This window comes from Kineococcus sp. NBC_00420 (assembly GCF_036021035.1).
GTDB lineage: Bacteria > Actinomycetota > Actinomycetes > Actinomycetales > Kineococcaceae > Kineococcus.
In genome coordinates this window covers 3,898,189-4,013,531 of sequence record NZ_CP107930.1, presented here as the reverse complement: position 1 = coordinate 4,013,531, position 115,343 = coordinate 3,898,189, and the positions used below count along the sequence as shown (strand labels likewise).

At 73.2% G+C, this 115,343-nt stretch carries 110 protein-coding genes (2 of these 110 only partly in view); 56 read left to right on the top strand and 54 right to left on the bottom strand.

Features of this window, described 5'->3' with window-relative positions; all coding sequences use genetic code 11:
* The 6 genes from OG218_RS19805 to OG218_RS19780 form a co-directional block, all read left to right on the top strand.
* Positions 1–927 carry the 3' portion of a glycosyltransferase family 2 protein gene (locus tag OG218_RS19805; protein ID WP_328294944.1) on the top strand. It extends 474 nt beyond the left edge of the window, so 927 of the gene's 1,401 nt are visible here — the last part of the coding sequence; the start codon falls outside the window, past its left edge; it ends in the stop codon at positions 925–927.
* An 11-nt stretch (positions 928–938) separates the two neighbouring features.
* Positions 939–1,799, top strand: coding sequence for a hypothetical protein (locus OG218_RS19800; protein WP_328294943.1), 861 nt, complete (start codon positions 939–941; stop codon positions 1,797–1,799).
* The gene (gene wecB / locus OG218_RS19795) at positions 1,792–2,895 is read left to right on the top strand and encodes a non-hydrolyzing UDP-N-acetylglucosamine 2-epimerase (protein WP_328294942.1); all 1,104 of its coding nucleotides are present in this window, start codon (positions 1,792–1,794) and stop codon (positions 2,893–2,895) included. Before OG218_RS19800 ends, wecB begins: the two co-directional genes overlap by 8 nt.
* A gap of 74 nt (positions 2,896–2,969) precedes the next feature.
* A complete protein-coding gene (locus OG218_RS19790) occupies positions 2,970–5,840 on the top strand; it encodes an EAL domain-containing protein (protein WP_328294941.1) in 2,871 nt (956 codons plus the stop codon).
* A 162-nt stretch (positions 5,841–6,002) separates the two neighbouring features.
* A complete protein-coding gene (locus OG218_RS19785) occupies positions 6,003–6,401 on the top strand; it encodes a hypothetical protein (protein WP_328294940.1) in 399 nt (132 codons plus the stop codon).
* 136 nt (positions 6,402–6,537) lie between these two features.
* On the top strand, positions 6,538–7,356 hold the full coding sequence (locus OG218_RS19780) for an alpha/beta fold hydrolase (RefSeq protein WP_328294939.1): 819 nt from the start codon (positions 6,538–6,540) through the stop codon (positions 7,354–7,356).
* Between the two features lie 87 nt (positions 7,357–7,443).
* On the opposite strand, the gene OG218_RS19775 is transcribed toward OG218_RS19780, so the two are convergent.
* The 5 genes from OG218_RS19775 to OG218_RS19755 form a co-directional block, all read right to left on the bottom strand.
* The gene (locus tag OG218_RS19775) at positions 7,444–8,601 is read right to left on the bottom strand and encodes an SIS domain-containing protein (protein ID WP_328294938.1); all 1,158 of its coding nucleotides are present in this window, start codon (positions 8,599–8,601) and stop codon (positions 7,444–7,446) included.
* Positions 8,598–8,780, bottom strand: coding sequence for a Trm112 family protein (locus OG218_RS19770; protein ID WP_328294937.1), 183 nt, complete (start codon positions 8,778–8,780; stop codon positions 8,598–8,600). Before OG218_RS19770 ends, OG218_RS19775 begins: the two co-directional genes overlap by 4 nt.
* Entirely contained in the window at positions 8,780–10,249 is a 1,470-nt protein-coding gene (locus tag OG218_RS19765) for a phosphomannomutase/phosphoglucomutase (protein ID WP_328294936.1), read from the bottom strand. Before OG218_RS19765 ends, OG218_RS19770 begins: the two co-directional genes overlap by 1 nt.
* 54 nt (positions 10,250–10,303) lie before the next feature.
* Entirely contained in the window at positions 10,304–10,573 is a 270-nt protein-coding gene (locus OG218_RS19760) for a hypothetical protein (protein WP_328294935.1), read from the bottom strand.
* A 63-nt stretch (positions 10,574–10,636) separates the two neighbouring features.
* Positions 10,637–11,035 (bottom strand): DUF3499 domain-containing protein, encoded by a 399-nt coding sequence (locus OG218_RS19755; protein ID WP_328294934.1) that lies wholly within the window; start codon positions 11,033–11,035, stop codon positions 10,637–10,639.
* A gap of 97 nt (positions 11,036–11,132) precedes the next feature.
* Here OG218_RS19755 and OG218_RS19750 point away from each other — a divergent pair, with 97 nt between their 5' ends.
* Positions 11,133–11,567 carry a metallopeptidase family protein gene (locus OG218_RS19750; RefSeq protein WP_328294933.1) on the top strand — a complete coding sequence of 145 codons (435 nt, stop codon included), beginning with the start codon at positions 11,133–11,135 and terminating at the stop codon, positions 11,565–11,567.
* Between the two features lie 94 nt (positions 11,568–11,661).
* Here the strand turns inward: OG218_RS19750 and OG218_RS19745 are convergent, their stop codons facing one another.
* The 6 genes from OG218_RS19745 to OG218_RS19720 form a co-directional block, all read right to left on the bottom strand.
* A complete protein-coding gene (locus OG218_RS19745; protein ID WP_328294932.1) occupies positions 11,662–12,261 on the bottom strand; it encodes a GTP-binding protein in 600 nt (199 codons plus the stop codon).
* The gene (locus tag OG218_RS19740; RefSeq protein WP_328294931.1) at positions 12,245–12,748 is read right to left on the bottom strand and encodes a DUF742 domain-containing protein; all 504 of its coding nucleotides are present in this window, start codon (positions 12,746–12,748) and stop codon (positions 12,245–12,247) included. The genes OG218_RS19745 and OG218_RS19740 overlap by 17 nt, the downstream gene beginning before the upstream one ends.
* Positions 12,745–13,182, bottom strand: coding sequence for a roadblock/LC7 domain-containing protein (locus OG218_RS19735; protein ID WP_328294930.1), 438 nt, complete (start codon positions 13,180–13,182; stop codon positions 12,745–12,747). Before OG218_RS19735 ends, OG218_RS19740 begins: the two co-directional genes overlap by 4 nt.
* Before the next feature lie 5 nt (positions 13,183–13,187).
* On the bottom strand, positions 13,188–15,296 hold the full coding sequence (locus OG218_RS19730) for a sensor histidine kinase (protein WP_328294929.1): 2,109 nt from the start codon (positions 15,294–15,296) through the stop codon (positions 13,188–13,190).
* Positions 15,297–15,482: 186 nt separating this feature from the next.
* Positions 15,483–15,833 carry a hypothetical protein gene (locus OG218_RS19725; protein ID WP_328294928.1) on the bottom strand — a complete coding sequence of 117 codons (351 nt, stop codon included), beginning with the start codon at positions 15,831–15,833 and terminating at the stop codon, positions 15,483–15,485.
* A gap of 74 nt (positions 15,834–15,907) precedes the next feature.
* On the bottom strand, positions 15,908–16,177 hold the full coding sequence (locus tag OG218_RS19720) for a WhiB family transcriptional regulator (protein ID WP_380162206.1): 270 nt from the start codon (positions 16,175–16,177) through the stop codon (positions 15,908–15,910).
* 500 nt (positions 16,178–16,677) lie between these two features.
* Here OG218_RS19720 and cofD point away from each other — a divergent pair, with 500 nt between their 5' ends.
* The 3 genes from cofD to OG218_RS19705 are packed head-to-tail and all read left to right on the top strand — an operon-like array spanning position 16,678 to position 19,315.
* Positions 16,678–17,661: a 2-phospho-L-lactate transferase gene (gene cofD, locus OG218_RS19715; RefSeq protein WP_442906533.1), complete on the top strand. Its 984-nt coding sequence runs from the start codon at positions 16,678–16,680 to the stop codon at positions 17,659–17,661.
* Positions 17,658–18,707: a coenzyme F420-0:L-glutamate ligase gene (gene cofE, locus OG218_RS19710; protein WP_328294926.1), complete on the top strand. Its 1,050-nt coding sequence runs from the start codon at positions 17,658–17,660 to the stop codon at positions 18,705–18,707. Before cofD ends, cofE begins: the two co-directional genes overlap by 4 nt.
* Positions 18,708–18,712: 5 nt before the next feature.
* On the top strand, positions 18,713–19,315 hold the full coding sequence (locus OG218_RS19705; RefSeq protein WP_328294925.1) for a cyclase family protein: 603 nt from the start codon (positions 18,713–18,715) through the stop codon (positions 19,313–19,315).
* On the opposite strand, the gene OG218_RS19700 is transcribed toward OG218_RS19705, so the two are convergent.
* Both OG218_RS19700 and OG218_RS19695 read right to left on the bottom strand, forming a co-directional pair.
* On the bottom strand, positions 19,289–20,254 hold the full coding sequence (locus tag OG218_RS19700) for a DNA-3-methyladenine glycosylase family protein (RefSeq protein WP_328294924.1): 966 nt from the start codon (positions 20,252–20,254) through the stop codon (positions 19,289–19,291). The genes OG218_RS19705 and OG218_RS19700 overlap by 27 nt on opposite strands.
* Complete coding sequence (locus OG218_RS19695; protein ID WP_328294923.1) at positions 20,251–21,165, bottom strand: DMT family transporter; 915 nt, start codon at positions 21,163–21,165, stop codon at positions 20,251–20,253. The genes OG218_RS19700 and OG218_RS19695 overlap by 4 nt, the downstream gene beginning before the upstream one ends.
* Positions 21,166–21,214: 49 nt before the next feature.
* On the opposite strand from OG218_RS19695, the gene OG218_RS19690 reads away from it, so the two are divergent.
* Positions 21,215–22,156, top strand: coding sequence for a LysR substrate-binding domain-containing protein (locus OG218_RS19690; RefSeq protein ID WP_328294922.1), 942 nt, complete (start codon positions 21,215–21,217; stop codon positions 22,154–22,156).
* A gap of 15 nt (positions 22,157–22,171) precedes the next feature.
* Here OG218_RS19690 and OG218_RS19685 read toward each other — a convergent pair whose 3' ends face one another.
* Positions 22,172–22,801, bottom strand: coding sequence for a helix-turn-helix transcriptional regulator (locus tag OG218_RS19685; protein ID WP_328294921.1), 630 nt, complete (start codon positions 22,799–22,801; stop codon positions 22,172–22,174).
* A gap of 166 nt (positions 22,802–22,967) precedes the next feature.
* On the opposite strand from OG218_RS19685, the gene OG218_RS19680 reads away from it, so the two are divergent.
* The 4 genes from OG218_RS19680 to OG218_RS19665 all read left to right on the top strand — a co-directional run bounded on the left by OG218_RS19680 (position 22,968) and on the right by OG218_RS19665 (position 25,690).
* Entirely contained in the window at positions 22,968–23,246 is a 279-nt protein-coding gene (locus OG218_RS19680) for a GlsB/YeaQ/YmgE family stress response membrane protein (protein ID WP_328294920.1), read from the top strand.
* A 148-nt stretch (positions 23,247–23,394) separates the two neighbouring features.
* Complete coding sequence (locus OG218_RS19675; protein WP_328294919.1) at positions 23,395–24,801, top strand: TonB-dependent receptor; 1,407 nt, start codon at positions 23,395–23,397, stop codon at positions 24,799–24,801.
* A 50-nt stretch (positions 24,802–24,851) separates the two neighbouring features.
* A complete protein-coding gene (locus OG218_RS19670; RefSeq protein ID WP_328294918.1) occupies positions 24,852–25,358 on the top strand; it encodes a hypothetical protein in 507 nt (168 codons plus the stop codon).
* Entirely contained in the window at positions 25,355–25,690 is a 336-nt protein-coding gene (locus tag OG218_RS19665) for a putative quinol monooxygenase (protein ID WP_328294917.1), read from the top strand. Before OG218_RS19670 ends, OG218_RS19665 begins: the two co-directional genes overlap by 4 nt.
* On the opposite strand, the gene OG218_RS19660 is transcribed toward OG218_RS19665, so the two are convergent.
* Genes OG218_RS19660 through OG218_RS19650 form a run of 3 tightly spaced genes read right to left on the bottom strand, consistent with a single transcriptional unit; the run spans position 25,666 to position 29,595 of the window.
* Positions 25,666–26,673, bottom strand: a complete 1,008-nt coding sequence (locus OG218_RS19660) for a lysylphosphatidylglycerol synthase domain-containing protein (protein WP_328294916.1) — start codon at positions 26,671–26,673, stop codon at positions 25,666–25,668. The genes OG218_RS19665 and OG218_RS19660 overlap by 25 nt on opposite strands.
* A 1-nt stretch (position 26,674) precedes the next feature.
* Complete coding sequence (locus OG218_RS19655) at positions 26,675–28,669, bottom strand: glycosyltransferase (RefSeq protein ID WP_328294915.1); 1,995 nt, start codon at positions 28,667–28,669, stop codon at positions 26,675–26,677.
* Positions 28,666–29,595 carry a glycosyltransferase family 2 protein gene (locus tag OG218_RS19650; RefSeq protein ID WP_328294914.1) on the bottom strand — a complete coding sequence of 310 codons (930 nt, stop codon included), beginning with the start codon at positions 29,593–29,595 and terminating at the stop codon, positions 28,666–28,668. The genes OG218_RS19655 and OG218_RS19650 overlap by 4 nt, the downstream gene beginning before the upstream one ends.
* A gap of 69 nt (positions 29,596–29,664) precedes the next feature.
* On the opposite strand from OG218_RS19650, the gene OG218_RS19645 reads away from it, so the two are divergent.
* Positions 29,665–30,414: a class I SAM-dependent methyltransferase gene (locus tag OG218_RS19645; protein ID WP_328294913.1), complete on the top strand. Its 750-nt coding sequence runs from the start codon at positions 29,665–29,667 to the stop codon at positions 30,412–30,414.
* A 30-nt stretch (positions 30,415–30,444) separates the two neighbouring features.
* On the opposite strand, the gene OG218_RS19640 is transcribed toward OG218_RS19645, so the two are convergent.
* Positions 30,445–32,526 carry a hypothetical protein gene (locus OG218_RS19640; protein ID WP_328294912.1) on the bottom strand — a complete coding sequence of 694 codons (2,082 nt, stop codon included), beginning with the start codon at positions 32,524–32,526 and terminating at the stop codon, positions 30,445–30,447.
* 56 nt (positions 32,527–32,582) lie between these two features.
* On the opposite strand from OG218_RS19640, the gene OG218_RS19635 reads away from it, so the two are divergent.
* Genes OG218_RS19635 through OG218_RS19625 form a run of 3 tightly spaced genes read left to right on the top strand, consistent with a single transcriptional unit; the run spans position 32,583 to position 35,413 of the window.
* Positions 32,583–33,338, top strand: coding sequence for a TIGR03089 family protein (locus tag OG218_RS19635; RefSeq protein ID WP_328294911.1), 756 nt, complete (start codon positions 32,583–32,585; stop codon positions 33,336–33,338).
* Positions 33,339–33,381: 43 nt separating this feature from the next.
* Complete coding sequence (locus OG218_RS19630) at positions 33,382–33,870, top strand: hypothetical protein (RefSeq protein WP_328294910.1); 489 nt, start codon at positions 33,382–33,384, stop codon at positions 33,868–33,870.
* Positions 33,871–33,904: 34 nt separating this feature from the next.
* On the top strand, positions 33,905–35,413 hold the full coding sequence (locus OG218_RS19625) for a flotillin family protein (protein ID WP_328294909.1): 1,509 nt from the start codon (positions 33,905–33,907) through the stop codon (positions 35,411–35,413).
* A 15-nt stretch (positions 35,414–35,428) separates the two neighbouring features.
* Here OG218_RS19625 and manA read toward each other — a convergent pair whose 3' ends face one another.
* Complete coding sequence (gene manA, locus OG218_RS19620; protein WP_328294908.1) at positions 35,429–36,613, bottom strand: mannose-6-phosphate isomerase, class I; 1,185 nt, start codon at positions 36,611–36,613, stop codon at positions 35,429–35,431.
* A 64-nt stretch (positions 36,614–36,677) separates the two neighbouring features.
* On the opposite strand from manA, the gene galE reads away from it, so the two are divergent.
* The gene (gene galE / locus OG218_RS19615; protein ID WP_328294907.1) at positions 36,678–37,646 is read left to right on the top strand and encodes a UDP-glucose 4-epimerase GalE; all 969 of its coding nucleotides are present in this window, start codon (positions 36,678–36,680) and stop codon (positions 37,644–37,646) included.
* Positions 37,647–37,658: 12 nt separating this feature from the next.
* Here galE and OG218_RS19610 read toward each other — a convergent pair whose 3' ends face one another.
* Positions 37,659–38,585, bottom strand: a complete 927-nt coding sequence (locus tag OG218_RS19610) for an AEC family transporter (RefSeq protein ID WP_328294906.1) — start codon at positions 38,583–38,585, stop codon at positions 37,659–37,661.
* 142 nt (positions 38,586–38,727) lie between these two features.
* Between OG218_RS19610 and OG218_RS19605 the strand changes: the two genes are divergently transcribed.
* From OG218_RS19605 to OG218_RS19590, 4 genes are all read left to right on the top strand, one after another.
* The gene (locus OG218_RS19605; protein WP_328294905.1) at positions 38,728–39,489 is read left to right on the top strand and encodes a decaprenylphospho-beta-D-erythro-pentofuranosid-2-ulose 2-reductase; all 762 of its coding nucleotides are present in this window, start codon (positions 38,728–38,730) and stop codon (positions 39,487–39,489) included.
* Between the two features lie 74 nt (positions 39,490–39,563).
* The gene (locus tag OG218_RS19600) at positions 39,564–41,057 is read left to right on the top strand and encodes a glycosyltransferase family 39 protein (protein WP_328294904.1); all 1,494 of its coding nucleotides are present in this window, start codon (positions 39,564–39,566) and stop codon (positions 41,055–41,057) included.
* Positions 41,058–41,190: 133 nt separating this feature from the next.
* Entirely contained in the window at positions 41,191–42,807 is a 1,617-nt protein-coding gene (locus OG218_RS19595) for an N-acetylmuramoyl-L-alanine amidase (RefSeq protein ID WP_328294903.1), read from the top strand.
* A 130-nt stretch (positions 42,808–42,937) separates the two neighbouring features.
* Positions 42,938–44,062, top strand: a complete 1,125-nt coding sequence (locus tag OG218_RS19590) for a diguanylate cyclase domain-containing protein (RefSeq protein ID WP_328294902.1) — start codon at positions 42,938–42,940, stop codon at positions 44,060–44,062.
* Between the two features lie 25 nt (positions 44,063–44,087).
* Here OG218_RS19590 and OG218_RS19585 read toward each other — a convergent pair whose 3' ends face one another.
* Complete coding sequence (locus OG218_RS19585; RefSeq protein ID WP_328294901.1) at positions 44,088–44,492, bottom strand: MerR family transcriptional regulator; 405 nt, start codon at positions 44,490–44,492, stop codon at positions 44,088–44,090.
* 10 nt (positions 44,493–44,502) lie between these two features.
* Positions 44,503–45,543 carry an NAD(P)-dependent alcohol dehydrogenase gene (locus OG218_RS19580; RefSeq protein ID WP_328294900.1) on the bottom strand — a complete coding sequence of 347 codons (1,041 nt, stop codon included), beginning with the start codon at positions 45,541–45,543 and terminating at the stop codon, positions 44,503–44,505.
* Positions 45,544–45,647: 104 nt separating this feature from the next.
* Here OG218_RS19580 and OG218_RS19575 point away from each other — a divergent pair, with 104 nt between their 5' ends.
* From OG218_RS19575 to OG218_RS19550, 6 genes are all read left to right on the top strand, one after another.
* Positions 45,648–47,120, top strand: a complete 1,473-nt coding sequence (locus OG218_RS19575) for a DUF1800 domain-containing protein (RefSeq protein ID WP_328294899.1) — start codon at positions 45,648–45,650, stop codon at positions 47,118–47,120.
* A 14-nt stretch (positions 47,121–47,134) separates the two neighbouring features.
* Positions 47,135–48,412 carry a DUF1501 domain-containing protein gene (locus OG218_RS19570; protein ID WP_328294898.1) on the top strand — a complete coding sequence of 426 codons (1,278 nt, stop codon included), beginning with the start codon at positions 47,135–47,137 and terminating at the stop codon, positions 48,410–48,412.
* Between the two features lie 385 nt (positions 48,413–48,797).
* The gene (locus OG218_RS19565) at positions 48,798–50,744 is read left to right on the top strand and encodes an N-acetylmuramoyl-L-alanine amidase (RefSeq protein ID WP_328294897.1); all 1,947 of its coding nucleotides are present in this window, start codon (positions 48,798–48,800) and stop codon (positions 50,742–50,744) included.
* Position 50,745: 1 nt separating this feature from the next.
* The gene (locus OG218_RS19560; RefSeq protein WP_328294896.1) at positions 50,746–51,960 is read left to right on the top strand and encodes an LGFP repeat-containing protein; all 1,215 of its coding nucleotides are present in this window, start codon (positions 50,746–50,748) and stop codon (positions 51,958–51,960) included.
* Positions 51,961–51,985: 25 nt separating this feature from the next.
* On the top strand, positions 51,986–53,989 hold the full coding sequence (locus tag OG218_RS19555; RefSeq protein WP_328294895.1) for a SpoIID/LytB domain-containing protein: 2,004 nt from the start codon (positions 51,986–51,988) through the stop codon (positions 53,987–53,989).
* A gap of 215 nt (positions 53,990–54,204) precedes the next feature.
* The gene (locus OG218_RS19550) at positions 54,205–55,032 is read left to right on the top strand and encodes a DUF559 domain-containing protein (RefSeq protein ID WP_328294894.1); all 828 of its coding nucleotides are present in this window, start codon (positions 54,205–54,207) and stop codon (positions 55,030–55,032) included.
* Here the strand turns inward: OG218_RS19550 and OG218_RS19545 are convergent.
* Positions 55,005–55,790 (bottom strand): phosphotransferase, encoded by a 786-nt coding sequence (locus OG218_RS19545; RefSeq protein WP_328294893.1) that lies wholly within the window; start codon positions 55,788–55,790, stop codon positions 55,005–55,007. The two genes, OG218_RS19550 and OG218_RS19545, sit on opposite strands and share 28 nt — an antisense overlap.
* A gap of 65 nt (positions 55,791–55,855) precedes the next feature.
* Here OG218_RS19545 and OG218_RS19540 point away from each other — a divergent pair, with 65 nt between their 5' ends.
* Positions 55,856–56,998 (top strand): low temperature requirement protein A, encoded by a 1,143-nt coding sequence (locus OG218_RS19540; protein ID WP_442906532.1) that lies wholly within the window; start codon positions 55,856–55,858, stop codon positions 56,996–56,998.
* Here the strand turns inward: OG218_RS19540 and OG218_RS19535 are convergent.
* From OG218_RS19535 to OG218_RS19470, 14 genes are all read right to left on the bottom strand, one after another.
* Positions 56,970–58,067: a glycosyltransferase family 87 protein gene (locus OG218_RS19535; RefSeq protein ID WP_328294891.1), complete on the bottom strand. Its 1,098-nt coding sequence runs from the start codon at positions 58,065–58,067 to the stop codon at positions 56,970–56,972. The two genes, OG218_RS19540 and OG218_RS19535, sit on opposite strands and share 29 nt — an antisense overlap.
* Entirely contained in the window at positions 58,060–58,491 is a 432-nt protein-coding gene (locus OG218_RS19530) for a GtrA family protein (protein ID WP_328296266.1), read from the bottom strand. The genes OG218_RS19535 and OG218_RS19530 overlap by 8 nt, the downstream gene beginning before the upstream one ends.
* A complete protein-coding gene (locus tag OG218_RS19525; RefSeq protein ID WP_328294890.1) occupies positions 58,491–59,393 on the bottom strand; it encodes a decaprenyl-phosphate phosphoribosyltransferase in 903 nt (300 codons plus the stop codon). The genes OG218_RS19530 and OG218_RS19525 overlap by 1 nt, the downstream gene beginning before the upstream one ends.
* Complete coding sequence (locus OG218_RS19520) at positions 59,390–59,899, bottom strand: phosphatase PAP2 family protein (protein ID WP_328294889.1); 510 nt, start codon at positions 59,897–59,899, stop codon at positions 59,390–59,392. Before OG218_RS19520 ends, OG218_RS19525 begins: the two co-directional genes overlap by 4 nt.
* Positions 59,896–61,461, bottom strand: coding sequence for a hypothetical protein (locus OG218_RS19515; protein WP_328294888.1), 1,566 nt, complete (start codon positions 61,459–61,461; stop codon positions 59,896–59,898). The genes OG218_RS19520 and OG218_RS19515 overlap by 4 nt, the downstream gene beginning before the upstream one ends.
* On the bottom strand, positions 61,458–62,237 hold the full coding sequence (locus tag OG218_RS19510; protein WP_328294887.1) for an ABC transporter ATP-binding protein: 780 nt from the start codon (positions 62,235–62,237) through the stop codon (positions 61,458–61,460). The genes OG218_RS19515 and OG218_RS19510 overlap by 4 nt, the downstream gene beginning before the upstream one ends.
* Positions 62,237–63,133, bottom strand: coding sequence for an ABC transporter permease (locus tag OG218_RS19505; protein WP_328294886.1), 897 nt, complete (start codon positions 63,131–63,133; stop codon positions 62,237–62,239). Before OG218_RS19505 ends, OG218_RS19510 begins: the two co-directional genes overlap by 1 nt.
* Positions 63,134–63,135: 2 nt before the next feature.
* Positions 63,136–65,148: a glycosyltransferase gene (locus tag OG218_RS19500; protein WP_328294885.1), complete on the bottom strand. Its 2,013-nt coding sequence runs from the start codon at positions 65,146–65,148 to the stop codon at positions 63,136–63,138.
* A complete protein-coding gene (glf, locus tag OG218_RS19495) occupies positions 65,145–66,332 on the bottom strand; it encodes a UDP-galactopyranose mutase (protein ID WP_328294884.1) in 1,188 nt (395 codons plus the stop codon). Before glf ends, OG218_RS19500 begins: the two co-directional genes overlap by 4 nt.
* Positions 66,333–66,447: 115 nt before the next feature.
* Positions 66,448–67,635, bottom strand: coding sequence for an acyltransferase family protein (locus tag OG218_RS19490; RefSeq protein WP_328294883.1), 1,188 nt, complete (start codon positions 67,633–67,635; stop codon positions 66,448–66,450).
* Positions 67,632–69,458, bottom strand: a complete 1,827-nt coding sequence (locus OG218_RS19485; RefSeq protein ID WP_328294882.1) for a glycosyltransferase — start codon at positions 69,456–69,458, stop codon at positions 67,632–67,634. Before OG218_RS19485 ends, OG218_RS19490 begins: the two co-directional genes overlap by 4 nt.
* 29 nt (positions 69,459–69,487) lie before the next feature.
* Positions 69,488–71,530: a DUF6541 family protein gene (locus tag OG218_RS19480; RefSeq protein ID WP_328294881.1), complete on the bottom strand. Its 2,043-nt coding sequence runs from the start codon at positions 71,528–71,530 to the stop codon at positions 69,488–69,490.
* Positions 71,527–72,663, bottom strand: a complete 1,137-nt coding sequence (locus OG218_RS19475; protein ID WP_328294880.1) for a glycosyltransferase family 4 protein — start codon at positions 72,661–72,663, stop codon at positions 71,527–71,529. The genes OG218_RS19480 and OG218_RS19475 overlap by 4 nt, the downstream gene beginning before the upstream one ends.
* Before the next feature lie 11 nt (positions 72,664–72,674).
* Complete coding sequence (locus OG218_RS19470; RefSeq protein WP_328294879.1) at positions 72,675–74,495, bottom strand: ABC transporter ATP-binding protein; 1,821 nt, start codon at positions 74,493–74,495, stop codon at positions 72,675–72,677.
* A gap of 59 nt (positions 74,496–74,554) precedes the next feature.
* Here OG218_RS19470 and OG218_RS19465 point away from each other — a divergent pair, with 59 nt between their 5' ends.
* On the top strand, positions 74,555–75,280 hold the full coding sequence (locus OG218_RS19465; RefSeq protein ID WP_328294878.1) for a glycosyltransferase family 2 protein: 726 nt from the start codon (positions 74,555–74,557) through the stop codon (positions 75,278–75,280).
* 5 nt (positions 75,281–75,285) lie between these two features.
* On the top strand, positions 75,286–75,684 hold the full coding sequence (locus OG218_RS19460; RefSeq protein WP_328294877.1) for a DUF2304 domain-containing protein: 399 nt from the start codon (positions 75,286–75,288) through the stop codon (positions 75,682–75,684).
* Between the two features lie 11 nt (positions 75,685–75,695).
* Here OG218_RS19460 and OG218_RS19455 read toward each other — a convergent pair whose 3' ends face one another.
* Positions 75,696–76,757: a cell wall-binding repeat-containing protein gene (locus OG218_RS19455; protein ID WP_328294876.1), complete on the bottom strand. Its 1,062-nt coding sequence runs from the start codon at positions 76,755–76,757 to the stop codon at positions 75,696–75,698.
* Between the two features lie 206 nt (positions 76,758–76,963).
* Here OG218_RS19455 and OG218_RS19450 point away from each other — a divergent pair, with 206 nt between their 5' ends.
* Positions 76,964–78,292 carry a UDP-glucose dehydrogenase family protein gene (locus OG218_RS19450; RefSeq protein WP_328294875.1) on the top strand — a complete coding sequence of 443 codons (1,329 nt, stop codon included), beginning with the start codon at positions 76,964–76,966 and terminating at the stop codon, positions 78,290–78,292.
* A gap of 173 nt (positions 78,293–78,465) precedes the next feature.
* The gene (locus tag OG218_RS19445; RefSeq protein ID WP_328294874.1) at positions 78,466–79,668 is read left to right on the top strand and encodes an LCP family protein; all 1,203 of its coding nucleotides are present in this window, start codon (positions 78,466–78,468) and stop codon (positions 79,666–79,668) included.
* Positions 79,669–79,734: 66 nt separating this feature from the next.
* On the opposite strand, the gene OG218_RS19440 is transcribed toward OG218_RS19445, so the two are convergent.
* Complete coding sequence (locus OG218_RS19440) at positions 79,735–81,492, bottom strand: S8 family peptidase (protein WP_328294873.1); 1,758 nt, start codon at positions 81,490–81,492, stop codon at positions 79,735–79,737.
* A gap of 170 nt (positions 81,493–81,662) precedes the next feature.
* Between OG218_RS19440 and OG218_RS19435 the strand changes: the two genes are divergently transcribed.
* Positions 81,663–83,150 (top strand): GGDEF domain-containing protein, encoded by a 1,488-nt coding sequence (locus tag OG218_RS19435; protein ID WP_328294872.1) that lies wholly within the window; start codon positions 81,663–81,665, stop codon positions 83,148–83,150.
* Here the strand turns inward: OG218_RS19435 and OG218_RS19430 are convergent.
* Positions 83,147–84,406 carry an alpha/beta fold hydrolase gene (locus OG218_RS19430; protein ID WP_442906531.1) on the bottom strand — a complete coding sequence of 420 codons (1,260 nt, stop codon included), beginning with the start codon at positions 84,404–84,406 and terminating at the stop codon, positions 83,147–83,149. The two genes, OG218_RS19435 and OG218_RS19430, sit on opposite strands and share 4 nt — an antisense overlap.
* A gap of 76 nt (positions 84,407–84,482) precedes the next feature.
* Between OG218_RS19430 and OG218_RS19425 the strand changes: the two genes are divergently transcribed.
* A complete protein-coding gene (locus OG218_RS19425; protein ID WP_328294870.1) occupies positions 84,483–84,941 on the top strand; it encodes a DIP1984 family protein in 459 nt (152 codons plus the stop codon).
* Positions 84,942–85,229: 288 nt separating this feature from the next.
* Here the strand turns inward: OG218_RS19425 and purE are convergent, their stop codons facing one another.
* Together purE and OG218_RS19415 are read right to left on the bottom strand one after the other, a co-directional pair.
* The gene (purE, locus tag OG218_RS19420; protein ID WP_328294869.1) at positions 85,230–85,751 is read right to left on the bottom strand and encodes a 5-(carboxyamino)imidazole ribonucleotide mutase; all 522 of its coding nucleotides are present in this window, start codon (positions 85,749–85,751) and stop codon (positions 85,230–85,232) included.
* Complete coding sequence (locus OG218_RS19415; protein ID WP_328294868.1) at positions 85,748–86,977, bottom strand: 5-(carboxyamino)imidazole ribonucleotide synthase; 1,230 nt, start codon at positions 86,975–86,977, stop codon at positions 85,748–85,750. Before OG218_RS19415 ends, purE begins: the two co-directional genes overlap by 4 nt.
* 122 nt (positions 86,978–87,099) lie before the next feature.
* Between OG218_RS19415 and OG218_RS19410 the strand changes: the two genes are divergently transcribed.
* A complete protein-coding gene (locus OG218_RS19410) occupies positions 87,100–87,246 on the top strand; it encodes a hypothetical protein (protein ID WP_328294867.1) in 147 nt (48 codons plus the stop codon).
* Between the two features lie 108 nt (positions 87,247–87,354).
* Positions 87,355–87,927, top strand: a complete 573-nt coding sequence (locus OG218_RS19405; RefSeq protein ID WP_328294866.1) for a GtrA family protein — start codon at positions 87,355–87,357, stop codon at positions 87,925–87,927.
* Here the strand turns inward: OG218_RS19405 and OG218_RS19400 are convergent.
* Positions 87,868–88,668, bottom strand: coding sequence for a biotin--[acetyl-CoA-carboxylase] ligase (locus OG218_RS19400; protein ID WP_328294865.1), 801 nt, complete (start codon positions 88,666–88,668; stop codon positions 87,868–87,870). The two genes, OG218_RS19405 and OG218_RS19400, sit on opposite strands and share 60 nt — an antisense overlap.
* Before the next feature lie 90 nt (positions 88,669–88,758).
* Between OG218_RS19400 and OG218_RS19395 the strand changes: the two genes are divergently transcribed.
* The 4 genes from OG218_RS19395 to OG218_RS19380 are packed head-to-tail and all read left to right on the top strand — an operon-like array spanning position 88,759 to position 94,092.
* Complete coding sequence (locus OG218_RS19395; RefSeq protein ID WP_328294864.1) at positions 88,759–89,775, top strand: iron-siderophore ABC transporter substrate-binding protein; 1,017 nt, start codon at positions 88,759–88,761, stop codon at positions 89,773–89,775.
* 21 nt (positions 89,776–89,796) lie between these two features.
* Complete coding sequence (locus tag OG218_RS19390; protein ID WP_328294863.1) at positions 89,797–91,446, top strand: DUF885 domain-containing protein; 1,650 nt, start codon at positions 89,797–89,799, stop codon at positions 91,444–91,446.
* A 42-nt stretch (positions 91,447–91,488) separates the two neighbouring features.
* On the top strand, positions 91,489–92,124 hold the full coding sequence (locus OG218_RS19385) for a Maf family protein (RefSeq protein ID WP_328294862.1): 636 nt from the start codon (positions 91,489–91,491) through the stop codon (positions 92,122–92,124).
* 60 nt (positions 92,125–92,184) lie between these two features.
* Positions 92,185–94,092: an acetyl/propionyl/methylcrotonyl-CoA carboxylase subunit alpha gene (locus OG218_RS19380; protein WP_328294861.1), complete on the top strand. Its 1,908-nt coding sequence runs from the start codon at positions 92,185–92,187 to the stop codon at positions 94,090–94,092.
* Positions 94,093–94,153: 61 nt separating this feature from the next.
* Here the strand turns inward: OG218_RS19380 and OG218_RS19375 are convergent, their stop codons facing one another.
* On the bottom strand, positions 94,154–95,602 hold the full coding sequence (locus tag OG218_RS19375) for an NAD(P)H-quinone dehydrogenase (RefSeq protein WP_328294860.1): 1,449 nt from the start codon (positions 95,600–95,602) through the stop codon (positions 94,154–94,156).
* 21 nt (positions 95,603–95,623) lie between these two features.
* On the opposite strand from OG218_RS19375, the gene OG218_RS19370 reads away from it, so the two are divergent.
* The 3 genes from OG218_RS19370 (at position 95,624) to OG218_RS19360 (ending at position 98,038) form a co-directional block, all read left to right on the top strand.
* Complete coding sequence (locus OG218_RS19370) at positions 95,624–96,076, top strand: gamma-glutamylcyclotransferase (protein WP_328294859.1); 453 nt, start codon at positions 95,624–95,626, stop codon at positions 96,074–96,076.
* 16 nt (positions 96,077–96,092) lie between these two features.
* Positions 96,093–96,929, top strand: a complete 837-nt coding sequence (locus OG218_RS19365; RefSeq protein WP_328294858.1) for a purine-nucleoside phosphorylase — start codon at positions 96,093–96,095, stop codon at positions 96,927–96,929.
* A gap of 98 nt (positions 96,930–97,027) precedes the next feature.
* Complete coding sequence (locus OG218_RS19360) at positions 97,028–98,038, top strand: alpha/beta hydrolase (RefSeq protein WP_328294857.1); 1,011 nt, start codon at positions 97,028–97,030, stop codon at positions 98,036–98,038.
* 3 nt (positions 98,039–98,041) lie between these two features.
* On the opposite strand, the gene OG218_RS19355 is transcribed toward OG218_RS19360, so the two are convergent.
* From OG218_RS19355 to OG218_RS19335, 5 genes are read right to left on the bottom strand one after another with little or no spacing between them, the layout of a single operon-like run.
* Complete coding sequence (locus tag OG218_RS19355; protein WP_328294856.1) at positions 98,042–98,842, bottom strand: ABC transporter permease; 801 nt, start codon at positions 98,840–98,842, stop codon at positions 98,042–98,044.
* A complete protein-coding gene (locus OG218_RS19350) occupies positions 98,839–99,840 on the bottom strand; it encodes an ATP-binding cassette domain-containing protein (RefSeq protein ID WP_328294855.1) in 1,002 nt (333 codons plus the stop codon). Before OG218_RS19350 ends, OG218_RS19355 begins: the two co-directional genes overlap by 4 nt.
* 47 nt (positions 99,841–99,887) lie before the next feature.
* On the bottom strand, positions 99,888–100,400 hold the full coding sequence (locus tag OG218_RS19345) for an NUDIX hydrolase (protein ID WP_328294854.1): 513 nt from the start codon (positions 100,398–100,400) through the stop codon (positions 99,888–99,890).
* A gap of 42 nt (positions 100,401–100,442) precedes the next feature.
* Positions 100,443–100,976, bottom strand: coding sequence for a GrpB family protein (locus OG218_RS19340; protein ID WP_328294853.1), 534 nt, complete (start codon positions 100,974–100,976; stop codon positions 100,443–100,445).
* Positions 100,977–100,979: 3 nt separating this feature from the next.
* Complete coding sequence (locus tag OG218_RS19335) at positions 100,980–101,990, bottom strand: CobW family GTP-binding protein (RefSeq protein ID WP_328294852.1); 1,011 nt, start codon at positions 101,988–101,990, stop codon at positions 100,980–100,982.
* Between the two features lie 38 nt (positions 101,991–102,028).
* Here OG218_RS19335 and OG218_RS19330 point away from each other — a divergent pair, with 38 nt between their 5' ends.
* The 3 genes from OG218_RS19330 to OG218_RS19320 are packed head-to-tail and all read left to right on the top strand — an operon-like array spanning position 102,029 to position 104,648.
* Positions 102,029–103,717: a phospho-sugar mutase gene (locus OG218_RS19330; RefSeq protein WP_328294851.1), complete on the top strand. Its 1,689-nt coding sequence runs from the start codon at positions 102,029–102,031 to the stop codon at positions 103,715–103,717.
* A gap of 32 nt (positions 103,718–103,749) precedes the next feature.
* Positions 103,750–104,424 (top strand): hypothetical protein, encoded by a 675-nt coding sequence (locus OG218_RS19325; RefSeq protein WP_328294850.1) that lies wholly within the window; start codon positions 103,750–103,752, stop codon positions 104,422–104,424.
* On the top strand, positions 104,421–104,648 hold the full coding sequence (locus tag OG218_RS19320; protein ID WP_328294849.1) for a helix-turn-helix domain-containing protein: 228 nt from the start codon (positions 104,421–104,423) through the stop codon (positions 104,646–104,648). Before OG218_RS19325 ends, OG218_RS19320 begins: the two co-directional genes overlap by 4 nt.
* Positions 104,649–104,652: 4 nt before the next feature.
* Here the strand turns inward: OG218_RS19320 and OG218_RS19315 are convergent, their stop codons facing one another.
* Positions 104,653–105,501 carry a LysR family transcriptional regulator gene (locus tag OG218_RS19315; protein WP_328294848.1) on the bottom strand — a complete coding sequence of 283 codons (849 nt, stop codon included), beginning with the start codon at positions 105,499–105,501 and terminating at the stop codon, positions 104,653–104,655.
* Between the two features lie 93 nt (positions 105,502–105,594).
* Between OG218_RS19315 and OG218_RS19310 the strand changes: the two genes are divergently transcribed.
* A complete protein-coding gene (locus OG218_RS19310) occupies positions 105,595–106,311 on the top strand; it encodes an SDR family oxidoreductase (protein ID WP_328294847.1) in 717 nt (238 codons plus the stop codon).
* 1 nt (position 106,312) lies between these two features.
* Here the strand turns inward: OG218_RS19310 and OG218_RS19305 are convergent, their stop codons facing one another.
* Positions 106,313–107,866: a PHP domain-containing protein gene (locus OG218_RS19305; protein ID WP_328294846.1), complete on the bottom strand. Its 1,554-nt coding sequence runs from the start codon at positions 107,864–107,866 to the stop codon at positions 106,313–106,315.
* An 80-nt stretch (positions 107,867–107,946) separates the two neighbouring features.
* On the opposite strand from OG218_RS19305, the gene OG218_RS19300 reads away from it, so the two are divergent.
* The 3 genes from OG218_RS19300 to OG218_RS19290 all read left to right on the top strand — a co-directional run bounded on the left by OG218_RS19300 (position 107,947) and on the right by OG218_RS19290 (position 110,536).
* Complete coding sequence (locus tag OG218_RS19300) at positions 107,947–109,314, top strand: aldehyde dehydrogenase family protein (RefSeq protein WP_328294845.1); 1,368 nt, start codon at positions 107,947–107,949, stop codon at positions 109,312–109,314.
* Entirely contained in the window at positions 109,307–109,936 is a 630-nt protein-coding gene (locus tag OG218_RS19295) for a hypothetical protein (protein WP_328294844.1), read from the top strand. The genes OG218_RS19300 and OG218_RS19295 overlap by 8 nt, the downstream gene beginning before the upstream one ends.
* 69 nt (positions 109,937–110,005) lie before the next feature.
* Positions 110,006–110,536: a CvpA family protein gene (locus tag OG218_RS19290; protein WP_328294843.1), complete on the top strand. Its 531-nt coding sequence runs from the start codon at positions 110,006–110,008 to the stop codon at positions 110,534–110,536.
* A 9-nt stretch (positions 110,537–110,545) separates the two neighbouring features.
* On the opposite strand, the gene OG218_RS19285 is transcribed toward OG218_RS19290, so the two are convergent.
* Positions 110,546–111,034: a MarR family winged helix-turn-helix transcriptional regulator gene (locus OG218_RS19285; RefSeq protein WP_328294842.1), complete on the bottom strand. Its 489-nt coding sequence runs from the start codon at positions 111,032–111,034 to the stop codon at positions 110,546–110,548.
* A gap of 88 nt (positions 111,035–111,122) precedes the next feature.
* On the opposite strand from OG218_RS19285, the gene OG218_RS19280 reads away from it, so the two are divergent.
* Entirely contained in the window at positions 111,123–112,028 is a 906-nt protein-coding gene (locus OG218_RS19280; protein WP_328294841.1) for an NADP-dependent oxidoreductase, read from the top strand.
* Between the two features lie 56 nt (positions 112,029–112,084).
* The gene (gene rsgA / locus OG218_RS19275) at positions 112,085–113,170 is read left to right on the top strand and encodes a ribosome small subunit-dependent GTPase A (protein WP_328294840.1); all 1,086 of its coding nucleotides are present in this window, start codon (positions 112,085–112,087) and stop codon (positions 113,168–113,170) included.
* 2 nt (positions 113,171–113,172) lie between these two features.
* Here rsgA and OG218_RS19270 read toward each other — a convergent pair whose 3' ends face one another.
* On the bottom strand, positions 113,173–113,736 hold the full coding sequence (locus OG218_RS19270) for a TIGR03086 family metal-binding protein (RefSeq protein ID WP_328294839.1): 564 nt from the start codon (positions 113,734–113,736) through the stop codon (positions 113,173–113,175).
* Between the two features lie 61 nt (positions 113,737–113,797).
* On the opposite strand from OG218_RS19270, the gene OG218_RS19265 reads away from it, so the two are divergent.
* The gene (locus OG218_RS19265) at positions 113,798–114,769 is read left to right on the top strand and encodes a helix-turn-helix transcriptional regulator (protein ID WP_328294838.1); all 972 of its coding nucleotides are present in this window, start codon (positions 113,798–113,800) and stop codon (positions 114,767–114,769) included.
* On the opposite strand, the gene OG218_RS19260 is transcribed toward OG218_RS19265, so the two are convergent.
* Positions 114,757–115,343: the 3' portion of an adenosine deaminase gene (locus OG218_RS19260; protein WP_328294837.1), read on the bottom strand. It continues 523 nt past the right edge of the window; 587 of the gene's 1,110 nt are visible here — the last part of the coding sequence; the start codon falls outside the window, past its right edge; it ends in the stop codon at positions 114,757–114,759. The two genes, OG218_RS19265 and OG218_RS19260, sit on opposite strands and share 13 nt — an antisense overlap.

Here is a 115,343-nt window from a genome sequence, read left to right as displayed (position 1 = left end):
GTCGTCGCCGGCCCGACGCTGTTCGGGGACCCGACGGTGGGGGCGGTGCAGGTCCAGGTCCGCATCACCGAGGACGTCGACGCCCTCGTCGGGACCGACCTGGACCGCCTCGTCGGTTCCCGGGCCCGCACCCGGGGTGACCACGTCCTCGTGCGCCTGCAGGACCTGGAGTTCGCCGGCCCCATCGCGGCGATGCAGTTCCTGCGCCGGCGCACCGGCAGCGTCGCGATGGGCGGCAACGGGCAGTTCACCCGCCTCACCGCCCTCGACGACGTCGCCCGCGACAACGGCACGCCGTGGCACGGAGCCCTGCTGGAGGACTTCGAACTCGGTCTGCACGTCCTGCTGGCCGGGCACCGCACCGAGTACTGCCACGACACGTTCGTCGCCCAGGACGGCCTGAGCGAGGTGGGACCCCTGCTGCGCCAGCGCACCCGCTGGTCGCAGGGCAACATCCAGTGCCTGCGCTACCTGTGGCGCGTCCTGAACTCCGAGCGCATCTCCATCTCCGGCGCCCTGGAGATCGCGCACTACATGTGGGTCCCGTTCTCCCAGGTCTTCGGCAGCGTCGTGTTCCCGCTGACCTCGATCGTCACCCTCTACTACGCCTTCAGCGACCCCCAGGGCGCCGACCGGTGGTTGCTGGCCGGGGCCTGGGGCCTCATCCCGCTGGGCCTGCTCTTCGGGGTGCTGCCCCACGCCCTGTGGGGGTTCTTCTACCGCAGCCACTGCGGGACGTTCGTCACCCGGCGCGGGGCGCTGTGGATGGCCGTGGCCAACATCGGCTACGGCTACCTGCTGCAGATCTGCGCCTGGCGCGCGCTGTTCCGCGTCCTCAAGGGCCACACCGAGTGGCACAAGACCGCCCGGACCCACGACCGGCCCGTCGCGAACACCCCGATCCCCTCACCCCTCCCGAGCAGCTGAGGAGCAGGACCATGGACGAGAACACGAAACCCCGTCACTGGGGACGCCTGCTCACCGCGGGCGTCGCCGGAGCCGCCGCACTGGGGTTGGTGAGCGCGGGGTCCGCCGCGGCCGACACCTCGGTGGCCACCGCCAACGCGGTGACCGTCGGCGTCCTCGGCGTCTCGGCCGTCACCTCGAACACGGTGTCCGCCTCGAACCCCGGGTCCGGCGCGACGCAGACGACCGCGCAGACCCCGGCGCTGTCCCTGCTGGGCGGTCAGGGCGGCATCACCGCCGGCACCCTGGTGCAGACGGCCGTGGCCCGCGCCGACGGCTCCTCCGCCGCCTGCGCCGGACTCGTCGGTGCGGGTGGCGTCATCACCGTGGGTGCCGACGGGACCTGCGCCGTCACCGGCGGGGGCTCCAGCGGGGTGCAGATCACCCTGGTCGCCGGGACGGTCATCAAGGCCGACGCGATCCTCGCGTCCTGCACCGCCGCGTCCGCCGGCACCACGACGAACACCGTCAAGCTGACCAACGCCAAGGTGTTCGTCGCCGGGATCCCGACGATCGTCCTGAACAGCTCCCCCGCCGAGAACTCCGGTGTCGTCGTGCCGGGCGCCGCCCAGCTGGGACTGCGGGCCACGAGCACCCCCGCCGGCCCCGGCAGCGTCCAGGCCACCGCCCTCACCATCAACCTCCTGAGCGGGACCGTCGCCGCCGTCAACGTCGGCACCGTCACCTGCGGCGCCAACGCGAAGACCGTCCCCACCAACGCCCTCCCCGGACCCGCCGCACCGTTGAGCGCCGCGGCGCTCGCCGTGCTCGGCTGGCGCTTCCGCCGTCCCGTCCTGCACGCCCTGAGCGCGAGGAGCGGGAGCCGTGGCTGAGAACCTCACCGGGAAGGTCGCCGTCGTCTTCGGCACCCGTCCCGAGATCATCAAGCTGGCCCCCGTCCTGCTCGCGCTCGGGGCGGACGGGCACCCGGTCTTCACCGGACAGCACTACGACGCCGAGCTCACCGACGCGGTGTTCCGCTCCTGCGGCCTGCCCGTCACGGCCCCGACGCTCGCCGGCGTCGGCGGCGGCACCCGCGCCCAGCAGGTCGCCACGATGGTGGATCAGCTCTCGCAGCTCTTCACCCGCAGCCGTCCGCGAGCCGTCGTCGTCCAGGGCGACACGAACACGACCAACGCCGGTGCGCAGGCCGGGCACTACCTCGGGATCCCGGTCGTGCACGTCGAGGCGGGGTTGCGCAGCCACGACCGGGCGATGCCGGAGGAGACGAACCGCCTGCTGGTGTCGGCGCTCGCCGACGTGCACTGCGCCGCCACCCCGGAGAACGCACGCAACCTCCTCGACGGCGCCGTGCCCGCCGAGGCCGTCTTCGTGACCGGCAACCCCATCGTGGAGGCGGTCGCGAACCTGCTCCCGGACGAGGCGGAAGGTGCCCGCCTGCTCGCCGCGCACGGGCTCCCGGAACGGTTCGTGCTGGCCACGGTGCACCGTCCGGAGAACACCGACGACCCGGCGCGGCTGGGCGCACTGCTCGACGGGCTGGGTCGTCTCGGCTCCCCCGTGGCCCTGCCGCTGCACCCCAGGACCCGCAAGGCGCTGGCCACCTGGGGCACGGCGGTCCCGGCCGCGGTGCAGGTGCTGCCCCCGGTGGACTACCGGACCTTCCTGGCCTTCACCCGCAGCGCGTCGCTGCTGGTGTCCGACTCCGGCGGGCTGCAGGAGGAGGTCACGGTCCTGAAGAAGCCGCTCGTGGTCGTCCGGACCAGCACCGAACGTCCCGAGTCGGTGGCCGCGGGGTTCTCCGTGCTGAGCGAGCCCGAGCACCTCGTCGAGCACGCCGAGCGGATGTCCTCCCCGCAGGTGCTGGCCCGCCTGGCGGCGACCCCCAGCCCCTACGGCGACGGCCTGGCCTCCCAGCGGATCGCCACCCTGGCCCGGGGCGGGGCGCTCACGCCCCAGACGGCCTGACCCGGCCGTCCACCGTTCGCAGTTCACCCGGACGGAGCATGGAGGACGGCGCTCCACCACCCGACTTCTAGATAGTGACTAGTCAGCAGCGCGAGCCGATCGTCGACCTCGGCGACGGAGGACCCGGGCGCCGCCTCGTGGCGGTCGAGTACCTGGTCGCCAGCCTCATCACCGCCTCCGTCGCGCTGCTGCCCGGCTGGACCGGCGTGCACGACGGGGCGATCCTCACGATCGCCGTCTCGGGTCTCCTCAGTGGTGCGGGACTGCTGCTCGTCCCCGCGTGGCCGCTGCTCAGCCACCGGGCCGCCCTCGTCGGCGCGGCGGTGACCACCTCGGTCTGCGTCTACGCCGCCGACGGCTCGCCCGCGGTCGGTGTGTTCGTCGCGCTCTACTGCGCGACCGCGGCGCACATCCCGTTCCTGCGCTCGGTGCGCGGCATGCTCGCCGCCACCGCGCTGCCGTTCCTGCTGCTGCCCACCGCCCTCCTCGCCTCCGGGCACCCCGGCCAGGTCGCGGGGTGGCTGGCCGTCCTGCCCGCCACCACCGTGCTGCCGGTCCTCGGCGTCCGCTCGCTGCTGTCCCTGGCCGCACGCCGCGCCCGTCGCGACGGCGGGTCGGAACTGCTGAACCGCAGAGGGCTGTTCGAGAGCTGCGCCGAACAGTTGCAGGCGAGCGAGGGTCTGGCCGGGCAGGCGACGGTGAGCGTCGCCCACTTCGACGACCTGCGCGACCTGCGCCTGGCCCTGGGTCCCGCCGCCGCCGAGGAGGTCATCGCCGAGTGCGCCCGCCGCGCCGCCGACCTGCCGGGCGCCGTCGTCGCCCGCATCGACCAGGACTCCCTGGCCGTCGTGCGTCCCGCCGAGCTCGACGGCTCGGGCGAGGCCACCAGCACGTGCCGCGCCGAGGGACGGGTGCTGCTCGACGTGCTGCGCGAGCACGTCGTCCTGAGCGGCGACGGTCCCGGCCAGGGTCTGACGGTGCGCCCCGACGTCTCGATCGGTGTGGCGTGCGCTCCGCAGCACGGCCGGGAGGTCGAGGAGCTGCTCGCGCTGGCCGACGTCGCGGCGGTGCGCGCCGCCGGCGACCAGGAGCACGTCGCCGTGGCCGAGGGCGAGGCGGCCTTCGACGCCGACGCGCTGCGCCTGCACGCCGAGCTGCCCGCCGCCGTCGAGGCGGGCCAGCTGCGGGTGCACTACCAGCGCCTCGTCGCCGCCGGCACCGGCCGCACCGTCGGCGTGGAGGCCCTCGTGCGCTGGCAGCACCCCGAACGCGGGCTGCTCGGCCCGGGCGCGTTCATCCCCCTCGCCGAGCGCAGCCAGGCCATCGTCGGTCTCACCTACTGGGTGCTGCGCACCGCCGCCGCCCAGTGCGCCGCCTGGCGCGCGGAGGGTCACGACGTGGGGGTGTCGGTCAACGTCTCCCCGGTCGTGCTCGCCGACCCCGCGCTGCTCAACGCGGTGCGCCGGGCCGTCGCCGAGAACCACCTGGGCGACGGCGTCCTCACCCTGGAGGTCACCGAGAGCGCCCTGCTGGGCGACCCCGAGGGCGCCGGCGCCGTCCTGGCCGACCTGCGCGCCGCCGGGGCGCGCATCTCCCTGGACGACTTCGGCACCGGCTACACCTCGCTGACGATGCTGCGCCAGCTCGAGGTCGACGAACTGAAGATCGACCGCTGCTTCGTGGCCGCCGCCGCGCAGGTCCCCGCCGACACCGCCATCGTGCGGGCCCTGGTCGACCTCGCCCACCGGTTGTCGATGGAGGTCGTGGCCGAAGGGGTGGAGGACGCCTCCACCGCCGACCTCATCCACGCCCTGGGCGCCGACGTCCTGCAGGGGTTCCACTTCGCCCGGCCGGTCCCGGCCGCCGACGTCTTCCCGAGCGCCCCCGTGGGTTCCGGAGCCCCTTCCGCGGCGGAACCCGCGCCGGCCCCTCGCGGCGCCGACGAGGAGGAGCGGGTGCAGTTGGCCCACACCGTCCTGCGCTCCGCCCGCAGCTCTGCGGACGTGCTGAGCAGCATCACGGCCCTGGCCGCCGCCGTCAGCGGGACGCAGTTCGCCAGCTTCAACGCCGTCACCGAGGAGCACGTGCACCTGCTGGCTCCTCACGGCCACGAGACCGCCCTCGCTCCCCGTGACGGCACCCCCTGCGCCTGGACGGTGCAGCAGCACGACGTCCTGCACCTCGACCCCTCGACCGACGGGCGCGGCGCGGGGGGTTCGGCCTCGCAGGCGGGGATCCAGCACTACGTCGGCGCCCCGGTGATCGACGCGGCGGGGCGGGTCCTGGGCGTCCTGTGCGCCTACGACCGCGGGCTGCTGCCCTCGAGCGACCTCCAGCGCAGCCAGCTGCAGCTGCTCGCCGACGTGGTGGCCGACCACCTCGCCGGGATCGACGTCGCCGACCGGCTCGACGGTGCGCGGAACATGCTGCGAGCGGTGGCCGAGCTCGACGACGGACACCACCGGGTCCCCGGCCCGGACCGGGTGGTCGCGACGTTCGCCACCGCGGTCCACGAGCTGCTCCGGCCCGACCACAGCCTCGTGGTGCACCCCGCGCCGTCGGGCGCCGGGCCGTGGCAACTGCTCGAGCACCGGGGCGACGTCGACCCCCACCTGCTGACCCGGGTCGGTTTCGACCTCACCGGACGCAGCGCCGTCGCCCGCTCGATCGCCACCGGGCGCCCGGTGTGGGTGCCGGACGCCGCGACCAGCAGCCTGGAGGAGAGTGACCTCACCCGCCACCTCGGGGCCGCGGCGATCCTCACCGTCCCCGTCACCACCGGCCACGGTGGCGTCAGCCACGTGCTGGTCGCCGTCTGGCGCGATCCGCAGCACGAACTCGACCCCGTGCTGCGCACCACCGCCGTCGCGATCGCGGGTCGGGCGGCCCGTGAGCTGGCGGCTCCGGTGGCGGACTGCGCGACACCGGTCCACGCCGCGGGCTGACGGTGTGCGCGGGGGCGCGGCGCTGACGTCTCGGCGTCCCGTCGAGTCCACGACCTCTCGCGCGCCGGTCCCGGAGGGGGTCGGCAGCACCTCAAGAATGCGCAACCACTTCCCGAAACATCTAGCAGAAGGTCTGGAACTGCTAGACATCGGAGAACCGCGTTGTCCCTGCTGGAACGTTGGAAGCCGTCGCGAGGCGACGCACGGGTCGTCGGCGGAACCGGCCGGGCCGGATCCTCCGACCCGGTCCCCGAGGCGCCGCCCCTGCTCTCGGGCGACGTCGAGCGGGCCCGGGTGCTCCACCTCGCTCTGCGCCGCTGGCAGGCGGAGGGCGCGGTGGTGGAGTCGGCGGGCGCGCACCAGGCGGTCCTCCGCTGGGGACGCACCACTTCCCACCGCCGCCACCTCATCGGCTCGATCTGCAGCCTCGGCTGCTGGCTGCCGGTCTGGCTGGTCGTCGCCCGTGTCCGCGCCGCCCGGCGCCGCACCACGCAGGTGATCGTGGACGAGTTCGGCCGGGTCACCTCCCGCACCCTCGACCCGACCCGGCCCGCCCGCTGACCCGACGGTCGGCCGAACGCTGCGGCGACGTCTCGGCACCGGCTCGGTGAACACTCCTGGACCGGCACGCGGACGGCGCCCGGCCCTCGGCGGTGGGTCTGGACGGGCCGGTCGGTTCCCCGACATGCTGCGCCGCATGCCCACCTTCATCACTCCCGACGGTGTCGAGATCTACTACACCGAGGCCGGTACCGGCCGGCCCATCGTGCTGAGCCACGGCTGGCCCCTGAGCTCGGACGCCTGGCAGGTCGAGCTCAAGGTCTACTCCGACGCCGGCTACCGCGTCATCGCCCACGACCGGCGGGGCCACGGCCGGTCCGAGAAGACCGCGAACGGCCACGACATGGACACCTACGCCCGCGACCTCGCGGCGCTGATCGAGTCCCTGGACCTGCACGACGTCGTCGTGATGGGCCACTCCACCGGTGGTGGCGAGGTCGTGAAGTACGCGGCGAGGTACGCGGACGGACGGGTGTCGAAGGTCGTCACCTTCGGCGCGGTCCCCCCGCTGATGGCGAAGACCGACACCAACCCGGAGGGGCTGCCGATCGAGGTGTTCGACGGGATCCGCGCCGGGGTCCTCGCCGACCGCTCGCAGTTCTACCAGGACCTGTCGGAGAGCTTCTTCGGCGCCAACCACGGCCGAGCGGTGTCCCAGGGCGACAAGGACGACTTCTGGCGCCAGGGGATGCTGGTGAACCTGGTCGCGGCCTACGACTGCGTGAAGGCGTTCTCCGAGACCGACTTCACCGAGGACCTCCAGGCCCTGGGGGTCCCGATCCTGCTCTGCCACGGCGACGACGACCAGATCGTGCCCATCGACGGCGCGGCGAAGAAGTCCATCACCCTGGTGAAGGACGGGACCCTCAAGGTCTACGAGGGTGCCCCGCACGGCATCCAGGGCGACTACCAGCTCGCCCTGCACCGCGACGTCCTGGCCTGGCTCGCCGGCTGACGTCTGCGGAGTGGAGCGTTTCGCGGCTCACGAGGCGTACAGGGCCGCGGAACGCTCCACTCCACGTCCCGCGCCGTGCGGAGCTCCTCAGCCCAGGCGGTCCTTGAGGTCGGCGACCTGCGGGGAGCGTTCGGGGTCGATCCCGGAGGCCAGCGCCAGGTACACCGCGGCGTAGTCGGTGCGGGCGATCAGCTGCGCGAGCCGCTGCGCGGGGGTTCCCTCGTCGGCGACGAGTTCGGAGACCCGCACCCCGGCGTCGCTCGCGGTCGTGACCACGGCGTTCGCGAGTCGGCGGTCCTCGTCGGAGACCGCGAGCGGGGAGTCGCGGACCATCAGCAACTGCAGGCGGGGCCCGGCGGGGCCGTCGACGAAGGGGTCGGCGAACACGTCGTCGACGCCGGCCGCGAACGGCCCGCCGAACGTGGCGACGACCTCGCTCGCGTCGTCCGGCAGGGCGCCGCTGACCGCGGGGACCCGCGCCGTGCGGGCCAGCATCCCGGCCGCGCGACGGGCCGCCGCGGCCATCAGGTCACCGTCACCGAGCACGACCGGGACCGCGCCGGAGACCTCGAGGGCGAGGACCTTCGCCGGGTTCACGAACGTCTCCGACCACGGGCGGCACGCCTCGGCCTCGGCGTCGAGGCGGTCCGCGACCCCGGCGAGTTCGCTCGCCGACGCGGACAGCAGACCCATCGCGTCGCAGGCCAGCAGCACGGGCGTCACCAGCGACCACAGCGCGACCCGGGACGAGCGCGGGTCGCCGCCGTCGGCGCGGACCCCGCGGGCGGGCCGGACGTGCACGTTGCCGTTGCGGGAACCGATCTCGGACAGCGGGGAACCGTCCCCGGCGACCGCGACGACCCGCGCCCCGCGCCGGGACGCCTCGACGGCCAACGCGACCGGGCCCGGCGCGCGACCGGACAACGAGACGGCGATGACGAGGTCGAGCGGGCCGACCCAGCTCGGCAGCGGCCCCCCGTGGCGGACGACGACGGGAACCGGGCAACCGCGCCCGGCCAGCGACTGCACGATGTCGGCGACGACGGAACTCCCCGCCAGCGCGGCGATGACCACGGCGCGCGGACGGTCGTCCTCGGCGAGGCGCACGACCCGCGCCTCGGCGGAGAGGTCGAGGGCCTCGCGGACCTGCGCGCCGGCGCTGGCGAGCGCCCGCAGGACACCGGTGGAGTCGGCGCCGGTGAGCTGGTCGCCGTCGGCGAGCAGGGCCTCGTCGAGGGCGCTCACGCGCTCGCGCCCGGCTGGATCGCCTGGTCGGCGAGCAGGACGGGAACCCCGTCGAGCACCGGGTAGCGCAGGCCCGAGGGCGTCACGAGGAACTCCGCGCCGTCGACCGTGGTCGGGGAGAGGGGTTCACCGGAGACCGGGCAGCGCAGCAGGTCGAGGACCCAGCTCTCGAGCGCCATCAGTTGCTCCCCCGGACGAGTTCGAGCACGCGGTCGCGGATCACGGTCATGGTGGCCTCGTCGGCGCCCTCGGCGTTCAGCCGCAGCAGGGGTTCGGTGTTGGAGGCCCGCAGGTTGAACCACCACATCGGTTGCTCCGGCGAGGCCGGGTGGAACACGGTGACGCCGTCGAGGTGGTCGATCTCGAGTTCCTCCCCCTCCGCCGCAGCCTGTTCGGTGATCGCGTCGACGACCTTCACGGTCGTGGCCGCGGCGTCGTCGACGGTGGAGTTGATCTCGCCGCTGGCGACGTACTTCTCGTACTCGGCGGCGAGTTCGGAGAGGGGGCGGTCCTGTTCGGCGAGCGCGGCGAGGACGTGCATCGCGGCGAGCATGCCGGTGTCGGCGGACCAGAACTCGCGGAAGTAGTAGTGGGCGGAGTGCTCGCCGCCGAACACGGCGCCGACCTCGGCCATCTGCTCCTTGATGAAGGAGTGCCCGACGCGGGTCCGGACGGGTTTCCCCCCGTCGGCGGTGATGATCTCGGGCACGGCCCGGGAGGTGATGAGGTTGTGGATGACGACGGGTTCGCGGCCGGCGAGGATCTCCTTGGCGATCTCGCGGCGGGCGACCATCGCGGTGACGGCGCTGGGGCTCACCGGGTCGCCGTTCTCGTCGATGACGAAGCAGCGGTCGGCGTCGCCGTCGAAGGCGAGGCCGATGTCGGCGCCGTGCTCGGGGACGGCCTTCTGCAGGTCGAGGAGGTTCTTCGGGTCGAGGGGGTTCGCCTCGTGGTTGGGGAACGTCCCGTCGAGCTCGAAGTATATCGGGACGACGTCCAGCGGCAGCGGCGCCAGACCGGCGTCGATGCCGAGGACCGCGGGGGCGGTGAAGCCGCCCATGCCGTTCCCGGCGTCGATGACGACCTTGAGGCGGCGCGCCCCGGTGAGGTCGACGAGGGTGCGCAGGTGCTGGGCGTAGGCCTTCAGCAGGTCCTGCTCGTCCACCTCGCCGATCGACCCGGACCCCTCGGGGACGCTGGCGGTGTCCAGCCAGCCCTGGGCGAGGTCGCGGATCGCGGAGAGCCCCGAGTCCTGGCCGACCGGCTTCGCGCCGGCCCGGCACATCTTGATGCCGTTGTACTGGGCGGGGTTGTGGCTCGCGGTGAACATGGCGCCGGGGATGTCGAGGAACCCGCTGGCGAAGTAGAGGCCGTCGGTGGAGCAGAGCCCGATGAGGGTGACGTCGACCCCGCGGGAGGCCAGTCCCTCGGCGAAGGCCCGGGACAGTTCCGGGGAGGAGGGACGCATGTCGTGGCCGATGACGGCGCGCGGTGTCGCGCCGGTCGCGGCCTCCGGCAGGACGACGACCTCGGCGAACGCCGCCCCGATGGCCCGGACCACGCCCGCGTCGAGCTGGTCGGGGACCGTCCCCCGCACGTCGTAGGCCTTGATGAAGGACGACAGGTCAACGGAGGAAGAGGCGGTCACGCTCCGGAGCCTACAAGCGCGCCCCCGCGGACGCGGTGCCGACGAGGGGTGCGACTACTGCTTGCGGGTGCGGTCCAGGACGGCGTCGACGGAGATCGGCCCGCTCGCGGACATCCAGCTGCGTTCCTCGCAGACGTGGCAGGACACGAAGCGGACGGGGGTGCCGTCGGTCAGCGACATCGACAGCTGCGTGACGCGCTCGCTCCCGCAGTGCGTGCAGGCCGCGGTCTCGCGGTGGGCGGCCTGGGTCAGCGACCCCAGCGGCGGGGCGCTGCGGGTGGCGCGGGGGCGACGGGTCGCTCGGGGCGGGTTGGCGGCGGGCACGACCGTTCATCGGCAGGTCGCCCCGGCGGTTGAGGAGTCCGTCCGGGTGATGCCGGGGGCCGGTCAGCTCTCCCGCAGGACCCGCAGGTGGCCCCGCCGCACCGCCGGCGCGTCCGGGTCGATGCCCCGGGGGGGCGCCGGCTTGTCGCGCAGCGAGTCCGCGAGGGCGTCGATGTCGTCGTGGTGGCGGGCGGCCTCGACGAGGTCGGGGGCCAACCGCACGACCTCCCACCCGCGGGGCGCGGTGAGCCGCTCGGCGTGCTCGCCGCAGAGGTCGTAGCAGTGCGGCTCGGCGAACGTCGCGAGCGGGCCGAGGACGGCCGTGGAGTCGGAGTAGACGTAGGTGAGCGTCGCGACCGCGGGCTTGCCGCAGGCCGTGCGCGAACAGCGCCGGGCGGTGGGCGCGGCGGAGCGGCCGGCTCCCGGGCGGGAGGCGTTCGTTCCAGGGGTGCGGGTGCTCACGCGCGCACGCTACCTCCACGTCCCCCGTGAGGTCGGACACCCGCGGAGTGTCTGCGCAGCGTGTCTCCGGAGGGCCCCGCGTGGGTAGTCTCGCCCGGTGGTCCTCCGACGCCGGGCGCAGACCCGTCCACGCCGCCGCCGCGACCGGCACGGTCGTGGCCTGCGCGGTCCCCTGTTGCCCGCTGCGCTGCCCGCGGCGCGCACCCGGGCCGAACGTTTCGACGACCTGGTGCTCGACGCGGTGGAGCTGCTGGAGCGGCGCTGGGCCGAGCAGCTGGCCGGGGTGGAGTTCGCCGTCGAGGACGTCCCGCCCTCCGACCCGGCGCCCTGGGAGGACGACGTCGTCCCGCTGGGCCGCCTCTTCCCGGCTCACGGCAACCGTCCCGCACGGGTCGTGCTGTACCGCCGGCCGCTGGAGACGCGCGCCGACGGCGACGAGCTCGACGACCTCGTCGCCGACGTCGTGGTGGAGCAGGTCGCGCACCTGCTCGAGATGCCGCCCGAGGACGTCGACCCGCGCTACTCCGACTGAGCGCCCCGCTGGGGGTCGCCGCGTCCGGGTCGTGGACGCCTCACGCCGAACCTAGCGGCGCGAGGCGTCCACGACCCGAACCCGCACGCCGGGATCAGGCGGCGTTGCGGGCGCGGGACAGGATCAGCTGCAGCAGCGTCAGCACGACCCGCTTGACGCCCTCGCGTTCCCGGGCGTCGACGGACACCACGGGGACGGCGGGATCGACGTTGGCGGCGGCGCGGACCTGGTCCAGGGTGAGCTGGCTGCGGTTCGCGAAGGAGTTGACGGCCAGCACGAACGGCAGGCCGATCTTCTCGAAGTAGTCCAGGGCCACGAAGCAGTCGTCGATCCGGCTGGGGTCCACCAGGATGATCCCGCCGAGCGCACCGTCGGCGAGGTCGTTCCACATGAACCCGAAGCGGTCCTGCCCCGGGGTCCCGAACATGTACAGGATGATGCTCTCGTCGATCGTGACGCGACCGAAGTCCATGGCCACGGTCGTCGTGGTCTTCTCGCTGGCCTCGCCGGCGTAGTCGACCCCGATGGACGCCGAGGTCATGGCGGCCTCGGTGCTCAGCGGTTCGATCTCGGACAGGGCCCCGACGGTCGTCGTCTTCCCGACGCCGAAACCGCCGGAGACGAGGATCTTGACCGGGATCGGGGGACGTTTCACGGCCGCCTGCGGGGGCGCGACCTCAGAGTGCAGCGACACCGTTGATCAACCTCTCGATGAACGAGACGTCGAACGCGAGGGACTTCGCGGTGGACGTCGTGATGAGCAGTTCGCGGGCGACGAGGTCGCCGACGAGGACCTGGGCGACGCCCAGGGGGATGCCGACGAGGGCGGCGACCTCGGCGACGGAGCGGACCTCGGCGCACACGTCGAGGACCTGTCCGAGTTCGAAGGCGAGCGAGCGCTTCGCCGCCGCCTCCACCCCCTGCGGGGTGAGCACGGCCGTGGTCTCCATCGCGATCCCGGCGGCCCCTCCCCCGGTCCGTCCGCCGGTCAGCAGGTAGGCCCGGACCTCGGAGCCGGCCTCCTCGGCGAACTCGTCGGGGAGGTCCTGCGCGAGGTGGGCCGGTACCGGGGCGGCGGTGGCCGCCGCCCCGGACGTCGTTGCGGCACTTCCGAGGAAGGGACGGTCGAACTCGTCGAACTCGTCCTCCTCCTCGGAGCCGTACTGCTCGAGGGGAGTCACAGCTCCAGCGACGTCTTCAGCTCGGTGATGAGTTCCGGGGTCAGCAGCGCCCCGACGCGCTCCACGAGCATCGTCGTCTCGTAGCCGACGAGACCGAGGTCGCAGTCGGCGGCGGTGACGACACCGAGGCAGGCCCGGCCGGCGATCGAGGAGACCAGCAGGTACCCCTGGCCGAACTCGGTGATGACCTGGCTCAGCGGACCCTTGTGCAGCAACCGCGAGGCCGAGACGGCCAGCGTCGTGAGGCCGGAGACGGTCGCGGCGAGCTTGTCCGCGTCCGCGCGGTCGAGGTCGGCGCGCATGGTCATGAGCAACCCGTCGGAGGAGACCCCGATGGCCTGCTCCACACCGGGAGTCTGGGAGACGAAGCGTTCGAGCAGGAAGTTGACGTCCTGCGCGGTCTGGCTGACGAGGTTCTGGGAGTCGACGCTCATCGGGGTCACTCGCTCTCGGTGGTGGTGTCGGCGGAGGTGTCGGCGGAGCTTTCCTTGCGGGCGCGGGCGACCCCGCTCTGCAGGCCGGAGAGGCCACGACGGACCTCGTCGGCGGAACGGGACGTGGTCGCGGTCGCCGCCGCGGCGTCACCGGTGTCGGGCAGCTGCGCACCGCGGACACGGGTGCGGACGACGGTCTCCGGCAGGTCGGCGGGCAGCGCCGCGACCTGCGGCCCGACCCCCTCCTCGGCCGTGCGACCGAGGTCGCGGCCGAGGTCGGCGAGCTGGGCGCCGCGGACGCGGGTGGAGGGAACGCCGGAGGTGGCGCGGGACTGCGGGACCGACGCCTTCAGCGGGGCGACCGCCTGGACCGGGACGACCTCGGCGACCGGAGCCGCGACGGGAACCTCGACCGGGGCCGCGACCGGAGCGGCCTCGACGACGGGTTCCACGACGGCTGCCGCCGTGACCTCGGCGACGGGCGCGCCGACGAGGGCGAGCTCGGGCTCCGGCACGGACTCCACGACGGGGGCCGCGACGGGGGCCGCGGGAACGGCCGCACGGGAACCGAGCACGATGAGCGTGTTCGGCAGCACGACGGTCGCGACGACCCCGGAGCCGGGGGCGCGGGAGAGGCGGATGGACATGGTCCAGCGGGCCGCGAGCAGACCGACGACGTGGTGACCGAGCAGACGCGAGTCCGGACGGGTGTTCGCCGCGTTCTGGATGCGGTTGTTGGCGACGGCGATCTCGTCGTCGCTCATGCCGACACCGGAGTCGGTGACCGAGAGGGCGTAGCCACCGTCGACGGTCGGGGAACCGCTGACGACGACGCGGGTCGTGCTGGGCGAGAACGCGGTCGCGTTCTCCAGCAGTTCCGCCAGCAGGTGGGTGACGTCGGCCGCGGCGCTGCCGTGCAGGGTCGCGTCGTCGAGCTCGGTGATGTCGACGCGGGGGTAGTCCTCGATCTCGGCGAGGGCCGCGCGGACGACGCCGGCGACGGGCACCGGGCGGGACTTGGTGCGGGTCTGCTCCGCGCCGGCGAGGACGAGCATCGACTCAGCGTTGCGGCGGACACGGGTGGAGAGGTGGTCCAGGCGGAACAGCTTGTCGAGGACCTGCGGGTCGCGCTCGGAACGTTCGAGCTCGGCGAGGAACGCGAGGGTACGGGTGAGCAGGTTCTGGTTGCGGCGGCCGAGGTTGACGAGCATCTCGGCGGCGGCGACCTCGTTGCGGTGCTGCTCGAGCGCGAGGTCGAGGGCGCTGTCCTGGACGTGGTTGAACGCGACGGCGAGGGCGGCGAGTTCGTCCTTCGTGGCGACCTCGAAGGCCGGCAGCGTCGGCGGCACGCCGTCGGCGGCCAGGACGCGGATCTCGCCGATGGCCTCGGGCAGGCGCTCGGAGGCGACCTCCTCGGCGCGGGCGGTGAGGGCGCGCAGCGGGACGACGACGGTGCGGATGAGGGCGATCAGCATGAGCGCGACCAGCACGACGGCGAGGGCGGCGACGGCGATGATGAACAGCTGCGCGATGTGCGCCACGCGGGTCGCGTGGGCCTCGGCCGCGGCGCTGCGCTTCGCGACGGAGGCCTCGAGGCGGTCCATCGCGGTGAGGATCTGCTGGTAGACCGGGTACCCGCCGTTGAGGATGTGCGCCTCGGCGTCCGCCGTGCGCCCGTCGCGGTAGGCGATGACGGCGCGGTTGTCGTAGTCGATGAACTGGTCCCAGAGACCGATGAGCTCGACGTTGATGGCCTGCTCGTCCTTGGTCATCAGACCCGTGGGGGCGGTCTTGAGGGCCGTGACGAGGGTGGTGCGGTCGTCGAGGTAGGCGGCACGGTTGCGGTTGTCGTCCGCGAGCGCGGCGTCCACGCCGATGCGGTAGGTGTCCCACGCGTAGGCGTTCTGCCAGGCGCTGATGTCGGCGTCGTAGTAGCGCTGCTGGTTGACGTACTGGACGAGCTTGGTGGCGTCCTGGGCGTCGGCCAGGGTCTTGGACTGCTCACGGCTCCCGACGAACGAGACGGCGCCGGTGATCAGGGTGAGCACCAGGATCACCCCGAAGGCGATGGCGAAGCGTGCGCCCACTCGGACGCGACGCAGCAGGAAGGTCATGCGCTCTCCTCTTCCAACGTGGGTGCCGGGCGGGCCGGTGGGTCCACGAGCAGTCATCGGTGACGTGCGACCGGAACGGTCCGGTCCTGGAAGAGGTGTCGTCCTGCGGGGAAGCGGCCGTGAGCGACCGAAAGTGTGGTCCTCGGTACCGAATAACGGGACCGAGACCCTGAACTTCTAGAAGATTCAGCGCTTCCAGAGCAGCGACGCGAGCTCCGAGGCGACCGCCGGCGGCGCGGGGTCCCCCACGGTCAGGGCGACGGCGCTCAGCAGGACGTGTCCCTGCTCGTCGCTCTCGACGCGGATCCCGTACCCGACGGCACCGAGCACCAGGTTGAACCCGGGCCGGCCCGAGGCGACCTGGGCGACGGCGGCCACGGAGGCCCGCAGGCAGCCCCTCGGGTCCACGTCCTCAAGGCGCAGCGACGCGGCCGCGAAGGTGGTCACCACCTCGGCGAGCACGTCCTGGTCGTGCTGGGCGTGCTCCCCGAGCCGCGAGGCGACGGCCTGGCGACGTTCCCAGATGGACTGGCTCATCGGTACCTCCCCGAGTTCGGCGGGAGGCAGACGACCCCCTCACCTGTGGGTCTCGGCAGGTCGGGGCCGAACCTTCAGCTGATGCGGCGCTTGAGGCGGCGACGTTCGCGTTCGGAGAGACCGCCCCAGATGCCGAACCGCTCGTCGTTGCCCAGCGCGTACTCCAGGCACTCCTGGCGGACCTCGCAGGACTGGCAGACGCGCTTGGCCTCGCGGGTCGAGCCGCCCTTCTCGGGGAAGAACGCCTCGGGGTCGGTCTGGGCGCAGAGCGCGAGTTCCTGCCAGCCCGGGTCCTCCGGGGTCAGACCCGAGAGGCCGGTGAGGCCACCGGTCAGGTCCACCAGCGAGAGCTCCGGGCGGCCGTCCGCGTCGAGGGGACCGTCCACGTCGGCCTCGTCGTCGGCCTCTTCATCGGCGTCCTCGGACGCGATCGGGGCCAGCACGACCAGGGCCTGCGGCGGAGCCGCGGCGCGGTCGAGGGGGACGACCGTGTCCACCGTGCCGACCGGATCGCCAGTGCTGGCGACCGGCGAACGGAAGGAGTCGTCGATGAACCGGAAGTCGTCGTCAGTCATTCGGTGGCCCCCACAGCCTCGGTCTGTCACTCCGTGCGCCCTGATCACGCGGTGTGCTGTGCCAGTCACACTACGACCACCACTGGTGGAATTACACGCGTGTCGTCCCTCAGAGTCAAGCCCAGCGTGGTATCCCACCGGCCTCCCTGCAACGGTTCTGCCACATCCATCACACGAACACCACGATTCCCCGTGATCCGTCCGGGTGACGGGTGCGGTGACGGGGGATGATGGCGACCGTGAGCGACGCGAACCGACCGAGCAGGGCCCTGCAGATCACCGCTCTCGCCGGCGGCGTCGGCGGTGCCCGGTTCCTGCGCGGACTGCTGGCGCACCTGCGCTCCTCGGAGGATCCCGCCCGGCGCGAGGCGCAGGTCACGGTCATCAGCAACACCGCCGACGACATCACCCTGCACGGGCTGCGGATCTCCCCCGACCTGGACTCCGTGATGTACACCCTCGGCGGGGGCATCGACGAGGACCGCGGCTGGGGTCGCTCGAGCGAGACGTCCGGGGTCGCCGACGAGCTCGCCGCCTACGAGGCGCCACCGTCCTGGTTCACCCTCGGCGACAAGGACATCGCCACCCACCTCGTCCGCACGCGCCTGCTGGGCGAGGGCGCGACGCTCTCGGAGGCGACCGCCCGCCTCTGCGAACGCTGGCGGCCCGGGGTCCGGCTGCTGCCCATGACCGACGACCGCGTCGAGACCCACGTCGACCTCGCCGAGGCCGACGGGTCGACGCGACGCGTGCACTTCCAGGAGTGGTGGGTCCGCCTGCACGCCGCCGTCCCGGCCCTGCGCATCGAACCCGTGGGGGCCGCCACCGCCCGGCCGGCCCCCGGCGTGCTCGAGGCGCTGCGCGAGGCCGACGTCGTCGTCCTGCCGCCCAGCAACCCGGTCGTCTCGATCGGCACCATCCTCCAGGTCCCCGGGATCCGCGAGGCCCTGGTGCGGACGTCGGCGCCCGTCGTCGGGGTCTCCCCCGTCATCGCCGGCGCCCCCGTGCGCGGGATGGCCGACGCCTGCCTGGCCGCCATCGGCGTTCCCACCACCGCCGCCGCCGTCGCCGGCCTCTACGACGACTTCCTCGACGGCTGGCTCGTCGCCGAGGAGGACGAGCCCCCGGTCCGCTCCGGGCTGGAGGTCCGCCGCCGCCCGCTGCTCATGAGCTCGCCCGCGGCGACCGCCGACCTCGCCGGGGCCGCCCTCGACCTCGCGCTCGAACTCGACCGGAAGGACCCCGCCGCGTGAGCGGAACACCTCCCACCAGCCTGCAGCTCGTCGGGGTCCCCGGGATCGCGGAGGTCGTGGCCGGCGACGACGTCGCGGGTCTCCTCGTGGACGCCCTGTACGCCCAGCGCACCTCCCTCAGCGACGGCGACGTCCTCGCCGTGTCCAGCAAGGTCGTGTCCAAGGCCGCCGGGCTGACCGCTCCCGCGAGCGAGCGCGACGAGGTCGTCCTGCGCGAGTCCCGGCGCCTGGTCGCGGCCCGACGCACCCCGCACGGCGTGGCCCGCATCGTGGAGTCCGCCGCCGGCCCGGTGATGGCCGCCGCCGGGGTCGACGCCTCCAACGTGGTCGGCGACGTGGTGCTGCTGCTGCCCGCCGACGCCGACGCCTGCGCCCGGGAGCTGCGCGTCCGCTTCCGGGAGATCACCGGCGCGAACGTCGGCGTGGTCGTCACCGACACCGCCGGCCGGCCGTGGCGGGCGGGTCAGACCGACTTCGCGCTGGGCAGCGCCGGGCTCGCCGCCCTCGACGACCTCCGCGGGCAGACCGACACCTCGGGCCGGGAGCTGAGCGTGACCGCCCGGGCGGTCGTCGACGAGGTCGCCGCCGCGGCGGACCTGGTGAAGGGCAAGACCTCCGGCGTTCCCGCCGCCCTGATCCGGGGCCTGGCCGACCTGGTCCTGCCCGCCGACGTCGAGGTCCCCGGGGCCCGCTCGCTGGTGCGCGCGGCGGCCGGCGACTGGTTCCGCCTCGGGCACGTCGAGGCCGTCCGGGCGGCCCTCGGCGCGGGCTCGGTGGAGCCGCCGCCGGTGGAGGCGGGAACCCTCCTCGAACGGCTCGAACGCGCCGCCGAGGTGGCCTGCGCGGCGGGCCCCGTGGCCGGCGCGGTGATCGCCGTGGAGGACGACGGTTCGGGTCCGGCGCTGCGTCTGGAGGCCGAGGACGACTTCGCCCTCGGCGCCCTCACCCAGCGGACGCTCGCCGCGTTGTGGACGGAGTTCCTGGTTGGTCTCCTCGACCGCGAGGAGGGCTCCGTGCTGGTGCGGGTCGTGGAACTCCCCCGTTGATGTGGGTGGACCTCAGCCGTCCCGTCGCGGTCGGGACCCCGGTGTTCCCGGGCGATCCGGAGTTCAGCGCGGAACCCGCCACGACCATCGCGGCCGACGGTTTCGCGGTCACCCGGCTGGGTCTGGGGACCCACACGGGAACCCACGTCGACGCCCCCGTCCACGTCCACCCGGACGGTGCGTCCCTCGACGAACTCCCGCTGGGGCTGTTCGCCGGGCCCGCCCTGGTCCTCGACGTCTCGGGCCGCTCCGTCGTCGACGTCGATCAGGTGCGGGACGCCGAGGGTGAGCGGATCGTGCTGCTGCACACCGGGTGGGACGCGTTCGCCGGGACCGGGCGGGAGTTCGACCACCCGTTCCTCACCCCCGCCGCGGCGGGGTTCCTGCGCGCCGGCGGGACGCGGACCGTCGGGATCGACACCGCGAGCGTCGACGCCCCGGACTCCCTGGCGGCGCACCGGGTCCTGCTGGGGACCCGGGCCGATCCGGGGGTCCTCGTCGAGAACCTCCGCGGCCTCGGCGGACTGCCCCCGCGGGTGGAGTTCTTCGCGTTCGGGTGGGCGCTGAGCGGCGGCGACGGGTCACCCGTGCGCGCGGTAGCGCGCTGAGACCGCCCGGTTCGGGGTGTGCGTCGGCAACGTCATCCGCGGCGCACGACGCGGGCGCCGGTGCCCGGCGAGTTCCAGCAGCCGCTGGACCCGGAACCGGTGCCCCCGGTAGCACTCGATGACCTCGGCGCAGCCGGCGTCGTCGAGGACCTCCCCCGTCAGGGCCCAGGAGACGTTCTTGGCCACGTGGTAGTCGCCGAAGCTGAACGCGTCGGCGTGGCCGTGGGCCCGTTGCCGGATCTCCGCGGACGTCCACACCCCGATGCCCGGCAGCGACCGCAGGGCGGAGTCGGCGGCCTCGGGCGACATCCCCAGGGTGCGTTCCAGGCCGGCCGCGCGCGGTGCGGCGAGGATCGTGACCTTCCGGCGCCGCAGTTCCACCCCCGCCTGCAACCACTCCCAGGACGGGATCCGCGACCACTGCTCCGGGGTCGGGGGCAGCGTCAGCCCGGCCGGACCGGGGGCGGGTTCGCCGAAGCGGTGGACGAGGCGGCGCCAGGCCGCGAAGGCCTCGACGCCGGTGACGACCTGTTCCAGCGCGGAGGCGGAGAGCGCTTCGAAGACGGCGCGGGTGCGGATGACCCGGAAGTGCGGGTTCTCCTTCCACGCCTGGACGAGGGTGGGGTGCTCGGGGCGCGGGACGAAGTCGGTGTGGTCGTCGTCGGCGTCGCCCAGCAGGTGCGGGACCCCCTCGAGCGCCCACCCGGTCCCCGGGCCCCACGCCTGCGCGTGGACCTCGGCGTCGGCGGGACGGGCGCGGACCCGGAGCAGGACGGGACCCTGCGGGGTCCGGGTGGCGCGCCAGACGGTGCCGTCGGGATCGCGCCGGAAGGTCGGGTCGCCGGCTCCGCGTCGCAGCGTCCCCAGGCTCTGCGCGACGGCGACGGGGCGGCCGGGCCGCCAGCGCAGTTCCCCGTCCGGTGTCACGCCTTCCGTCACGTCCTCACGGTAAGGGCCGGGGCGGGGTGATCGGCCCGTTTCCCCGGCCCGCGGGTGGCCAGGAAGGACCCGGCCAGGACGAGGACGAACCCGAGCACCGTGGTCACCGTGATCCGCTCCCCCAGCACCACCGCACCGGCGATCACGGCGACGACGGGGTTCACGTAGACGATGGCCGTGGCCCGGACCGGGCCGAGCTCCCCGATGAGCGCGAACAGCAGCACGAAGGCTCCGGCGGTGCAGACCACGGCCAGCGTGAGGAGCGCCGCGACGACCTGTCCCGAGGGGAGCTCCGCCGGCAGACCGGGGCCCAGGAGGACGACCGGCACGTAGGTCAGCGCCGCGAGCACCAGGCTGGCGAGCACGACCGAGGTCCCCGGCAGGTCGGAGAGGTGGCGGGCCAGCACGGCCGGCCCGACGGCGTAGCCCACCACGACGACGAGCATCTCCGCGACGGCCCCGAACTGCCCCGGCACCAGGTCGAACCCCACGAGCGTCGCGACCCCGAGGGTTCCCAGGCCGAGGCCCGCCCAGCCGGTGAGCCCGAGCCGCTCGGCCCGCCCGCCGGCGAAGGCGACGAGGACGCCCACCACCGGGACGACCGAGACGAGCACCGCGGTCGTCGAGCTGGGGAGATCGTGCTCGGCCCGGGCCAGGAACAGCCACGGGCCGACGATCTCGAACCCCGTGTAGGCCGCGAGCGCCGGCCAGCGTCGCAGCAGGGTCGGCAGGCCGGCGCGGAACTCCCTGCGGGACATCGCGATCGGGGCGAGGACGAGGGCGGCGAGGGCGGTGCGCGCCAGCACCATCGTCGAGGGCGGGAGCTCCTCGCCGACCACCTTGATCAGCAGGTACGGGATCCCCCAGGCGAACCCGAGGGCGGCGAAGATCAGGGCGGCACGGCGGGTCACCCGTCGATCGTGCTCCCGCACGACCATTCAGTCCAGCTAGAGTTTCCTCATGAGTCTCGATAGTGAGAACTTCACGATCGATCTCCGCCGGCTGCGCCTGCTCCGCGAGGTCGAGCGCCGCGGGACGGTGGCCGCGACGGCCGCCGCCCTGCACCTCACGCCGTCGGCGGTCTCCCAGCAGCTCGCGGGTCTGGCCCGGGAACTCGACGTCCCGCTGCTGGAACGGGTGGGGCGCGGGGTGCGGCTCACGGGTCAGGCCCGGGTGCTCCTCACCCATGCCGACGCCGTGTCCGCGCAGTTGGAGAAGGCCCGCGCCGACCTGGTGGCCTTCGACGCCGGGACGGTCGGCGAGGTCCGGATCGGTTCGCTCGCCAGCACCATCGCGGCGCTGGTCGGCCCGGCCATGCGGCGGCTGCGCCACGACCGTCCGGGGTTGCGGCTGCTGGTGCGCGAACGGGACGCCGTCGCCGCCGTCGCGGGTCTGGACGCCGGGGACCTCGACGTCGTCGTCGCGGTCGACCACCCGGGCGGGCCGCGCCGCGACGACGCCCGCTACGACCGGGTCGACCTGCTCACCGACGTCCTCGACGTCCTGCTGCCGGCCGAGCACCCGCTGGCCGGGCGCGACGCGCTCGCCCTGCGGGAACTGGCCGACGAGGAGTGGATCGCCGCGGCGAGCGACGACGCCTGCACGCAGATCACCGTCGCCGCCTGCGCCGCCGCGGGGTTCGCCCCCGACGTGCGCCACCACACCCTGGAGTACGACGCCCTCGCGGCCCTCGTCGCCGCCGGGGCCGGGGTCGCCCTCGTCCCGCGGATGGCGCACCCGTTGCGTCCCAGCGGGTTGTGCGTGATCCCCCTGGCCGGTCCCAGCCCCGCCCGATCGATCTACGCCGCCACCCGGGCCGGGCGCGGCACCGACGCCCCCACCGCTGCCGTCCTGGAGGAACTCCGGCGCGTCGCCGCCGAACGCCCCGACGCCACCCCCTGATCACGGGGTGACGACCTAGGGTCCCCCCAGCCAGTGGTCGATGCGGCGGTGGTCGGGCGCGAAGCCGTGCGCGACGCCCCAGAGCACCGCCTGCGTGCGGCTCTGCACGTCGATCTTCCGGTAGATCGAGCGGATGTAGGACTTGACGGTGTTCGGGCTCAGGTAGGTGAGCGTGGCGATGTCGGCGTTGTTCTTGCCCTGGGTGATGAGGGCGAGGATCTCGGACTCCCGGTCGGTGATCCCCTCGGTGCGGCCCGGCCAGTCGAGTCCGAGGGCACTGGCGGCGCGCCGCGGTGGGGTGCTGAACACCCGCTCACCGGCGTGCACGGCCTCGATGGCCGCGACGAGGTCGCGGGCGGGCAGCGTCTTCGAGAGGTAGCCGTGCACGCCGAGGGAACGGGCCGTCTCCACCAGTTCGGACTGGAAGTTCCAGGTGTAGACCACGACGCGGCGCACGCGCGGGTTGCGCACCAGGGCCGCCACCTCGGTCGCGTCCGACTCCGGCTGGGCGAAGGAGTCGTAGAGCACGACGTCGACGTCGTCGTGCAGGGCCGCGTTCGCGTCGATCTCCGCCACCACCACGCGGTCGCGGTAGGCGTCGAAGAGGTGTGCCAGTCCCACGAGGACGACGTCGTAGTCGTCCACGAGGGCGACGGTGATCGGGCGGGTCCGCGTCAGGGTGTCGATGCGGCGAAGCTACCACCCCTAGGGGTGTACCAGCCCCTCCCGCCAGGTGGTCGAGTGGGCACACGGCCCGACCCCGGGCCCGACCACCGCGCGGTCCGGCCGCGCTCACCACCAGGAGATTCACATGGGCCTCATCGGCACCGTCGTCACCGTCATCGTCGTCGGCCTCATCGCCGGCGCCCTCGCCCGCCTGATCGTGCCCGGCCGCCAGTCGATGTCGGTCGGCATGACGATCCTGCTGGGCATCGTCGGCTCGTTCGTCGGCGGTTTCCTCGGCTTCCTCATCTTCCACAAGGACGCCTCCGACGGCTTCCTGCAGCCCGCCGGCATCATCGGTGCGGTCATCGGTTCGATCATCGTGCTGCTGATCGTGGGAGCGCGGGGTCGCCGCGCCGTCCACTGACCTCGCCGTCCACTGACCTCGCCGGCGCTGACCTCGCTGTCCGCCGACTTCGCCGTCTACTCACCCCGGCGGGCCACGAGGTGACACGCTGTGACCTGGACCAGCAGGATGGGTTCACGGACGACGCCGCGATTCGGAGGAACGCCGCATGGAGATCGCAGCCGACACGCTTCAGAAGGCTCTACGGGTCAACCTGGACCCGCGGTGGTACGGGACCATCGCCGAGATCGGGGCCGGGCAGGAGGTCGCGCGCTGGTTCTTCCGCGCCGGCGGTGCGGCCGGCACGGTGGCGAAGTCGATGTCGGCCTACGACATGGCCGTCAGCGACGCCGTCTACGGCAAGTCGGACCGCTACGTCTCGCTGGGCCGGTTGCAGGCGATGCTGCAGCACGAGCTGTCGCTCAACGTCGAACGCCTCACCGAGGCGCGCGGTGACGACACCTGCTTCTTCGCCTTCGCCGACACCGTGGTGGCCCGCAGCTACCGGGGCGGCAACGAGTGCCACGGGTGGATGGGGGTCCGCTTCCAGGCCCACCCCAACGACGAGCCCAGCCAGATCGTGCTGCACGTGCGGATGCTCGACGACGACGCGGGGCTGCAGCAGGAGGCGCTGGGCATCGTCGGCGTCAACCTGCTGCACGCGGCGTTCTTCGAGCGCCACGAGCCCGAGCAGGTGGTGGCGAGCCTGCTGGACAAGCTGTCGACCGGGCGCATCGAGATCGACGTGATCCAGTTCCGCGGCATCGAGTTCCGCCACGTGGACAACCGGGTGATGGCGCTGCAGCTGGTGCAGCTCGGTCTGTCCGGCGTGGCGATGTTCGGTCCCGACGGGGAGGTGCTGCAGCCCTCGGAGGTGCTGCGCAAGCACGCGGTCCTCGTCGAGCGCGGCAGCTTCCGCCCCCCGACGGTCGTCAACATCGACATGCTCGCCTCGGCCGAGCAGAAGTTCGCGGAGCAGGACGCCGAGGGTGCCCCGGTCCTCGCCCTCGCCGAACTGACGATGCGCAACCTGCGGGCCGCCGGCGACAAGGTCGACCGGCGGGACTTCCTGGCCCGGGCCGACCTCCTCGGGGCGTGCGGCATGACGACGGTCATCTCGGACTACTACGAGTACAACCGCCTCGCCGAGTACCTCCAGCGCCGCACCAGCGAGCGCATCGGCATCGTCATGGGCGTCCCGAGCCTGGTGAACCTCTTCGACGAGAGCAACCACGCCCACATGCAGGGCGGGATCCTGGAGAGCTTCGGGCGCCTGTTCAAGAACGACCTCAAGCTCTTCGTCTACCCGATGCAGGACCAGGAGACCGGCGAGACGCGGACCGTGGAGGACCTCCAGGTCGCGGACGACCTCCAACCGCTCTTCGACTTCCTCGCCCGCCGCGGCAGCTTCGTGCACCTGGACAACTACAAGCCGGAGTACCTGCCGATCCTGAGCCGCGACGTGCTGCGGCGCATCGGGGTCGGGGACGACAGCTGGGAGTCCATGGTCCCCGAGGAGGTCGCGTCGATGATCATCAAGCGGAACTTCTTCGGCTACAAGCGGAAGAGCGACTGACCCGGCCCGGAGGGCTTGACTCTGCAACGGCGTAATCGTGTAATCGCTGCATGAGCGATGACGCTGACGTGACGGCCTGGTTCTCCGGCCGCCTGCCCGACGACTGGTTCGAGACCGCCCCCACGGTCTCCCTCGACCGCGAGGAGATCGTGGTCACCGGTGTGCTGCCCCGCCCCGACACCCCCGAGGGCGGGGCGGCCGCCGAGCGCCGCGCGGAGGCCGGCCGGATCACCCGGTTCCGCGAGGACACCCGGGGTGCCCGCATGAAGATCGCCGACGAGGCCGAGGTGCTGTTCGGGCGCAAGGTCGCCTGGGGCGCGGACTGCGGCGAGACGCAGGAACTCTTCACCACCCTCGCCACCCCGGTCATGACCAGGCTGCGTCAACCCCAGCGCCAGGTCCTCGACACCCTCGTCGACGCCGGGGTCGCCCGCACCCGCTCGGAGGCGCTGGCCTGGTGCGTCCGGCTCGTGGGGCAGCACCAGCAGGACTGGATCGAGCAGCTGCGCGACGCGCTCGTGAACGTCGAACGCGCCCGCGCGGCCGGCCCGGCGTGAGCGTCGTCGAGTACCTCCGCTACGTGGTCGACGCGGAGCGCGCCGCCGAGTTCGAGACCGCCTACGCCCGGGCCGGCGCCGTCCTCACCCGGGCCCCGGAGTGCCTGGACTGGGAACTCGCCCGCCGCACCGACGCCGGCACCGGCGCGGGCGAGGACCCCGACCCGGCGGGCACGGTCCGCTACGTCCTGCGGATCCGGTGGACCTCCGCGAGCGAGCACCTGCAGGGTTTCCGGCAGGGACCGCTGTTCCGGGAGTTCTTCGCGGCGATCCGTCCCTACCTGCCGGACGTCGCGGAGATGCGCCACTACGAGGTGGCGCTCGGCGGCTGACCCGTCGGGTGGTCAGTCGGTGCGTCGTCCGGAGTCCGGGGCCGCCCGGCGGCGCTGAACCGGTGCCCGGCCAGGGCGCCGAAGGCGAGCAGCAGGTCGGCCAGCGTCAGCAGCACGCGGGACCCCAGCACGACGACCGTCGCGGCCCCCGACCCCGTGACCAGCGCGACGACCGCACCGAGGACGAGTTCCCGCGCCCCGGCACCCGCCGGGGCCAGGACGACCAGGAAACCCACGATCCAGGCCAGCGCGTAGCCACCGATCGCGAGCGCCAGCGCCGACCCCGTCGGCCAGGCCACCCCGACGGCCTGGGACAGCACGAACACCTGCAACCCGACGGCGACCCAGGACGCCATCGCCCACGCGGCGGCGGACAGCAGTCCGCGCCAGGTGACGGGGTGCTCGAGGGGGTCCTGGCGGGCGATCCGCAGCAGGAACGTCAGGAGCGGGTTGATGACCCGGGGCACGAGCAGGACCAGGAGCAGCGGGGTGAGCCAGCGCAACCAGCCGGTCCACTCCCAGCCGCGGATGTCCCTGCCCTGCAAAGCGATCGGAAGCACCCCGGCGACGAGCAGCGACGCCGTGGTCATGGACACCAGCAGGGCCACCGCGAGGGCGGACCCGGTGCGGCGCCGCGGGACCCCGTGGTCGCGGGCGAGCTCGGCCTGGGCGACGAACTGGAACACGGTCCCGGGGATGTAGCGGCCGAGCTGGCCGACGAAGAACACCCGGGCCGCGGCGCGCCAGGGCAGGCGGGAGCCGAGGTCACCGAGGACGGCGCGCCACGACGCCCCGGACAGCGCGACGTTCGCGAGGGAGAGGACACCGGCCAGCACGACGGAGCCCGCGTCGAGGCGCGACCACGCGTCGGCGATCGCGGACCGGTCGCGCCAGACGTAGCCGACCGCGAGGACCAGCGCGAGGGCGAGGAAACCCACCCGCAGGACGGGCGAGCGCAGCACCCCGAGCAGGCGGTTCAGCACCTCAGTGCCGGACGAAGGTCAGCAGCACGAACGTGTAGTCCAGGCCGGTCCGCGTCCAGTGCACCGGTCGCGCCGGGTGGGCCAGGACGTCGTCGGTGAGCTCCCCGACGAGTTCCAGCCCGAGCTGCTTCGCCGTCGTGACCAGGGCGCGGAGGTCGGCGGGGCCGAAGATCTTCACCTGCGCGCCGTAGGCCTCGATGCCGGTGGTGTCCGGCGGGTCCTGGTCGTAGTCGGTGGAGAGCGCCAGCACACCCCCGGGCCGCAGGATGCGCGCGGTCTCGGCGAGGAAGGGGGTGATGGGCACCCCGTGCTCGATGACCGACATGCAGGTCACGGCGTCCAGCGAGGCGTCGGCCAGGCCGGTGTCGGTGACGTCGCCGCGGCGGAACTCGACGCCGTCGCGGTGCACGGTCGCGCCGAACTCGAGGTTGATGCCGGCCAGCGCGCCACGCTCGGCCCCGAGGCCGTAGAGGCGCAGCCAGGGCAGGACGGGTGAGTAGCGGGCGGAACCGGCGTCGAGGACGCGGGCGGTGCGGGACCCGTCGTCGGCCAGGGTGAGGACGGCGGCCACCGCCCCGAGGGCGTCCCAGTTCTTGGGGGCGTCGGGGTGGGCGGGCAGACGCAGCCGCTTCGTCTGCGCGACGGCGTCGGCGACCTCGTCGGCGTCGTGCAGGACACCGGTGCGCGGCACCCCGCTCGGCACCGGGCGGGCCGCGGGCGCGGCCCCGAGTCGACGGGCGGCGAGGCGCTCGCCGACGCGACGCTGGACCCCGACCCGGGTCCAGAGGGCGTGCTCCGCACCGCGCTTGGCGACGGCCAGCAGCCGACCGCCCGGCGGGGCGGCGGCCGTCCCGCCCTGCGCGGCCTGCTCGAGGGCGCCGAGGTAGCGGTCCCAGGGTTCGTCGAGGTCCGGGGCTTCGACCCCGTCGCGCAGGCGCTCCAGGCCGCCGCCCGCGAGGCTCAGCACCCCGGCGACGAGGGCGTCGACGCTGCCGGGTTCGACGAGGATCCCGTCGACGCCGTCGCGGACCTGCGCGGGGAAGGACCCGACGCGGGTCGCGAGCACGGGCAGGCCGTGGGCGAAGGCGAGGACGGCGTTCTGCGAGGCCGTCGCCGAGCGGTAGGGCAGGACGACGGCGTCGTGGGCGGCCATCAGGTCCGGGAGCTCCCCCGCGGGGACGTAGCCCTCGCGCAGTTCCACGTGACCGCGCAGCCCGGGCGCGGCCGCCAGTTCACGGACGCGGCGACCGGCGTCACCCCAGAGTTCCCCGGCGATGGTGAGGCGGGCGTCGACCCCGCGCTGGTGGACCTCGCGCAACGCCTCGAGCAGCAGGTCGACGCCCTTGTAGTCGCGGACGACCCCGAGGCTCAGCAGACGGACGCCCCCGTCGCGCGGGACCCGCGAGCCGGCGGGCGCGTCGATCCTGGGGCCACCGGGCAGGTGCGGGGGCAGGTCGGCGACGACGACCCGGCGGGCGCCGTGGGCGTGGGCGAGGGCGGCCTGCTCCTCGGAGTGCACGACGACCCCGTCGACGGCGGCGAAGAGGCGTCCGACGAGCAGGGCGTCCCCCGGGCGGGCTTCGTGCGGCAGGACGTTGTGCGCGACGACGACGGTCCGTGCCTGCGAACGGGCGGTGCGCATCCCCGCGAGGACACCGAGCAGCGCCGGGACCTGCAGCGGGACGACGTGGGTCAGGACGACGACGTCGGCGTCGGCGATGCGCCGGCCGGTGCGGACCCAGGACGCCGGCGAGTTCCAGGCCAGCGGCCGGATCGTCGGGTGGAACTCGGGGACCTCGGGCAGGCCGCCCGGCACGCGCAGCTCACCCGGGTAGAGCGCCGCCGGGTACTGCCGCGCCCAGGAGACGAGCTTGACCTCGGACCCGGGGTCGGCGGCGAGGTGGCGCGCGAGCTCGGTGGTGTGGACGGCCGTGCCGCCCTTGGCGGGGTGGGCGGGCCCCACGACGACGACCTTGCGGGACTCGGTGGCGCTCACGCGCTGTCCCTCGAACGCACGACGAGGTCGGCGAGCAGCGCGACCGCCCCGATGAGCAACCCGGACACCAGCAGCAGCACGGTGTTCGCGGGGAAGTAGAAGAGGTGCCGGAACATGTCGGTGACCCCCTTGACGAACCCGAGGCCGAAGAGGAACAGCGCCAGCGGCATGAGCACCCGCAGGGGCTCGAAGTACATGATCATCCGCAGCACCTGGAGGATGTAGCGGTAGGCGTCCTTGGTGAAGTGGAACTTCGAGGTCCCGGCGCGCTTGGCGTAGGTCGTCGGCACGAACTTGATGTCGTGCTGGTTGCACAGGAACGACAGCGTGATCGTCGTGACGCAGGAGAACCCGGCCGGCAGCAGTCGCAGGTAGGGCAGCGACACCTCGCGGCGGAACGCGCGCAGACCCGAGTTCAGGTCCGGGATCCGTTCGCGGGCGAGCACCTCGGCGACCTTGCGGATGACGAACTTGGCGGGCACGCGCAACGCCTTGTGCGACCCCTCCTCCGTCGTGCGCGCCCCGACGACCTGGTCGTAGGAGTCGTCCTCGAGCAGGATCCGCACGAGTTCGGGGATGCGCTCGTTCTCGTAGGACATGTCCGCGTCGGTCCAGACGACGATCTCGCCCCGGGCCATCTGCGTCCCGATCCGGCGCACGGTGCCGGACCCGCCGTTGCGGCGGAAGGCGACGACGCGCAGGTTCGGGTAGTCGGCCTCGACCGAGCGCAGGACCTTCAGGGTGTCGTCGGTGGAGCAGTCGTCGACCGCCAGCAGCTCGTACGGCATGCCGTCGTCGTCCATCACCTTCGTGATCCGCTGGATCTCCAGCAGGACGTGCGCCTCCTCGTTGTAGCAGGGCAGCACGATGGTGGCGGTGGGCGCGGGGGCGGTCACCGCGGCGGGAGGGGTGTCGTCGACAGGCATGGCGGGCAGAGCTTACCTACGGGTGGACCCGATGCCGGGGATCCACGGGCCGCGCGGCACGATGGCGCCATGACCGGGCGCAGGACGCAGCACGGACCCGCGACCGACCGGGCGACATCGTTCGGTGCGGTCGCCGAGGCCTACGAACGGTCCCGGCCGAGCTACCCGGACGAAGCCCTCGACTGGCTGTTGCCACCCGGTGCACGCAGGGTGCTCGACCTGGGGGCCGGGACGGGCAAGCTGACCCGCTCGCTGGTCGCCCGCGGCCTCGAGGTCGTCGCGGTCGAGCCGACCCCGGGGATGCGTGGGCAGTTCGCCCGGGTGCTGCCCGACGTCGAGCTGCTCGACGGCACCGGTGAGGCGATCCCGCTGCCCGACGCCAGCGTCGACGCCGTCCTGATGGCCCAGGCCTGGCACTGGGTCGACCCCGACACCGCCTCCCCCGAGGTCGCCCGGGTGCTGCGCCCGGGCGGGCGGCTCGGGCTGCTCTGGAACGTCCGCGACGCCGGCGTCGAGTGGATCGCGCAGCTGGACCGGCTGCTGCCCGGCCCGGGCGAGGAGCAGCTCGGCAGCCTCGCGCCCCGCGTCGCCGTTCCCTTCGGCCCGGTCGAGCGCTACGACGTGCGCTGGTCGGACCCGGTGACCGTGGAGTCGCTGCTGGACCTCACCCGGTCCCGCAGCTGGGTCATCGCCCTCGACGAGACGCACCGCGAGCGCGTGCTGGAGGACGTGCGCGCCCAGGCGCAGGCCCACCTCGAGGAGACCGGCACCCTCGCTCTGGAGTACGTCACCCGCTGCTCCCGCGCCCGCCGCCCCTGAGGACCCGGCGCCGGGTCACCAGGTCACGGGTCAGGGGGCGTCGCCCGTGACCAGCCGGACGTCGATGCTCTGGGCGCCGTCGGGACGTTCCTCCAGCACCCGTTCGTCCTCGATGGTGCGGCGGTGGGTCACGAGGCGCGGCGAGGTCACCCCGAGCTTCTGCAGGACCTCGACGGGATCGGTGTCGCCCCCGGCCGCGACGAGGACGGGGTTCCCGCCGGCGGCCCGGACGCGTTGCGCCGCACGGTCGACGGCCGCGCGCAGCGTCGTCCAGTACTCCGCCGTCCCGGCCCGCCCGGACGCGGTGGGCACGACGAGCGAGGCGCTGGGCACGTCGCAGGTCCCGCGCAGGACCTGCGGCCACTCGTTGCGCGAGCGCGGGTCCACGGCGAGCGCCACGTCGTTCGGCCCGAAGGAGGCGCAGGCCCGCGCGACGGCCTGCGGTTCACCCGCCTCGGTGCGCTGGCCGGCGACCGGCGCGGTCGCGAGCGCCGCGGGGACGACGAGCAGGACCACGGCGATCGCGACCCGCAGCCCGGTGAGGCGCTGGTGGGCGTAGCGCTCGACCACCCAGCGGGCCGCGAGCACGGCGAGCACCACGACCGCCGGCAGCACGACGACGACGAAGCGCCGGTCGGCCCACGGGTGGTCGGGGGTGATCCCCGGGCGGTAGAGGGTGAGCAGCGTCGACCCCATGGCCACGACGTAGGGCGCGGTCCACGACGGCAGCGGGCTGACGCCCTGGATCCCGCGCACCAGCCGGGGCAGCGCCACGACGGCCGCCGCACCGGCGAGCACGACGGCGGGCCAGCCGAGGTACCAGGCGATCCAGTCGACCGAGTGCTCGGCGTAGGTGCGCCCGCCGTCGACCGTGAGTCCCTGCGCGAGTTGGAGGGCCGCGACGAGCTTGCTGCCGGAGTCCTCCGGGTCCTGGCGCACGACGAGCCAGAACGGGCGGCTGGCCAGCACCAGCAGGACGAGCGCGAGGAGCCCGGCGAGGGCGTCCGGGAGTCGGGGGCTGGTCAGCCAGCGCTGCTGCGCGAGCCGGCCGGTGCGGGCGAGGTGGGCGAGCACCGCGCAGGCGAGCGCGAGCAGGACCAGACCCGCGACGAGCGGCAGCAGCGACCCCGCGATGGTGGCGAGGTAGGGCCGCGACGTCAGCAGCGCGGCGGCCACGGCGAGCACCGAGGTCAGCGTCGTCCCCGCGAGCAGCGCCCGCGCCCCGGGGTGGCGCACCACGAGCAGGACCGCGACCACCGGGGCGAGCACCGCGATCTCGCGCAGGAAGTCGATGCGGACGAAACCGCACGCCCCGAACAGCAACCCGGCCCCGCCGCCGAGGCGGGCCGCCGTGCGTCCGGTCGCGGGGACCAGCGCGACGAGCAGCGACGCGGCGCCGACCAGGACGAGCAGCGCGGGCGGTTCGGAGTAGGTGGAGCGGTTCGCGTGCAGGACGGGCTGCGCCAGCGCGAAGGTTCCCGCGGCCAGGGGGGCCCAGCGGGCCCCGGCGAGACGGGCGGTGAACCCGGCGACGGCCAGGACGCCGAAGGCCCCGAGGACGGCGGGGACGACGAGCAGACCCGTCCAGCCGGCCGCCCACTCCCCCAGCGAGTACAGCGCCGGCGCCCCCAGCAGGAACTGCGGGACGACGTGGTCGCCGACCTCGTAGAAGGCCGGGGAGGCGAGCGAGAAGTTCGGGTCGGCGAGCGCGGCCGCACCCCCGAGCGCCGCCAGCGAGGGGTCGACGGGCAGGCCGTGGTGGGTGGCGAGCTGGTGTGCGTAGAGCGCCACGGACCCCGCGTCGCGGCGCAGCACGACGTGCGAGGCGTGCGTCAGCGCGGCCCAGACGCCGGCGCCGAGGGCGATCGCCAGCGAACCGCCGGCCGACCACCACCCCGCGGCGACGACGGGGACCCCCCACGCGAGCCGGCCCGCGAGGACGGCGACGACGACGCTGACGGGCACGGCGACGGGCGGGGTCCACAGGTCCAGCAGCACCAGCGGGACGGCGAACGCGGTGACGGCCGCGACGGCGGCGGCGAGGACGACCGGTACCCGGGTCAGCACGATCCCCGCGGTGGTGTCGGCGGTCGTCGGCGCAGGGGTGCTCACGCCGCGAGAACCTACCGTCGCGGTGGCCCCCGTCCCGGCACGCCTAAGGTGACCGCGTGCCCCCTGGTTCCTCCCGGTCGATCCCCGCGCTGCTGCGCCGGCTCATGGACGACGACCCGACGGCCCCGCGCCTGACGTTCTACGGCGAGCACTACGTGCAGACCGGTGAACGCGTCGAACTCTCCGCGCGGGTCCTCTCGACGTGGGTCGCCAAGACGGCGAACCTGCTCGAGGAGGAGTTCGAGGTCGGCCCCGGTTCCGTCGTGGCGATCGACCTGCCGACGCACTGGCGCACCCTGGTCTTCCAGCTGGCCACGTGGTCCACGGGGGCCGTCGTCCGCCTCGGCGCCGGCCGGCCCGCCGACGTGCTCGTCTCCGCCGACGCGGACACCCTGGTCCAGGCGGTGGCGCGCAACGCCTCCGTCGAGCGCATCGCCGTCTCGCTGGCCCCGTTGGCGACGAACTTCGGCGCCCCCGTCCCGGACGGCGTCCTGGACTACTCCCGGGTGATCACCGGCTACGGCGACACCTACTCCCCCCTGCTGGAACCCGGCCCGGAGGACCCGGCCCTGGAGACCGCCGACGGTGGCACCCTGACCCACCCCGGCCTGCTGGCCCGCGCCGCGGAGGCCGGTGACGGCTGGCCGCTCGGGGTGCGCCTGCTCACCGACGTCGGCCCCGCCGACGTCGTCGCCGGGCCGCTGGCCGCGTGGGCCCGCACCGGCTCGCTCGTGGTGACCCCCGACCTGGGGACCCTGCCCGAGACCGTGACCGCGGCGGAACTGAGCACCGTCACCCTCGCCCGGTCGTAGCGTCCCGCCGGGCCGGTAGGGTGTCGATCAGGGGTGATCACCGGTGACCGTGTTCGTGGTGCTCGCCGTCGTGGGCTTCGGACTGTGCGTGCTCTCGTTCGTGTTCGACGGTCTCTTCGAAGCCCTCGACCTGGACATCGCGGGCGGGTTCCTGTCCCTCACGTCCCTCACCGGCGGCGTCGCCCTGTTCGGGCTCGGCGCGACCCTGGCCACCACGTCGTTCGGCTGGAACACGCTGCAGGCGACGGGTTTCGGCGCGGCCGCCGGGATCGTCACCATGGTCGGGGTGGGGGTTCTCGTGCGCACGCTGCGCCGCGAGGAGCCCGAGACCCACCGCAGCATCGTCGGGACCCAGGGGTACGTGACGACCCCCGCGAACACCCCCGGTTCCTACGGCGAGGTGAACCTCAAGCTGCACGGCACGACGGTGAAGCGCACCGCGGTCAGCGACGTCGCCCTCGTCCGCGGCACGGCCGTCGAGGTCGTCGCCGAGGTCTCCGCGACCGCCGTCCGGGTGAAACCCCTCGAGTGAACCCACCACCCACCCAGCCACGAGAGGACCTCCCGTGACGTTCCTGACCCCATCCGTGATCCTGGTCGCAGCCGCCGTCGTCGTCGTGCTGCTGCTCGCGGTCGCCATCGTCCGCCGCTACCGCATCGCCGGGCCGAGCGAGGCGTTCGTCGTCGTCGGCCAGAAGGGCAAACCCGTCACCAACCCCGAGACGGGGAAGGTCTCGACGGACCTCTCCGGCCAGAAGGTCGTCATGGGCGGCGGCATCTTCGTGCTGCCGTTCGTGCAGCAGGCCTACTCGCTCTCGCTGGCCTCGCGCCGCATCTCGGTGCAGATCCGCGGCGCGGTCTCCGCCAAGGGCATCCGGCTGAACCTCGACGGCGTCGCCATCATCAAGGTCGGTGGCACCGAGGACTCCGTCCGCGCTGCGGCGCAACGCTTCCTGCACCAGCAGGACGAGATCGAGTCCTTCACCCAGGAGGTGCTGGCCGGTTCGCTGCGCTCCATCGTCGGCACCCTGACCGTCGACGAGATCATCCGTGACCGCGCCGCCTTCGCCTCCCGCGTCGCGGAGGAGGCCGAGACCTCGCTCACCAACCAGGGCCTCGTGCTGGACACGTTCCAGATCCAGGACGTCACCGACGACGTGAACTACCTGCGCGACCTCGGCCGGCCCGAGGCGGCCATCGCGACGCAGAACGCGGCGATCGCCGAGGCGAACTCCCAGCAGGAGTCCCAGCAGGCCGAAGCCCGGGCGCAGGAGAAGATCTCCGGTTCCCAGCGCGACCTCTCGCTGCGCCAGGCGGAGTTCAAGGCCGAGACCGACACCGCCCAGGCCCGGGCCGCCGCGGCCGGGGTCCTGGCCAAGGCCGCCCGCGACCAGGAGGTCCTGCTCGAGCAGGAACGCGTCGCCGAACGCCAGGCCGCGCTGACCGAACGCCAGCTCGACACCGAGGTCCGCAAACCCGCCGACGCACGTCGCTACGACGCCGAGCAGCAGGCGCAGGCCCGCAGGAACTCCGAGATCTTCGAGGCCGAGGCGAAGAAGGCCTCCGACATCGCCAACGCCGAGGCCGACGCGCGCCGCGTGGAACTCTCCGCCACGGCGGAGAGCAACCGGATCAAACTCGCCGCCGAGGCCGACGCCCAGCGGGTCCGCCTCGCGGGGCAGGCCGAACTCGACCGGCGCACCGCGCTGGCCACGGCGACGAAGCTCGAGGGTGAGGCCGAGGCCGCCGCCATCCGCGCCCGCGGTGAGGCGGAGGCCGAGACCATGCAGCTGCGCGCCGAGGCCTTCGAACGCTACGGCGAAGCCGCTGTCGCGCAGATGGTCGTCGACGTCCTGCCGCGCGTCGCGCACGAGCTCGCCGCGCCGATGGCGGCCATCAAGGACCTCACGGTCATCTCCACCGACGGCGCCTCGCAGCTCTCCCGCCAGGTCGGCACGAACCTCACCGAGACCCTCGAGATCGTGAAGCGCACGACTGGTCTGGACGTGCAGGCCCTGCTGAGCAACCTCACCCCCGCCCAGCAGGCCACGGCCACGACCGTCGCCCCCGAGTGACCCGCCCGCCGCCGGTCAGGGGAGGTCCGCACCTCCCGGACCGGCGGCGGCGACCCGGCCGGAACCGGAGATCGTCAACGGGTGCTCGGCGGCGGTCACGAACACCGCCCGGCCCCGCGTGAGTTCCACCGACCCCGCCGAGGAACTCAGCACGACCGTCCCCTCCAGGCACAGCACCTCGCGCGGGACCGGGCGCTCCCACCGGGTCTGCGAACGCACCGTCAGCACCGTCAGGGCGAAGTCGTCGACGTCGTCGGGCGCGAACACCACCTCGTCCGGCGACAGCACCCGCGGGGCCAGCAGCGGCGGCGGGAGCTCCCGGAAGTCCAGGACGGCGAGGAGTTCGGGCACGTCGACGTGCTTGGGGGTCAGGCCACCGCGCAGGACGTTGTCGGAACTCGCCATGAGTTCCACCCCGGTCCCCTCCAGGTAGGCGTGGACGTTGCCGGCCGGGAGGTACAGCGCCTCGCCGGCGACCAGGCGCACCTGGTTGAGCAGCACCGACACCAGGACCCCGGCGTCGCCCGGGTAGTGCCCGGCCAGTTCCACCACGCAGCGGGCGGAGGGGTCCTCGGAGTCAGTGCAGGCCCCGGCCACGGCCTCGACGAGCGGCCCCACGACCGCGGCGTCCGCGGTCAGCAGCAACCGCGTCGCCTCCCGCAGCGCGTCCGCACCCCGCAACGCCGCGAGCAGCGCCTCGAACAGGTCCTGCGCGTCACCGGGCAGCGCGGGCAGTTCCAGCCCGGCCAGCAGCTCGCGGGCGGCCGCGGGCGAGCGGAACCCCGCCATCGCCGCGAAGGGTTCCAGCGCGTACAGCAGTTCGGGTTTGTGCTCGGTGTCCTTGTAGAGGCGGTGCGGGGCGTCGCGCGGGACCCCCGCCGCCTCCTCCTCCGCGTAGCGGCGGGCCGCCGTCGCGCGGTCGGGGTGCGCCTGCAACGACAACGGCGCCCCCGCGGCGAGGACCTTCAGCAGGTACCCCAGCGTCGCCCCGTCACCCGCGGAATCGCCGAGGAACTCCTCGGGGGACGCCGCGATCCGCTCGTCGAGGGCCACCCCCTCCGCGTCGGAGGGTGCGGAGGGGTGCGCGCCGATCCACACCTCCGCCTGCGGTGAGCCGTCCGGCTCCACCCCCAGGAACCGGGGGATCGCCGTCGTCGAACCCCACGCGTAGGGCTGAACGGTGTTGGTCAGTCTCAGCACACCACCGAGGCTACGGGGTGACAGCGCTGCCGGGGCCCGCGCGCACCTGGCTACAGTCGCTGGCATGAGCGTTCTCGTGACGGGCGGTGCCGGCTACATCGGATCCCACGTGGTGCGGCTGTTGCAACAGCGCGGTGAGCAGGTCGTCGTGGTCGACGACCTCTCCAACGGCCGGGCGGCCCGCGTCGGCGACGCGACCGTCGTCGAGGTCGACCTCGCCACCGACGCCGCCGCCCCGGCGCTCGCGGACGCGTTCGCCACGCACGGCGTCGACGCCGTCGTCCACTTCGCCGCCCGCAAGCAGGTCGGGGAGTCCGTGGCCCGGCCCGCGCACTACTGGTCGCAGAACGTCGGCGGCATGGCGAACCTGCTGCAGGCCATGGAGACCGCGGGGGTGGGAAAACTCGTCTTCTCCTCCTCCGCGGCCACCTACGGCGCCCCGCAGAGCGCCGTCGTGCGCGAGGACGGACCGGCCGAGCCGATCAACCCCTACGGCCAGACGAAACTCGTCGGCGAGTGGATGTCGCGCGCCGCCGGGGTCGCCTGGGGGCTGCGCGCGGCGAACCTGCGCTACTTCAACGTCGCCGGCGCCGGCTGGGACGACCTCGGCGACTCCGCCGTCATGAACCTCATCCCGATCGTCTTCACCGCCCTCGACGCGGGCGAGGTGCCGACGGTGTTCGGCGGCGACTACCCGACACCGGACGGTTCCTGCATCCGCGACTACGTCCACGTCCTCGACCTGGCCCGGGCGCACCTCGCCGCGCTGGACCACCTCGGCACCGAGGAACGCCCGTTCGACACCTTCAACGTGGGCTCCGGGGCGGGGTCCTCGGTGTTCGAGGTCCTCGAGGTCATCCGCCGGGTCACCGGCGTCGACGTCGCGCCCGACGTCCGCGAGCGCCGCGCGGGAGACCCGCCGCAGCTGGTGGCCGACGTCTCCCGCATCACCTCCACCCTCGGCTGGTCCACGACGAAGGACCTCGACGACATCGTCGGCAGCGCGTGGGCGGCGTGGAAGACCAACCGCTGACCGAACCGCTGATCAGTGCGGCAGCAGCACGCTGATCAGCAGCAGCACGGGCGCGACCAGGATCGTCGTCACCAGCACGGTGTCGCGGGCCAGGTCGCGCCCGACGCCGTAGCGCACGGCGTAGGTGAACACGTTCTGCGCGGTGGGCAGGGCCGCGACCACGGTGGCCGCGAAGACCGCGGCGTCGTCGAGGCCGAGCGACCGGGCCGCGAGGTAGGTGACCGCGGGCTGCAGGAACGCCTTCAGCGCGCTCGCGATCAGCACCTGCGGAGTGCGCCAGCCCGCGAGGCTGCGCCCGTGCAGCGAGATCCCGAACGCCACCAGCGCCCCGGGGATCGCGAACCCGGCCAGCAGGTCCAGCGGCTGGGCCAGTGCCGTCGGCAGCGTCCAGCCGGTGACCGAGAGCAGGATCCCGACCGCGCTGGCGATGAGGACCGGGTTGGCCAGCGGGGTCAGCAGCTTCTTCGCCAGGGCCGCGCGGGAGCCGTCGCCCTGGTGCCGGCTCACGTCGAGGATCCCCAGCGCGACCGGTGACAGCACGACCATCTGCAGCAGCATCGCGGGCAGCACCGCCGTCAGGTCCTGCAGGACGTAGGCCGCGACGGGCAGCCCGATGTTGGCCGCGTTGACGAAGGAGCTGGCGAGGCTGCCGATGACGAGGTCCTCGCGCGACAGCTTCAGCCGGTAGCGGGCGAGCAGCACCCAGACGACGACGCTGACGACCACCCCGCTGGAGGTGACCAGCAGCTGGCCCGAGAACAGGACGTGCACGTCGGCGTCGGCGAGGGTCTGCACGAGCAGGGCCGGAGAACCCACGAAGAACACCAACCGGGACACCACCCCCTGTCCCGCGGGGCCGAGGACGCCCGTGCGCCCCAGGACGTAGCCGACGGCGACGAGCGTGGCGACCACGACGAACCCGGTGAGGACTCCGCTCACGCGACGTCGAGCGGTCGGTGGTGCGACGGGATCACCCGGGTGAGGGTATCCGCGGGGCCGAGGTCACCGTCGCGCAACGATCGGGAGCCGTCCCGTCGCCTCGACAGGGAGCACCCAGGTGGCGTTGCTAAGGTCGAGCCCTGTGATCGACGCCCTCGGGAACCCCCGCTCCGTCCTCCTCCTCGGGGGCACCTCCGACATCGGCCTCGCCATCGTCGAGCGCCTCAGCCCGGAACGACCGCTGCGGGTGACGCTGGCCGCCCGACCGGGTGCGCGCCGCGAGGCCGCCGTGGACCGGCTGCACCGGCGTGGGCACGAGGTCCGCACGGTCGACTTCGAGGCGACCGACCTCGACGGGCACGCCGAGGTCGTCGACGAGAGCTTCGACGGGTCCTTCGGCGACGTCGACGTGACCGTGCTCGCCTTCGGGGTCCTGGGCGACAACGAGGTGTCCTGGCAGGACGCCCCGGCGGCCGTGCAGGTCGCGACGGTCAACTACACGGCCCCGGTGAACCTGGGGGTGCACCTGGCCGCCAAGCTGCAGCTGCAGGGTCACGGCGTCCTGGTCGCGCTCTCCAGCGTCGCCGGTGAGCGGGCCCGCCGCTCGAACTTCGTCTACGGCTCCTCCAAGGCCGGCTTCGACGCCTTCTTCACCGGCCTGCGCGAGGCCCTGCGCCCGAGCGGCGTGCGCGTCGTCGTCGTGCGCCCCGGCTTCGTCACCACGAAGATGACCGAGGGGCTCAAGGCGGCCCCGTTGTCCGTGTCGGCCGAGCAGGTGGCGGAGGTGACCGTGGACGCGGTGCGCAGCGGCAAGGAGACCGTGTGGGCCCCCGAGCCGATGCGCTGGGTCATGTCGGCGTTGCGCCACGTGCCCGCGCCGGTCTTCCGCAAGCTGCCCTTCTGAGCGAGGTCGATCTGTCGAGCACGCACGCCCGCCCCGGCACCGGCGCGATCCCCGCGGCACGCGGTCGCGCCGCCGTGCCCGGCCTGCGCGAGACCGTCCCCCGCGGCCGGGTCGACGTCCTGATCGGCCTGCTCGCGGCCATCGCGGGAGCCGTCGTCTTCTCCTGGCGGCTGGGGACGCCGAGCCCGTGGCGCGACGAGGCCGTGACGATCGCCGTCGCCTCCCGCACCCCGGAGCAGATCTGGAGGCTCGTCCAGCACGTCGACCTCGTGCACGCGCCCTTCTACTTCCTGGCCCACGCGTTGTTCGGCTCCGGCGTCGACGTCGTCCAGGCCCGGTGGATCTCCGTCGTGGCGGCCTCGCTGACCGTGGCGGCGCTCTACGGGGTGGCGCGTCGCGCGGCGGCCGGGGCGGTCGGGCCGGTCACGGCCCGGATCACGGGGGTCGCCGCGGCCGCCCTGTTCGTCTCGATGCCCTTCGTCAGCCGCTACGCGCAGGAGGCGCGGCCCTACGCGCTCGCCACCCTCGTCGCGACGCTGGGCACGTACTTGCTGCTGCGGGCGTGCGCGGCCCGGCGTGCGGGCTGGTGGGTCGCGTACACGCTGACGATCCCGCTCCTCGTCGCGTTCAACACCGTCGCCGCGCTGGTGCTCGTCGCGCACGCGGGATGGGCCCTGACCGGGCCGCGCCGGGTCCGCTGGCGGGCCGCCGTGGCCGCCGGGACGGGGGTGGTCCTCGCGGTCCCGCTGCTGCTGGCCCAGAGCCGGCAGTCCGGTCAGGTCGCGTTCCTGCAGAGGCCGACGACGGCGGAGCTCGGCGCGCACGTCGACTTCGCCCTCGGCTCCTCCACCGTCGCGCTGGTCGTGGCGGGCCTCACCACGCTGGTGGGGTTGCGCTGGGCGCGGGCCCGGCGGCTGCAGCTGCTCGGGTTCCTCTGGGGCGTCCTGCCGTGGCCGCTGCTGTGGGCGCTCTCGCAGGTCCACCCGTTGTGGACGACGCGCTACCTCGTCTTCGTCGCGCCGGGGACCTGCCTGTTCCTGGCCGTCGTGGTGACGGCCGCGGTCCGCGTCCGCCGCACCGCGGTCGTGGCCGGCGCCCTCGTCGCGGCCATGGCGCTGACGGGGCTGCACATGCAGTTCGTCTTCCGCTCCCCCACCATCGGGCACGCCGAGGACCTGCGGGGCACCGCCGAGTACGTCCGGGCCCACGCCCAGCCCGGTGACGGCCTGCTGTTCGTGCCCGACGGGGAGTACCGCTACCGCGTGCTGACCCAGCTCTACCCCGAGGCCTTCGCGGGCCTGGACGACATCGCCCTGGCCGAGCCCGCCGCCGAGTCCGCGACCCTTGTCGGCACGACCGTCGAGGCACCGCACCTGTGGTCGGCGATGGCCGGCGTTGGGCGGATCTGGGTCATCGGCGGGGTCGGACCGGTGGTCACCAAGACCGCGGAGGACCGCGAGACGGTCCGTCTGCTGAACCGCGGCTACCGGCTGGTGTCGACGGAGGACAAGCGGGCGTTCAGCGTGAAGCTGTACGTCCTGGAGGACACCGGCGCGGCGTCGCGCTGACGCGAACCCGAGGTGTCGACCCGATGACGATCCTCGCTCGTCACACCGGTCACTCCTGACCCTCCATGTACAACCCCTCCACCGATCACCTACGTTCCGTCACGAACCCTCGACGGACGGAGCACCCTCCCCCATGCCCTCGCCCCTGCCCGTGTCGCGCCGCACCACGCTGCTCGGGGTCGGTGGCGCCCTCGCGGTGCTCGCCGTCCCCGCGGTCCCCACCCCCGCCCGGGCCGCCTCCCCCGCCGGAGGTGTCACGTCGCTGGCCCTCTCCGACGTCGCGGGTCCGGCCCGCGCGCTCCTCACCTCGGGCGGGCTGCGCACCGTGCGCGTCCCCCTCGACGGCATCCACGGCGCCAGCATGCTCGGCGTCAGCTTCCCCGCCGGGACCCGCGCCACCTCGGTGTCGCTGCGGGTGACGCGCGCCGGCGTGGTCGGCCCGTGGATCGACCTGGCCCTCGGCGACAGCGCCCCCGACCCGGGGTCGGCGGAGCCGGAGGTCGTGGCCTGCGACCCGGTGTGGACGGGTGAGCTCGGTCCGGGTGCGGTCGTGGAGGTCCGCCTGCCGGCCGAGGACGCGGGGCACGCCCGCCTGGAGGTCGTCGCCCCCGGACCCGCCGCCACGTCACGGACCGCCGTGACGCTCGCGTCCTCCACCGGACCGGGCGTCCGCTCCCGCGCCGAGTGGGGTGCCGACGAGTCGCTGCGCCGCGGCGAGGTCGAGTACAGCGCGACGATCAGGGCCGCCGTGGTGCACCACACCGCCGACGGGGGCGACTACTCGGCGTCGCAGGTGCCGAGCGTCATCCGCGGGATGTACCGCTACCACACGCAGACGTTGGGCTGGAACGACCTCGGCTACAACGTCGTCGTCGACCGCTTCGGCGGGATCTGGGAGGGTCGCGCCGGCGGCACCGCCCGACCCGTCGTCGGCGCGCACGCCGGCGGGTTCAACGCCGACACCTTCGGCGTGTCGATGATGGGCGACTTCACCTCGAAGGCCCCCAGCGACGCGTGCCTGCAGTCGGTCGCCGCGATCATCGCCTGGAAGTTCGCGCTGCACGACCTGGACGCCGACGCCCCCGCCCGGCTCACCTCCGCCGGCGGCGGGACCGCGCGCTACCCCGCGGGCGAGACGGTGTCGCTGCGCACGATCAACGGCCACCGCGACGTCGGGTACACGGCGTGCCCCGGCGACGTCGGCTACACCCGGATGGACGACGTGCGCGGCCGGGTCGCGGCGCTGCTGGCGGGCGGCTCGAAGGCCGCGGGTTCGCCGATCGCCCGCAAGTACGGCGACGTCGGCGGCCGGAGCCTGCTCGGCGCCCCCACGAGTGACGAGGGCGACGCCCTGCGCGGCGGCCGGTTCCGGCACTACGAGGAGGGGTCGATCCTCTTCCGGCCGGGCCTCGGCGCGTTCGTCGTGCGCGGGACCCACCGGGCGAAGTTCGCCTCGATCGGCTGGGAGTGGTCCCCGCTGGGTTTCCCGACGATGGACACCACCGACTTCGCCGGCGGCAGCGGCAGCGTGACGCACTTCGAGAACGGCTCGATCTACCGGCGGGCCGGCGCCGGACCGCACGTGGTGCTGGGCGCGATCCGGCAGACCTGGGCGGCGATGGGCTGGGAGACGTCCCCCCTGGGCTTCCCCACCAGCGACGAGTACGGCGTCCCCGGCGGACGGGCCTCGGACTTCGAGGGAGGACGGCTGCGGTGGAACGCCTCGACCGGGAGGGTGCGGGTCGGGTGAGGCGGGCCCCCGGGATCGTGGCGTCGGGCGCCTGACCGAGGTCGTCGAGACCCGGGAGCTCACTCGTTCGCCGGATCGAGGCAGCTGTCCCGAGCACCGATGGATCGATGACGCGACGATCTGCGGAGAGGTGCGACTCGAACTCGGGGGCGGTGTGGCGGACGGTGGGCGAGGCACGGGGTTGCGCCTGACCGCCGCCGCGGCGGTCGGCGCCGCCCTGGCCGGGCTGGCCTGGTGGGCGCTGCCCGACGAGGCGGTGTACTCGCCGTGGTGGACGCAGGTGGTCGGCTGGCCGGCCATCCTGCTCGTGCGCACCGATCCGGTGCAACGCCGGCTCGGCGGAGGCCGCCTGGACAACCGCCTCTGGCTCCGCCTCACGATCGCCGGTGCCCTCTTCGCCGCGACCATCGCCACGACCGGGGTCTCCTTCCTCTTCCCCGTCCTGGCCGCCCTGGTGGCCGGCGTGCACCTGCAGTGGAGCGGGGCACGGGCCTGGCGACCCTGCGCGGTGATGACGCTGGTGCTGAGCGTGGCGCTGCAGGTGTCGGTGCAGGTCGGCTGGTCGCCCTCGTACCTGCCCCGGTCCCTGGACCTGGTGGCTGCGGTGATCACCCTGGTGGTGTCCCTGGCCCTGATCGGCAACACCGCCCTGATCACCGCCCAGCGCGAGGCTCAGGGCGCTGCCCTGGACGTCGAGCGGCGCAGCCGCCACGACGCGCTGCTGCACGCCGCGACCCACGACGCACTGACCGGACGGCTGAACCGCACCGGGCTGCAGGAGCACTTCACCCGGCACCTGGGCGACGCGGCCGTTCCCGAGGTGGACGCCGTGAGCACCGTCGCGGTCATCTACGTCGACCTGGACCACTTCAAACCCGTCAACGACCGGTACGGGCACGCCGCCGGAGACCTGCTGCTGCGTCTGGCCGCGGACCGCATGGCCGGGCTCCTGCGTCCCGGCGACGGACTGGCCCGTCTGGGCGGTGACGAGTTCGTCGTGGTGCTGGCCACCGGGGACGCTGCGGTCGTGGCGGAGGTGGCCGCTCGCACGGGCGCCGCGCTGCGGGCTCCGTACGACCTCGACGGGACCGTGGTCCGCGTCTCGGCCAGCATCGGCACCGCCGTCAGCACCGAGCCGGCCACCCTCGACGAGCTGCTGCGCCGAGCGGACGCGGCGATGTACGCGGCCAAGGCCCGTCACCACCGTGACCGCACCGACGGTGGTGCAGCCGCCCAGACCGCTCAGGTCACCTGAACCCCTCCCCCCGGGGAGGCGGGGTTCAGGACTCGTCCTCGCAGTCGAGTCCGTTCGCGATGAGGTAGCGGTAGTTCTCGACCTTGCGGCGCAGGACCTCCTCGTCGCGACGCAGTTCGGCCATCCGGTGCGCGACGAGTTCCTGCTGCCGGAGCAGCACCTCCAGCCGCACGGCGCTGTTCCCGGGCGTCCCCGGCCCGAGCTGCACGAACGTCCGCACCTGCGCGACGGGCATCCCGGTGCGGCGCAACGCCTGGACGAGCTGCACGAAGCGGACGGCGCCGGGGCCGTAGACCCGGCGACCGTCGGCGCGGCGCCCGACCTGCGGGAGCAGCCCCTCCTTCTCGTACCAGCGCAGCGCGTCGACGCTGAGTCCGGTGGACTCGGAGACCTCACGGATCCCGAGCCCGGCGGCGTCCGGGGTGGTCACGGCCACGACGCTACGCCTGAGCCAGGGACGCGGTGTCCAGGACGAACCGCCAGCGGACGTCCCCGCGTCCCAGCCGTTCGAAGGCCGTCGTGATCTCCGCCGGGGTCACGACCTCGACGTCCGCGCTGATCCCGTGCGCGGCGGCGAAGTCCAGCATCTCCCGGGTCCGGGGGCGCCCGCCGCTGCCCGAGGCGGTCAGCCGCTTGAACCCCTGCATGAGGGCCATCGGATCGGCCTCGTAGCGGTCGGGGATGCCGAGGACGCACAACGTGCCGTCCGCACGCAGGCTGCGCAGGTACGGCGAGAGGTCGTGCTTGGCCGACGCGGTGTCCAGCACGACGTCGAACCGGCCGGCCACGGCGGCCATCGCGTCGGCGTCGCGGGAGACCACGACGTCCTCGACCCCGAGCGAACGGGCGTCCTCCACCTTCGCCTGCGAGGTCGTGAACACCGAGACCTCCGCCCCCATCGCCCGGGCGAACTTCACCGCGAGGTGACCCAGCCCACCGAGCCCGACGACCCCCACCCGGTCCCCCGCCCCCACCCCGAAGCGGCGCAACGGTTCGAAGACCGTCACCCCGGCGCACATCAGCGGGGCCGCGCCGGCGGGGTCCATCCCGGCGGGCAGGGCGTAGGCGAACCCCTCGCGCACGACGTACTCCCCCGCGTACGCGCCCGACGTGGTGGAGCCGTCGACGCGGTCCCTCCCGCCGTAGGTCAGGGTCGGGAACTCGGCGCAGAACTGCTCGTCACCGGCGCGACAGGAGGCGCACGTCCCGCAGGAGTCGACGATGTTGCCGACCGCGACCGTGTCACCGACGGCGAAGCGGGTGACCTGCGTCCCCACCTCGCTCACCACGCCCACGAACTCGTGCCCCGGGACGAGCGGGCCGCTGCCCGCGTCCTGCACCGCGTGCAGGTCGGTGTGGCAGACGCCGCACCACGTGACCCGCACCGCGAGGTCGTCCGGGCGCAGGTCCCGCCGTTCGATGGTCGAGGGCTGCAAGGTTCCGCCCGGCGCGAGCAGCGCCAGGCCTGTCGTCGTCCGCATGCCGGGGACGCTAGGCGCTGGAGGGCACTCCAGCGCAAGGCCCGGTCCGCAGCCCGCCCACCCGGTCGGCTCAAGCTTCGGAGATCCCCTGCCGAACAGGTCGCGTGCCTTCCTCCGCCGCCACCGTCACCCGAGGCCGCCGACGCCCCGCGGCGTCGCCGTTCGCGCACGAGAGCGCCGCCGACCGGCTGCACCTGCTGCGCCGCGCCAGCTGGGGCCCCACCCCGGCGTCCCTGGCCGAGGTCGCGAGGCTCGGCACCGCGGCCTGGCTGGACCGCCAGCTCGCTCCCGGCGCGGTCGACGACGCCGCGATGGACTCCTTCGCCGGCCGGATGAGCTTCTACTGGCGCAGCGCCCAGCAGCTCTACGCCGGCGGGTACGCGGCGACGGAGTGGAACGCGATGCTCGAGACGGGCCGCCTCACGCTGGCCCGCCAGATCTGGAGCAACCGGCAGCTGTTCGAGGTCGTCGTCGACGTCTTCAACAACGTCCTGCACGTCACCTGCCCGAGTTCCGACGCCTGGTACAGCCGGCAGGACTACGACCGCAACGTGATCCGCCGGTTCGCGTTCGGGAGCTTCCCCGACATGCTGGTCGCCTCGGCCCGCCACCAGGCGATGCTGAACTACCTGGACAACGCGAGCTCGACCGCGGCGAAGCCGAACGAGAACTACGGTCGGGAACTGCTGGAACTGCACACCGTCGGCGTCGACGCCGGGTACACCGAGGCCGACGTCAAGAACTCCGCCCGGTTGCTGACCGGCCTGACGATCGCCGCGGACGGTTCCGCGGTCTACGACGCCGGTCGCCACGACGGCGGCGGCCGCACCGTCTTCGGCTTCGTCGTCCCCCCGCACGCCCCGGCGGACGGGAACGGCTGGATCGACGCCTACCTGCGCTGGCTGGCGGTCCACCCGGCCACCGCGCGCCGCCTCAGCACGAGGATCGCCACCCGGTTCGTCTCCGACAACCCCCCGGCGGCGCTGATCGACCGGATGGCCCAGACCTGGACCAGCACCGGTGGTCAGGTCGTCGCGGTGCTGCGCACGCTGTTCGACTCCGCCGAGTTCTGGTCCGCGGCGGGCCAGAAGGTCCGCACCCCGCAGGAGGACTACGTCGCGACCCTGCGGACGCTGGGCACCGGCATGGAGTCCAGCGGCACCGGCGGCATCACCAAGCTGTTCTGGCACGTGCTGGACCAGGGGCACGCGCCGATGGCCTGGGGCGCCCCCAACGGGTACCCCGACGTGGCCGCGGCCTGGATCTCCCCCAGCGGCACGCTCTCGCGCTGGAACCGGCACATGGACTTCGCCGCCGGCTGGTACCCGCCCGAGCTGCCCTTCGCCAAGGCGCCGGACCTGCTGGGCGACTTCCCCGGCACCTGGGGCGCGCTGGTCGACGCGCTGGGCGTCCGCCTCACGGGGAGCCCGTTGACCGCGGACGAGAAGGCGGCGCTGCTGATGTACGCGAACCGCCAGCCCGGAGCGCCGGTCTCGAGGAACGACCGGTGGGTCCAGGACAACCTGCGCTACGTCGTCGCGCTCACGCTCGACGGCCCGACGTTCACGATCCGCTGAGGAAGGACCCTGACGTGTCGAAGTTCGAGGACGCCGACCGCTGCGGCTGCGACGAGGGTTCGAAGCTCGTCTCCCGCCGGACCGTGCTGCGCGCGGCGCTGGCCGCGGCGGCCGCGGGTGCGACCACCTACACCGTGGGCGACGTCTCCACCCAGGTCTCCTTCGCCGGGTCCGGCTGGAACGGCGAGACCCTGGTCGTGCTGAGCCTGCACGGGGGTTTCGACGGGTTGTCGGCCGTCGTGCCCGGCGGCGACGCGGGGTACTACGCGGCCCGCCCGAACATCGCCGTCCCGCGGTCCACGCTGCTCGGCCTGGACCAGACGTTCGGCCTGCACCCGGCGATGGCCCCGCTGATGCCGCTGTGGCGCAACGGGACCTTCGGGGTCGTGCACGCCGTCGGCCAGTCCGACCCGACGCGTTCGCACTTCGCCGCGATGGAGCAGATGGAACTCGCCGCCCCGGGTTCCTCGGTCCGCACCGGCTGGATCGACCGCACCCTCGGCTCGCTGGGCACGGGTTCGGTGCTGAACGTGGTCGGCATCTCCAACACCACCCCGCGCTCGTTCGCCGGGCCCGGCCAGGAGACGACGATGACGTCCCTCGCGGGTTTCAACCTCATCGGCCCGGGCGACGACCGGCCGACCTGGCACGCGGCGCTGCGTCGCATGCACACGGGCGCCCGCCCCGAGGTCGCGGCCCCCGCGGGCACCCTCATCACCGCGATGGAGGGGGTCGCCGCACTCAAGAGCACCGCGAGCGGTCCGGCGAACGGGGCGAGCTACCCCGACACCGACCTCGGCAAGGCGCTCGCCCAGGCCGCCGTGCTCAAGAAGTCCGGCGCCCCGGTCCAGGTGATCGCCCTGGACTACGGCGACTGGGACATGCACGCCGGCCTCGGCCGGGTCGACGGCGGGTGGATGAAGGAGAAGCTCACGGAGCTGTCCTCGTCGTTGGCGGCCTTCGCGACCGACCTCGGCGGCTCCTTCGCCTCCACCACCCTCGTGACGTTGTCGGAGTTCGGCCGTCGGGTCGGGGAGAACGCCTCGGGCGGTCTGGACCACGGTCACGGCAACGCCGTCCTGCTGCTCGGCGGCGGCGTCGTCGGCGGCAGGGTCCACGGCGTCTGGCCGGGCCTGGGGGCCGACCGGCTCGTCGACGGGGACCTCGCCGGGACGAGCGACTACCGCTCGATCATCGGCGAGGTGCTGCAGAAGCGGTGCGGGGCGGGTTCGCTCGCGACGATCTTCCCGGGGTTCTCGGGCACCCCTCTGGGGGTCGTCCGTTCGACGTAGCCATCACTCTGCGTGACGTGCCCCTGAGTCTGAGAAGGGGCTGGACGAGCCCTCCGAGCCCCCTGCGGGCCGGGGGGCTTCGTCGTTCCCGAACAACTCGAACCCTTGGTGAAGACCACATCTCGGCCCTCAGAACTGGGGCTGGACGGACGATTGTGACGTAGAGTGAGTGAGTGACCACAGAGGTGTTACGCAGTTGTGCACTCACGCACCTTGTACACCACTGGCATCGTCACCTACTTTGCGTGACGGATGGCGCACAGGACAGCAGCGACACGCTCAAGGTCCGCCGTGGGTCAGCCGATGCCGGAGCCGAGCGTTCACCCGTGTGGGTGTGACCCACGGGGTGATCGTCGCCCCACGCCAGAAGGAGGAACGAGCCCAGATGCGGTCCGTCACCACCCCCCTGTCCCGTCGCGCCCTCCTCGCCGGAGGGGCGGCCGGCGCCGCCCTGCTGTGCGGGCAGACCTCCGCGAGCGCCCTGGCCCCCGCGGCCCTCCAGGTCGGTGGCTCGACCCGCGCCTACCCGCTCGGTGGCCGGCGCAGCGCCGGTCTGCTCTCCACCGGTGGGCTGACCGTCGTCTCCGTCGACGTCGACGGCGGCCACATGCTCGGCGTGACCTTCCCCTCCGGCGCCTCCACGGACACCGTCTCGCTGCGGGTGCGCAAGGCCGGCGGCGACTGGACCGCCTGGAGCGACCTCCCCCTCAACGACTCCGAACCCGACCCGGACACCGCCGAGGGGCGACGCTCCGTGACGGCCTCGGACCCCACCTGGGTCGGCGCCCTCGGCGCCGGCGCGACCGTCCAGGTGCGCCTGCCCGCGACCGACGTCGCCGACGCCCACCTGCAGCTCGTCGACGCCGGTGAGAGCTCCGCGCTCTCCCGCAGCACCCTCGCCTCGGAGGTCAAGGCCAGCCCGAAGGCCGTCCCGCAACCGAGGATCCGCTCCCGGGCGGACTGGGGCGCCGACGAGTCCCTGCGCAAGGGCGGCGCGAGCTACAGCGACACCATCAAGGCCTGCGTGGTGCACCACACCGCCGACGGCGGGACCTACAGCCAGTCCGAGGTCCCCTCGGTGATCCGCGGAATGTACCGCTACCACACGGTCTCCCTGGGCTGGGCGGACCTCGGGTACAACTTCGTCGTCGACCGCTTCGGTGGCATCTGGGAGGGTCGCGCCGGCGGGATCACCCAACCGGTCGTGGGCGCCCACGCCGGTGGTTTCAACGCCGACACCTTCGGCGTCTCGATGATGGGCGACTTCACCTCCGTCGCGCCGAGCGCCGAGTGCCTCGACTCCGTGGCGCAGGTCATCGCCTGGAAGCTGTCGATGTACGGCCTGCCCGCCGACGGGGTCACCTACCTCACCTCCGCCGGCGGCGGCACCGCGCGCTACTCCCCCGGCACGACCGTGAAGCTCCGGACGATCAACGCCCACCGCGACGTGGGTTTCACGGCCTGCCCCGGCAACGTCGGCTTCACCCGGATGGACAGCATCCGCGCCCGCGTCGCCCAGCTCATGGGTGCCGCCACCAGCACCGCGATCGACTCGAAGTACGCCGCCGTCGGCGGGGCCGCCGTGCTCGGCGCACCGACCACCCCCGAGAACGACACCCCCGGTGGGAGCGGTTCCTACCGCTTCTACACCGGCGGCGCGATCTACTGGAACAGGACCACCGGTGCGCACACGGTGCGCGGCGCGATCCTGGCGGCCTGGGGGAACCTCGGCTGGGAGAACGGGCTCGGGTTCCCGACGACCGACGACTCCAAGGCCAAGGGCGGTTCCTACAACCACTTCCAGAACGGCTCGATCTACTGGTCCGCGGCCACCGGGGCGCACGACGTGCGCGGCGCGATCCGCAGCAAGTGGGCCGCGCTGGGCTGGGAGGGCGGCCCCGCCGGGTTCCCCGTGACGGGCGACTCGAAGGCCGCGGGCGGCTGGTTCACGCACTTCCAGGGCGGTTCCATCTACTACTCCGGGGCCACCGGAGCCCACTGGACCGCCGGGGACATCCGGGCCCGCTGGGCCGCCCTCGGCTGGGAACGCGGCATGGGTTTCCCCACGATCGACGACACCGCGACCCCGAACGGCAAGGGTTTCTACAACCACTTCCAGGGCGGCTCGATCTACTGGAGCCCCGCGACCGGCGCCCACGCCGTGCGCGGCGCGTTCCGCGAGACCTGGGCCGGTCTCGGCTGGGAGAACTCCTGGCTGGGTTTCCCGACCAAGGACGAGTACTCCGTCGACGGCGGGCTGCGGATGGACTTCGAGGGCGGAACCCTGACCTGGAACCGCTCCACCGGCAAGATCACCGCGAAGCAGAAGTGACGTGGGACGTCGGCGGAACGTCGTGGCGGGAGTCCTCGCCGCGACGTTGACGTGCCTGCTGGCGCCGTCGGCGGCGTCGGCGGCACCCCGCACCCCCGCGGGGGTTCCCGCCGACGTCGACGCGCTGCCCGCGCGCTACCAGGCGCCGATCTCCTGCGCCGCACCCCGTCCGGGCACCCTGGCGCTCGCGCAGCTGATCAGGGACACGTACGGGAAGCAGACCGTGGGCACCTCCCGGGACTGCCCGGCGAACGGCGTCCCGGTCTCCGAGCACTCCGACGGCCGCGCGCTGGACTGGGCGCTGGACGCCGCGGACCCGGCGCAGGCGGCCCTCGCCCAGGAGTTCACCACCTGGTTGCTGGCGCCGGACGAGCAGGGGAACACCGCCGTCAACGCCCGCCGGCTCGGGGTCATGTACGTCATCTGGAACCGTTCGGTGTGGAAGGCGTACGACCCCGCCGCCGGGTGGCAGCCGTACACCGGTCCCGACCCGCACACGAGCCACGTCCACCTGTCGTTGACGTTCTCCGGCGCGGCCCGCGAGACCTCGTGGTGGAGCGGGACGGCCGACCCGCTGACGGGCCACTGGATCGCCCTCGGCGGGGACCGCTCCGTCCTCGGCGCCGACGTCGGCGGCCGGCGCACGACGTCCGCGACGGGCGTCCAGCGCCGCGACTACCGCTACGGCAGCGTCTACTCCTCCCCCACGACGCCGGTGCGCGAGGTGCACGGCGCCATCGCGGGCCGGTTCACCTCCCTCGGCGCCACGTCCGCGCTCGGTGCGCCGCTCACCGACGAACAGCGCACCCCGCAGCGCGCCGGCGCCTACAACCACTTCCAGGGCGGCTCGATCTACTGGTCCCCCGCGACGGGGGCCCACGAGGTCCGCGGGGCGGTCCGGGACCGCTGGGCGGCACTGGGGTGGGAGACCGGTCTCGGTTTCCCGACGACGGGCGACCAGCGCACGCCCACGAGACCGGGGACCTACACCCACTTCGAGGGCGGTTCCGTGTACTGGTCGCCGTCGACCGGTGCGCACGCCGTCCGCGGCGCGTTCCGCGACGCGTGGGCCGCCTCGGGCTGGGAGAACGGCCCGCTGGGTTTCCCGGTGGGCGAGGAGCACCCCCTTCCGGGGGGCTTGCGCCTCGACTTCCAGGGCGGTTACCTCGTGTGGGACGCCGTCCGCCGCAGCACCTCGATCTCGCTGAACCACTGAACCGCGCGAGTCCCCGGAGGACGACATGACACGCACCCCCCTCTCCCGCCTGGTCACCGGCCTCACCGGTGTCATCGCCGGAACCGCCCTGGCCCTCACGGCCGGAACCCTCACCGCGGGCCCGGCGGCCGCCGACGAGGTGCGCCCCGCCAGCGGGGGTTCGTTCACGTTCGTGGGCCACGGGTTCGGCCACGGGATCGGCATGTCGCAGTGGGGGGCCCAGTCGCGCGCCGTCGCCGGCCAGGGCTACCGCACGATCCTCGACTTCTACTACCCGGGCACCGACGTCGCCTCGCGCGAGAACCGGACGCTGCGGGTCGGACTGACGTCGTTCGCCAACGCCGCCGTCGCCGTCTACGCGCCCACGGGCCAGCCGTTGTCCATCTCCGGCACCGACCAGAAGGTCGGCGCCGGGCAGCGGCTGGTCGTCGCGCCGAGCGGCTCCGGGCTCTCCGGCACCGTCGACGGCGGCGGGAACCAGACGTGGGGTGGTTCCGTCACCATCAGCGGTCCCGACGGGGTGATGCTGCAGAAGGGCGACGGTTCCTTCGTCCGCTACGACGGGGTCATCCGCATCGTCACCGGTCCGACCCTGACCGTCGTCAACGACGTCCCGCTCGAGACCTACCTGCGCGGGGTCGTGCCCGCCGAGTCCCCCTCATCCTGGAACGCGGAGGCGCTCAAGGCCCAGGCCGTGGCGGCCCGCAGCTACGCGCTGTCCGTGCTGAACGCGCAGGCGCAGACCGACATCTGCGACACGACCGCGTGCCAGGTGTACCGGGGTGCGGAGAGCCGGGACAGGAACGGGGCGCAGACCTGGACGACGCCGTCGTCGACGAACTCGGCGATCGCCGCGACCGCCGGTGAGATCCGCGCCTCCTCCGGCCAGGTCGCCTTCACCCAGTTCTCCTCCTCCAACGGAGGGTGGACGGTCGCGGGTTCCAAGCCGTACCTCGTCGCCAAGGAGGACCCGTTCTCCGCGCCGGGCCGCACCGCCCCCGGGGACACCGTGGCCGCCTGGACGAACACCGTGTCCGCCGCGGCCTTCAACGCGGGCTGCGCCCCCGGTGGCGCCGCGACGGGCATCGTCGTCAAGGCCCGCGACGGTCGCGGCGACTACGGCGGCCGCGTCACCGGCGCGACCCTCGTCTGCACCAACGGCAGCGTCGCGGTGACGGGGACGAAACTGCGTCAGCTGGGTGCCCTGCGGTCGGACTACTTCGCCATCGTCAGTGCGGTGCAGCTGCAGTACGACGCCCTCGGCGGTGCGGGCGGCACGATGGGCGGGGCCACCACCGGTGAACTCACCACCCCGAACGGCCAGGGCGCCTACCAGCACTACGCGGGCGGTTCGATCTACGCCTCCGCGGCGACCGGTGCGCACGAGGTCCGCGGCGCCATCCGCAGCAAGTGGGCCGCGATGGGCTGGGAGACCGGCCTCGGTTTCCCCACGACCGGTGACAGCCGGGTTCCCGGCGGGAACGCCTACTACACCCACTTCCAGGGCGGGTCGATCTACTGGTCCGCGGCCACCGGCGCGCAGGCCGTCCGCGGGGACATCCTCCGCCGGTGGGCCTCCCTCGGGTGGGAGACGGGCCTGGGCCTGCCGGTGAGCAGCGACGCGCCCACGCCGAACGGGGCGGGCTGGTTCACCCGGTTCCAGGGCGGGTCGATCTACTGGTCCCCCACGACCGGCGCCCACGAGGTCCGTGGCGCGATCCTGCAGAAGTACGGTCAGCTCGGCTGGGAGAACGGTCTGGGTTTCCCCACCTCCGGGGACGCCGCCCTGCCGAACGGACGGGGCTGGTTCACCCCCTTCCAGGGCGGGTCGATCTACTACTCCGCCGCGACCGGTGCGCACGCGGTGCGCGGGGCGCTCCTCACCACCTGGGCCGCCCAGGGGTGGGAGAACGGTTCCCTGGGCATGCCCACGGCCGACGAGCAGTGGAACGGCTCCCGCGTCTCGCAGACCTTCCAGGGCGGAACGCTCACCTACGACTCGACCACCCGCACGGTCGCCCGCAGCTGACGCTCACACGCTGTGGTGCTCCCCGTCGTCGCCCCCGCTGGTGGTGGAGCACCACACGGTCGGCGAACAGAACTGCTAGCTCCATTCGACGACACGCCGTTGAACCGCCCGAGTCTCCCGGTGTGTCGTTGAATGGAGCTAGCAATCGTGTACGCCCCCTCGTTGTCCACAGGCCTCTGAGCAGCCGAGCCACCGTTCGGGCAACCTTTCCGGCCATGGACCCCCTCGAAGCCCTCCGCGAGTGCGGTGGCGCCGCACGGTTCGAACGGCTGCACCTCAGGACGTCCCGACGTGCCCTGCGAGCAGCCGTCGCCGTCGGCGAGGTCGTCCAGCCCAGCCGGGGCGTGTACGCGCTGCTGGACACCCACCCCGAACTCGTCGCGGCCGCCGTCCTCGGGGGTGTCCGCAGTTGCCACACCGCGGCGGCCGCCCTCGGGCTCGACCTCGTCGACCCACCCTCACGGCCGCACATCACCAGTCCTCCCGGCTCACGCGGCACCTGGCCGGGGACGGTGGTGCACCGCAGGGAGGTCCGTGACCTCGACGGGTGCACCGATCCCCTGACCACCGTCCTGGACTGCCTGCGCTGCCTCCCACGGCGTTTCGCACTCGTCCCCCTCGACCACGCCCTGCGGCGCGGCCTCGTCACGGTCGAGGAACTGGAGGACGCAGCCCGTCGGATGAACCGCAACGATCCCCGTCGTGGGCTGATCACCCTGGCCGACCCGGTGTGCGATTCGGCGCTGGAGAGCATCGCGCGTGTCGACCTCCTCGACGAGGGGTATCCGCTGCGAACCCAGCGTGTGCTGGAACCAGCCGGCCGGACCGACTTCGTCATCGACGACTGGCTGGTCGTCGAGGTGGACGGTTTCACCTTCCACTCCGCACGCGAACGACGCAACGAGGACCTCCGTCGGGACGCCGAACTGCGGCGACGGGGATTCGTCGTGCTGCGGTTCAGCTGGGACCAGGTCGTCCGGCAGCGGGGGTGGTGGCTCGCAGTGGTCCGCGACGTTCACACCGCCGGACGACCCGCCGCCTGAACGACCCACTCCGCCCGGTGGCCGAGGATCCACCCGACGTCCTCGCGGTAGCCGTCCCCGTGCCGCTCGTCGCGGTGCCGCTCGTAGGCGGGATCACCCCGGGAGACCTGGAGTTCGATGTTCGCAGCGAGCGCGGAGAGCCGCACGACGAGCAGGTCGAGCAGGTACCCGACGTCGACCGGGCGTCCGTAGGCGTGCAAGAACGTCCGCAACCGGACGCCCTGGTCGGGCACCGGATCCCAACCGAAGGCCACCGTCGACCGCGGCGCAGACAGGGGCGCGAAGCGGTGGGCGGCGTAGCAGAGGTCCCAGACGCGGTTCGAGGGTCCCGCGAGGTCCCAGTCAATGAAGGCCACCACCTCGGAGCCGTCGAAGACGACGTTGTACGGTCCGAGGTCGTTGTGGCCGAAGCAGTCGACCTCGACGGGCAGGACCGTCCGGGCCTGCCACTCCCCCGCCAGGTCGAGACCCGACGTGGTGTCGTGCAGCGAGCGCAGGGTTCGGGCGACCGAGACGAGGGCGGCGTCCGACCGCTGGACCGCGCTCACCGGGTACGTCCCGGCCTGACCGGGCACGAACGTCAGGGTTTCGGTGGTGGCGTCGACCGAGAGGAGCCGCGGGGCGGAGGGGAAACCCCGCTCGACCAACGCGCCCAGCAAGCGGTGAACTCCCGGACTCCACGGTCCGGTCGGCCGCACGACGGTGTCACCTCGCCGGACCGGCGCGGACAGGTACCCCCCTCGCAGCGCCTCCTCCACGGCCCGACGCTACCCGCTACCGTCGGCGCGTGACCGAGACGAGCGCCCGTGCCCGCCTGATCCCGATGCGGGCCCGCGACCCGCAGGAACCGGGACGGGTCGCGTCCTCGCTGGAACTGTTCTTCGACCTGGTGTTCGTGGTGGCCGTGAGCATCACGGCGGCCGAGTTCCACCACTCCCTCTCCGACGGCGACGTCGGGTACGCCCTCACGCACTACCTGTTGCTGTTCTTCGCCATCTGGTGGGCGTGGATGAACTTCACCTGGTTCGCCACGAGCTTCGCCACCGACGACTGGCTCTACCGCGTCCTCACGATCCTCCAGATGGCCGGGGTCCTGATCCTCGCGGCCGGGGTGCAACCGGCGTTCGAGCACTCCGACTTCACGATCACCGTCGTCGGCTACGTCGTCATGCGCGTCGCGATGATCGCGCAGTGGCTCCGCGCGGCGCGGAGCGCGGGGCCCCGTCGGCGGACGACGGTCGTGTACGCGCTGGGCATCGCCATCGTGCAGGTGTTCTGGATCGCGTTCCTCGCCCTGCCCGAGGACCTCGCGGTCCCCGCGTTCGTCGTCCTGGCCCTGGCCGAGATCGCCGTCCCCGTCGTGGCGGAACGCCAGGGCCGGACGCCGTGGCACACGCACCACATCACCGAGCGGTACGGCCTCTTCACCCTCATCCTGCTGGGCGAGAGCCTGCTCGGATCGGCCAACGCGGTCATCGAGGCCCTGCACGACGCCGAGGCGCTGCGACCGCTGATCTCCATCGCCGTCCTCACCCTCGTCGTGACGGCGGCGATGTGGTGGACCTACTTCTGGCCGCCGCACCACCGGGTGATCCGCGACCTCAGCAGTTCCCTCCGCTACGGCTACCTGCACTACTTCGTGTTCGCCGCCGCGGGCGCGTTCTCCGCCGGGATCGAGGTGGAGATCGAGCACCTCGCGGGGAAGGGCGAACTCGGCGACGTCGCCGCCTCGTTCACGGTGACCGTCCCCGTCGCGGTGTTCGTCCTCGGGATCTGGTTCCTCGCGATCCGGCAGAGCGCCGACCGCCTCGTCAACACCGTCGTCCCGGTCGGTGCGCTGCTCGTGCTGCTCGACCCCGTGCTGCCCGTCCCCGTGACCCTGACGGCCGTGGTCATGGCGGTCGTCGTCGCGGTGCTGGTGGTCCGTCCCCCGGTGCCTACGCGGTCGCCGGCTCCGGTGGGGTGACCGAGGCTCGCGGTCGTCGCCGCACCAGCAGGACGACGAGCACCAGCAACGACACCGGCCGGGTCTCGCTGAGCACGGGCCCCCACTGCAGCACCGGCAGCAACCACGGGACGCCGGCCAGCACCACCAGCGGCCGGTACCGCCCGAGGGCGAACAGCACCACGACGGCGATCGGCGCGGCCAGCGCGTGGTGCGACCACGTCACCGGCGACACGAGGCACGTCACCAGGGAGACGAGCAGCCCGAACCGGATGCGAGCCGTCCGGTCCAGCCAGTCGCAGCGCCGCGCCACCACGGCGACGGTCACCAGCAACGGGACGCTGAGCACCAGCGCGGGCCACGTCGGCACCCCGGCGTGGGCGAACGCCCCGGCCAGGGAGTTGTTCGTCGTCGTCCCCGGGGCGGCGACCCGGGCGGAGTCCCAGAGCAGGCCCCCGAAGTAGGACACCGCCGACCGGGGTGAGACGAGCACCCCGAGCAGGGTCAGGACGGCCCCGACCACGACGACGGGCAGCGCGAACCACCGTCGCGCCTGCCGGTTCAGCAGCGCCGCCACGACGAGTGCCGGGGTCACCTTCACCGCCGCCGACAACGCGGCGGGGATCGATCCGCCCCGCCCGCCGTAGAGGCACCCGAGCACCAGCCCGAGCACGACGAGCGGGCTGATCTGCCCGAGCACCAGCGCCTCCCGGAACGGGTCGCTCAGCAGGACGAACGCGACACCGAGACCCGCGGACAGCGCGGCGCCGAAGGACCGGAAGACCCGCCAGGTCCCCCACACCGTGACCCCGAGCAGCACCGCGTCCCACACGAGGAGGTCCGCGGAGGCCGGGAGGAGCAGCAACGGCAGGAAGAGGACCGCCGCGAAGGGCGGGTAGACGAACCAGTGCCCGCGGTAGGTCTCGCGCAGGTACAGGTCGCGACCGGCCAGCAGGTCCCGTGCGCCGTCGCGGTAGACCGCGAGGTCGTAGCCGCGTTCCCACGACTCCTGGCCGACCCCGGAGAGGACGATCGCGACGGCCACCACGGCCCCCAGCAGCGCGGGGCCCAGGAAGCGACGGTCACGCACGGGTGACGGAGCGGTCCGGGAAGACGAACGTCCGGAAGGTCAGGAACCGGAACACCATCGCGATGGCCATCCCCACGACGTTGCCGGAGATGTTGTCGGCCAGCGCCGACGTCCAGCCGAGGCCGTTGTGGGTGATCGCCAGGCACAGCAGCTGCAGGCCCGCCGCGATCGCGGAGAACAGGAAGAACATCGCGTACTCGCGGCCGGGGTGCTCGCTGCGCCGGTCGCGCCACGTGTAGTAGCGGCTGCCCAGGAACGCGATGAAGATCGCGATGACGCTGGAGACGACCTTCGCCAGGATCGAGTCGACCCCGGCGAGCAGCAGCAGGTTGAAGACCAGGAGGTCGGCGAGGTAGGCGATCCCGCCCGAGATGAGGAACCGGACGACCTCGCCCATGCGCTCGGAGCGCAGGAACTCGCGCATCAGAGCCACACCGCCAGCAGCAGCGAGCCGCACCACACCACGGCGAGGGCCAGCAGCACCCGGTCGTGCAGGGCGATCTCCTCGGGTTCCTCGGCGTTGCCCGCGTCCACGTCGACGGCGTAGCGCAGGACGGCGAGGATGAACGGGACGATGGTCAGGGTCGCGAGGTTCGTGCCGGTCTGGGCGACCAGGACCTCGATCGCCCACAGCGCGTAGGTCGTGACGACGACCGTCGCCGCGAGCGTCCAGACGAACCGCAGGTAGGTGGTGGAGTACTTCTGCACGACCCGGCGCACCGGTTCACCGGTGAGCTCCCCGCGACGGGCCTCGCCGTAGCGCTTGCCGGCCGCCATGAACAGCGAACCGAACGCCGTGGTGAGCAGGAACCACCCCGACAGCGGGATGTCACCCGCGGTGCCGCCGGCGAGCATCCGCAGCAGGAAGCCCGACGCGACGCAGGCGAGCTCGAGGACGGGTTCGTGCTTGACCCCGAAGCAGTACGCGAGCTGGATCGCGAAGTACACCCCGAGGACGACCCCGAGCATCGGCTGCCAGAAGGTGCCGAACCCCAGGGCGAGCACGGCGAGCACGATCGCGAGGACGACGGCGGTCCGGGAGGACAGCTCCCCCGACGCGATCGGGCGGAACCGCTTGCGCGGGTGGGCGCGGTCGGCCTCGACGTCCTTCGCGTCGTTGATGAGGTAGATCGAGCTCGACACGAGGCAGAACAGCACGAACGCGACGCCCACCCCGGTGAGGGTGTCCAGCCCGACCTGCGATCCGGCCGGGAACACCGGCGCGAGGACGAGGACGTTCTTGACCCACTGCCGCGGGCGCATCGCCCGCAACCAGGCGGGCAGCCGGGACGTGGACGGGGTGATCGAGCGCTCCTGGGTGGTCACGAGGCGATCCGGCGGACCACGACCGTCGTCGCGGCGCCGAGGAGGGCACCGGCGGTGACGTCGCTCGGGTAGTGCACGCCGAGCACGAGCCGGGACAGGGCCATCGCGGGGACCAGCGGCCACGTCGGGACCGGCAGCAGCGGCGCGAACGCGACCGCGGCGGCCGTCGTCGACGTCGCGTGCGAGGAGGGCATGCTCCAGCGGCTGGGTGTGCCGACCCGGACCTGGACGTGGTGGTCCAGCGGGCGGTGCCGGCGCGCGACGCGCTTGAGCACGACGGAGGCGCCGTGCGCGGCGACCACCGACGCCGTGGCGATCGCCCACTCCCGGCGGCGGGACCGGTCGAGCAGGAACCCGACGGTGCCGAGGCCGATCCACGCGGCGGCGTGCTCCCCCGCGTGCGAGAGGGCCGTCGCCGTGGGGACGGCGCCGGGGAAGGTCACCGCGGACTGGACGCCGCGCAGGACGCGCAGGTCGGCCGCGGCGATCGAGGACAACGGGCTCACGCGCCACCCACCGGTTGCAGGACGATGTCGGAGGGGACCATGTCCCAGGTCGTGGTGATCGGCCAGGTCGGCAGCCCTTGCGCCGCGGGCGGTTCGGTCCCCCGGTCGTAGCGGAACAACTCCCCCGCCACCGGAACGGGCGGTGCGGACGCGTCGCGGTGCGTGAAGTTCCACTCCAGCAGCCGCTTCTCCAGGGGCGAGGCCCCGGCCTCGACCTGGTCGATCATCGGCTGCACCCGGGCCGGGTCGCCGAAGTAGTCGACGACGCAGTCGCAGACGTAGGCCAGGTGCCCGACCTCACCGGGCGAGGTCACGTACTGCGGACCCCCCTGCTGCTGCAGGATCGTCTTCACGTCGAGGGCGATCTCGGTGTAGCGGGCCGGGTGGGCCCAGTTCGTCTGGATCGGGGCCAGCGCCCACGGCGTCCCGGCCCGCAGGTCGGAGCCGACGCTCGCCACGAGCAGGACGACGGCCGCCGCGCTCGCCCCGAGCGCGACGGGGCGCAGTTCCAGGCCGCGGAAGCAGGCACCGAGGGCCGCGGCCCCGACCATCGTCGACGCCGACACCAGCACCGCGTAGTACCAGTGGTACGGCGGCACGCCGAGGACGCTCAGCGCCACGTAGTGCGCGACGCCCGCGATCCCCAGCGCCAGCCACGGCCACACCCGCAGCTCGCTCGGGGCGCTCGTCGCCGACCGGCGACGGGTCCAGCCGAACCCCACGAGCACGAACCAACCGAGCCCGCCCAGCAGCACCGGCAGGAACGCGAGGACGGCCGTCAGCCCGTAGACCTCGACGTAGAGCTGCATGCCGTTGTGGACGTCGTACTGCTCCCACGCCTTCTGCAGCGTCTTGATGACGACGGTGTCCGGGACGGCGGAGCCCAGGGCGAACCAGCTCCACGCCATCCACGGGAGCACCACGACCAGGGCGGCGGGGACGGCGATCCAGACCCGCTTCAGCACGGCCGGGGTCAGCAGGGTGAGGACGACGACCACGACGGAGGCGTCCATCCGGGTCAGCACGACGGCGCCCGCGACCAGCCCGTAGGGCAGCGCGGCCCCGCGGACCGCGGTGAGCAGCAGCAACGACAGCAGCAGCACGAGGAACGCCGACTCGAGGCCGACGGAACTCAGCAGCAGCGGGTTGACCCCGATCGCGACCGCCGCGACCGGACCCACCCACGCCGGCAGTCCCGTGCGACGGGCCGCGGAGGTCAGCGAGAGGGTGAGGGCCACGGCCATCACGACGTGCAGGATGCCCAGCGCGACGACGGGCCGGCGCACGACGGCGGTGACCCCGGCGAGCAGCAGCACCCACAACGGTGACGTCGCGGTGTTGGACTCGACGTTCGACAGCAGCCCCCACGTCCCGTGCAGCGCGAGGTTCCGCGCGTAGGCGAGGGTGATGTAGGCGTCGTCGACCAGGGCCCGGTGGACGAGGACGAAGGTGGCGGCCGCGAGGACGCCGACCACGAGGGCGGGGACGAAGGTCCCGAAGCGGGAGGCGGCGGGTCCGGCCGTGCGCGGCCGCCCCGTCCCCGGTGTCGTCGTGGCGGTCACGCCTCACCGCGCATGCGGGCGACGACGCGGGTCGCGGTGTCGTCGGCCACGATGCGACCCTGCTCGAGCAGGATCCCGCGGGTGCAGAGGTTCGCGACCATGTCGAGGTCGTGGCTGACGATGACGAGCGTGCGGCCCTCGGCGCGCAGTTCCTCGATCCGGGCCAGGCACTTCTTCTGGAACGGCTCGTCGCCGACGGAGAGGATCTCGTCGATGAGGAAGACCTCGGGGTCGGTGTGCACCGCGACGGCGAAGGCGAGGCGCAGGAACATCCCGGAGGAGTAGAACTTCACCTCGGTGTCGATGAAGCGCTCGATCTCGCTGAACGCGACGATGTCGTCGAAGCGTTCGTTGATCGTCGCCTCGTCCATCCCGAGGATGGCGCCGTTGAGGTAGACGTTCTCCCGCCCCGTCAGGTCGGGGTGGAACCCGGCACCGACCTCGATGAGCCCGGCGATGCGGCCGCGGACCCCGATGGTGCCCTGGTCCGGGCGCATGACCCCGGAGATCAGCTTCAGCAGCGTCGACTTGCCCGACCCGTTGAACCCGAGCAGGGCCAGGGACTCGCCCTGGCGGACCTCGAGGTCGATGCTGTGCAGCGCGCGGAAGTTGTCCGAGATCGGACGCTTGCGGATCTTCGCCATCGCCAGCTCCTTGAGGGAGCGGTTGTGGCGGAGGGTGAAGTCCTTGACCAGGCCGTGGACCTCGATCGCGGTGGGTGCGTCGGCCGCGGCGGCGCCCGGCACCGGGGAGTCGGAGGAAGTCGTCACGCTCATCACAGCTCCTGCGCGAAACGGCCCTCGATGCGGCGGAACACGAACTGTCCCAGCGCGAGCATCACGAGAGCGATGAGGAGACCCCACAGACCCGACCACAGCAGGTGCGGCGGCAGCACGACCGGGGCCACGGCGTCACGGACGTCGCCGGTCGGGTACCAGAACGCCCAGTGGAACAGCTCGACGGCCGCCGTCACCGGGTTCAGCTGGTAGAGGGTCATGAACAGGGAGTTCGGACCGCCGGTCGCGGCGGCGACCTTCTGCCAGTCGTAGAGGACGGGCGAGGTCCAGGTCACGATCATCAGCAGCAGGTCCACGATGTTCTCGAAGTCCCGGTACAGCACGTTGACCGCACCGAAGAGCAGCCCCAGCCCCACCGAGAGCACGGCCACGATCACGAAACCCAGCAGACCCGCCAGGATCTGCACGACCCCGGGACGCCAGCCCGTGACGAAGCAGGCCACCAGCAGGACGATCAGCTGGGGCAGGAAGTGGATCGCCGCGACCCACGCCGAGGACACCGAGAACAGTTCCCGGGGCAGGAAGATCTTCTTGATCAGCGGAGCGTTGCCGACCACCGAGCGCGTCGCGTTGCCGAACGCCTCGGTGTAGAAGTTGATCACCACGATGCCGGAGAACAGGTACACCGCGAAGTTGGGGACGCTCTCGTTGAGCTTGAGGAACTCCCCCATCGCGAAGTAGAAGACGGCGAACTGCACGCCCGGCTTCACGTAGGACCACAGCAGACCCATGACGGAGCCGCGGTAGCGGACCCGCATCTCCTTGCGGACCAGCAGCTTCAGCAGGTACCGGTACCGGACGACGTCCAGCAGCCCCGAGCCGTGGCCCGGGGCTACCAGCGGCGACGTCGCCGTGACGGTCGTGGCCGTCGGCACGCTCAGCTCTCCTCGCGGGGGGCGTCGAGGTCGACGCCGAAGGTGTCCGCCCAGGCCTGCATCGAGGTGATCTCCGGCAGCGAAGCCTTGTACGCGGCCCGCAGCTGCGGCCAGGACGTCAGCATCCGACGGTGCAGGTCGGCCGACTCGGCGAGCAGCGACCGGAACTTCTTCGCGTCGCGGCGGTACCAGACCGCCCCCTTGCCGTCGGCCATCGAGACCACGGCGCTGTCGTAGAGGGACAGTTCCCACCACTTGCCCTCGCTGGCGGCGAGGGTCGCGTCGGGACGCTGCGCGGACTCCGGCTTCGGGGGACGCAACTGACGCAGCGCGGCCTGCGCGGCCCACGGCAGCAGCGTCGCCTTCTTCGGCGCCTGCGGTTCCTTGCCCTTGTGCGCGGGCTTGCCGCGCTTGGGGGTCGGGTAGGCGTCGGGTTCGGCGGCGACCTGCGCGTCGGGGTACTCCGAGCGCAGCGCCCGGACGGCCGGCAGCGTCGCGCCGAGCAGTTCGTGCAGGTGCTTCGGGCCCTTCAGCAGGTCGCTCAGCGCCCGGTTGCGCAGGGCCTGCGCGTAGTACTGCATCGAGATGAGGTGCTTGACGTCGGTGTAGCTGCTCTCGCGGAACAACCGCCCACCGCGCTCGTACGGTGAGTACAGCAGGGCCACCAGGAAGCGGTTCCGCTCGTGGTAGTAGGCCTGCCAGTCGATCGTGTCGTCCTTGTCGTTCCAGGACACGTGCCAGACGCAGGCACCGGGCAGCGACACCGTCGAGTAGCCGTGCTCCGTGGCGCGCAGGCCGTACTCGGCGTCGTCCCACTTGATGAACGCGGGCAGCGAGAGCCCGATGTCCTTGACGACCTCGACGGGGATGAGGCACATCCACCAGCCGTTGTAGTCGGTGTCGACGCGGCGGTGCATCCACGGGGTCTGGCGCAGGTTCGAGGCCGCCAGGTTGTGGCCGTGGTACAGCCCGCGCGCGGGGCCCCAGAAGAAGCGGTAGAGGTTCACCGACTCACCGAGGGTGTGCAGCACCGAACGGTCGTACATGTCGAACATGTGCCCACCGACGAGGGTGGGCTTGCGGCACGCGTCGCCGAACTGCACGGCGCGTACGATGCCCTCGGGTTCGATGTTCACGTCGTCGTCGAGGAGGAGGACGTACTTGGCCTTCTCCGAGCGGACGGCCTCGAACATCCCGCGGGCGAACCCACCGGACCCGCCGAGGTTCGCCTGTTCGATGATGCGCAGCTTCGAGCCCAGCAGGGCCGCGACCTCGTCGAAACCGTCCTCGTCGCGCACCTTCTGGGTGCCCTGGTCGACGATGACGATCTCTTCGAGGACCTCGAGCACGGAGGCGTCGGAGGCCAGCGCGTTGAGCGTCTTCACGCAGTAGTCGGGCCGGTTGAACGTCGTGACCCCGATGGAGGCCTTGCCGGCGACGTGGTCGGCGACGGGGGCGCTCCACGCGGCCTCGACCAGCGTCAGGTCGTCGGAACCGCCGGCGACGTCGATCCAGTACCAGCCGCCGTCGGCGAAGGGGGCGAGGCTGAGTTCCTCGCGCAGCTGCGCCTCGCCGTCCACGCGCCAGGACGTGACGCGCTGACGCGAACCTCGGGCGTTGGACTTGAACAGCGTCACCGTGCCGAAACCGACGAACGTGCCCGCGAACCGGATCTTCTCGGCCCGGGTCCACTTGCGCCAGTAGGAGGCCGGGAACGCGTTGAAGTAGGAACCCAGCGAGTAGCGCTTGCCGGCCGGGACGGTGAGGCTGCGGCGGTCGCCGGCGGCCTCGGTGTCGGAGTCACCGGAACCGGTGCTCACGAACTCGACGCCGTCGGACTCCGCGGAGGCGAAACCCTCCGACTGGGAGAAGTCGACGTAGAGCGGCAGCACGTCGATGTCCGCGCGGGACGGGAAGACGATGCGGTGGACCTCGCGCCACGCGCCGTCGTCGGGCGCGAGGCCCACGCCGGTGGCTGCGAGGTGCAGTTCCGAACCAGAAGTGACAGTGCTCATGCGTCCACCCCACCGGCCACGAGGGCCACGCCGTCCTTGAAGTGCGGGGTCAGCTTGTTGTCCACCATCGACAGGGCCGCCCCGATGGCCATGTGCATGTCGAGGTACTTGTAGGTGCCGAGCCGGCCCCCGAAGAGCACGCCCTTCTCCCGCGACGCGAGGTCGCGGTAGGCCAGCAGCTTCTGCCGGTCCTCGGGGGTGTTCACCGGGTAGTAGGGCTCGTCACCCTCGACCGCGAAGCGGGAGAACTCCCGCATGATGACGGTCTTGTCCTTGGGGTAGTCCCGCTCGGGGTGGAAGTGCCGGAACTCGTGGATCCGGGTGTAGGGCACGTCCTCGTCGGCGTAGTTCATGACCGGCGCCCCCTGGAAGTCCCCGACGTCGAGGACCTCCTGCTCGAAGTCGAGCGTGCGCCAGGACAGTTCACCCTCGGCGTTGTCGAAGTAGGTGTCGACGGGACCGGTGTAGATGATCGGCACGTTCCCGGCGACGTTGCCCTTGCGGACCTCCTGGTCCGCGTCGAAGAAGTCGGTGTTCAGCCGCACCTCGATGTTGGGGTGGTCGGCGAGGCGTTCCAGCCACTTCGTGTACCCGTCGACGGGCAGACCCTCGTGGGTGTCGTTGAAGTAGCGGTTGTCGTAGCCGTAACGCACCGGCAGGCGGGTGACCGTGGCCCCGGGCAGGTTGCGCGGGTCGGTCTGCCACTGCTTGGCGGTGTAGCCCTTGAAGAACGCCTCGTACAGCGGACGGCCGATCAGCGAGATCGCCTTGTCCTCGAAGTTGTCGGCGGCGGCGGTGTCGATCTCGCCCGCCTGCTCGGCGACGAGCGCCTTCGCCTCGGCCGGCGAGAGCGCCTTGCCGAAGTACTGGTTGATCGTGTGCAGGTTGACCGGCATCGAGTAGACGCCGCCCTGGTACGTCGAGAAGACACGGTGCACGTAGGGCGTGAACTTCGTGAACCGGTTGACGTGCTCCCACACCCGCTCGTTGGAGGTGTGGAACAGGTGCGCGCCGTAGCGGTGCACCTCGATGCCCGTCTCCGGCTCGGCCTCGGAGTAGGCGTTGCCACCGATGTGGTGCCGGCGGTCGATGACGAGGACCTTCAGGCCCAGGTCCTCCGCGCACTGACGGGCGACCGTCAGCCCGAAGAAGCCCGATCCGACGACGACGAGGTCGATGTTCACGGCTGGCTCACCCTCGGTCGCTCCGTCTCTGGCGTCTTCTGCGTGGCATCTACAGGGGCGTCACTGTGCTCGGGCATGGTGGCGTCAGCGTAGCCGTCCCGGACCCCCACCCACTTCAACGGCGCGCACGGCCCACCGCGCGCAGGCGGCGGCGGGCGGGTTCCTCGACGAACCTCCACAGGACCCACCCGAGCCCGATGGCGACGATCGGCAGGTTCGGCACCACGAAGCTCGTCCACGGCCCCCCCGGCGCGATCTGCGGGACCTCCTTCTGGAAGGTCCAGAAGATCTCGTACACCGGCACGTGCACCAGGTAGACGCTGTAGGAGATCCGCCCGCCGAGCACGATCGCCGGGCGGGACAGGAAGGCCGAGGGGCCCGCGTCGGTGAGGGCCAGCGCGCCGACGAGCAGTGGGAAGAGGACCGCGACGACGGCGAAGCGGTCGTAGGGCCGGCCCGCGGCCCAGCCGACGACGAGCACGCACTCGATCACCAGGATCCAGGCGACCCGCGGGGCCCAGCGGGCCGCGAGCTCGCCGGAGCGGGGACCCGCCTGCAGCTTGCGCACCGCGAGGCATACCAGCGCACCTGCGCCGAAGCAGGTGAAGATGCGCTCCAGCCAGCTGTAGTCCCAGTAGATGACCCCGGTCTGGTAGCTGCGCAGGGCGGCCGGGGCCATCAGCGCGACGGCGCCGGCGACGAGCACCCACCAGGGCAGCCGCTTCAGCCGGTACAGCACGAGCGCGAGGACGGGGAAGGCGACGTAGGCGGCCATCTCGGCCGAGACCGACCACGTCGCGCCGACGAAGCTGGCCCCGTCGAAGTCGGGACGGTGCCAGAGCTGGACGAGCAGCAGCTGCTGGATCCAGCTCCACGGCCCGAGGTCGGGCTGGACGCCCTGGTAGGCGTAGAACGTCGGGTCGATGCTGCGCCGCCACAGCAGCCAGATCCCGAACAGCACGACGACGACGGCGTAGGCGGGCCAGACGCGGCAGATCCGGGCCCACCAGAACCGCCACCAGCCGCGCAGGTCCGGTCGCCGGCCCATCTTCTCGACGTAGGTCAGCGTGATGACGAACCCCGAGATCACGTAGAAGAGGTCGACGCCCAGGTGCCCGGAGTCGGTGACCGGCACGAGGAAGGCCCGCACCCGCTCCCAGTCCGGCAGCGGGGTGAACTTCCAGTGGAAGAGCAGCACCCAGACGGCCGCGACGATCCGCAGCCCGGTGATCGAGCGGACCTCGGGGAGGCGCCTGGCCGCCGTGGTGTCGGCGGGGGGCTGCGTGTCGGTGACGGCGGTCACCGGTCACCTCCTTGCTGGTGGGACGTCGCGATGAGCGCCCGGTAGGCGAGCGTGCGGATCCGGGTCGGGACGAAGCGGTAGCCGCCGCGCACGACGACGTTGCGGGCGGCCTGGACGGGACTCGTGAACCCCTCCCGCAGCAGGTGCCCCTGCAGGGTGAGCTCGGAGCGGAAGAGGCGCAGACCACCGCGGCGGGCGTAGGAGCCGGCGTCCGGGGACGCACCCACGCGGTACTTCACGAGCGGTTCGGCGAGGTTCTCCACGCGGGCACCCGCGCCGATCATCCGCGCGAACAGCCAGTAGTCCTCCATGAGGTCCAGGTCCCGGTAACCCCCCGCCGCGGCGACCGCGGAACGGCGGTAGACCACCGTCGGGTGGTTGAAGGGGTCGTGGAAGCGGGCGTAGCGGGCGATCGCGGCCGCGCCGGTCGGCGGGACGCGGCGGCCGACGACGTCGTCCTCGTCGGCGCCGATCTCCAGCAGACCCGCCCCCACGAGGTCCGCACCCGCGGCGATCAGCGGCAGCTGACGGGCGAAGCGGTGCGGCAGGCTCACGTCGTCGGCGTCCATCCGGGCGACGACGTCGAAGGTGCAGTGCCGCAGACCCTCCTCGAGGGCCCGGGCGAGACCCACGTTGACCGGCAGTTCCAGGACGCGGACGCCCTGCAGGGCGTCGAGGGCCTCCTGCAGGTCGTCGGGGACGGGGCCGTCGCGGACGATCAGGACCTCGTCGGGCCGCAGTTCCTGGTCGCTCGTCACGCTGGCGACCGCGCGCTGCAGCTGCGCGACCTCGTCGCGCGCCCACACCGGCAGCAGCACCGAGAACCTCAGGTCCTGGAGCCGGCGTCCAGCCGGCTCCAGGAGGGGGGCGCGGCCGGCGGCGGACTCCACGGCGCGGACGTCGTCGGAGACCTCTCCGAGGCCGGCGAGGACGGTGGCCGTGGCGGCGGGGCGGCGGACCCCCTGGCGCAGCCCGCTGGTCAGGCCCCTGAGCAGGACGTCGCGGCGCTGCGAGCGGGCGATGGTCCGGCCCCAGCGGCGCAGCGTCGCCCCGCCGTAGAGGACGGTGTCGCGGGCGTCGAGGGGTCGGGAGCGGGTGAAGGTCCACAGCTTGTTGCGGACCTCGAGCACGAACCGCTCCCCCGGGTCGGCGTCGGTGGAGCCGAACACCTTGGTGCGGTGCTCCACGACGCTGGCCGCGCACGCGACCCCGCGCCGGCGGCGCAGCAGCCGGGTCGTGTACTCGAAGTCGTCGTTCCAGAGGAAGAAGGCGGCCTCGGGCAGTCCGTCCTCGCGCACCGCCCGCGCGTCGAGCAGCAGCGCGACGAAGCTGGCCGAACGGATCGGCAGGCAGCCCGCGGCCCGGGCCGCCGCCCGCTCCTGCGCGCTGACCCCGGGACGCTCGCGGGGGGTGTTCATCGGGTGGTCCCGGCCGTCGGTCCACACGACCCGGCTCGCCACGACCGCGGACCCGGTGCGCCGCAGGGCGGCCAGCGCTTCCGCGAGCGCCGTCGGGGTCGGGACGGTGTCGTCGTCCATCAGCCAGACGGCGTCGGCGTCGTGGCGGTGCACCGCGCGGGCCAGACCGGCGGCGAACCCGCCGGCGCCGCCGGTGTTGCGGGGCAGGACGACCAGGTCGAGCGGCAGGTCGGTGCCGGTGCTCCACTCCCGGACGGCCTGTGGGGAGCCGTCGGAGGAGGCGTTGTCGACCACCACGACGAGGTCGGGGCGGCGGGTCTGGGCGGCGAGCGCGTCGAGCCCGGCGAGCAGCAGGTCGCGGCGGTCCCAGGCGACGACGACGGCGATGACACGTTCCCGGGGCACCGGGACAGGGTGCCAGGTCGCTCGCGGTGTCACGGCAGGGTCACCTGCCACACGCTCACCGTCCCGCTGGTGAAGACCTTGCGCAGCCCCTCGACCCCGTCGAGGCCGGTGAGCCCGGGCGGGACGTCGTAGCCGGGCTGGCCGAAGAACACGGCGTCGGCCGGTTTCAGCGGCAGGCCGGGGGCCACGGAGTCCACGACGACCCAGCCGATGTCGTACTTCGCGACCAGCGCCTGGACCTCGGGGTCGGTGGGCAGGTCGTGGAAGCGGGCCGTCAGCGTCCGCAGGTCGGGCAGCGGGGTCGTGGGCACGGCCGTCGTGGCGAGGATCGGGACACCGTCGAGGACGTAGTCGTAGGTCGACCCGTCGTTGCCGGAGTTCATGACGCGCTGGCCGGGCTGCACGTGCGCGGCCAGGTAGCGGCCGGCGGCCTGGTCGTCGGCGTCGATGCGCTGGTAGGTGGGCTCGGCGTAGCGCTCGCGCAGGGCCTGCACCTCGATCGAGAACACGTCGAGCACGTTGGCGGTGAGCAGCGCGGCGCCCAGGACGGTGGCCAGCACCGGGGCCAGCACGGGGGTCCACCGGCGGGCGAGCAGCGTCGAGAGCCGCAGCACACCGACCCCGACGAGCAGCCACGCCCAGGGACTGCCGTGCGCCACGACCCGGAAGTAGGAGTTCCACGCGGTGTCCCAGACCAGGTCGAGACCCGGGGCGTGCAGGTCGAGCAGGTAGGCGAGCGCGAGCGCGGACCAGACCAGCCAGGTCAGCGCGACGGCCCCGGCCCGGCGCCCGGCGAGCGCGACGCCGAGCAGGACGGGGACCGCCAGCCACCACTGCTCGCGGGTGGAGGCGAGGTCGAGGCCGCCCTGGAAGGGCAGCGTGAACACGCGGTGCAGCGCGTCGGGCAGCGACTCCGCCGGGATGTCGCGGGCGAAGCGTGAGCTGGACCCGCCGCCGGCGGCCGCCGCCTGGGTGAGGGCGGTCCCGACGAGCGCGGCGACCAGGACCCCCGCCCCGGCGAGCCCCGCGAGCCACGTCCCCGCGGAAACAACACTTTCCGCCCTCGAACGTGCCCGGTCAGGGGCGGAAAGTGTTGTTTCCGCGCGGAGGACGAGGCCGAAGACGTAGGCCCCGAGGAAGCCGCCGCCGATGGTGAGGGCGGCGCTGGGGTGGACGGTGACGGCTCCGGCGCAGGCGAGGGCGATCGCGGGGAGGATCCCGACGACACCCCGGCCGGGGGTCCGCGGTGGGGGCAGCAGCAGTGCGACCACCCCGGGGGCGAAGGCGATCGCGGCGGCGTTGGGTAGGGCGCCCGAGTCGTGGTGCATGGCCTGCAGCGGTTGGTAGGCCAGCACCGACGCGATCGCGGCGACCCCGCCGGCGGGCAGCCACTCCTTCGGCAGGGTCCGCGCCGCCAGGGCGAGGAGGCCGAGGGGCTGGACGACGGCGAGGACGACGACGCTGGTCGCGTTGAAGCCGGCGACGGCGCTGACGTCCCCGCTCTGGGCGACGAGCGCGGCCCACTGGTGCAGACCGTTCGGGTAGTACTGCGCGGGTGTCCCGGTGACGACGTCGAGGACCTGCCCGCGCCAGGGGGCCGCGTCACCGGTGCGCAGGATCCGGGCGGTGACGAGGGCGTGGGTGAGGGTGTCGTGTTCCTGCGACGGCGTCGCCAGCGCCCCCATCCCGCGGCGGAACAGCTCGAGGGCGGTGGCGGTCGCGGCGAGCAGCAGCGCGGCGGCGGCGAGCGCGGGCCCGCGCGGGACCCGTTCGGTCTCGAAGGCACCGGCCCGGCCGCGGACGAGGGCGAGCACGGCGAGCAGACCGGCGGTGGCCGCGAGCACGAGCCACCAGGAGAACCGCGTGCCGCTCAGCCCGCTGACCGTCGCGGCGAGGGTGGAGATCCCGACGGAGGTGGCCGGCGCGGCCCCGAGCAGCACGGGGACCTTCCGGACCCCGCCGGCCACCAGCACCAGACCGCCCGGGAGGAGGACCCAGAGGACGCCGAGCGCGAGGGTCAGGGCGTCGGAGGCCGGGGAGCCGCCGGTGATGACGGGGATCGGGGGGTTCACAGGACCTCGAGGACCGCGGCGGCGGCCCGTCGCGCGGCGGAGGCCAGCGACCCGTGCTCCAGGGCCCACTCCCGCAGGCGTTCCCGGGTCGGCGGGGTCGGGGTCGTGACCTCGCGCAGGGCGTCGGCGACGGCGGTCGCGGAGTGCCCGACCACCCACCCCAGGTCGTGCTCGCGCACGAGGTCGGCGCCGCCCCCGACCCCGGCGAAGAGGACGGGGGTCCCGCAGGCGGTGGCGGCGAAGATCTTGGTGGGCGACATGAGGTCGTAGCCGGTGTCCGGGACCAGCGAGGCGAGCGCGACGTCGGCGTGGGCCAGCAGCTCGGCCGCGCGTTCCGGGGCGACGGTGCCGGGCAGGTCCACGGCGTGCGGGGCGAGGTCGGCGGCCAGCGCCCGCAACCTCGGGACGTCGACTCCCCCGCCGACCATGGTCAGCCGGGCGTCGGGGTTCGACCCGAGGAACCGCACGAACCCGCGGAGCAGGACCTCGGCCCCCTGCCACTCCGACATCGTGCCGCTGTAGACGACCCGCAACCCCGGCCCCGCGACGCTCTCCTGCGGGCGGAACACGTCGACGTCGACGCCGTTGCCGACGACGCGGACCGTGTCGGGGTCGACCCCGCCGCGGACCACCTGCTGCGCCATCCCCTCGGTGACGGCGAGGACGCGCGCGGCCCCGCGCAGGGCGGCCTGCTCGGCGAACTCGACGGCCCGGAGCACGGGCCGGGGCGCGCCGGCGGCGACGGCACCCTGCGACCAGACGTCGGGCAGGTAGGAGACGTAGGGGGTCCGGCGCAGCGCCGAGGTGATCCGGGTGACGACGCCGGTGGTGGGCGGCGGTTCGTGGACGACGACGTCGGGACGGCGACCGGTGAGCAGCCGTGCGGTCAGCGGGACGTCGAAGGAGAGGTACTGCAGGTACCCGCGCACGGCACCGTCGCCGTCGCGCAGCACGGGGAAGCGCGAGGTGGCGACCCCGGGGTCACGGGTCTCCGGCGCGGTCGCGGTGGTCGTGACGACCTCGACGTCGCACCCGGCCTCGACCAGGGCGCGGGCGAGGGCGCGCAGCCGGAACGGCGCGGCACCCACGTCCGGCGGGTAGGTCCGCGTCGCGATGCGGACCAGGGACGACACGATCGGTGACCCTACCCAGCGATCTCGTGATCACTCGCCAGGCCCGAGAGCTGGGCCTGGCGGGCGAAGTCCGGAACCCGCGCGACGACCTCGTCGAACGTCCCCACGTCGACGACGCGCCCCTCCTCCAGCAGCACCACCGCGTCGCAGTCGCGCACCGTCGCGAGCCGGTGCGCGACCACCAGAACCGTCACCTCCGAACGCAGCGCGGCGACCGTCGCGGTCACCGCGGCCTCCGTCGAGGCGTCCAGCGCCGACGTCGCCTCGTCGAGGACGAGGACCTTCGGGTCGGCGTAGAGGGCCCGCGCGATCCCCAGCCGCTGCCGCTGCCCGCCGGAGAGCCGCAACCCGCGCTCCCCCACCGGCGTGTGCACGCCCTGGGGCAGACCGGCGACGACGTCGCTGAGCTGCGCGGCCGCGAGGACCTGCTCGACCCGGGCGACGTCGACGTCCTCGTCGCGCCAGGACAGAGCGACGTTGCGGGCCACGTCGGCGTCGAGCAGCGCGACCTCCTGCGGCACGTAGCCGACCCGCGCGCGCCACGCCGCGGCGACCTCGTCGAACGGCTTGCCGCCGACGAGCAGCTGCCCCGAGGACGGCGTGAGCAGCCCCAGCACCAGGTCGACGAGGGTGGACTTCCCCGAGCCGGAGCGGCCGACGACGGCGACGCGGGACCCCGCGGGCACCGTGATCGACACCCCGTCCAGGGCCGGACGGTCGCTGCCGGGGTAGGTGAAGGTGACGTCGAGGAGGTCGATGGCCACGGCGCCGTCCGGCAGTCCGCGCGGGTCGACCGGGGCGAAGCGGGCGGCACCGTGGGAGGCGCCGGTCTCGCGCAGCGCCTCCAGGACCTCCTGGGCGTTCGGCTCGTGGGCGTGCATCGTCGCGAAGACCGACTGCAGCCGGGTCAGGCACGGCACGACGCGGAACCCGGCGACGGCGAAGAGGCCGATCGCCGACACCGCCTCGGTCACGCCCTGGGTGAGCACCGCGATCCCACCGACGACGAGGAACCCGCCCAGCAGGGCCGCCTCCAGGACGAAGCGCGGCCCGACGGAGTAGAAGAACGCCATCCCGCGCGCCCGGGCGCTGCCCGTGCGGACCTCGCGCGCGACCCCGGCGAGCTGGTCGCCGCGACCGCGCAGGGTGATCTCCTTCGTCGTCGCGAACGACTCCTGCACGAGGCGGATCGTGTCGACGCTGGCGGCCGTGGCGGTGCGTCCCGCCGCGGCGGCCCGCTTCGCGATGACGGAGTAGAGCAGGACGGCGACGAGCCCGAAGTAGACGGCGGCCACGATCGCCGTCTGCCAGGCCGCGACGAGGACGACGATCCCCACCGCGAACAACGAGGCGACCTCGGCGACGAGGCTCGAGAACGGCATGAGGAACCCGTTGAAGGACTGGTTCAGCGACTCGTCGACCGTGCGGACCGCGCGCGCCGAACTGGCCCGCAGCCGGTAGGCCCACGACGCCGACAGGTAGGAGCGCACGAGCCGGTCGGCGACGTCGACCTCGTGCTCGGCGAAGCGGATCACCCCCCAGCGCACCAGGGCGAGCTGGGTCAGCGACTTCAGCACCAGCAGCAGGCTCGCGACGCAGATCAGCACGATGAGCTGGGTCGTGGTGATGGCCGAGCCGAGGAAGGGGATCGCGATCGCCAGCTGCCCGTTCCCGCTGACCGCGGCGGGCAGCAGGACGGCCAGCAGACCGAGCGCGACGACGTCGAAGACGGAGAGCAGGGCCTGGGCGGTGCAGTAGGCCGTCACGAACCGCGAACTCCCCGCCGGGAGGAGGGCGAGCAGGGCGCGGACGGTCGACAGCAGGGACTTCACGCGCGCCATCCTCGCCGATGCGCCGATCGACGGCGGCGAGCAGCCATGATGGACGGGCCGTGAACACCTCATCGAACGTCCCCACGACCGACTCCCCGGTCGATCCGTGCACGCCCGGCTTCCCCGGCACGTGGGTGGTCATCCCGTTGTTCTGCGAGGCCAGCGTCGTCGGCGACGTCGTGCGCGGGCTGCGCGAACGGTTCGACCACGTGGTCTGCGTCGACGACGGCAGCACCGACGCCTCCGCCGCCGCGGCGCAGGACGCGGGCGCCGTGGTGGTGCGGCACGCGGTGAACCTCGGCCAGGGCGCGGCCCTGCAGACGGGCATCGCCTACGCGCTGCGCGATCCGTCGACGCGTTCGGTCGTCACCTTCGACGCCGACGGCCAGCACCGCGTCGAGGACGCCGCGGCGATGGTCGCCCGCCTGGAGCGCGAGCACCTCGACGTCGTCTTCGGGTCGCGCTTCCTGGACCGGCGCACCGAGCTGGACCCGTTGCGGCGCCTGGTGCTGCGCGCCGCGGTCGTCTACACGAACCGGACGACGGGGATGCGCCTGACCGACGCGCACAACGGGTTGCGGGTGCTCTCGCGCACGGGCGCCGCGACGTTGCGCATCCGGCACAACCGGATGGCCCACGCCAGCGAGATCGTCCACCAGGTGGGGCGCAGCGACCTGCGCTGGGCCGAGCACCCCGTCCACGTGCTCTACACCGACTACTCCCGTTCCAAGGGTCAGTCGCTGCTGAACAGCATCAACATCCTCGTCGAAACGCTGCTGGGGTAGACCGCGTGCTCGCCATCCAGGTCCTGCTCATCGTCGTCGTGCTCGTCGTCGGCGTGGTCCTCGTCCGCTCCACCGCCGGAGCCCGTCACCAGGCGATCCGCCGGTTGCTGCTCGGGGCGCTGGTCGCGCTGGCCGTCGCCAGCATCCTCGTCCCGGGGGCCGTCACGGACGTCGCGAACGCTGTCGGCGTGGGCCGGGGGGCGGACCTGCTGCTCTACGGGCTGGTGATCGCGTTCCTCGGGTTCGTCGTCTCCTCCTACCGGCGCTCGCGCCACCTGGAGGAGACCATCACCCAGCTCGCCCGTCGCCTCGCCCTCGACGAGGCCGTGACCCCGGAACAGGCCCGGCGCCAGGAACCGGCACGCGAACAGGCCCGCCGCGACGAGCGCGACGGGCCTGCCTGACGGGTACCGCCTCAGCCGACGGCGGAGACGATCGCGTCGTAGGCGCCGGCCGACACCGAGTTCTCGTCACCGAAGACGAGCACCTTCTGGATGGACGTGCCCTCGGTGGCCGCGTCGGCCTTGAGCGCGTCGATCGCGGAGCGGGTACTGGCGGGCAGCGAGCCCTTCGCGGTCAGCAGCATGGGGCCACCGCCGTAGGCGAGCAGCGCCGAGCCCGCCAGGGCGTCGGGCCAGTTCTCACCGGTGGCGACACCGATGATCTCGGTGGCGTCCTGGAAGTACGCGGTGGAGGTGAACTGCTTGGCGACCAGCGACGCCGTCTCGTAGCGGTCGTTGCCGGCGAGCTGCGACCAGCCGGTCTGGTACTTGGTGACGGCGGTGACGGCGGTCCCGCCGACGGCGATCTTGGTGCTGAACCGACGGGAGTCCAGGTAGCCCTGGGTGCTCGCGCCGAGGTTGTTGCCGTCGGAGAGCAGGACCGCGCCGATGCTGTGACCGGAGTCGGTGTCGACGACCCCCATGAGGGCACCGGCGGCGAGGCCGTCGGGGAAGTTCCAGCCGGTGACGACCGAGACGCTCGTGGCCGACGGCAGCTGCTTGGCGATCGCGACGGCGGTGCCGAAGCGGTCGGAACCGAAGAGGCGGACCGTCGGGAAGCCGAGGGCCTTCACGGAGTTCTCGACGTCGGCGGAGAGGGCGTTGGCGTCACCGAGGAGGTAGACGGTGCCGCCGGGCTTCAGCTCGTCCTTGATCGCCGCGGCGACGCCGGGGTCGAGGCTGGTGCGGGGCGTCATGAGCAGCGGGCCGCCCTTGTCCGAGGCCAGCGGCGCACCCGCGAGGGCGTCGGCGAAGGTGTCGGAGCGGGTCAGGACGACGGCGTCGGCCCCCTGTCCGGTGAAGGACTTCGAGGCGGCGACGGCGGTGCCGATGCGGTCGGCCCCGTAGACGCGGCTGGTCGCCGCCGCCTTCAGGTCGACTCCCGGGGAAGCCGTCGCGGGAGCGGCACCCGCCACGAGGGCCGAGCTGACCGCGAGGGCGGCCGCGAGGCCGAGGGTGCGAGGACGCAAGCGCATGGTGACCTTCCGGTGGGACGTGCCGTGGCTCCAGTCTTCGACCTCTGACGGCCGAATCTTGAGGCACAGAGTGTCACGCGCCGCCGTGACCTCCCTCACCACTCCTGCACGAACCCACCTCCTGAGCCCCCCGAAGCGGGCACGCACACCGCCACGGATGGAGTCAAGAGTTCTCTCACCGCTCACGTATCGCTACTGTGCGCTCCATGCGGATGACTGTCATCGGGTGCGGATACCTCGGAGCCGTCCATGCGGCATGCATGGCGGAGCTGGGACACGACGTCATCGGGATCGACGTGGACCCTGAGAAGATCGCGGCCCTCCAGGCCGCTCGTGCGCCGTTCTTCGAGCCGGGGCTGCCCGAACTGCTCGAGCGCACCATGGCCACCGGCCGACTGAAGTTCACCACCGACATGGCCGAGGCGGCCGGGTCGGCCGTGCACTTCGTGTGCGTGGGCACACCCCAGAAGAAGGGCGAGTTCGCCGCGGACATGAAGTACGTCGACGCCGCGGTCGACGGACTCCTCCCCTACGTCGCCGCCGGCGAACTCGTCATCGGCAAGTCCACCGTCCCCGTCGGCACGGCGACCCGCCTGGCCGCCAAGGTCCTCGACAAGGCCCCGGGCGCCGGCCTGGCCTGGAACCCCGAGTTCCTGCGCGAGGGTCACGCCGTCGAGGACACCCTGACCCCCGACCGCCTCGTCTACGGCGTCTCCGGCGGCCAGACCACGACCGAGGGCAAGGCCGCCAAGGCCCTCCTCGACGAGGTCTACGCCACGCCGCTGAAGCGGGGCACCCCGTTGATCGTCACCGACTACCAGACCGCCGAGCTGGTCAAGGTCGCCGCCAACTCCTTCCTCGCCACCAAGATCTCCTTCATCAACGCGATGGCCGAGCTCTGCGAGAAGGTCAACGCCGACGTCGCCCAGCTCGCCGACGCCATCGGGCACGACGACCGGATCGGGCGCAAGTTCCTCAACGCCGGCCTCGGCTTCGGCGGGGGCTGCCTGCCCAAGGACATCCGCGCCTTCATGGCCCGCGCCGGGGAGCTCGGCGCCGACCAGACGCTGACGTTCCTGCGCGAGGTCGACTCCATCAACATGCGCCGCCGGATCCGCATGGTGGACCTGGCCCGCGAGGTCTGCGAGGGCTCGCTCATCGGCAAGCGCGTCGCCGTCCTCGGTGCGGCGTTCAAGCCGCTCTCCGACGACATCCGCGACAGCCCCGCCCTCAACGTGGCCGCGCAGATCCGCCTCCAGGGCGGCGACGTCGTCCTGACCGACCCCGCGGCCCTGGACAACGCCCGCAAGGCCGTCCCGGACATCTCCTACGCCGACACCGTCGAGGAGGCCGTCCGCGGCGCCGACGTCGTCCTGCTCTTGACGGAGTGGAAGGAGTACCGCGACCTGGAACCGGCCACCATCGCCGGGCTGGTCAAGGAGAAGCGCATCCTCGACGGCCGCAACGCCCTCGACCCCTCGCGCTGGCGCAACGCCGGCTGGACGTACCGCGCGCTGGGCCGCCCGCGCGCCTGACGCACCACCCGTGGGAAGGACCCTTCCCGCCCGGCGCAGCCCCCGTTCCGGGCGCTCGCTGGGTGGGGAGGGTTCTTGGCGTCGGGGGCCCGGATGTGAGCGAAGCGTGAGGCCCGCGTGCGGGCGTGTCGCGGGTACCGGATCCGGCGCACCGAGCGCCGTACGGTGGAGCAATGCCCGCCGAGCCGCCGAACGACGACACCGCCGACCGCGGCGAGCAGTGGCACTCCACGACCTACGGCCGCCCGTCGCGACGTCCCGCCCCCCCGAGGCCGGCGGCGCAGACCCCCGGGCGCGAACAGCGCCTCCTCGACCTCCACGAACCCGCCGCGCCGGCCCCGCAGACCGCGCGTGAACTCCGGGAACCGCGAGAACCCCGCGAGCCCCGGTCCCGGCCGCGCCGCAACGTCCGCCGTCGCCGCCGGGTCCTCGGGATCGTGGCCGTCCTCGTCGTCCTCGCGGTCGCCTACCCGTTGGCGCTGACCTGGCGCGGCTGGTCCGCGGTGAACCAGGTGGCCGCGGCCTCCACGGGGGCACGGCCGGCGGCGACCCCGGGGACGACCTACCTCATCGTCGGCAGCGACTCCCGCGACGGCCTGTCCCCGGAGGAGATCGCGGAGTACTCCGCGGGAGGTACGGACATCTCCGGTCAGCGCACCGACACGATCATGCTGCTGCACGTCCCCGACGGCGGCGGGCCCGCAGCGCTCATCAGCATCCCGCGCGACTCCTACGTGCCGATCCCGGGCCACGACAGCAACAAGATCAACGCGGCGTTCTCGATCGGGGGCGCTCCCCTGCTGATGCAGACGATCGAGAACGTCTCCGGGCTGCGCATCGACCACTACGTCGAGACGGGTTTCGGCGGGTTCGCCCAGATCGTCAACGCCGTCGGCGGCGTGCAGATGTGCCCGACGCAGGCCGTCGACGACGTGCGGGCGGGGCTGGACATCCAGGCCGGCTGCCAGCAGATGGACGGCAGGACCGCGCTGGGCTACGCCCGGTACCGCTACTCCGACGTCCAGGGCGACCTCGGTCGCGCCGTGCGTCAGCGCGAACTCCTCGCGGCGATCATCTCGAAGGCGGCCAGCCCGGCGACGCTGCTGAACCCGTTCAAGGCCTTCCCGCTGGCCTCCTCCGGCGGTTCCGCGGTGACGCTGGACGAGGACGCCGGGATCGGGGACCTGGTGAAGTTCCTGCAGGGCATGCGCGGCGCGTCGAGCGCCTCGGGGATCTCGATGACGGTCCCCGTCTCCGACCCGAACCTGCGGACCGCCCACGGCCTGGCCGTGAAGTGGAACACCGACAAGGCGCTGGAGATGTTCGAGGACCTCAAGAAGGACGACACCGCGGCCCTGAAGTCGCTGGCGGCCTGAGACCCGAAGACCCCGCCGACCGCAGGTGCGGTCGGCGGGGTCGTGGTGCGTGCGGGAGGACTGACCTCAGAACGCGGAGACCGCGGTCCGGGCGTTCACGATCCCCTCGCCGTAGAAGCCGTTGTCGTCGGCCGGTCCGGCGCAGGTCGCGGTGGTGGTGCTCTCCCCCGCGGTCGCCGACACGCGGCGGTAGGTGAACTCCGCCGGCACCGGGCACGGGGTGTCCGTGGCCGTCCCGAGCAGGATCGCCTGGGTGAGGTCCGGGTCCAGCGTCAGGGTGCCGGGGTGGGCCTTGTCGGGCTTGCCGTACTGGCTGACGATGAGGGCCGCGACACCGGCTGCGTGCGGGGACGCCATCGAGGTGCCCTGCAGGTACTGGTAGTACGCGTTGCGGCCGTCCTTGGTGACCTCGCGGATCACGAACGGGCTGGTGGGGTCGCCGTTCTCGTCGACGTCACCGCTGGCGATGGCGAGCGCCTCCGGGTAGGCCGCGAGGATCTCCCCGTCGGGGCTGACCCGCTGGTCGGGGGTGTCGTAGGCGTCGCCACCGGGGGCGGAGACGTCGGACTGCTCGGTGCCGAAGTTGGAGTAGTACGCCTTCCGGCCGGACGGGCCGGTCGAGTTCACGGTGACGACGCCGTCGTTCTCGGCGGGCACGTTGAGGCAGGTGGCGTTGTCGATGGTGCGGTCGCGGGCCTGGGTCGGGTTGCCGTCGGCGTCGACCGGGTAGTCGGGGCTGGTCGAGTCGACGCCCGGGGCGCCGAGGTCGGTCGACTCGTTGCCGGACGCGGACACCGGCAGGACGCCCTTGCTGCGGGCGTAGTCGATCGCGCGCTGGACGGCGGCGACGACGACGCGCTGCTGCTGCTGCTCGGCGGGCGAGTCGGCCGGGTTCGCCTGGCAGTTGTAGAGCCACGGGTCGACGTAGAAGCTCATGTTGACGACGTCGACGCCGGCGTCACCGGCGTAGGTGAGCGCGTCGAGGGTGGGCTGGAGGAAGAAGTACCCGGAGTCCTGGCCCGCGCGGATGTTCACGAGGTTGACCTTGGGGGCGACACCGGCCATCCCGAGGCCGTTGATGGGGGCGCCGATGGTGCTGGCGACGTGGGTGCCGTGGCCGTCGTCGTCGACGTCGACGGGGTCGACGCAGGTCGCGACCTCGCAGGGACCGTCGAGGTCGGGCATGTCGGTGACGAAGTTGCGGCTGTCCGCGGCGTCGAAGTTCGGCGCGATGTCGGGGTGGGTGCCGTCGACGCCGGTGTCGATGATCCCGACGGTGACCTTCTTCGTGCCGGGCTGGGTCGCGTACGAGCCGTCGCTGGTGGCGCCGATGGCGGCCATGTCCCACTGCAGCGGGGCCAGCGGTTCGTCCTTGGGCTTGCGGGTGGCGAGGGACTTGAGGTCCACGTTCGCCTGCACCTGCGCACGCTCGGACGCGGTGAGCTTCTCCACGACGGAGGCGGCGTCGGCGACGGTGTCGGCGGGCGCCTCACCGATGCTGCGGTTCTTCGCGGCTCCGACCAGGCCGAGGGCGGAACCGGCCTTCTCGACGAAGTCGGCGGCGTCGCTGGAGACCATCGCGTAGCCGACCTCGGCGTTGCTGGAGAGCACGGTGCCCCCGGCCGCGGCGATCGAGGTGCGGGCCAGGGCGTCGCTGACGCCGGCGTCGTAGAGGACGACGTACTGGGCCGCGGTGGTGGTGGTCTTCGCCGTGCGGGTGGTGGCGGGGGTGGCGGACTGAGCCGACGATGACGACTGCGTCACCGCGAGCGTCGTCGCGAGGAGCGCGGTGCTCATCGCGGCCGACAGGACGATCTTGCGCACGGGGCCTCCAGGTTCGGTGGACGATCGAGGCCGAGTTTGGTGCTCAGAGTGCTCACAGACAAGGGTTACGTGTGAGCAACCTGAGACACGAGGGGCCAGAGTGACGGTCCCGCCCCCCCAGAGCCCACCGGGCGGTCAAGGACCACCGGCGGGACGTCGATGACCTCCGGGTGACCCGACCTGTGCTGCGCCGGTCGTTGCGGCGGCCCGAGGGACTGATCGCCCGGACCCGCTGGCTCTTCTGCGGCTCGGCCCTGGTCTCGCTGGCCCTCACGCTGCCGGGCGCCGTCGTGGGCGAACGCGGGAGCACCCTGGTGGGTCTCGCGCTGGCGAGCACCGTTCTCTGCGCGGTCTGGCTCCGCCGGTACCGGGTGGCCGCGGCCCACTGGTCCACCGACCTGCTCGAGGCCGCGGCGTCGGCCGCGTTCGCGGCCTGCGCGAGCTCCCCGCAGCTCGCCTTCGGCTTCGCCTTCACCGCCATGTGGCAACGCGCCGTCTACGGTTCGTGGCGGTGCGGGGTGGTCCACGCGGTCCTCGTCGCCGGTGCCCTGCTGACCTCCCTGGTCACCTGGCCGCTGCTGCCCGGCCATCCCGGGTCCGTCGTGGTCGGCGGTCTGCTCGGCCCGCTGCCGCTGACGCTGCTCATCAGCGCGGTGGCCCGCCACCTGGCCGGGAGCCTCTTCGCCCGGGAGCAGGCGACCGGACGCCAGGCCGCACTGGCCGGTCTCAGCGCCGCCCTGCTGACCGCGGGCACCCGGGAGGAGATCGTGCGTCTGGCCTGGGTCGCGACGGAAGCCGTCTGCTCCGCCACGCCGGGCAGCCACGCCCTCGGCGTCGAGGAGCGCGCGGGGCGGACCGCGGTCCACACCTCCACGGGTCTGCAACTACCCGCTTCCACACCGTGGGACCGCGACGCCCTCGCCGGCACCGACGAACCCGCTCCCGTGAGCGGTCCGCTGCTGCAGCGGTTGCAGCAGGTCGGCCACGCGGACCGCTGGATCAGCCTCGCCCTGCCCGCCCCGGGCGGACGACCGACGCGGTGGATCGTCGTCGGCGAGTCCTCGCGCACCTCCTCCGGCGAGGTGTCCACCGCCGTCCGGGCGGTCTCGCAGCAGGCGGTCCTGGCGCTGCGCGGTCGGGAGCAGCACGACGACCTCGTCCGGGCCGCCCGCACCGACGGGCTCACGGGTCTCGCGAACCGCTCGACGTTCACCCTGGCCCTGGAACGGGAGCTGCGGGCCGGCGCGGACGGCACGGCCGTGCTGTTCTGCGACCTCGACGGGTTCAAACCCGTCAACGACGAACTCGGCCACGCGGCGGGCGACGAACTCCTGTGCCGGGTCGCGGACCGCCTGCGCCGCACGCTGCGTCCGGGTGACCTCTGCGCCCGCCTGGGCGGCGACGAGTTCGTCGTCCTGCTGCGGATCCCCGAGGGACGCGTCCTCGAGGTGGCGACCGCCGTGGCGCGCCGGGTGGTCGACCGGGTCCGCGAACCGCTCGTCCTCGACGGCCGCACCGTGCAGGTGGGGATCAGCGTCGGGCTGGCCCTGGCCGGGCCGGACGTCGACGCGCACCGGCTGCTGCGCAACGCCGACCACGCGATGTACACGGCGAAGGTGGGCGGCAAGAACCGCTTCCACACCTTCGCGACGCCCTAACGACGCGCCAGCCCGAACAGCACGTCCAGCAGCCGCCGCCCGTCCATCCGCAGACCGTCGTGCTGGTACTCGTTCGTCACGAAGGTGCGCGCACCCCGGATCGCCGCGGCGGTCGCCCGGGAGGACGCGTAGGGCACGAACATGTCGTCGACGTAGACCGCGGCCGCGACGGGGACGGTGTTCCCGGCCAGCACGTCCGCGTCGTAGAGCGGCGGGAGGTCGGCGTCCGCGGCCAGCAGGTCGGCGGCCCCGCGCAACGGGACCAGCGCGGGGTCCTCCTCGAACTGCCAGGGGTAGACGTGCTCACCGGTGAAGGCGAAACCACTGGAGAGGTCGAAGCGCGGGAACTCCGCCCGCACCCGCTGCGCGGCCCAGTTCGTCGCCGCCCCCTGGGCGTAGATGCTCTCGTGGACCACCGCGTAGAGCGGGTGCGCCGCGAAGGACAGCCGTCGCCCCATCTCGAGCAGGAACCGTTCGCGCAACCGGCCGCTGCGCGTGAACGGGTCCTCCAGCGCGAAGTGCAGGGCGTCGAAACCGGACACCTGCCCCAGGGCGATGCCGATGGTCGCGAACCGCCGGGCGCTGAGCCGCTCCCCGCTCGGCAGGAGTTCCTCCTGCTGCTCGAGGTGGTCGGCGACCGCCTGCGCCACACCCAGATCGCGGGGGTAGCGGGCGAAGAACTCGGCGTTGCGCACGGCCGTCTGCGCGTACGTCGCGCGGTACACGTCGTCGGCGGTCGTGGCGATCCCCGGGAGGCCGGCCGTGATGAACACCTCGCGCAGACCCTGCGGGGCCTGCGAGAGGTAGGTCGTGAGGCAGAACCCGCCGTAGCTCTGGCCCAGCGCGGCCCAGGTGTCGTCGCCGAGCGCGAGGCGCAGCAGTTCGGCGTCGGCCACGATGGAGTCGGCGCGGAAGTGCCTCAGGTAGCGGGCCTGGTCGGCGGAGGAACCCACCTCGGCGAGGCTCTGGCGGTCCAGCGGCGTGGACCGGCCCGTGCCGCGCTGGTCCAGCAGCACCACGCGGAACTCCTCGAGCGCCCGCTCCAGCCAGCCACCGACCACCTCCGGCCGGTTCGCGGGGTTTCCCGGCCCGCCCTGGAAGAACACCAGCCGCGGGGCGTCACGCTGCCCGTCGCGGACGTACTCGCGGGCGAACACCTCGATGCTCCCGGGGTCGGAACCCCGGTGGTCCAGGGGGACGGTGAGGACGTGCTCGTGGACGTCGTGACCGTCGACGCGGTGGGACTCGGTGTGCAGACTCACCGCCCGACCGTACCCACAGGGCGGTGCGACCCCGTCGACGAGACCCGCGCCGGCGCCTAGGGTCGCAGCCGTGAAGATCGCCGAGGGACTGACCGAGCGCGCGGACGCCCAGCGCCGGGTGGAGCAGTTGCGGGCCCGCATCACCGCCAACGCCAGGTACCAGGAGGGTGAGGAACCCGCCGAGGACGCCGCCGCCCTGCTCGTGGAGGCCGGGCACGTGCTCACCCGGTTGCAGAACCTCATCACCCGGATCAACCGCACCAACTCCCAGGTCGACCTCGGCCCGGACGGGTCGATGACGGACGCGCTCGCGGCCCGCGACGTCCTGCGGATGCGCCACGCCCTGCTCGTGTCGGCCGCGGACGCCGCGGCGGGCAGCAGCCTGCGTCACCTGCGCAGCGAACTGCGGCAGCTCAAGGCCTTGCCGGTGGGCGAACTGCGGTCGCAGGCCGACGAGGTGGCCCGCACGCTGCGCACCCTGGAAGGCCGCATCCAGGAGGCGAACTGGACGCACGAACTGCTTGACTGATCGAGGCGGGAAGTCGGTAACCGGACGGGAGCGGACACGACCCGATGGCCGGCGGGCACCCCGGCCAACCGATGGGGGTGGAGGGCAGCCTGGAGTTCGACTCTCCGTGCACCGCGCAGCCCAGCACCGCGCACAGTCCACCGTGCACCCAGTACGCAGCACCACCGTGTGTCGGTCCGTCCGGTGAGGGTGGGTCAGGGGACCCCGCCGAAGCGTCGAGTGGAGCGTTCGGCGGCTTCAGGAACACGGGGAGCCGCCGAACGCTCCACTCCAGCCGAGCAGCGGCGGTCAGCCGCCGAAACCCACGCCACCCCGGCGGGTCCGCGCGCGCAGCGCCGAGCCCTTGTCGTAGGCGCTCTGGCGCAACGCGTCCTGGAACTGCACCATCCGGGCGCGCAGGTCGGTGTCGGTCGCCGCGAGGATCCGCACGGCCAGCAGACCCGCGTTGCGGGCGCCGCCGATGGACACCGTCGCGACGGGAACCCCGGCCGGCATCTGGACGATGGAGAGCAGCGAGTCCATGCCGTCGAGGTGACGTAACGGGACGGGGACGCCGATGACGGGCAGCGGCGTGACGCTGGCGAGCATGCCGGGCAGGTGGGCGGCCCCGCCGGCCCCGGCGATGACGACCTGCAGGCCGCGCTCGGCGGCGGCGGAACCCCAGGCGATCATGTCCTGCGGCATCCGGTGCGCCGAGACGACGTCGGCCTCGTAGCCGACGGCGAACTCGTCGAGGGCCTTGGCGGCCTCCTCCATCACGGGCCAGTCGGAGTCGGAACCCATGACGAGTCCCACACGCACTGCGCTCATTCGTCGATCTCCCCAGCGATGAAGGCCGCCGCGTGCCGGGCACGCGCGCGGACGGTGTCGAGGTCGTCACCGTGGACGGTGACGTGGCCGAGCTTGCGGCCGGCCCGTTGTTCCTTGCCGTACAGGTGCACCTTGACGCCCGGGTCGTGGGCCATGACGTGCAGGTAGGAGCGGTACAGGTCCTCGTGGCGGGACTCGATCTCTCGCGGCCCCAGCACGTTCACCATGACCGTCCACGGGTCACGGGCCGCCGTGGACCCCAGCGGGAGGTCGAGCACGGCCCGCAGGTGGTTCTCGAACTGGCTGGTCTGCGACCCGTCGATGGTCCAGTGGCCCGAGTTGTGCGGGCGCATCGCGAGTTCGTTGACGAGGACGGTCGGGCGCCCGTCGCGCACGACCTCGAACACCTCGACGGCCAGCACGCCGGTGACGCCGAGGCCGCCCGCGATGCTCAGCGCGATCCCCGTGAGCCGGGCGGCGAGCTCGTCGTCGAGGTCGGGGGCCGGGGCGGTGACCTCGTGGCAGACGCCGTCGCGCTGGACGGTCTCGACGACGGGCCAGGCCGCGGCCTGCCCGGACGGGCTGCGCACGACGAGGGCCGCGAGCTCGCGGGTGAAGGGGACGTGTTCCTCGGCCAGCAGCGGACCCCGCTCGGCCCAGTCCGCGAACCACCCGTCGGCCGTGGTCCAGGCGGGGTCCTCCGGGGAGTCCAGGACGAGGACGCCCTTGCCGTCGTAGCCACCGCGCGGGGTCTTCAGCACGACCGGCCAACCGACCTGCGCGGCGAACTCCTCGATCTGCGCGCGGTCGCCGACGCGGGCCCAGCGGGGGCACGGGACCCCGAGCTCGGTGAGCTTCTCACGCATGACGATCTTGTCCTGGGCGTGCACGAGGGCGTCGGCCCCGGGCTGCACGGACGTCACCTCGGCCATCGCGCGCAGTCCCGCGGTGGGGACGTGCTCGTGGTCGAAGGTGACGGCGTCGCACTCGGAGGCGAACGCGACGAGCGCCTCGAGGTCGTCGGCGGCACCGATCGGGGCGGGCGTGATGACCTGCGCCGCACTGACGTCGGGGCCCTCGGCCAGCACCCGCAACCGCAGCCCGAGGGCGATGGCGGGGGGCTGCATCATCCGGGCCAGCTGGCCCCCGCCGACGACCCCGACGACGGGGAACCCACCGGGTCGGGCGTAGGGGGCGGGGTCGGGTCGCGAACCGAGGGTCGACACGTTCGCCGAGGGTAGGCCACCGGACCCGCTCAGCCGTACCCGACGGGTGCCGATGGACCTCTGGGATGCCACCTCTCGTGGGGTGAGTCACCCTGGTCGCACCGTTCCGCTGCCTGCGGGGCGTGCCCACGGAGGGGGAAGTCCAGTTGTTCACCGTGATCGCCTGCGTGACGTTCGTCGTCATCGGGATCGTCGGAGCGATGAAGATGGAGGACCACCTCGAGCCGAGGTCGGCCCCATCCGACACGCGGGCCCGCTCCGAACGCTGACCTGGAGCCGGTTCCCAGCCTGACCCGTCAGACTGCGTGGCCGCACCGGTGCACGGGCAACGGCCCGGGACGGGTGGCACGGACGAGCGAGAGGGCGGGAACAGCAGCGTGAGCAGGAACGACCAGGGGCTGGTGCGCCGTCTGCGCGACACCTACGAGGTGCTGGCGCGCGAGGCCGCGAAGTTCGGCATCGTCGGCGGGGTCGCCTTCGTCACCGACTTCGGGGTGTTCAACCTCCTCCGCTACGCGGGTGCCGACGGCGTCGGCGTCCTGCACGCGAAACCGCTGACGGCCAACGTCATCTCGACCGTCCTGAGCATCCTGGTCGCCTGGCTGGGCAACCGGTACTGGACGTTCCGGCACCGCCGCCGGGCCTCGGCCCCGCGGGAGCTGGTGCTGTTCTTCGTGATGAATGGCGTCGGTCTGCTCATCTCCCTGGTCTGCCTGGCCTTCACGTACTACGTCCTCGACCTGCGCGGTCCGGTCGCCTCCAACGTGTCCGCCAAGATCGTCGGGGTCGCGCTGGGGACGTTGTTCCGCTGGTGGGCCTACCGCCGCTTCGTCTTCGTCGAGGAGCTCGGCGAGGAGGGCTGGGAGGCCCACCCGCAGCAGCACGCGGGGTCAGCGTCGGCGCAGGTGGACGACGTCAGCCGCCGAGAGGCTCGTCCGGGCGCCGTCTGACCCCTCCACGACCAGCCGTCCGTCGTCGTCGACGTCGACGGCGAGGGCCTCCAGCGCCGATCCGTCGGGCAGGTGGGCCCGCACGTCCTGGCCGATGGTCGCGCTCAGCGCGCGGTAGTCGCCCAGCGGTGACTCCCCCGCGGCCCACGCGTCGACGCGGGTGCGCAGCGCCCGCAGGTAGCGCCGCAGGACGGTGTCGCGGTCGTGGCTGCGCGCCCCGGCCAGCACCAGCGACGTCGCGGTGTCGACGGGCAGTTCGTCGGTGCGCAGCGAGACGTTGATCCCGGCCCCGAGCACGACGCGCTCCCCCCGGACCTCGGCGAGGATCCCGCAGACCTTCCCCGGCCGGTCGGGACCCTCGACGAGGACGTCGTTGGGCCACTTCAGCCGGGCGCTCACCCCGAGGGCCTGCATCGCGTCGACGACGGCGAGGCCCGTGACGAGCGGCAGCAGCGACCAGTCCGCGACGGGACGTCGCGGGCGCAGCAGCACCGAGACGGCCAGGCCGGAACGCGGCGGTGCCGACCACACCCGGCCCAGGCGCCCGCGCCCGGCGGCCTGGTGGTCGGCGACCAGGACGGCCCCGTCGGGCGCGTCGGTGTCGGCGAGCAGGTCGGCGTTGGTGGAGCCGGTGGTGGCGACGAGGTCGAGACGGCTCCAGAGCCCGTCCCCCACCAGGGCTCGCCGCAGCGGCAGCGCCCGCAGCGGAGGTCGGTCCAGGTCGGTCCACGGCGTGTCCACGGCCCCACGCTACGCACCGGACTTCCCGGAACGGGGGGTTGTGTGGTGAGGTGAGCCTGACCTGACCACCGCTGTCCTCCTGGAGTCCCCGTGCGCCCCAGTCGCCGAGCCCTGCTCGCCACCGCTCCCCTCGCCGCCCTCGTGACCGCCTGCGGCAGTGCGGAATCGACCCAGGACCCGGGCAGCACCCCGGCGGGCACCGGCAGTGCCGACAACGCGGCCTTCCCGGTGACGATCGAGCACGCCCTCGGCTCGACGACGATCGAGGCCACCCCGACCCGGATCGTCTGCCTCGGCTGGGGCTCGCAGGACGCGCTGTGGGCGCTGGGGCTGCAACCGGTGGGCGTCCCCGAGGTCACCTACGGCGGACTCGAGGACGGCACCTACCCCTGGTGGGAGGGCCACTTCGACGCCGCGCAGACCGAGTTCCTGCCCAACCCCACCTCGGGCGAGGTCCCCTTCGAGCAGATCACCGCCCTGGCCCCCGACCTGGTCCTCGCGGTGTACTCCGGGATCACGGCCGAGGACTGGACCACCCTCAGCAGGATCGCTCCCACGGTCGCCTACCCCGACCAGCCGTGGCTGACGACCTGGCAGGACCAGGCCACCCTCATCGGCCGGGCCGTCGGCAGGACGGAGGAGGCGGCGACCCTGGTCGCGGACACCGAGGACGACCTCGCGAACAGCGCTGCCGCACACCCTGCGCTGCGGGGCAGGACGATCACCTACGTCTCGGCCGACCCGGGCACCCTCTACGTCTACCTCCCGGGTGACCCGCGCGTCGACATGCTGCACGAGCTCGGCCTGGTCGACTCCCCGGGCGTGCTGGCGCTGGCCGAGCAGGAGCAGACGTTCTACGCCGAGGTCGCCAAGGAACGCGTGCGCGACGTCGACTCCGACCTCGTCATCGGCTACGGCATGCCCCGCGAGGAGCTCCGGGCGGACCCGGTCTACGCGACGATGCCGGCCGTCGCCGCCGACGCCGTCGCCTGGCTCGAGGACCAGTCGCTGGTCAGCGCGACGTCGGCGACGGTGCTGAACATCCCGTGGCAGCTGGAACGCCTGCTGCCGTTGCTGGACGCGGCCGCCGCGAACGCGCGGGGGTGATCACGCGGCTAGTCTCGCGGCGTGCAGAGAGCCGGACGCCCCGCCACCGCCGTCGACGCGGTCGCCGAGGGGCACCTCGAGACGGTGCTGCGCCTGCAGCCGACGTTCGCCCTCACGCTGGGGGTGCCCGATCCCGCCCCCGGTCTCGGTGACCGTTCCCCGGCCGGTCTGGAGCAGGTCGCGGCGCTGAACCGCTCGACGCTCGCCGAGCTGGCCGCCACCCCGGTCGTGGACGAGGTCGACCGCGTCACGGTGGCCGCGATGAACGACCGGCTCGGGCTCGAGGTGGCCCTGCACGACGCGGGCGAGACCCTCGGCGACCTCAACGTCATCGCCTCCCCCGTCCAGGACCTGCGGATGGTCTTCGACCTGCTGCCGACGGAGTCCGCCGCCGACTGGCAGGTCGTCGGTGAGCGCCTGGCGGCCGTCCCCGACGCGATCACCGGCTACGTGGAGAGCCTGCGCGCGGCCGCGGCGACCGGACGGGTCGCCGCGGTCCGCCAGGTGCGGGCCTGCATCGCCGAGGCCGGGTCCTACGCCGCCCCGGACGGGTTCTTCGCCACGTTCCCCGCGGGCCACGGCGCCGCCGTCGAGCGCGCCGGGGAGCTGGCCGCGCGGGCCTACGCGGGGCTGGCCGACGTCCTGCGCGAAGAACTCCTGCCCCAGGCGCCGAGCGTCGACGCGATCGGCCGCGAGCGGTACGGGTTGTGGTCGCGCTACCACGTCGGCGCCACCATCGACCTCGACGAGACCTACGCGTGGGGCCTGGAGGAGGTCGCCCGGTTGCGCTCGGAGATGGCCGACGTGGCCCGGCGCATCACCGGTTCCCGCGACGTCGCGGCCGCCGCGGCCGCGCTCGACGCCGACCCCGCCCTGGTGGTGGAGGGGGCCGCGAACTTCCGCGCGTGGATGCAGGACCGCTCCGACGAGACCATCGACGCCGTGCAGGGCAGGCACTTCGACATCCCGGCCGAGATCCTCCGCCTCGAGTGCCGGATCGCGCCCACGACGAGCGGCGGGATCTACTACACCGGCCCCAGCGAGGACTTCACCCGCCCGGGCCGGATGTGGTGGGCCGTCCCGACGGGCCAGACGACGTTCTCGACGTGGCGCGAGGCGACGACCGTGCACCACGAGGGCGTTCCCGGCCACCACCTGCAGGTCGGCCAGACGGCCGTGAACTCCGCGGTCCTGAACCGCTGGCGCCGGCAGGCCTGCTGGATCTCCGGGCACGGCGAGGGCTGGGCCCTCTACGCCGAACGGCTGATGCAGGACCTGGGGTTCCTGCGCTCCCCGGGCGAGGTCCTCGGGATGCTCGACGGGCAGTTGCTGCGCGCGGGCCGCGTGGTGCTCGACATCGGGATCCACTGCGGCCTGCCCGCGCCCGCCGAGGTCGGTGGCGGCGAGTGGACCTACGAGAAGGCGTGGGCGTTCCTGCAGTCGGTGTCCGGCAACCACGCCGACGTCCTGCGCTTCGAGCTCGACCGCTACCTCGGCTGGCCCGGTCAGGCCCCGAGCTACAAGGTCGGCGAGCGCCTCTGGACGGCCCTGCGCGACGACGTCGCCGCCCACGACGGTGACTCGTTCGACCTGCGCACCTTCCACCACCGGGCCCTCGACGTCGGCTCGGTCGGCCTCGACGTCCTGCGCTCCGCCCTGCTCCCCGCCTGAGCGGGGGCCGGTCCGGGGTGTCGGGCGTGGAACCATGACGGCGTGACGTCGCTGCTCCTCGCCTCCGCCTCGCCCGCCCGGCTGGCCACCCTCCGCTCCGCCGGGATCGACCCGCAGGTCATCGTGTCGGGGGTCGACGAACCCGCGGTGGTCGCGCACTACGGCGTCACCGACGCCGAGGACGTCTGCCTGGTCCTGGCCAAGGCGAAGGCCGAGGACGTCGCCGGGCACGACGACGTCGCCGAGGACGCCCTGGTCCTGGGCTGCGACTCCGTCCTCGCCTTCGACGGTCAGGTCCTCGGCAAGCCGAGCGACGCCGCCGACGCGAGCGCCCGCTGGCAGGCCATGCGGGGTCGCAGCGGGGTGCTGCACACGGGTCACTGGCTGATCGACACCCGGGACCCCGACGCGGGTGGCTCCGGCGCGACCATCGGCGGCGTCGCCAGCGTGACGGTGCACTTCGCCGACGTCTCCGACGCCGAGATCGAGGCCTACGTCGCGACGGGTGAACCGCTGCTCGTCGCGGGTGCCTTCACCCTCGACGGCCTCGGTGGGGCGTTCGTCCGTGGGGTCGAGGGCGACCCGCACGCCGTCGTGGGGGTGTCGCTGCCGCTGCTGCGCGACCTCGCGCGGGAGGCGGGCGTCCGGTGGACCGACTTGTGGGCGCCGCGCGGGTAGTCTCAGCCCTCGTCCCGCCACCCCCGCACCTCCCCACCCCTCGATCTCCGGAGACGCCGCATGACCTCCCCCGAACCGTCCACCGAGTCGTCGACGACTGCGGTACGGGTGACGGGTCCGGTCACCAAGGTCCTCGTCGCCAACCGGGGCGAGATCGCGGTGCGCGTGGTGCGCGCCGCCCGCGACGCGGGTCTGCAGTCGGTCGCCGTGTACTCCGAGGGGGACCGCGACGCGCTGCACGTCCGGATGGCCGACGAGGCGTACTCCCTGGGCGGGACCAGCGCCAAGGAGACCTACCTCGACGGGGCCAAGCTCGTCGAGGTCGCGGTGCGCTCCGGCGCCGACGCCGTCCACCCGGGCTACGGGTTCCTCTCCGAGAACGCTGGGTTCGCCCAGCAGGTCATGGACGCCGGGCTCACCTGGATCGGCCCGCCGCCCAGCGCGATCGAGGCCCTCGGCGACAAGGTCTCGGCCCGTCACCTGGCCGCCCGCGCCGGGGCCCCGCTGGTCGCCGGCACCCCGGACCCGGTGAACGGACCCGAGGAGGTCATCGCCTTCGCCGACGAGCACGGTCTGCCGATCGCAATCAAGGCCGCCTTCGGCGGCGGCGGCCGCGGGCTGAAGGTCGCCCGCGACCGCGACAAGATCGCCGAGCTGTTCGCTTCCGCCGTCCGCGAGGCCGAGGCCGCCTTCGGCCGGGGCGAGTGCTTCGTCGAGCGCTACCTCGACCGTCCCCGCCACGTCGAGACCCAGGTCCTGGCCGACGCCCACGGCGGTGCGGTCGTGGTGTCCACGCGCGACTGCTCGCTGCAGCGCCGCCACCAGAAGCTCGTCGAGGAGGCGCCCGCGCCGTTCCTCAGCGCCGAGCAGGACGCCGAGCTCCGCCGCGCGTCGCTGGCGATCGTGCGCGAGGCCGGCTACGTCGGGGCGGGGACCGTCGAGTTCCTCGTCGCGGCCGACGGGACGCTGGCCTTCCTCGAGGTCAACACCCGCCTGCAGGTGGAACACCCCGTCACCGAGGAGATCAGCGGTCTCGACCTCGTGGTCGAGCAGTTCCGCATCGCCCGCGGCGAGCACCTGGGCTACTCCGAGGTCGCCACCCGGGGCCACTCCCTGGAGTTCCGCATCAACGGCGAGGACCCGACGGCGAACTTCCTGCCCCGTCCGGGGAAGCTCACGCGGTTCTCCATCCCCTCCGGTCCCGGGGTCCGCGTCGACACCGGGATCGACCCCCGGGCCGTGGCCGTCAACGGCGGCGTCGAGATCTCCCAGGACTTCGACTCCCTGCTGGCGAAGCTCATCGTGACCGGCGCGACCCGCGAGCAGGCCCTGGCCCGGGCGGCCCGCGCCCTGGGCGAGTTCGCCGTCGAGGGGGTTCCGACGGTCATCCCCTTCCACCGCGCGGTCGTGGCCGACCCCGCCTTCGCGGCCACGAAGAGCGAGGACTTCACGATCCACACCCGCTGGATCGAGACCGACTTCGACGCCTCGACCCTGCCGGGTGCCGGTGCGCTGGAGGCCGGTGGGGACGGTGCGCAGCACCGCGAGACGATCGTCGTCGAGGTCGCCGGGAAGCGCCTCGAGGTGTCCTTCCCCGTCGAGCAGTTCAACGCGCAGCTCTCCCGCGCCGGTCAGGAGATCTCCCGGGCCGGGGTGGCGACGGGGGCCGCCGTGGCCCGCGCCTACCGTTCCGCGACGCACCGCGGGGGCAAGGGCAAGACCAAGGCCGTCGGTGGTTCGGCGCAGACCCCGAACGCGTTGGTCGCCCCCATGCAGGGGACCATCGTCAAGATCGAGGTCGCCGAGGGTGACGTCGTCGTCGAGGGCCAGCTCGTCGCGGTCCTCGAGGCCATGAAGATGGAACAGCCGCTGCTGGCCCACAGGGCCGGGACGATCACCGGCCTGACCGCCGCCCAGGGCGACACGACGACCACCGGTACCGTGCTCTGCGAGATCCTCGACGCGTGAGCTGACCCCCCCGCGGAACTCCGCCCGCAGCGCCGGGGAGTTCCGCGGTGAGGTGCGTCCGCTACTCCCCCATCACGTGCAGCTGCCGCGCAGCCTCGGCGAGCGAACCCGTGAGCGAGGGGTAGATCGTGAAGGCGTGCGCGACGTCGTCGACGTTGAGCCGCTTCTCGACGGCGAGGGTCACCGGGAAGATGAGTTCGCTGGCCCGCGGCGCGACGACGACCCCGCCGATGACGGTGCCGGACCCGGTGCGGCAGAACAGCTTCACGAACCCGTCGTGGATGCCGAGCATCTTGGCGCGGGCGTTGGTGGCGAGCGGGAGCTTCACGATCTCGCCCTGCGCCTCCCCGGAGTCGATCTGCGCCTGGGTCCAGCCGACCGTCGCGATCTCCGGCGAGGTGAACACCGTGGAGGCGACCGAACGGAGCTTCAGCGGGGCGACGGTGTCGCCGAGCGCGTGCCACATCGCGATGCGGCCCTGCATGGCCGCGACCGAGGCGAGCGGGAACACCCCGGTGCAGTCGCCGGCGGCGTAGACGCCGCGGGCCGAGGTGCGCGACACCTTGTCGACGTCGATGTGACCCGATTCGCTCGTCCAGACCCCGGCCTCCTCCAGCCCGAGCCCGGCGGTGTTCGGGATCGCCCCGACCGCGACGATGCAGTGCGACCCCTCGACGGTGCGGCCGTCGGCGAGGGTCACGATCACGGAGTCGCCGTGGCGTTCCACCTTCGCGGCCCGCGAGCGCGACATGACGTCCATGCCGCGGCGGCGGAACACGCTCTCGAGGACCTCGGCGGCGTCGGCGTCCTCCCCCGGCAGCACCCGGTCGCGGGAGGAGATGAGGGTGACGTGCGCCCCGAGGGCGTCGTAGGCGTTCGCGAACTCGGCACCGGTGACCCCGGAGCCGACGACGATCAGGTGCTCGGGGAGTTCGGTGAGGTCGTAGACCTGCTTCCAGGTGAGGATCCGTTCCCCGTCCGGTTCGGCGTCGGGCAGCGTCCGCGGCCGGGCGCCGACGGAGACGAGCACGACGTCGGCCTCCACCCGCGCGCCCGCGTCCTCGCCGTCGCTCACGACCACCGCGTTCGGCCCGTCGAGGGCACCGGCGCCGGAGAGCAGCGTGACGCCCTCCTTCTCCAGCCGGGCCCGCACGTCCGCTGACTGCGCGGAGGCCAGCGCCTTGACGCGGGCGTGCACGCGGGCGAGGTCGACGGTCACCGCGCCGGCGGGTTCGGAGTCGGGGGTGCTGCCGCCGGGGAAGCGGACCCCGAGCTCGGCGGCGCCCGCCACGCTGGCCATCAGCTCGGCCGTGGCGATGAGCGTCTTGGAGGGCACGACGTCGGTGAGGACGGTGGAACCACCGAGGCCGTCGCGCTCGACGACGGTGACGTCGGCTCCCAGCTGGGCCGCGACGAGGGCCGCCTCGTAGCCGCCGGGACCACCGCCGAGGATCGCGACGCGGGTCGCCTGGTTGATCGGGGACGCGCTGGTGGGACTCACGGACGCCATGGTCCCCTACCCTTTCACTCCGTGCCCGCCTACGCCGCGTACGCGACCAACCTCGATCCCGAAGCCATGATGCAGAAGGCTCCGCACTCCCCCCTGCGTTCCACGGGGTGGCTGCTGGACTGGCGTCTGACCTTCGGCGGCGACGACCGCAGCTGGGAGGGACCGCTCGCGACGGTCGTCGAAGCCCCCGGGGACCAGGTCTACGTCGCCCTCTACGACGTGACCGACGCCGACGAGGCCCGTCTCGACGCCAAGGAGGGGATGGACCTGGGGCTCTTCCGCAAGATCCGCGTCCGGGTCAAGACCCTCGACGGGGACGTCGTCGCCTGGACCTACGCGATCGACGACTACGAGGGCGGGCTGCCGACGGCGCGTTACCTCGGGCGCCTCGCCGACGCCGCGGAGGCCGGTGGTGCCCCGCACGACTACGTCCTCAGCCTGCGTGCGCGCCCCTGCCGGTCCAACGACGCCTGACCCTAGGGTGGGGCGTGTGACCTCGATCGCCGCCCCCGACGCCGCTGAGCACGACCCCTTCGCCCTCGCAGAGGAGACGGCCGCGACCCTCGCCGAGCTCAGCGGGGTCGGACGCCACGACGTGGCCCTGATCCTCGGATCGGGCTGGTCGGCCGCGGCGGACCAGCTGGGTGAGGTCGTGGCGACGTTGCCCGCCACCGACCTCCCCGGGTTCCTGCCGCCGGCCGTGGTCGGGCACGCGGGGACGGTCCGCTCGGTGTCGGTCGCCCGCCCCGGGGGGACCCCGCTGCGGGCCCTGGTCCTGCCCCGGTCGCACTTCTACGAGGGTCACGGGGTGCGCGCCGTCGCCCACGGCGTCCGGGTCGCCGCGGCCGCGGGCTGCCGCACGATCGTGCTCACCAACGGCTGCGGTGGGCTCGACCCGGCGATCCCGGCCGGTTCGCCGGTCCTGATCTCGGACCACCTGAACTTCACCGGCGCCTCGCCGCTGGAGGGTCCGACGTTCGTCGACCTGACGGACCTCTACTCCACCCGGCTGCGCGGGGTCGCGCGCACGGTCGACCCGGACCTCGCCGAGGGCGTCTACGCCCAGTTCCGCGGGCCGCAGTACGAGACGCCCGCCGAGGTGCGGATGGCCGGGGTCCTCGGGGCGCAACTGGTCGGCATGTCCACGGCGCTGGAGGCCATCGCGGCCCGGCACGCGGGGATGGAGGTCCTGGGCCTCTCCCTGGTCACCAACCTCGCCGCGGGGGTCTCCGACCAGCCGCTCTCGCACGAGGAGGTGCTGCAGGCCGGACGGGACGCCGCCGGTCGTTGCGCCGCCCTGCTGGCCGGGGTCGTGCCGCTGCTCTGACCCCCTCCCCGGCGCGGGGACCGTAGGGGTTCCGTGGACCTCGGGTGCAGACCCGCGCGGGCACCCCTCCCGTCGGCGGGAGCCGGGAGGATCAGGGGGTGCTCCCGTCCTCCCCCGTCCTCCCCCGCCGCCTCGGCTCGGCCTCGGCGCTCGCGGCCCTCCTGCTGGTGACGGGGTGCGGCGGCGGTGGGACCGGTCGCGCGGACCCGGCAGGCTCGCCGTCAGCCTCCACCACCGGTGCGTCGACGTCCTCCACCACCAGTGCCTCGGCGACGTCCCCGGCGAACCCGCACGTGGCCGACGCGCAGCAGTTCACCGGCAAGGACTTCGGCGACGGCCAGGTCCGCCAGACCGTCCTGGTCGGCGCGCGGTCCGGGGTGACGATGACGGTGTGGGTGTGGACCCCACCGCAGTACGACGACCCCCGCTACGCCCACTCCGACTTCCCGGTGCTCTTCCTCTACCCGGGGGGCGACGGCGCCTCCTACAACAACTGGACCGACCGCTCGTACTCGGCGCTGGACGTCGTCCGGACGGGGTCGGCGAACGGTTCCGTCCTGCCGTTCGTCCTCGTCATGCCGGAGATGCAGGTCTCGAAGGACCTCGACACCGAGTGCACCGACCTGCCGGGTGAGCCCGCCGTCGGGACGTTCCTCGACACCGACGTCCCGACCATGGTGCGCGACGACTTCCGCGTCACGGCCCCGGGTCGCGGGTGGGGCACGGCGGGCGCGTCGTCGGGGGCCTACTGCGCGGCGGCCATCGCGTTGCGCCACCCGGAGGACTACGGGGCCGTCGTCAGCATCGCCGGGTACTTCGACATGGAGACGAACCTGCCCCAGCGCAAGGACCCCGCGGTCCAGGCGCTCTACCCCACCGCCCTCGCCGCGCAGGGCAGGGCGGGTTTCCCGGTGCTGCTGCTGGCCGGGACCGCCAGCCCGGACGACGTCACCCGGGCCCAGCGGTTCGCGCAGCTCCTCCGCCCGCCCGCCACCGCCGAGGTCTCCCTGCAGCAGGGCGGGCAGCACCTGACCACGTCGTTCAAGGCCGTGATGCCCCAGGTCTTCGCGTTCTTCAGCCGGCACCTGAGCGGGCCCACGCCGTCCTGAGCGTCAGCGCGCGGCGGCCCGCTTGTACTGGCGCGTCGCCAGCGGGACGAACACGACGAGGATGACGACGATCCAGGCCAGGGTGTAGAGCTCCGCGTGCTGCAGCGCCCACGACGAGGGTTCCGCGCCGGGCCCCACGTTGCCGAACAGCTCCCGCGCCGACTGCACCAACGTCGACACCGGGTTCCACTCGGCGATGTGGCGCAGGACCGGGGGGTAGCTCTCGATGGGCACGAAGCCGTTGGTGAGGAACGTGACCGGGAAGATCGTGATGAACGTCAGGTTGTTGAACGCCTCGGGGGTGCGGATCAGCAACCCGAGCATCGCCATGCACCACGAGATCGCGTAGGCGAACAGCAGGAGCAGCGCGTAGCCGACCACGGCGTCCAGGAACGACGTCCGGATCCGCCAGCCGATGATCAATCCCGTCAGGGACATGATGACGGTGACGATCACGTTGGTCACCACGTCGGAGGACGTCCGCCCCACCAGCACGGCCGACTGGGCCATGGGCAGCGAGCGGAACCGTTCGATGATCCCCTTCTGCATGTCGTCGGCCAACCCCGCGCCCGTGATGGTGGCCCCGAAGATGACCGTCTGGGCGAAGATCCCGGGGACGAGGAACTCCCGGTAGTTGATGCCCGGGACCTCGATCGCCCCGCCGAAGACGTACCCGAACAGCAGGATGAACATGATCGGGGAGATGAGGGTCCCGACCAGCAGGTCGGGGATCCGCTTGATCTTGATGAGGTTGCGCTTGGCGACGACGGATCCGTCGGCCAGAGCCATGCCCAGCGAGCTCATGCGTTCTGCTCCTCGTGCTCGTCGGCGAGTTCCTCGGCGGGTTTGCCGGTGAGGGTGAGGAAGACGTCGTCCAGGGTCGGCCGCCGCAGCCCGGCGTCGAGCGGGACGACCCCCACCGCCTCGAGCCGTCGCAGCGCGTCCACGAGGGCGGGGGTGCCCCCGCTGACCGGGACGGTCACCCGGCGGGCGCGTCGTTCGACCTGGATCTCCCCCACCGCGACCGGCCGCAGGACCTCCACCGTGGTCTCGACCTCGGCGTCGACCGCGACGACGACCTCGACCCGCTGACCGCCGACCTGCGTCTTGAGCTCGTCCGCCGTGCCGCGGGCGATGACGCGGCCGTGGTCGATGACCACGATGTCGTCGGCGAGGCGTTCGGCCTCCTCCAGGTACTGCGTCGTCAGCAGCAGGGTCGTCCCGCCCTGGACCATCTGGGTCAGCAGCTCCCACATGTCGTTGCGCGAGCGCGGGTCCAGACCCGTCGTCGGCTCGTCGAGGAACAGCACCGGGGGCTGGGCGACGAGCGCCCCGGCCAGGTCGAGGCGACGACGCATCCCCCCGGAGTAGGTCTTGGCCACCCGGTTCGCCGCGTCGCTCAACCGGAACTGCTCGAGGAGCTCGTTCGCCCGTTCGCGGGACCGCTTCCGGCCCAGGTGGTAGAGCCGGCCCACCATGTCCAGGTTCTCGAACCCGGTCAGGTTCTCGTCGACCGCCGCGTACTGCCCGGACAGCCCGATGCGGCGGCGGACCTCGCGCGGGTCGCGCAGGACGTCCACCCCGGCCACGGTCGCGCTCCCCTCGTCGGGGACGAGCAGCGTCGTGAGGACGCGCACCGTCGTCGTCTTGCCGGCGCCGTTCGGCCCCAGCAGCGCGAGGACCGTGCCCTCGGGCACGTCGAGGTCCACCCCCGCCAGTGCCGTGACGTCCCCGTACCGCTTGACCAGGCCGCGCGCGCTGACCGCTGACCCCGTGACTGCTGCTGGACCGCTCACCGACATGTCCTCGACCCTAGGAGAGACCACCGACACCACGCCCGTCCTTTCCCTCACCATTCCGATCCCGTTCGACGTCCCGACCCGGGCCGCGGTGAGAACTCATCGCCCGACCACCCCCGTTCCAGCAGCGTCTCCCCGGCCCGCCACGTCGCGATCGCCGCCGCGACGTGGTCCACGGTGTCGTCGGGCAGGTCGTCGACGTCGGCCCAGCGCAGCTCGTCGCACTTCTCCGGTTCGCCGATCCTCGGTTCCCCCGACCAGCGGCGGACCGCGAAGAACGCGTGCAGGTACTCCCGGTCCCCCCGGCGTTCCGGGGCCAGGTGCGCGGTGAGGACCAGCAGGGCGTCCGCGGGGTCGACCCGCAGGCAGACCTCCTCGGCCACCTCGCGGACCAGCGCGGCCCGCAGCGGTTCACCACCGTCGACGTGGCCGGCGGGCAGCCCGAGCTCGCCGTCGTGGTACCCCGAACCGCGCCGCCGCGCGAGCAGCACCCGGGACCCGTGGAGCACCAGGGCCTGCACCGCGAGCGGCACGCTGAACCTGCCACGGGGATCGTCGACCACGGCGGCGACCCTCTCACCGACCTCCGACGCGATGATCGCCGGTCAGGGTGCGGAGTCCGGCGACGCGCCGCCCGAGAGCGCGCGCGCCACGAACTCCGACTTCCGCTGCGTGTACGCGAACCTGTCGCCGACGTGGTCGAGGGCGAGGCGGTGCTTGAGCGCCGCGTACTCGTCCCGGAGAACGGCATCGGACCGTAGGGCGTCCCGGAACCCGAGGTAGGCCCGCCAGGCGGGGCCTCCCTCCACGACGACGTGGACGAGGTGGGTCCGCCACCCGGGCTCCCGCCCGAAGACGCGGTCGTCCGGGATCCCCACGTCGCCGGGGTAGTCGTAGCCCAGCGAGGCCATGACCTCCACCATCTCGTCCGCGGCCCGGAGTTCCGCGACACCGACGCAGAGGTCGATGACGGGTTTTGCGGGAAGACCGGGGACGGACGTGCTGCCCACGTGCTCGACCCGCCGGGTCCAGCGTCGCAGCGCCACCCGCAGCCGGTCGCCCTCGATCCGACCCGCCGTCGCCCACGCCGCGGAGTGGGGAACCAGTTCGACCTCTCCGTCGCCCAGTCCCAGCGTCATGCGCTACACCCCCTCGGTGTCCCGCAGGACCCCCATCATCGCCATCTCGTCGTCGAGCGGCGGCCCGTCGTGCACGCACGCCTGCAGATCGGCCAGCAGGGTGTCGGCGTCCAACCCCGCACCGATGAGCACGAGTTCGCTCGCCCGGTCCGAGCCCCGCGGCCAGCCGCCCCGTTCGAACCGCACCGCCGCCCCGACGGTGTGCAGCAGGTAGCGCTGCGGGAAACCCTCGACGGCGAAGCGCAGGAAACCCTTCATCCGGAAGACCCCGGACGGGCGAGCGGCGAGGAACTCCACGAACCGGCGCGGGTCCAGCGGGGCGGCGCTGCGGAACTCCAGGGCGTCGTACATCGTGTGCAGGTGGTCGGTGTGCTCGTGCTCCCCGACGAGTTCCCCGAGGGTCAGCTGCCGCTGTTCCCGGGGGCGCTGCTCGAAGAGCAACCGCGCGTCCATCCGGCCGAGCGCGGCGGGGACGACGGGCGCCCACGCGTTGAGCCCCCGGCACACCTCGGCGACGCGCGCCGCCGCCTCCGGGGACACCAGGTCGGTCTTGGTGAGCAGCACGACGTCCGCCATGGCGACGTGGTCGTCGAGTTCGGCGTGCCGCAGCCGGGTGGCCTCGAACTCCACGGCGTCGACCACGACGACGAGCCCGCCGTAGCTCACCCCGGGCACGGAACTGCTCAGCACCTGGCGGACCATCGCGGCGGGTTCCGCGACCCCGCTCGCCTCGATGACGACGGCGTCCAGGCCCGCCCCCGGACGCGGGGCCGTCAGCCGGATCAGCAGCTCGTCGATGGTCCCGTCGTCGGTGGAGCAGCACAGGCACCCGTTCTCCAGCGACACCGTGCTGTCGGCCCAGCCGGCCACGAGGAGGGCGTCGATGCCCACGGCGCCGAAGTCGTTGACGACGACCCCGAGCCGGACGTCGGTGGCCGAGCGCAGCAACTGGTTGAGGACCGTGGTCTTGCCCGCTCCGAGGAACCCGGCGAGGACGACCACGGGAGTGCTCACCCGGCCATCGTCGCACGGGGTCCTCGTAGGGTGAGGGGGTGAACGCCGACCCGTCGCAGACCCTGCACGACCGCGTCCGGACCTGGATCGAGGACGATCCCGAACCCCGTGACCGCGCCGCCCTGGAGGCGTTGCTGAGCGCGGCGACGACCGGCGACGCCGAGGCCGGGCAGGAACTCGCGGACCGGTTCAGCGGGCCCCTGGAGTTCGGGACCGCCGGACTGCGCGGGGTCGTCGCCGCCGGGGAGCACCGGATGAACCGGGCCGTGGTGCAGCGGGCGGCCGCGGGCCTCGGGGCCTGGTCGACCCAGCGCTTCGAACGCCCCCGCGTCGTGATCGGGCTCGACGCCCGCCACGGCTCGCGCGAGTTCGCCGACGACTCCGCCGCCGTCCTCACCGCGGCCGGCTGCGAGGTCCTGCTGCTGCCCCGGCCGCTGCCGACGCCGCTGCTGGCCTTCGCCGTGCGCCGCTACGCCGCCGACGCCGGCGTCATGGTCACGGCGAGCCACAACCCCGCCCGGGACAACGGCTACAAGGTCTACCTCGGCGGCCGGGCCGCCCCCGAGGAAGGCCGGGGGGTGCAGATCGTGCCGCCGGCCGACGCCGAGATCGCCGCCTGCATCGCCGCCGTCGGACCGCTGCGCGACCTCCCCCTGGCCACGCAGGGGTGGACGGTGCTCGGTGAGGAGGTCGTCGAGGACTACCTCGCCGCGATCACCGACGCGGTGCGGCCGGCGCCGGGGCGGGACCCGCGGATCGTCGTCACCCCGATGCACGGCGTCGGCGGTCCGGTGCTGCTGGAGGCTCTGCGACGCAACGGCTTCCACGACGTCCACGTGGTCCCGGAGCAGGCCGACCCCGATCCGGAGTTCCCGACCGTGCCCTTCCCCAACCCCGAGGAGGCCGGCGCGCTCGACCGCGCGGTCGCCCTGGCGCAGCGGCTGGGCGCGGACGTCGTGCTGGCCGTGGACCCCGACGCCGACCGCTGCTGCGTGGCCGTCCCCGGGCCCGAGGGGTTCACGACGCTGAGCGGCGACGACCTCGGCCGGGTGCTGGGGGACGAACTCGCCGCCCCCGGCGCGGTCCTGGCCTGCTCGGTGGTGAGTTCCCAGGCCCTGACCGCCGTCGCCGAACGCCGCGGCGCGCGCTTCGCGTCCGCCCTGACGGGGTTCAAGTGGATCGCCCGCGTCCCGGACCTCACCTTCGGCTACGAGGAGGCGATCGGCTACTGCGTCGCCCCGGAGGTCGTCCGGGACAAGGACGGGATCTCCGCCTCGCTGCTCGTCGCCGGGATCGTCCGTCGGGAACTCGCGGCGGGCCGGACCCTGCACGACGTCCTGGCCGACCTCGACCGCGCCGACGGGGTCCACCTGACCGCTCCGGTGACGATCCGCGTCGAGGACCTCTCCCTCATCCCGGCCACCATGGCGAGGCTGCGCGCCGCGCCGCCCACGAGCCTCGGCGGTTCGCCGGTGACCAGCGTCGAGGACCTCGCGGACGGTCTCGACGGACTGCCGCCCACGGACGGGCTCCGCTTCCGCACCGCCGACGGCACCCGGGTCGTGGTGCGCCCGAGCGGGACCGAGCCGAAGCTCAAGGGCTACTGCGAGGTCGTGGCCGCCGTGACGGACGGGGACGCCGGGGAACTCGGCGCGGTCCGGGCCGCCGCCCGCGAGCGGTTGTCCGCGGTGACGGCGGACGTGCGGGCGGTCGTCGCGATCGACTGACACATCGATTCTCGATGTGCCATGCTCACGGCGTGACGTATCGACTGTCGATGGCCCCGCAGGTGGCGCAGCGCTTCGGGGTGCACCTGCGCCCCCACGTGATCCGGCTCTGCGCGTTCTTCGCTCAGCGGATCGGGTTGCTGTGCGTGGTGTTCGGCCTGCTGGGGGTGCTCAGCGCGTTCAGCAGCGGGCCGGGGCAGGAGTCCTTCCCGATCCGGGTGGAGCGATCGGACTCGGCAACGGCCGCCGACGGTGCCCTGATCAACCCCACCACGGTCCGCACCGGGATGACGGTCGACGCCACCTCCACCGGGACGGGGTGGACCGCCACCGTCCAGCTCACCCGCGTCGAGCGCGGCCTGGTCACCGCTCGGGAGGACCTGCTCACGGTCTGCGTGGGCTTCGGCGCGCTGTGGGGTGCGTTCCTGCTGCGCGCGTTCGCCGACGGGAACCCCTTCCACAGCAAGAACCCCCGGTGGTTGCGCCGGATGGCTCTCGCCCTCCTGGTCTCGACCCACGTCGTCCCACTGCTGCCGCCGTTGGCCCTCGACCTCGCCCTGCACCGCCTCAGGGCCAACGCCGACTTCGGCCCGTCGTGGGGCTGGCCACTCCACTCCTCCCTCCTGTTCGTGGCGCTCCTGCTGCTGCTGGCCGGCGCCCTGCGCCAGGGCCGTTCCCTGCAGGACGACGTGGTCGGCCTGGTGTGACGGACGAAGACCAGCACCACCGCGTCGTCTGCCACCTCGACCGCCTCCTCGCCGAGCGCGGGATGACGCTGGCCGAACTCGCCGCGCGGGTCGGGGTGACCGTGGTGAACCTCTCGGTCCTCAAGAACGACCGGGCCCGCGCGGTCCGGTTCTCCACCCTCACCGCGATCTGCGACGTCCTGCGCTGTCAACCCGGCGACGTCTTCAGCGTCCGGAACCCGTGAGACGTCAGCGCCCGAGCGCGGACCGCACCAGAGCCGCCACCGCGAGGGAGGAACTGTGCGCGGGCCACGCGATGTGGGTCCCGACCACCGGCGCGTCCACGACGGGAACCGCCCGGTGCTCGGCCCACAACCACGACCGCGCCGACTCCGGGAACACCGCGACGGTCCGGCCCAGGGCGATCAGCTGGGCGAGCTGGGACACGTCGCTGATCGCCGGCCCCGGACCGGGGAGGAACGAACCGTCGCGCTGCGGCCAGCGGGCCATCGGCAGGCCGGGGAGGTCGGAGACCTCGGCCACCGTGACCGAACTCCGCGACGCGAGGGGGTGCGTGGCGGGGAGGATCGCGACCTGCCCCTCGCTCGAGAGCTGCTCGCTGTCGAAACCCGCGAGGGAGTTGAACGGGGTGTGCAGCAACGCCACGTCGGCGCGGCCGTCGCGCAGCATCTGCGCCTGGTCGCACAACCCGCTCGGCAGGACCTCGACGGCGACGGCGCCCGGTTCGGCCGCGTAGGCGTCGAGGACCTTCCGCAGCAGTTCGTGCGAACCGGCGGCCTTGACCGTGAGGACGAGCGTCCCCCGCTGCGCGACCGCCCGCCGCGTCCGACGGGCCGCGGCGCTCGCGGCCTCCAGCGTCGCGCGGCCCTCGACCAGCAGCACCGACCCGGCGTCGGTCAGGCTGACCCCCTGCCGGTCGCGTTCCAGCAGGCGGACCCCGAGGCGGCGTTCGAGCTGCTGGATGGCCCGTGAGAGCGGCGGTTGCGCGATGCCGAGGCGTTGCGCGGCCCGACCGAAGTGCAGGTCCTCCGCCACGGCGACGAAGTACCGCAACTCCCGGGTCTCCAACGTGTCCACCCCGACAGCCTACGACCGTGATACCCGGAAGGTATGACGGACCACCCGATCGGTGTTGGACCGGCACGGGAACCCCGACCGACCATCGAGCACATGAGTGAGAAGAGGACCGCGCTGGTCACCGGCGCGAACAAGGGCATCGGCTACGAGATCGCGGCAGGGCTGGGCACCCTCGGCTTCCGGGTGGGCGTCGGGGCCCGGGACCCGGAACGCCTCGGGCCGGCCGTGGCGAAGCTCCGGGCCGACGGCGTGGACGCGTTCGGCGTTCCCCTGGACGTCACCGACGACGCGAGCGTCGCCGCGGCGGCGGACCTCCTGCAACGGCAGGAGGGCCGCCTCGACGTCCTCGTGAACAACTCCGGGATCTCCGGTCCGTACGCCCCCGACTGGACCCAGGACCCGACGACGCTCGACCTCGACGCCGTCCGGGCCGTGGTCGACGTGAACGTCTACGGCACCGTCCGGGTGACGAACGCCCTGCTGCCCCTGCTGCGCCGGGCCCCGTCCCCCCGGATCGTGAACACCTCCAGCAGCATGGGTTCGCTGACGCGTCGGACCGGACCGGTGATGGCCGCCTACGCGCCGTCGAAGAGCTTCCTGAACGCGATCACCGTGCAGTACGCCCGGCAACTGGAGGGCACCGGGATCCTGGTCAACGTCGCCTGCCCGGGGCTGGTCGCGACCGACTTCACGGGTTTCCACGGCCGCAGCCCGGCCGAGGGGGCCGCCACCCCGGTCCGGCTCGCGACCCTGCCCGACGGCGGCCCGAGCGGTGGTTTCTTCGACGACGAGGGCGAGGTCCCCTGGTGAGTCAGCGCACGTCGACGAACACCGGGTTCGTGTAGCACCACAGGTCGTCCCACGGGTCGGAGTCCCCGATGCGGTCCACCCGCGGGTGACCGTCGTCCTGCGCGTGGTTCCCGTCGCTGCCGCGGAACCGGACGTAGAGCGGGTCGGCGACACCGCGCAGGACGGTGCGGAACACCTGGCGCCCGGTCGCCGAGGCGGGGACCTCGAAACTCTCGACCACCCGGGTTCCCGGGGCCGCGAACAGGTCGCGGTCGACGTCGGCCACCCGTCCGGTGACGGTTCCCACGATGACGTCCCAACGGGCCGAGCGCGGTACCGCGCCGCTGCCGTTCGCCTCGGTCGCGGGGTCGACGACCAGTTCCACCTCGACGTCCCCGCCGCGTTCGACCGTCGTCCGCGCCCCGAACGTGACCCCCGGCCCGGGGCCGGTGCGCACCCGTCCCTCGACGGCCTTCACCAACCCGCCGTGCACGACGAAGACCCGCCCGGACCGCAGTGCGGCCATCACCGACCGGTAGTCCCGGGAGGCGGAACCCACGCAGGTCCGGGAGTAGAAACCCGGCGCGAAGTCGACGTAACCGTGCTGCACGACCCCGGTCTCGACGGGTTCCCCGCGAGAACCGTGTTCGCGGTAGTGCTCGTGCGAGAGGTTCCCGACCCGGACGGTGTCGCCGATGTCGAAGTGGTTGTCGGAGTTCGCGGTGATCCACCACGGCAACCCCTCGGCCAGCAGCGAGTCCCACAACCCGCCCATCCGGGCGGTCGCGGCGTCGAACCCGCCCCACGTCCGGTACTGGTCGAGGTCGTAGCCGGGGAAGGACCACTTCCCGGGACGTTCGTCGTACTGACCGCGTCCCCGCCCGCGTCCGAGCGGGGCGGGCAGCGCCGCGGCCTGGTGACCGGGTGCGCCCTCCCAGCCGATGAACACCCCGGGCGCCGCGTCGCGCCAGCCGCGCACCTTCGACGGGGTGACCCGACCGGTCCGCATGGGATGGTTCGAGAGCACGAGGGCCTCGCCGACGGTCCCGGTCCGCAGTTCCTCGACCAGCCAGGCGAGGGCGTCGAGACCGACCTGTTCCGCCTCCGGGCCGGGGTGGACGGAGTCCTCGATCAGCCGCGGCCCGCCGGGGTTCTGCCGCGCCCCGAGGACGTCGCCGTCGAAGGCGCGTTCGAAGCGCTGCAGCAGGTCGGGGGTGTCCACGTGCTCAGGGGCGATGAACGTCGCGTGCTCGGCGCCCGGGATGTTCCACTCCATGCCCTGGAAGACCAGGACGGGGTGGCGCCGGCGGGCCTGCGCGATCAGCGGGGTCTGCAGCGCGACGGACTGCTTGGCGTGGTCGGGGCCGCCGTGGTCGGTGATGACCATCCAGTCCAGCCCGCACTCGTGCGCCCGGCGGACCTGGTCGTCCACGGAGTACATGGCGTCGCGGGAGAAGGTGGTGTGGATGTGGTGGTCTCCGGCGTACCAGGCGAAGTCCCGGTCGTCGCCGTCGGAACTGACCGGATCGGGCGGCAGCGGGGACGGCGCGTGGGAGTGCGGTTCGTCGGAGAGCACGGGCCCCAGCCTGCCAGTCGGGGGACGGAGTGCTCGAACGACCCTCTCCCGGCACAGGAACCTCAGTAGACTCACTGATCGTGAGCACTTCGCTACCGGAAGCTGTCGTGGGACTGGGTGCCCCGCGGGAGTCCCCGTTGCGGGTGTCCACCACCGGCCCCTCCACCCCGCGGTCCGGCGAGCCGTCGACCGACCTGCCCGACGTCGTCCCCGACCTCGTCGTCGCCGACGGCCCCGCCGGGGGTTCCGGCACCGGTCCCCTGCTCGAGGTGCTCGCCCCGACCACCGGGGAACGCCTGCTCTCGGTCGAGGACACCCCACCGGACCTGGTGCAGCGCATCGTCTCCGACACGGCCGCGACCAGCCGCAGCGACTGGGCCTGGTTGTCGGCGGAGGACCGGGCGCGCTTCCTCTTCGCCATCGCCGACGTCCTCGCCGACCACGTCCGCGCGCTCGCCGTGACCGCGGCCCTCACCACGGGGCGGCCCGTCGCGGCCGGGTACACCCTCGACGCCCCGGCCGCGCACGCCGCCGCCTTCTCCGCCGCCGGCTGGGCGGACAAGCTGGAGGCCGTCGGCGCCGCCCACCGTCCCGGCGGGGGTGTCGTCGGGGTGCTGACGACCTGGCGGACCAGCACCGCCGACGCCCTGACCGCGATCGTGGCGGGGCTGGCGACCGGCTGCGGTGTCGTCCTGCGGGCCCGGCCGGCCGCGGCGGCGAGCGCCCGGCAGCTCGTCCGCCTCGTGGAGGAGGCGGGTGTCCCGCACGGTCTGGTCCGGGTCGCGCCCGGGGCGGACCAGGCCACCGACGCCCGGTTGTGGGCGCACGAGGACCTCGTGGCGGTCCGCGCCGACGGCTCCCTCGACGACCTGCGCAGCGTGGGCATCGCCCTCGCCCACGCCGGAACGCCTCTGCTGCAACGCCTCGACGCGCCGCACGTCGACGTCGTCCTGCCGGAGGCGGACCTGGAGGAGGTGATGGCCGCGCTCGTCGCCGCGGCCGTCGGCGGCGCCCACGAACGGCCCGGCGGGTCGCGGGTGGTCGTGGCCCGCACCGTGGCCGACGCGCTGGTGGCCCGGGTGGCGCCCGTCGTCGCGCGGCTGCGCACCGGGCACCCGCTGGACCGGGCGACGGCGATCGGCCCCGTCCCGAGCCCGCACCTGGCCCGTGCCGGTCACGAGGCCCTGGACAGCGCCCTGCCGTCCGGGCTGCCCGAGGCCGGCTGGTGGACGCCGCCGGGGGTCGTCACGCTCGGACGGCACAGCGCGTGGCCACCGCCGGGACCCGTCCTGGGGGTACGGACCATCCGCTCGCCGGCCGACGTGCTGCCCCACCTCGGAGGGGCCGGATCCGTCACCGTGTGGGGCGGCTCCCTGGGCACGGACGTCCCGGCACCGCCGGACCCGCGCCGGGACGCGCTGGACCTCCTCCGGGCCTGCCGTGGGTGAAGCGCCGTTCAGTCCTGATCCCTCCCACAGCGCCGCTCGCCGCGGACGCGCCCTGCTGGGCGCCGCGGCCGAGGTCGAGACCGGGCGGAACAGGTTCGTCGGGCAGGTCCGGCGGGCCCACCGGTGCGGGATCTCCGAGGCGGTCACCCAGGTCGACGGCTGCGTGGACACGATCGTGCGCTGGGCCGGGTGGGCCGACAAGCTCGACCTGGTGCTGCCCGTGGCCATCGACCGCCGGCCACCTCCGGTGGCGATCCTGGCGCCGGCGGAGTTCCTCGGCGCCGCCCGCGCGATCTGCTCGGCCCTGGCGGCGGGCGCCCGCTGCGTCGTCGCGCACGAGTCGGCGGCCGTCCGGGCGCTGGTCGACGTGGTCGCGGCCGAGTTCCCGCCGAGCGCGGTGACCCTCGTCGCCCGGGACCCCGACACGGTGCGCAGGCTGGCGACGACGGTGACGCTGCTGGACGCCCGGGCGGCGGCGGCCGACTACGACGCTGACCTGCGCCTGGCCTGCGCCGAGGCCGGGACCCGGGTCCTGCCGCCGCTGTCCCCGGCGGCGCTGGCCGACCTGGCCGACCTGGACCTCGTCGCGGCCCTCTTCTCGGGGGCCACCGTTCCGGTGTGACCCTGAGCGGACCCTGAAGTTCCCGGCGGAAGGGCGACGACGGCGACCTCCCGTGCCTACCGTCGGCACGTGGACCTCACCCCCGAACGCCTCGTGCCCCTCCTCCCCGTCCTCCTCGCGGTGCTCCTCGTCGTGCTCGCCGCCCGGTCGGGGTGGCGCCGGGGTGCCTCCCGCCCGGTCCTCGCCCTGCTCGGCGTGGCGGTCGGCGCCGTCACCGGCGTCGAGGTGGCCGCCCGGATCCAGGCGCGCTGGCCGCAGACCGGCGGGGACGCCGTGATCCTCTCGATCGGCACGGTGCTCGTGCTGGCCGTCGTCGGGGCGTCGCTGGGCGCCGCCGTGGGTACCGGACTGGCGCGGGCCCTGGGCGCGGTGCACCTGAGGGTCCTGGACCGGGTGGCCGGGGCCGTGGTGCGTGGCGGGCTGGCTGTCTTGCTCTGCGCCGTGCTCCTCCCGCTCCTCCCGCTGGCGCCCGGTTCCGGGACGCCCGGTGACGGTCTGCGTCAGTCGCTCGAGCAGGTGGGCCGGCACGTGCTCGACCCCGTCGTCACTGCGGTCGGCACCACGCTGGGCGGACCGATGGGCGGACCGGGTCCCCGCTGACCCCGGCGGTCACCCCCGCGCGCGACGGGACCGGGCCGAGCGCGGCGGAGCCTGCCGCAGCCGGTCCCGGACGGGGCCGAGGACGCGCTGGAGGGCGTCGAGGTCGCGCTGCGGGACGTCCTCGAAGAGGAGGCCGCGCACGACGTCGACGTGGCCGGGCATGACCGTCGCGAGCACGTCGCGCCCGGCGGCGGTGAGGGTGACGACGGTGCTGCGCTCGTCGTGCGGCGAGGGTTTCCGCTCGATGAGACCGCGCTTCTCGAGCTGCCCGGCCTGGTAGGTGAACCCGCTGCGGCTGTAGACGATCCGGTCGGCGAGGTCGGTCATGCGGTGATCCGTCGACGGACTGGTGCCGAGGGTCGCGAGGATCTGGAACTGGACGGGGCTGAGGTCCCCGTCGGCGCGGAGCTGAGCCGTGACGGCCTGCTCGAGCAGGTTCCCGACCTCGGTCAGGGCGAAGTAGGTCGCCAGTTGCTGCTCACTCAGTCCGCGGTCCACCCCCTCAGGGTACTTGCGTCGAATTCGAAGCAGTCGTACTCTCGACAGGTGCTTCGAATTCGGAGCACCTGCCGATGGAGGAGAGCTCATGCGCGCCGTTCGCATCACCCGGTACGGAACCGCCGACACCCTGCGGGTCGAGGAGGTCGACCTCCCCGTCCCCGCCGACGGTGAGGTCCTCGTCCGGATCGCCGCCACCACGTTCAACGCCGTCGACGGCGCCATCCGCGCCGGGTACATGACCGAGCTGATCCCCGTGGACCTGCCGTACACCCCGGGGCTCGACCTCGCCGGCACCGTCGAGGACACCGGCCAGGACGTCATCGCCTTCCTCGGCGTCCCCGTCGGCGGCGGCGCGGCGGAGTTCGCGGCCGTCCCCGAGGACCTGCTGGTCGCGGCACCGCGCTCGATCCCGCTGACCGACGCCGCCGCCCTGCCCGTCGCCGGGCTCACCGCGTTCCAGGGCCTGTTCGACCACGGCGGGCTCCAGGCCGGGCAGCGGGTGCTGGTCAACGGGGCCGGCGGTGGGGTCGGCGGGTTCGCGGTCCAGCTCGCGAAGCGGGCCGAGGCGTACGTGATCGCCACCGCGAGCCCCCGCAGCCGGGCCGCCGTGCTCGCCGCCGGTGCGGACGAGGTCATCGACTACACGACCACCTCCCTCGCCGACGGCCTCACCGGACCCGTCGACCTGGTGTTCAACAACGTCTCCGGCGACCCCGCGGAACTCAGCCGACTGACCGACCTCGTCCGTGACGGCGGGCGGGCCGTCAGCGCTCCCCCGCTCCCCCTCACCGACGACGAGGCCCGCGACGTGCACTGGCGGATCCTCTACGTCCGCAACGACACCGCCCAGCTGGCCGAACTCGTCCGGGCCGTCGACGCCGGGGAACTCTCCGTCGACGTCTCCACCCGCCGCCCGCTGGCCGAACTGGCCGCCGTGCACGCCGACGGCGAGGCCGGGAGGTTGCGCGGACGCGCCGTCGTCACCCTCTGAGGAACCCCTCCGAAAACCCGTCGCCGCCCCCGGGCCGCGGAACCTAGCCTGCTCGCGTGCCCGAACCCGACGAAAACCCCGGCGACCCCCTCGCCCGCCTCGGCTGGGACGAGGACTGGGACGACCGGTGGAACTCCTTCCGCGCGGTGACCACCCACGACGGGCAGCACCTGCTGCCCGCCCGTGTCGTCCGCGTGCACCGCGGCGCCTGCGACGTGGAGACCCCGCTCGGCCCGCAACGGGTGGAGACTCCCCCGGGGCACCTGGTCCCGGCCCCCACGACCGGCGACTGGGTGGGGTTGGTGCTGGACGCCCCGGAGGGTCCCCGGGTGCTGGGCGTCCTCCCGCGGCGCACCGTGCTCGCCCGCGCCTCGGTCACCGGACGGTCGGTCGACCACCAGCTCGCCGCGAACGTCGACACCGTCGTGGTCGCCATCGGCGCCGACTCCCGCCTCTCCCTCGGTCGGGTGGAGCGTTTCCTCGCCCTCGCGTGGAACTCCGGGGCACGCCCCGTCGTCGCCCTCACCAAGTCCGACCTCCTGGAACAGGGGGAGCTCGCGGAGACCCTCACCACCGTCCGCGGCGACGCCGTGGGTGCCGACGTCGTCGCGGTGAGTTCCATCGACCCGGCCAGCGTCGAGGCCCTGCGCGACCACCTCCGGGGAACCGTCGTCCTCCTCGGGTCCTCCGGCGCGGGGAAGTCGACCCTGGCCAACGCCCTGCTCGGTGAGGAACGTTTCGCGGTGGGGGCCGTCCGGTCCGTGGACGGCAAGGGACGGCACACGACGGTGACCCGGGAACTCGTCCCGCTGCCGGGGGGCCTTGTCCTCGTCGACACCCCCGGGTTGCGCACCCTCGGCGTCGCGGAACTCGGCGACGGGCTGGAACGGACGTTCGCCGACCTCGACGAGGTCGCCGTGGACTGCCGGTTCTCCGACTGCTCGCACACGAACGAACCCGGGTGCGCGGTGCTGTCGGCGATCGACGCGGGGGTGTTCGAGCAGCGGCGACTCGACAGCTACCGCAGGCTGGAACGGGAGCAGGCGTGGTTCGCCTCCCGGACCGACCACCGCCTCGCCGCGGAACGCCGCAAGGAGTGGAAGAAGCTCGTCAAGGCCACCCGCGACCGCCACCACTCCTGACCTCAGCCCCGACCGAGCCAGGCGGCGAGACGGACGTGGGCCGGGGCGTCGGCGGGAACCTCGACGGGGTCCCCGAACGGGAAACCCGTCCGGTCGCGGGGCACGAAGCGCATCGAGTCCGCCAGGGCCGTCTCCGCCAGTTCCTCGTCGAGCAGGTCGGTGCGCCCGATCGCGACGGCCAGGTCGCCGGCGTGGGTCGCGAACTCCTGGACGTACACCGTCGCGGCGGCACCGCCCGGCATCGGCCCGGCGGGGTGGGTCACCGTCCTCGCCAGGAGCGCGTCGTCGGCCCAGACCGTCCGCATCTCCGCGACCCCCGCCCGGTAGGCGGGACCCCACCCCTGCGCGGGTTCGCCGGAGGCCATCGTCGGCAGGTCGCCCGGCAGTCCACCGCGGCCGATGTGGGCGACCCGGCGGGTCACGGCCACCAGGTGGCCCACGAGGTCGAGCACCGACCACTCGGCGCAGGGCGTCCTCAGGTGGTGGTCCTCGCCACGCACGGTCTCGAGGAGGTCGCCGGCGAGGTCGGCGGCGCGGAACAGGTCGTCTCTGGGGTCTGTGGTCACGCCTCGAGGTTCCCCCCTGAACATGACACCTCCTGTCGTGTTCTGGTGACATCCTCACCGGGTGCGCGCCGACCGACTGCTCTCGCTGCTCTTCCTGCTGCAGACGCACGGGCGGATGTCCGCCCCCGACCTCTCCACCCGCCTCGAGGTCTCGGTGCGCACGATCCTGCGCGACGTCGAGGCCCTCTCGAGCGCGGGCGTCCCCGTCTGGACCGAACGCGGCCGCGGCGGCGGGATCGCGTTGATGCCGAACTGGCGCACGGACGTCTCGGGTTTCACCACCGCGGAGGCGCGGGCGTTGTTCTCCGGTGCCTCGGGAACGGGTGATCCCCAGCGCGGGGCCTGGGAGTCGGCCGTCCGGAAACTCCTGGCCGCCACCCCGGAGGGCCGTCGGGAACCCTTCCGCCGCGCGGCGACACGGATCCTCGTGGAACCCGGCGGGTGGCGTTCACGCCAGCGCGACCACCCGCACCTGGCGGAACTGCAGGAGGCGGTGTTCTCGGCGCGCCGGATCCGGATGCGCTACCGCTCGGCGGGGGCGACCCGGACTAGCACCCGCACCCTCGATCCCCTCGGCCTGGTCGCCAAGGGTGGGGTCTGGTACCTGGTGGGGAAGGTGGCGGACGGGGAACGGTTGTTCCGGGTGGACCGCGTCCTCGACGTCGAGCTCCTCGACGACACCGTCGCCGACGACCTGCCGGAACTCGCGGCGGTCTGGGCACGGCTGCGCGCCGAGGTCGAGCGGCACGACACCTCGGGAACTCCGGTCCGGATGCGGGTCGCCGTCGGGGACGCCGGCCTGCTGCTGCGCATCGCCGACGCCCAGCTGCTCGACGAACCCCGGGTCGTCGCCCACGGCGAGGAGGTCGAGATCACCGCGACCTTCCGGGCCCTGCCGGCCGCCCGGGCGGTGCTGCTGGGACTCGGGACGACGGTCCACGTGCTGGAACCCGCCGAACTCGTCGCGGACCTCGTGCGGACGGCCCGCGACGTGCTCGAACGCTACGGCGACCCGGGAGCTCAGGCCGAGTAGGCGGGGCGGATCACGTCGCTCGCGATCGCGAGACGTTCCGGGAAGGGCAGGAAGGACGCGGACAGCGCGGTGATCGTGGCGCGTTCCACGTCGGCGAGGTCCCAGCCGGCCTCGTCGACGAGCAGGGAGAACTCCTTCGACAGGGACGTCCCGGACATCAGCCGGTTGTCGGTGTTCACGCTGATCGAGAACCCGAGGTCCTTGAGCACGGTGACGGGGTGGTCCGCGACGCTGGTCGCGGCCCCCGTCTGCACGTTGGAGGACGGGCAGAGTTCCAGGACGATCCCGCGGTCGCGGACCCAGGTCGCGAGGCGGCCGAGCTTCGCCACGGGCAGGCCGAACCGGTCGCGTCCCTCCCCGAGTTCGACGTCCTCGATGATCCGGACCCCGTGCCCGATGCGTTCGGCACCGCAGGGGTGGACCGCGTCGGCGATGCTCGGCAGGCCGAACGCCTCACCGGCGTGGATGGTGACCGGGAAGTTCTCGGCGTGCAGCCGGTCGAAGGCCGCGAGGTGGTTCGAGGGCGGGAACCCGATCTCGGCCCCGGCGATGTCGAAACCGACGACACCGGCGT

Excerpts from the sequence above, each read along its gene's own strand:
- OG218_RS19595 (WP_328294903.1), top strand. The coding sequence starts at position 41,191 with ATGCCCTCGCCCCTGCCCGTGTCGCGCCGCACCACGCTGCTCGGGGTC.
- OG218_RS19725 (WP_328294928.1), bottom strand. The coding sequence starts at position 15,833 with ATGAGCCAGTCCATCTGGGAACGTCGCCAGGCCGTCGCCTCGCGGCTC.
- OG218_RS19355 (WP_328294856.1), bottom strand. The coding sequence starts at position 98,842 with ATGAGCTCGCTGGGCATGGCTCTGGCCGACGGATCCGTCGTCGCCAAG.
- OG218_RS19735 (WP_328294930.1), bottom strand. The coding sequence starts at position 13,182 with ATGAGCGTCGACTCCCAGAACCTCGTCAGCCAGACCGCGCAGGACGTC.
- OG218_RS19645 (WP_328294913.1), top strand. The coding sequence starts at position 29,665 with ATGACCGGGCGCAGGACGCAGCACGGACCCGCGACCGACCGGGCGACA.
- OG218_RS19650 (WP_328294914.1), bottom strand. The coding sequence starts at position 29,595 with ATGCCTGTCGACGACACCCCTCCCGCCGCGGTGACCGCCCCCGCGCCC.
- OG218_RS19450 (WP_328294875.1), top strand. The coding sequence starts at position 76,964 with ATGCGGATGACTGTCATCGGGTGCGGATACCTCGGAGCCGTCCATGCG.
- OG218_RS19380 (WP_328294861.1), top strand. The coding sequence starts at position 92,185 with ATGACCTCCCCCGAACCGTCCACCGAGTCGTCGACGACTGCGGTACGG.
- OG218_RS19565 (WP_328294897.1), top strand. The coding sequence starts at position 48,798 with ATGCGGTCCGTCACCACCCCCCTGTCCCGTCGCGCCCTCCTCGCCGGA.
- OG218_RS19550 (WP_328294894.1), top strand. The coding sequence starts at position 54,205 with ATGGACCCCCTCGAAGCCCTCCGCGAGTGCGGTGGCGCCGCACGGTTC.
- OG218_RS19780 (WP_328294939.1), top strand. The coding sequence starts at position 6,538 with ATGCCCACCTTCATCACTCCCGACGGTGTCGAGATCTACTACACCGAG.
- OG218_RS19500 (WP_328294885.1), bottom strand. The coding sequence starts at position 65,148 with ATGAGCACTGTCACTTCTGGTTCGGAACTGCACCTCGCAGCCACCGGC.
- OG218_RS19530 (WP_328296266.1), bottom strand. The coding sequence starts at position 58,491 with ATGCGCGAGTTCCTGCGCTCCGAGCGCATGGGCGAGGTCGTCCGGTTC.
- OG218_RS19375 (WP_328294860.1), bottom strand. The coding sequence starts at position 95,602 with ATGGCGTCCGTGAGTCCCACCAGCGCGTCCCCGATCAACCAGGCGACC.
- OG218_RS19670 (WP_328294918.1), top strand. The coding sequence starts at position 24,852 with ATGAGCGATGACGCTGACGTGACGGCCTGGTTCTCCGGCCGCCTGCCC.
- OG218_RS19445 (WP_328294874.1), top strand. The coding sequence starts at position 78,466 with ATGCCCGCCGAGCCGCCGAACGACGACACCGCCGACCGCGGCGAGCAG.
- OG218_RS19310 (WP_328294847.1), top strand. The coding sequence starts at position 105,595 with ATGAGTGAGAAGAGGACCGCGCTGGTCACCGGCGCGAACAAGGGCATC.
- OG218_RS19680 (WP_328294920.1), top strand. The coding sequence starts at position 22,968 with ATGGGCCTCATCGGCACCGTCGTCACCGTCATCGTCGTCGGCCTCATC.
- OG218_RS19580 (WP_328294900.1), bottom strand. The coding sequence starts at position 45,543 with ATGCGGACGACGACAGGCCTGGCGCTGCTCGCGCCGGGCGGAACCTTG.
- OG218_RS19770 (WP_328294937.1), bottom strand. The coding sequence starts at position 8,780 with ATGGCGCTCGAGAGCTGGGTCCTCGACCTGCTGCGCTGCCCGGTCTCC.
- OG218_RS19800 (WP_328294943.1), top strand. The coding sequence starts at position 939 with ATGGACGAGAACACGAAACCCCGTCACTGGGGACGCCTGCTCACCGCG.
- OG218_RS19540 (WP_442906532.1), top strand. The coding sequence starts at position 55,856 with ATGCGGGCCCGCGACCCGCAGGAACCGGGACGGGTCGCGTCCTCGCTG.
- OG218_RS19690 (WP_328294922.1), top strand. The coding sequence starts at position 21,215 with ATGAGTCTCGATAGTGAGAACTTCACGATCGATCTCCGCCGGCTGCGC.
- OG218_RS19675 (WP_328294919.1), top strand. The coding sequence starts at position 23,395 with ATGGAGATCGCAGCCGACACGCTTCAGAAGGCTCTACGGGTCAACCTG.
- OG218_RS19280 (WP_328294841.1), top strand. The coding sequence starts at position 111,123 with ATGCGCGCCGTTCGCATCACCCGGTACGGAACCGCCGACACCCTGCGG.
- OG218_RS19340 (WP_328294853.1), bottom strand. The coding sequence starts at position 100,976 with ATGACGCTGGGACTGGGCGACGGAGAGGTCGAACTGGTTCCCCACTCC.
- OG218_RS19510 (WP_328294887.1), bottom strand. The coding sequence starts at position 62,237 with ATGAGCGTGACGACTTCCTCCGACTCCCCGGTGCCGGGCGCCGCCGCG.
- OG218_RS19455 (WP_328294876.1), bottom strand. The coding sequence starts at position 76,757 with ATGCGCTTGCGTCCTCGCACCCTCGGCCTCGCGGCCGCCCTCGCGGTC.
- OG218_RS19730 (WP_328294929.1), bottom strand. The coding sequence starts at position 15,296 with ATGACCTTCCTGCTGCGTCGCGTCCGAGTGGGCGCACGCTTCGCCATC.
- purE (WP_328294869.1), bottom strand. The coding sequence starts at position 85,751 with ATGAGCGCAGTGCGTGTGGGACTCGTCATGGGTTCCGACTCCGACTGG.
- OG218_RS19350 (WP_328294855.1), bottom strand. The coding sequence starts at position 99,840 with ATGTCGGTGAGCGGTCCAGCAGCAGTCACGGGGTCAGCGGTCAGCGCG.
- galE (WP_328294907.1), top strand. The coding sequence starts at position 36,678 with ATGAGCGTTCTCGTGACGGGCGGTGCCGGCTACATCGGATCCCACGTG.
- OG218_RS19555 (WP_328294895.1), top strand. The coding sequence starts at position 51,986 with ATGACACGCACCCCCCTCTCCCGCCTGGTCACCGGCCTCACCGGTGTC.